This is a genomic window from Mannheimia bovis, from assembly GCF_014541205.1.
In the GTDB taxonomy this organism is placed as follows: domain Bacteria; phylum Pseudomonadota; class Gammaproteobacteria; order Enterobacterales; family Pasteurellaceae; genus Mannheimia; species Mannheimia bovis.
The window spans coordinates 1321813-1437155 of record NZ_CP061280.1 but is presented as its reverse complement, the minus strand read 5'-3'; the positions used below and the strand labels follow the sequence as shown (position 1 = coordinate 1437155).

The 115343-nt window shown below is 40.9% G+C and carries 80 protein-coding genes and 3 tRNA genes (2 of these 83 only partly in view); 26 read left to right on the top strand and 57 right to left on the bottom strand.

The annotated features are described in order from the left end of the window. The 5 genes from ICJ55_RS07025 to ICJ55_RS07005 form a co-directional block, all read right to left on the bottom strand. Positions 1 to 663 carry the 5' portion of an HAD family hydrolase gene (locus ICJ55_RS07025; protein WP_188156164.1) on the bottom strand. The gene continues 6 nt to the left of window position 1, outside the view, so the window shows 663 of its 669 coding nt (coding positions 1-663); the start codon lies at positions 661 to 663; its stop codon lies off the left edge, out of view. Between the two features lie 121 nt (positions 664 to 784). After that, positions 785 to 2248, bottom strand: a complete 1464-nt coding sequence (guaB, locus tag ICJ55_RS07020) for an IMP dehydrogenase (protein ID WP_188156163.1) — start codon at positions 2246 to 2248, stop codon at positions 785 to 787. A 254-nt stretch (positions 2249 to 2502) separates the two neighbouring features. Next, positions 2503 to 5670: an efflux RND transporter permease subunit gene (locus ICJ55_RS07015; protein ID WP_188156162.1), complete on the bottom strand. Its 3168-nt coding sequence runs from the start codon at positions 5668 to 5670 to the stop codon at positions 2503 to 2505. Positions 5671 to 5681: 11 nt separating this feature from the next. Then, positions 5682 to 6887 (bottom strand): efflux RND transporter periplasmic adaptor subunit, encoded by a 1206-nt coding sequence (locus tag ICJ55_RS07010; protein WP_188156161.1) that lies wholly within the window; start codon positions 6885 to 6887, stop codon positions 5682 to 5684. Between the two features lie 30 nt (positions 6888 to 6917). Beyond that, entirely contained in the window at positions 6918 to 7490 is a 573-nt protein-coding gene (locus ICJ55_RS07005) for a TetR/AcrR family transcriptional regulator (RefSeq protein WP_188156160.1), read from the bottom strand. Positions 7491 to 7729: 239 nt separating this feature from the next. Between ICJ55_RS07005 and ICJ55_RS07000 the strand changes: the two genes are divergently transcribed. Both ICJ55_RS07000 and ICJ55_RS06995 read left to right on the top strand, forming a co-directional pair. Further along, complete coding sequence (locus tag ICJ55_RS07000) at positions 7730 to 7951, top strand: YejL family protein (protein ID WP_025236117.1); 222 nt, start codon at positions 7730 to 7732, stop codon at positions 7949 to 7951. Positions 7952 to 7956: 5 nt separating this feature from the next. Then, entirely contained in the window at positions 7957 to 9693 is a 1737-nt protein-coding gene (locus tag ICJ55_RS06995) for a DUF3413 domain-containing protein (RefSeq protein ID WP_188156159.1), read from the top strand. Between the two features lie 68 nt (positions 9694 to 9761). On the opposite strand, the gene ICJ55_RS06990 is transcribed toward ICJ55_RS06995, so the two are convergent. The 7 genes from ICJ55_RS06990 to ICJ55_RS06960 all read right to left on the bottom strand — a co-directional run bounded on the left by ICJ55_RS06990 (position 9762) and on the right by ICJ55_RS06960 (position 20988). Further along, positions 9762 to 10943, bottom strand: a complete 1182-nt coding sequence (locus tag ICJ55_RS06990; RefSeq protein WP_188156158.1) for a sugar transporter — start codon at positions 10941 to 10943, stop codon at positions 9762 to 9764. Between the two features lie 82 nt (positions 10944 to 11025). After that, on the bottom strand, positions 11026 to 15471 hold the full coding sequence (gene mukB, locus ICJ55_RS06985) for a chromosome partition protein MukB (RefSeq protein WP_244141801.1): 4446 nt from the start codon (positions 15469 to 15471) through the stop codon (positions 11026 to 11028). Between the two features lie 39 nt (positions 15472 to 15510). Next, positions 15511 to 16233 carry a chromosome partition protein MukE gene (gene mukE, locus ICJ55_RS06980; protein WP_188156156.1) on the bottom strand — a complete coding sequence of 241 codons (723 nt, stop codon included), beginning with the start codon at positions 16231 to 16233 and terminating at the stop codon, positions 15511 to 15513. Between the two features lie 60 nt (positions 16234 to 16293). Next, positions 16294 to 17637 (bottom strand): chromosome partition protein MukF, encoded by a 1344-nt coding sequence (gene mukF, locus ICJ55_RS06975; protein WP_188156155.1) that lies wholly within the window; start codon positions 17635 to 17637, stop codon positions 16294 to 16296. Positions 17638 to 17807: 170 nt separating this feature from the next. Beyond that, positions 17808 to 18404 (bottom strand): response regulator, encoded by a 597-nt coding sequence (locus ICJ55_RS06970; protein ID WP_188156154.1) that lies wholly within the window; start codon positions 18402 to 18404, stop codon positions 17808 to 17810. 78 nt (positions 18405 to 18482) lie between these two features. Then, complete coding sequence (locus tag ICJ55_RS06965) at positions 18483 to 20135, bottom strand: sensor histidine kinase (RefSeq protein WP_188156153.1); 1653 nt, start codon at positions 20133 to 20135, stop codon at positions 18483 to 18485. Positions 20136 to 20361: 226 nt separating this feature from the next. Further along, positions 20362 to 20988: a cation diffusion facilitator family transporter gene (locus tag ICJ55_RS06960; protein ID WP_188156152.1), complete on the bottom strand. Its 627-nt coding sequence runs from the start codon at positions 20986 to 20988 to the stop codon at positions 20362 to 20364. Positions 20989 to 21062: 74 nt separating this feature from the next. Here ICJ55_RS06960 and ICJ55_RS06955 point away from each other — a divergent pair, with 74 nt between their 5' ends. The 10 genes from ICJ55_RS06955 to ICJ55_RS06910 all read left to right on the top strand — a co-directional run bounded on the left by ICJ55_RS06955 (position 21063) and on the right by ICJ55_RS06910 (position 33754). Then, the gene (locus tag ICJ55_RS06955) at positions 21063 to 21464 is read left to right on the top strand and encodes a MerR family transcriptional regulator (protein WP_188156151.1); all 402 of its coding nucleotides are present in this window, start codon (positions 21063 to 21065) and stop codon (positions 21462 to 21464) included. Between the two features lie 208 nt (positions 21465 to 21672). Then, the gene (gene ttrB, locus ICJ55_RS06950) at positions 21673 to 22392 is read left to right on the top strand and encodes a tetrathionate reductase subunit TtrB (RefSeq protein ID WP_188156150.1); all 720 of its coding nucleotides are present in this window, start codon (positions 21673 to 21675) and stop codon (positions 22390 to 22392) included. A gap of 1 nt (position 22393) precedes the next feature. After that, positions 22394 to 23410 carry an NrfD/PsrC family molybdoenzyme membrane anchor subunit gene (nrfD, locus tag ICJ55_RS06945; protein ID WP_188156149.1) on the top strand — a complete coding sequence of 339 codons (1017 nt, stop codon included), beginning with the start codon at positions 22394 to 22396 and terminating at the stop codon, positions 23408 to 23410. Next, positions 23400 to 26492: a tetrathionate reductase subunit A gene (locus ICJ55_RS06940; RefSeq protein WP_188156148.1), complete on the top strand. Its 3093-nt coding sequence runs from the start codon at positions 23400 to 23402 to the stop codon at positions 26490 to 26492. The genes nrfD and ICJ55_RS06940 overlap by 11 nt, the downstream gene beginning before the upstream one ends. Before the next feature lie 193 nt (positions 26493 to 26685). Further along, positions 26686 to 27543, top strand: coding sequence for an arabinose operon transcriptional regulator AraC (araC, locus tag ICJ55_RS06935; protein ID WP_188156147.1), 858 nt, complete (start codon positions 26686 to 26688; stop codon positions 27541 to 27543). A gap of 189 nt (positions 27544 to 27732) precedes the next feature. Continuing rightward, positions 27733 to 28707, top strand: coding sequence for a substrate-binding domain-containing protein (locus ICJ55_RS06930; protein ID WP_188156146.1), 975 nt, complete (start codon positions 27733 to 27735; stop codon positions 28705 to 28707). Positions 28708 to 28759: 52 nt separating this feature from the next. Next, on the top strand, positions 28760 to 30250 hold the full coding sequence (locus tag ICJ55_RS06925) for a sugar ABC transporter ATP-binding protein (RefSeq protein WP_188156145.1): 1491 nt from the start codon (positions 28760 to 28762) through the stop codon (positions 30248 to 30250). After that, positions 30234 to 31193, top strand: a complete 960-nt coding sequence (locus ICJ55_RS06920; RefSeq protein WP_188156144.1) for an ABC transporter permease — start codon at positions 30234 to 30236, stop codon at positions 31191 to 31193. Before ICJ55_RS06925 ends, ICJ55_RS06920 begins: the two co-directional genes overlap by 17 nt. Positions 31194 to 31195: 2 nt before the next feature. Beyond that, complete coding sequence (locus ICJ55_RS06915; RefSeq protein WP_188156143.1) at positions 31196 to 32146, top strand: ABC transporter permease; 951 nt, start codon at positions 31196 to 31198, stop codon at positions 32144 to 32146. 12 nt (positions 32147 to 32158) lie between these two features. Continuing rightward, positions 32159 to 33754, top strand: coding sequence for a xylulokinase (locus tag ICJ55_RS06910; RefSeq protein WP_188156142.1), 1596 nt, complete (start codon positions 32159 to 32161; stop codon positions 33752 to 33754). A gap of 72 nt (positions 33755 to 33826) precedes the next feature. Here the strand turns inward: ICJ55_RS06910 and parC are convergent, their stop codons facing one another. Continuing rightward, positions 33827 to 36073, bottom strand: a complete 2247-nt coding sequence (parC, locus tag ICJ55_RS06905; protein ID WP_188156141.1) for a DNA topoisomerase IV subunit A — start codon at positions 36071 to 36073, stop codon at positions 33827 to 33829. A 306-nt stretch (positions 36074 to 36379) separates the two neighbouring features. Between parC and pnp the strand changes: the two genes are divergently transcribed. The 4 genes from pnp to tadA all read left to right on the top strand — a co-directional run bounded on the left by pnp (position 36380) and on the right by tadA (position 42140). Beyond that, positions 36380 to 38530, top strand: a complete 2151-nt coding sequence (gene pnp / locus ICJ55_RS06900; protein WP_188156140.1) for a polyribonucleotide nucleotidyltransferase — start codon at positions 36380 to 36382, stop codon at positions 38528 to 38530. 83 nt (positions 38531 to 38613) lie between these two features. Further along, entirely contained in the window at positions 38614 to 39531 is a 918-nt protein-coding gene (gene nlpI, locus ICJ55_RS06895; RefSeq protein ID WP_188156139.1) for a lipoprotein NlpI, read from the top strand. A gap of 198 nt (positions 39532 to 39729) precedes the next feature. Beyond that, positions 39730 to 41541, top strand: a complete 1812-nt coding sequence (locus ICJ55_RS06890; RefSeq protein WP_188156138.1) for a DEAD/DEAH box helicase — start codon at positions 39730 to 39732, stop codon at positions 41539 to 41541. 83 nt (positions 41542 to 41624) lie between these two features. Next, a complete protein-coding gene (gene tadA, locus ICJ55_RS06885; protein ID WP_188156137.1) occupies positions 41625 to 42140 on the top strand; it encodes a tRNA adenosine(34) deaminase TadA in 516 nt (171 codons plus the stop codon). A gap of 39 nt (positions 42141 to 42179) precedes the next feature. Here the strand turns inward: tadA and ICJ55_RS06880 are convergent, their stop codons facing one another. The 24 genes from ICJ55_RS06880 to ICJ55_RS06765 all read right to left on the bottom strand — a co-directional run bounded on the left by ICJ55_RS06880 (position 42180) and on the right by ICJ55_RS06765 (position 69478). Next, the gene (locus ICJ55_RS06880) at positions 42180 to 43274 is read right to left on the bottom strand and encodes a lytic murein transglycosylase (RefSeq protein WP_188156136.1); all 1095 of its coding nucleotides are present in this window, start codon (positions 43272 to 43274) and stop codon (positions 42180 to 42182) included. 3 nt (positions 43275 to 43277) lie between these two features. Further along, complete coding sequence (gene truB / locus ICJ55_RS06875) at positions 43278 to 44201, bottom strand: tRNA pseudouridine(55) synthase TruB (RefSeq protein ID WP_188156135.1); 924 nt, start codon at positions 44199 to 44201, stop codon at positions 43278 to 43280. Positions 44202 to 44203: 2 nt separating this feature from the next. Next, positions 44204 to 44584, bottom strand: coding sequence for a 30S ribosome-binding factor RbfA (gene rbfA / locus ICJ55_RS06870; protein WP_188156134.1), 381 nt, complete (start codon positions 44582 to 44584; stop codon positions 44204 to 44206). Between the two features lie 111 nt (positions 44585 to 44695). Continuing rightward, positions 44696 to 47242: a translation initiation factor IF-2 gene (gene infB, locus ICJ55_RS06865; protein ID WP_244141761.1), complete on the bottom strand. Its 2547-nt coding sequence runs from the start codon at positions 47240 to 47242 to the stop codon at positions 44696 to 44698. A gap of 22 nt (positions 47243 to 47264) precedes the next feature. Then, on the bottom strand, positions 47265 to 48761 hold the full coding sequence (gene nusA / locus ICJ55_RS06860) for a transcription termination factor NusA (RefSeq protein WP_188156133.1): 1497 nt from the start codon (positions 48759 to 48761) through the stop codon (positions 47265 to 47267). 20 nt (positions 48762 to 48781) lie between these two features. Then, positions 48782 to 49243 (bottom strand): ribosome maturation factor RimP, encoded by a 462-nt coding sequence (rimP, locus tag ICJ55_RS06855; protein WP_188156132.1) that lies wholly within the window; start codon positions 49241 to 49243, stop codon positions 48782 to 48784. Positions 49244 to 49473: 230 nt separating this feature from the next. Beyond that, positions 49474 to 49550 (bottom strand) — tRNA-Met (locus tag ICJ55_RS06850). A 48-nt stretch (positions 49551 to 49598) separates the two neighbouring features. Further along, complete coding sequence (locus ICJ55_RS06845) at positions 49599 to 51755, bottom strand: transglycosylase SLT domain-containing protein (RefSeq protein WP_188156131.1); 2157 nt, start codon at positions 51753 to 51755, stop codon at positions 49599 to 49601. 103 nt (positions 51756 to 51858) lie between these two features. Continuing rightward, a tRNA-Cys gene (locus ICJ55_RS06840) sits at positions 51859 to 51932 on the bottom strand. 15 nt (positions 51933 to 51947) lie between these two features. After that, positions 51948 to 52023: transfer RNA gene (locus tag ICJ55_RS06835), tRNA-Gly, on the bottom strand. 199 nt (positions 52024 to 52222) lie between these two features. After that, entirely contained in the window at positions 52223 to 53647 is a 1425-nt protein-coding gene (gene lpdA / locus ICJ55_RS06830) for a dihydrolipoyl dehydrogenase (protein WP_188156130.1), read from the bottom strand. A 70-nt stretch (positions 53648 to 53717) separates the two neighbouring features. Beyond that, positions 53718 to 55619 (bottom strand): pyruvate dehydrogenase complex dihydrolipoyllysine-residue acetyltransferase, encoded by a 1902-nt coding sequence (gene aceF / locus ICJ55_RS06825; protein WP_188156129.1) that lies wholly within the window; start codon positions 55617 to 55619, stop codon positions 53718 to 53720. A 108-nt stretch (positions 55620 to 55727) separates the two neighbouring features. Next, positions 55728 to 58385 (bottom strand): pyruvate dehydrogenase (acetyl-transferring), homodimeric type, encoded by a 2658-nt coding sequence (gene aceE, locus ICJ55_RS06820; RefSeq protein ID WP_188156128.1) that lies wholly within the window; start codon positions 58383 to 58385, stop codon positions 55728 to 55730. Between the two features lie 336 nt (positions 58386 to 58721). After that, the gene (gene pyrD, locus ICJ55_RS06815) at positions 58722 to 59726 is read right to left on the bottom strand and encodes a quinone-dependent dihydroorotate dehydrogenase (protein ID WP_188156127.1); all 1005 of its coding nucleotides are present in this window, start codon (positions 59724 to 59726) and stop codon (positions 58722 to 58724) included. Between the two features lie 75 nt (positions 59727 to 59801). After that, positions 59802 to 60752, bottom strand: coding sequence for a ribose-phosphate pyrophosphokinase (locus tag ICJ55_RS06810; protein WP_025236145.1), 951 nt, complete (start codon positions 60750 to 60752; stop codon positions 59802 to 59804). Positions 60753 to 60767: 15 nt separating this feature from the next. Further along, positions 60768 to 61631 (bottom strand): 4-(cytidine 5'-diphospho)-2-C-methyl-D-erythritol kinase, encoded by an 864-nt coding sequence (ispE, locus tag ICJ55_RS06805; RefSeq protein WP_188156126.1) that lies wholly within the window; start codon positions 61629 to 61631, stop codon positions 60768 to 60770. Next, positions 61619 to 62251 (bottom strand): lipoprotein insertase outer membrane protein LolB, encoded by a 633-nt coding sequence (gene lolB, locus ICJ55_RS06800; RefSeq protein WP_188156125.1) that lies wholly within the window; start codon positions 62249 to 62251, stop codon positions 61619 to 61621. The genes ispE and lolB overlap by 13 nt, the downstream gene beginning before the upstream one ends. A gap of 97 nt (positions 62252 to 62348) precedes the next feature. Further along, positions 62349 to 64112, bottom strand: coding sequence for a lipid A ABC transporter ATP-binding protein/permease MsbA (msbA, locus tag ICJ55_RS06795; RefSeq protein ID WP_188156124.1), 1764 nt, complete (start codon positions 64110 to 64112; stop codon positions 62349 to 62351). Between the two features lie 93 nt (positions 64113 to 64205). Next, positions 64206 to 64892, bottom strand: coding sequence for an LrgB family protein (locus tag ICJ55_RS06790; protein ID WP_025236149.1), 687 nt, complete (start codon positions 64890 to 64892; stop codon positions 64206 to 64208). Then, positions 64893 to 65258 carry a CidA/LrgA family protein gene (locus tag ICJ55_RS06785; protein ID WP_025247608.1) on the bottom strand — a complete coding sequence of 122 codons (366 nt, stop codon included), beginning with the start codon at positions 65256 to 65258 and terminating at the stop codon, positions 64893 to 64895. A 77-nt stretch (positions 65259 to 65335) separates the two neighbouring features. Next, positions 65336 to 67258 (bottom strand): DNA repair helicase YoaA, encoded by a 1923-nt coding sequence (gene yoaA, locus ICJ55_RS06780; RefSeq protein WP_188156123.1) that lies wholly within the window; start codon positions 67256 to 67258, stop codon positions 65336 to 65338. Between the two features lie 180 nt (positions 67259 to 67438). Beyond that, on the bottom strand, positions 67439 to 67660 hold the full coding sequence (locus ICJ55_RS06775) for a hypothetical protein (RefSeq protein ID WP_188156122.1): 222 nt from the start codon (positions 67658 to 67660) through the stop codon (positions 67439 to 67441). Between the two features lie 86 nt (positions 67661 to 67746). Continuing rightward, entirely contained in the window at positions 67747 to 68544 is a 798-nt protein-coding gene (locus tag ICJ55_RS06770) for an ABC transporter ATP-binding protein (RefSeq protein ID WP_188156121.1), read from the bottom strand. Position 68545: 1 nt separating this feature from the next. Continuing rightward, positions 68546 to 69478 carry an ABC transporter permease gene (locus ICJ55_RS06765; protein ID WP_188156120.1) on the bottom strand — a complete coding sequence of 311 codons (933 nt, stop codon included), beginning with the start codon at positions 69476 to 69478 and terminating at the stop codon, positions 68546 to 68548. 252 nt (positions 69479 to 69730) lie between these two features. Here ICJ55_RS06765 and ycaO point away from each other — a divergent pair, with 252 nt between their 5' ends. Then, positions 69731 to 71494 carry a 30S ribosomal protein S12 methylthiotransferase accessory factor YcaO gene (gene ycaO, locus ICJ55_RS06760; RefSeq protein ID WP_188156119.1) on the top strand — a complete coding sequence of 588 codons (1764 nt, stop codon included), beginning with the start codon at positions 69731 to 69733 and terminating at the stop codon, positions 71492 to 71494. Between the two features lie 60 nt (positions 71495 to 71554). Then, a complete protein-coding gene (cmoB, locus tag ICJ55_RS06755; protein WP_188156118.1) occupies positions 71555 to 72517 on the top strand; it encodes a tRNA 5-methoxyuridine(34)/uridine 5-oxyacetic acid(34) synthase CmoB in 963 nt (320 codons plus the stop codon). 56 nt (positions 72518 to 72573) lie between these two features. On the opposite strand, the gene gyrB is transcribed toward cmoB, so the two are convergent. The 11 genes from gyrB to ICJ55_RS06700 form a co-directional block, all read right to left on the bottom strand. Then, positions 72574 to 75006, bottom strand: a complete 2433-nt coding sequence (gene gyrB / locus ICJ55_RS06750) for a DNA topoisomerase (ATP-hydrolyzing) subunit B (RefSeq protein ID WP_188156117.1) — start codon at positions 75004 to 75006, stop codon at positions 72574 to 72576. A gap of 170 nt (positions 75007 to 75176) precedes the next feature. After that, the gene (gene ubiA, locus ICJ55_RS06745; protein WP_188156116.1) at positions 75177 to 76052 is read right to left on the bottom strand and encodes a 4-hydroxybenzoate octaprenyltransferase; all 876 of its coding nucleotides are present in this window, start codon (positions 76050 to 76052) and stop codon (positions 75177 to 75179) included. After that, entirely contained in the window at positions 76045 to 76806 is a 762-nt protein-coding gene (locus ICJ55_RS06740) for a DeoR/GlpR family transcriptional regulator (protein ID WP_188156115.1), read from the bottom strand. The genes ubiA and ICJ55_RS06740 overlap by 8 nt, the downstream gene beginning before the upstream one ends. A 66-nt stretch (positions 76807 to 76872) precedes the next feature. Then, positions 76873 to 78240, bottom strand: coding sequence for an adenylosuccinate lyase (purB, locus tag ICJ55_RS06735; RefSeq protein WP_188156114.1), 1368 nt, complete (start codon positions 78238 to 78240; stop codon positions 76873 to 76875). Between the two features lie 33 nt (positions 78241 to 78273). Then, a complete protein-coding gene (hflD, locus tag ICJ55_RS06730; protein ID WP_188156113.1) occupies positions 78274 to 78903 on the bottom strand; it encodes a high frequency lysogenization protein HflD in 630 nt (209 codons plus the stop codon). A 116-nt stretch (positions 78904 to 79019) separates the two neighbouring features. Next, a complete protein-coding gene (gene cydC / locus ICJ55_RS06725; protein ID WP_188156112.1) occupies positions 79020 to 80684 on the bottom strand; it encodes a heme ABC transporter ATP-binding protein/permease CydC in 1665 nt (554 codons plus the stop codon). Further along, positions 80684 to 82450: a heme ABC transporter permease/ATP-binding protein CydD gene (gene cydD / locus ICJ55_RS06720; protein WP_188156111.1), complete on the bottom strand. Its 1767-nt coding sequence runs from the start codon at positions 82448 to 82450 to the stop codon at positions 80684 to 80686. Before cydD ends, cydC begins: the two co-directional genes overlap by 1 nt. Before the next feature lie 101 nt (positions 82451 to 82551). Next, on the bottom strand, positions 82552 to 86649 hold the full coding sequence (tamB, locus tag ICJ55_RS06715; protein ID WP_188156110.1) for an autotransporter assembly complex protein TamB: 4098 nt from the start codon (positions 86647 to 86649) through the stop codon (positions 82552 to 82554). A gap of 101 nt (positions 86650 to 86750) precedes the next feature. Beyond that, positions 86751 to 88601, bottom strand: a complete 1851-nt coding sequence (tamA, locus tag ICJ55_RS06710) for an autotransporter assembly complex protein TamA (RefSeq protein WP_188156109.1) — start codon at positions 88599 to 88601, stop codon at positions 86751 to 86753. Positions 88602 to 88614: 13 nt separating this feature from the next. Beyond that, positions 88615 to 89475, bottom strand: coding sequence for a divergent polysaccharide deacetylase family protein (locus ICJ55_RS06705; protein WP_188156108.1), 861 nt, complete (start codon positions 89473 to 89475; stop codon positions 88615 to 88617). Further along, positions 89476 to 90591, bottom strand: coding sequence for a peptidoglycan DD-metalloendopeptidase family protein (locus tag ICJ55_RS06700; protein ID WP_244141800.1), 1116 nt, complete (start codon positions 90589 to 90591; stop codon positions 89476 to 89478). It lies immediately after the preceding gene. Between the two features lie 198 nt (positions 90592 to 90789). On the opposite strand from ICJ55_RS06700, the gene ICJ55_RS06695 reads away from it, so the two are divergent. From ICJ55_RS06695 to ICJ55_RS06680, 4 genes are all read left to right on the top strand, one after another. Continuing rightward, entirely contained in the window at positions 90790 to 91473 is a 684-nt protein-coding gene (locus ICJ55_RS06695; RefSeq protein WP_188156106.1) for a 2,3-diphosphoglycerate-dependent phosphoglycerate mutase, read from the top strand. A 112-nt stretch (positions 91474 to 91585) separates the two neighbouring features. After that, positions 91586 to 92164, top strand: a complete 579-nt coding sequence (locus ICJ55_RS06690) for a hypothetical protein (RefSeq protein WP_188156105.1) — start codon at positions 91586 to 91588, stop codon at positions 92162 to 92164. After that, positions 92164 to 92382: a hypothetical protein gene (locus tag ICJ55_RS06685; protein WP_188156104.1), complete on the top strand. Its 219-nt coding sequence runs from the start codon at positions 92164 to 92166 to the stop codon at positions 92380 to 92382. Before ICJ55_RS06690 ends, ICJ55_RS06685 begins: the two co-directional genes overlap by 1 nt. Next, a complete protein-coding gene (locus ICJ55_RS06680) occupies positions 92382 to 92804 on the top strand; it encodes an HD domain-containing protein (protein ID WP_188156103.1) in 423 nt (140 codons plus the stop codon). Before ICJ55_RS06685 ends, ICJ55_RS06680 begins: the two co-directional genes overlap by 1 nt. A 144-nt stretch (positions 92805 to 92948) precedes the next feature. Here the strand turns inward: ICJ55_RS06680 and ICJ55_RS06675 are convergent, their stop codons facing one another. The 3 genes from ICJ55_RS06675 to fadR form a co-directional block, all read right to left on the bottom strand. After that, a complete protein-coding gene (locus ICJ55_RS06675) occupies positions 92949 to 102203 on the bottom strand; it encodes a YadA-like family protein (RefSeq protein WP_188156102.1) in 9255 nt (3084 codons plus the stop codon). A 340-nt stretch (positions 102204 to 102543) separates the two neighbouring features. Continuing rightward, entirely contained in the window at positions 102544 to 103614 is a 1071-nt protein-coding gene (locus tag ICJ55_RS06670; protein WP_188156101.1) for a PhoH family protein, read from the bottom strand. A gap of 27 nt (positions 103615 to 103641) precedes the next feature. Beyond that, on the bottom strand, positions 103642 to 104367 hold the full coding sequence (gene fadR, locus ICJ55_RS06665) for a fatty acid metabolism transcriptional regulator FadR (RefSeq protein ID WP_188156100.1): 726 nt from the start codon (positions 104365 to 104367) through the stop codon (positions 103642 to 103644). A gap of 141 nt (positions 104368 to 104508) precedes the next feature. Between fadR and nhaB the strand changes: the two genes are divergently transcribed. From nhaB to metC, 3 genes are all read left to right on the top strand, one after another. Beyond that, positions 104509 to 106050, top strand: a complete 1542-nt coding sequence (gene nhaB, locus ICJ55_RS06660) for a sodium/proton antiporter NhaB (RefSeq protein ID WP_188156099.1) — start codon at positions 104509 to 104511, stop codon at positions 106048 to 106050. Between the two features lie 56 nt (positions 106051 to 106106). Beyond that, positions 106107 to 106646, top strand: coding sequence for a disulfide bond formation protein DsbB (gene dsbB, locus ICJ55_RS06655; RefSeq protein WP_188156098.1), 540 nt, complete (start codon positions 106107 to 106109; stop codon positions 106644 to 106646). Between the two features lie 76 nt (positions 106647 to 106722). Then, entirely contained in the window at positions 106723 to 107913 is a 1191-nt protein-coding gene (gene metC / locus ICJ55_RS06650) for a cystathionine beta-lyase (protein WP_188156097.1), read from the top strand. A gap of 58 nt (positions 107914 to 107971) precedes the next feature. Here metC and ICJ55_RS06645 read toward each other — a convergent pair whose 3' ends face one another. The 3 genes from ICJ55_RS06645 to ICJ55_RS06635 all read right to left on the bottom strand — a co-directional run bounded on the left by ICJ55_RS06645 (position 107972) and on the right by ICJ55_RS06635 (position 110759). Further along, positions 107972 to 109060: a 5-methyltetrahydropteroyltriglutamate--homocysteine S-methyltransferase gene (locus ICJ55_RS06645; RefSeq protein WP_188156096.1), complete on the bottom strand. Its 1089-nt coding sequence runs from the start codon at positions 109058 to 109060 to the stop codon at positions 107972 to 107974. A gap of 157 nt (positions 109061 to 109217) precedes the next feature. After that, complete coding sequence (gene pyrE, locus ICJ55_RS06640; RefSeq protein ID WP_188156095.1) at positions 109218 to 109859, bottom strand: orotate phosphoribosyltransferase; 642 nt, start codon at positions 109857 to 109859, stop codon at positions 109218 to 109220. A gap of 57 nt (positions 109860 to 109916) precedes the next feature. Next, positions 109917 to 110759, bottom strand: a complete 843-nt coding sequence (locus ICJ55_RS06635) for a 23S rRNA (adenine(2030)-N(6))-methyltransferase RlmJ (protein ID WP_188156094.1) — start codon at positions 110757 to 110759, stop codon at positions 109917 to 109919. Positions 110760 to 110823: 64 nt separating this feature from the next. On the opposite strand from ICJ55_RS06635, the gene ampD reads away from it, so the two are divergent. Continuing rightward, positions 110824 to 111375: a 1,6-anhydro-N-acetylmuramyl-L-alanine amidase AmpD gene (ampD, locus tag ICJ55_RS06630; protein ID WP_188156093.1), complete on the top strand. Its 552-nt coding sequence runs from the start codon at positions 110824 to 110826 to the stop codon at positions 111373 to 111375. Here ampD and rluA read toward each other — a convergent pair whose 3' ends face one another. The 3 genes from rluA to frr form a co-directional block, all read right to left on the bottom strand. Next, positions 111376 to 112044, bottom strand: a complete 669-nt coding sequence (rluA, locus tag ICJ55_RS06625) for a bifunctional tRNA pseudouridine(32) synthase/23S rRNA pseudouridine(746) synthase RluA (RefSeq protein WP_188156092.1) — start codon at positions 112042 to 112044, stop codon at positions 111376 to 111378. It abuts the gene before it with no gap. 12 nt (positions 112045 to 112056) lie between these two features. Further along, positions 112057 to 114969, bottom strand: a complete 2913-nt coding sequence (rapA, locus tag ICJ55_RS06620; protein ID WP_188156091.1) for an RNA polymerase-associated protein RapA — start codon at positions 114967 to 114969, stop codon at positions 112057 to 112059. A 158-nt stretch (positions 114970 to 115127) separates the two neighbouring features. Beyond that, on the bottom strand, positions 115128 to 115343 hold the 3' portion of the coding sequence (frr, locus tag ICJ55_RS06615; protein ID WP_188156090.1) for a ribosome recycling factor. The gene runs 342 nt beyond the window's last position; the window shows 216 of its 558 coding nt (coding positions 343-558); the start codon falls outside the window, past its right edge — the gene reads right to left on this strand; the stop codon is at positions 115128 to 115130.

Sequence of the window (115343 nt, the reverse complement as noted above, 5' to 3'; positions counted from 1 at the left end):
TTTCTTAAAACTTTGCAAAATACTCAAAATCTCCACCATATTTTTCCCAATATAATCCGCTAAACTTTGGTCAATTAACATTCGTTTTTCTTCGTAGCCGATTACGGTTAAGCCTGCGGTTTTTGCAGATTTCATTCCGTAGTAGGAATCTTCAATCGCTACCGCATTTTGAGGCTCTACACCTAATTTTTCACAGGTGTAGCGGTAAATGGTTGGGTCAGGTTTGCTATGTTCGAATTGTTCGCCGCTGACGATAAAATCAAATTCATCTTTAATACCGCAAACGGTCAGAATATTATCAATATGCGATTTTGCCGATGAGGATGCCACCGCCAATTTGATATTATTTTCTTTGGCAAAGCGGATAATCTGTTGAATATCAGCACGGAAAATAGTACGAAAATCTACCGTGCTGAATAAATTTTGGAAAAACGCATAATAACGGCTGCGAATTTCTTCAATCGGTAGGCTAGATTCACTTAATTTTTGCACAATCACCGGAATTTCTTTCAAACATTTCCCCACCACTTCAGATTGTTGTTCCAAAGTAATCGGGCAGTTATGTTCTTTGAGATCTTCAATAAATTGCTTTTGCAGAGAGAACTCAAGATATTCGGTATCAACAATTACACCGTCCATATCAAAAATAATAGCTTGGAGCATAATGCCTCTTTTTGTAAAAATTTAAGGAAATCTAACCGCTTGCAACCCTCTCTCTGTTTAAAATTACTGAACGTCATTTTAAACAGTCTCTCTCCCACAGGGGGAGAGAGTAAAAAGGTTATTAGCCCATACGGTAGTTTGGTGCTTCTTTAGTGATTGTCACATCGTGAACGTGTGATTCTTTAATCCCTGCACCACTAATACGCACAAATTGAGCCTTGGTACGTAATTCTTCGATAGTCGCACAGCCTGTTAAGCCCATACAAGAACGTAATCCGCCCATTTGTTGATGGATAATTTCTTTTAATAAGCCTTTGTATGGAATACGACCTTCGATACCTTCCGGCACTAATTTATCTGCCGCGTTATCCGATTGGAAATAACGATCTGACGAACCTTTACTCATCGCTCCAAGTGAGCCCATTCCACGGTAAGATTTGAATGCTCTACCTTGGTAAAGCTCAATTTCGCCCGGTGCCTCTTCCGTACCGGCAAACATTGAACCAACCATTACACAACTTGCACCTGCGGCAATCGCTTTAGAAATATCGCCTGAATAGCGAATACCACCATCTGCAATTACTGGGATTCCACGCTCTTTTAATGCTGCTGCGGCATCAGCAATTGCGGTAATTTGTGGCACACCTACGCCTGTAACGATGCGAGTAGTACAGATTGAACCAGGGCCGATCCCCACTTTCACCGCACTTGCACCGGCATCTGCTAACGCAATTGCACCTTCAGCAGTAGCCACGTTACCTGCAACAATCGGTAAATTTGGATATTTAGCACGAGTTTCACGCACACGTTGTAAAACGCCTTCTGAATGCCCGTGTGAAGAGTCAATTAATAAGACATCCACACCCGCTTTCACTAAGGCATCAATACGCTCTTCATTGCCCGGACCGGCACCGACTGCTGCTCCAACACGCAAACGTCCTAATTCATCTTTACACGCATTCGGCTTGCTTTCGGCTTTTTGGTAATCTTTTAAGGTAATCATCCCTTTTAATTTGAAGTCATCACTCACCACTAATACTTTTTCAACACGGTGTTCGTGCATTAAGTGAAAAATTTCATCACGGCTTGCACCTTCTTTTACCGTAACTAAATGCTCTTTTGGCGTCATAAATTCACGCACGGTTTTGCTTAAATCGCTCACAAAGCGAGTATCACGCCCGGTGATAATTCCCACTAAATTTTGGTTTTCATCCACCACAGGATAACCTGCAAAACCGTTTTGTTTCACGATATTCGCTAATTCAGCAAGAGTAATATCAGGTGAAACGGTTACCGGCTCAGAGACGATACCGCTTTCAAATTTTTTCACTTTACGCACACGATCAGCTTGGCGTTCAATTGACATATTTTTATGGATAAAACCGATACCGCCTTCTTGAGCAAGTGAGATCGCTAATTTGGTTTCAGTTACTGTATCCATCGCCGCAGATAACATTGGAATGTTTAAGCGAATAGTTTTAGTTAATTGAGTTGAAAGATCGGCTGTGTTGGGAAGCACTGTTGAATGTGCAGGGACTAGAAGAACATCATCAAAAGTGAGAGCTTCTTGTTTGATACGTAACATTGCAATAATTCCTTAAAAAGTGATTAAAGTTAAAAAACTGTATTGGAAAATTGCGTGCGGATTATACAGATAAAATGGCTGTTTGTAAATCTATTACGTAAACGTTTTCGTCATTTGCAAACAAAATAAACAAGCGGTAAAAAAATGGAAATGTTTTGCAAATTAAGATACTCAATACAGTTGCAAAAAATTGAGGGAATTTGACCGCTTGTCAAAACAAAAAAAGGACGTATCGCTACGTCCTTTGGGTATTTTTACGCTTCTTTTACTGCTGGAAAATATTTTTCCTCGTCAAATTCACGTAACGGTTTATGTTCTTGACCTAAGAAAGTGTAAATTACAGGCAGTACGAATAAGGTAAATAGTGTACCAATCGCAAGACCTGAAACAATCACCATTCCCATACTGAAACGGGCAATTGCACCTGCACCTACTGCAAATAATAGCGGAATTAAGCCTGCAATCATCGCTGCGGTTGTCATCATAATTGGGCGTAAACGAATTGTTGCCGCATAAACAATCGCATCATAGCGAGATTTGCCGTGATTTAATTGCTCTTCTTTTGCCACTTCACACATCAAGATACCGTGTTTGGTGATTAAGCCAACAAGCGTAATCAAGCCTACTTGCGAGTAGATGTTGAGCGTGTAGCCTGCCGTCCAAATACTATTAGCAAATGCCATCATATCTTTAGAGCCTGTGCCGGCAGCAATTCCCATAAACAGTCCTTTCATTGCTGATGGAATGTTCATAACCAGTAATGCTCCACTTACTGCCAATGGAACAGAAACTAAGATTACTAGTGGATCACGCCAAGACTCAAACTGAATTGCCAGTACGATATAGATAATCACAACCGCAAGTGCAAATGTCATTGCCATTGCATTACCTTCTTGAATAAATTGACGAGACTCACCTCTAAAATCGTACTGATAACCAGTAGGCAAAGTGCGATCTAATTCTGCTTTCGCCCAATTTACGGCATCACCGATAGAACCGGATACTACACCGCCAATTGTCGCAGAGTTTAACTGGCTCATACGAGGTAATGAGGATGGTGAGGTAGTTAATTCCATTGTAACAAATGAACCTAGCGGAATAGATTCGCCAGTTGCAGTCGTAACATAGTAGTTCATTAAATCTTCAGGATTTAAACGGTCGTTACGTACTGCTTGCGATACAATTGGATAAGCACGAGAGTCAATATCGACACGGGTAATAATTGCACCCGATAAGAATGCCCCTAATGTACCACTTACTTGCTGCATCGTTACGCCATAAGCCCCCATTTTTTCACGGTCGAATTTCATATTCATCGTTGCCGTGTCAAATTTTAGGTCTAGGTTCGCAAAGAAGAACTGCCCAGATGCCTGTGCTTTTTTCAAGAACTCGGAAGCCACCACTGCTAATTTTTCATAGCTGTCTGCGGTTGTAATCACAAGTGAGAACGGTAAGCCGTTTTCGCCTGTTGAGATCTCAGGGAAAGCAATCGCATTTACGTCCATTGCAACTACTTTTTTCCCCAGAGCTGCAATTTCGTTTGAAATTTCTGCACGCTCACGAGTACGATCATTCCAATCTTTTAATGCGATAATCGATAATGCACTATTACCACCATTGAACCCTGAGATCGTCATAACCGATGAAACTTCAGAGACTTTAGATACTTCCTCAGTAAACGGAGCTAAGGCTGCTTCTGTATAATCTAAATTTGTATTAGATGGACCATTCGAAATCCCTACAACGAAACCGCGATCTTCTGTTGGAGCAACTTCACTTGAAAGTGAGGTAAATAAGAACGGTAGGCTTGCAAAAATCAATACCGCAAAGAACAGCATAAAACCACGAACTGCCATTACCGCACTTAGCATATTGGTGTAGCAGCTTGTCATTTTATCTAGCGAGCGATGAACAAAGCGTGCAAAACGAGATTCTTCACCTTCTTTATGCTCTTTTAACACTCGGCTAGACATCATCGGTGAAAGCGTAAGAGCTGCAATTCCTGAAATAAATACCGCACCGGCAAGAGTTAAAGCAAACTCTTTGAAAAGTGTGCCTGTTACCCCTGTCATTAATGCCATTGGGGAATATACTGCTGCTAATGTGATTGTCATTGAAATTACCGGTAAGGCAATTTCACGCGTACCAATAATTGCTGCATCAAATGGCGTTTTACCTTCTTTAACGTGGCGTTCTACGTTTTCAAGTACTACGATCGCATCATCTACAACTAAACCAATCGCTAATACTAACGCAAGTAAGGTTAGAAGATTGATTGAGAAGCCGAACATTTGAAGCAAGAACAATGCCCCGATAAGTGAAATCGGAATGGTAATAACGGGTACAATCATTGCACGAAGCGAACCTAAGAATAGGATAATCACAACTAATACAATAACGGTTGCTTCTAAAATAGTACGGATAACTTCATTGATTGAGCTATCAATCGCAATGGTTTTATCATAAACGATATCCCCTTGAATGCTATCCGGTAAGTTTCTCACGACCTGATCAAACATTGGGTAAATATCTTTTGCTACAGTCAGTGAGTTAGCTGTAGCCGCAACTGAAACCGCTAAAACCACCGCTTCTTTGCCACTTACTGTTGCACGAGCCATATCGTTCGATTTATCTAACTCTACAGTGGCAATATCTTTAAGTTTAATCGTTCTACCATCCGGTGTCGTTGAAACGGTAACTTGTTCTAATTCTTGAACAGAAGGCGTAGTTGATAAAACCTTATTTTTATAAACCGTATAATAACCGTTAGCATTTCCCGCTGCAGTTTGTAAGTTATTGGCACTTAATGCTGATAATACTGCCGAGCCTGATAACTTATTACTCGCCATTTTGTCCGGATCTAACCAAATGCGTAACCCAAAGGTTGAACCATATACATCAACACTGGACACCCCATTTACGGTAAAGAATTGCGGTTTAACTACACGGTTTAGATAATCGGTTACTTGTGCCGTATTTAATTCATCAGACACAAATCGAATATACATTAATGCATCATTCGAACCGGTCGAAACGCTGATAGAGGGGTCATCAATACCTCTCGGTAAGTTTGAGCGTACCGCATTTACTTTGGCTGATATATCAGAAAGTGCTGCATTCGGATCGGTATTTAACTTCATTTTCGCCGTAACTGTTGTCGTACTTGGCGAACTTGATGAAGTCATATAGTCGATATTATCCGCTTGAGCAACCGCTTCTTCTAACTGTGAGGTAACAAGGGCTTGCATTAAACCGGCATCAGCACCTGAATAGTTCACACTTACCGTTACAATAGAAACAGTCATCTCCGGATATTCACGCACCTGCAATTTTTCAATCGCTTGTAAGCCTAAAATCGTAATAAGTAAGCTAATACAAACGGCTAAAACAGGGCGTTTAATAAAGATGTCAGTAAATTTCACTTACTACTCCATTAAAGTTTGCTGTTTTTTGCCGGTGTGGTAATACCAACGGCTTCAACATCAGATACTTTTACCAACGAGTTATTACTCAAACGTTGTAATCCACCCGTTACAATTAAATCACCGGCTTTCACACCTTTAACTAATTGCGAATAATTACCTCTGCGGTCGGCTGTTTTTACTTCTGCCTGTTTTGCACGATACATTTTGGTTACATCTAAACTTGGGTTCTGTGCTGCCATTTTATTAACCTTCTCTTTATCTTCCTCAGATAAAGGCTGCAACACATAGACCGTTTCACCATACATTGTATAAGCCACCGCAATTTGTGGCACAACAACCTGCCCTGTTTGAGTTGGTAACGCTACATTTAAACGTGCAAACATACCGGAAAGCAATTTTTCTTGCCCTTCCTCAATAACCGCTTCAATATTCATTAGACCGGTTAAACGATCAACGGCAGGATCAATCGCAATAATACGAGCAGGGAAAGTTTGTGCCGGCAACGCATCAATTTCTGCCGTTACTTTTTGACCAACCGAAACTTGCTCAACATTAGTTTGAGGAAGAGTAAAACGCACTTTCATAGAAGATTGATCTTCAACACGCACAATTTCAGTTCCCATTGTGATGTATTGCCCTACATTTACATTCACAATACCCGCCACACCGCTAAAGGGTGCATAAATTTGACGACGTTTGATGATTGAACGTAACGATTCAATATTCGCAAGTAGTTGATTATACGTTGATTGTGCATTATCAAATTCTGCTTTTGATGCACTGTTTGATGCAATTAGATTACGATAGCGTTCAAAATTGGCTTTAGCTGTTGAAAGCTGAGCTTCTGACGCTCTTAAATTAGCAAGTTCAACACTGCTGTCAAATTCAACTAAAAGATCGCCTTTTTTCACACGCTGACCTGATGTAACCAATACACGGCTTACCACGCCTGAGGTTTCAGCACTTAACATTGCCCCTTGATTCGGGCGGATATAACCGACTGCTGAAATTGTAGGTGTCCATTCTTGTGTAGTAACCTGCATTGCTGTTACTTCACTAACAGATTCAGGCATATTTGCCGCAGCTTCTGCTTTTTTCATTGCCCCGATTTTTTGTAATCCTACGATTGCGGCAAACACAATCAATACAATTAACAATGTCAGTACAATTAAAAACTTTCTGCCTTTGCTCGGCTTCTGCGTTTCCGTTGTCATACATTCTCCGTAAATAAATAAAAAATAAACCTAAAAAGTAATTGCTTTCCAAGTGCGTAAAATAATCTCATCAAGATATGCTTCAAAATTACTGTCTTGATTGAGCTTTTGTAGATACTTAATATCTACCAATGTACCAATACTTAACGCATAGAGTAATTCATTTGGTAAATCTACAACTATTTTTTGCTTCTTACCTTCAAAAATTAACTTATTCCAAAATGAATTTTCATCTGCAATAGTTTCCCGAATTAGTTCGTCAATTCCCACAACTGCCTGAAATTGTTTTACCAACTCCAATCGCTCTGTTAAAAATTGCCATTTCTTTTTCATCAATGCTTGATATTGGCAAAATAATTCAATTTCGTGGTTAAATTCAAAAGATAAGTAATTATGATAACATTCCAGTAATTGAGTAGCTAACCCGTGCAATAAATCATCTTTTGTTTTAAAGTAAAGATACAATGTACCAGAAGCAATACCTGCTTCTTTGGCGATATTACGCATTGAAAGGTTTTGTAAACCCTCATCTACGATTAGCTTTTCAGTGGCTGATAAGATACGATTTACCATCTCTTCTTTTGGCTCGATCCGCCTAGACATTTGATCTCCTAGCCTATAATGAACGGTCGTTCATTTTAGCCATTTTTAGGAAAAAAGAAAGCAGAAAAATCATAAAAATGATGAATAAATTCATTGAAAAAATTAAATTTTTTTGAACAAGCAGTCAGATTTCATCAAAACTTTGCAAAAATCAGCCAAACAATAAGTCTGAATGCTACTTTCTGCCTATTTTTATGCTACTATTGAAATATATCTTTAATATATCTTTTATCTATTTTATGGCAACAAAATCTAAATATCATACAAAGCAATTTGATGCGTTATTAGCTGATCTTATTGTAACTATTGAAAAGCACAAAGCTCCCGTTGATTTATCTTTAATGGCATTAGGTAATATGGTAACGAATATTTTAAGCGAAAATATTCAAAACCCCTCGCAGCGTGAAGCTCTCGCAGAAGCTTTTGCAGACGCACTAAAACAATCATTAAAAGCTAAATAACAATTATGTTTAAACGCCTACACGCTTTATTGCCGGCAAACTCCCGCCAATATCGGGACGCTACCTCACAGAAAATAACGTGGGGACACTGGTTTGCACTATTGAATATTGTGTTGGCGTTATTCATCTCTTCTCGTTATGCGTTCAATGCAGATTGGCCAAATACCCTTGTCGGCAAACTTTACTTTTTTGTCAGCTTATTTGGGCATTTCAGTTTTGTCGTTTTTGCGGCTTTTCTACTAATTTTGTTTCCTCTCAGTTTTATCATTAAAAATGATCGTACCTATCGTGGGCTTTCGGTTATTCTTGCCACCATCGGGCAAACTGTTTTATTGGTTGATACCGAAGTCTTTAAGCAATTTTCTTTGCATTTATCGCCGCTGGTATGGGATTTATTAGTCAATCCTGAAGAGGGCGAACTTACTCGTAAATGGCAACTGTTATTTGTGCCAATGCCGCTAATTTTATTGGCTGAAATGCTTTATTCCCGTTGGTGTTGGCAGAAACTGCGTAGCTTTAGCCGTCAAAAATGGGGGAAATTTGTTGCCTTATTTTTCTTAGTGAGCTTTACCGCTACCCATTTAATCTATGCCTGGGCAGATATGAATGCTTATCGCCCGATTACCGCCCAAAAAGCAAATTATCCGTTGTCTCACCCGATGACCGCTCGTAACTTTTTAGAAAAACACGGATTTATTGATAGAGCGGAATTAGATCAAGAAATTGAAGAAAGCGGGCGTTTAGATACCTTTTTCTTAAATTATCCTAAGGCTTCTTTAGTCCCAACTCAGCAATCAAATACAAATATTTTATTAATTAATCTCTCAGGTTTGGCTAAAGAGATGATTAATGCTGAAAATATGCCTTATCTCTCCGAAGTCAGTCAGCACTCTTATCGCTTTATGAACCACTATAGCAGTGGGGATAGCAATTCAGCTGGTGCATTAGGATTATTTTATAGCTTAAGTGGGAAATATTTAGATGCCGTATTGGCAGATAAAACCGTTTCCCCATTAATTCAAGTTTTCAGACAATCGAATTATCAGCTAGGGCTTTTCTCTCATAACGGATTTGCTGATCCAATCTACCATCAAGCTATTTTCTCTGGTATTTTATTACCTACTGCACATAGCAATGTTGGGGCAATTTCACAATGGAAAAGTTGGATTAGCAGCCGATCGCTGGATAATCCGTTTTTTAGCTATTTAGATTTAAGCGTGCTATCAGTAACCTCTCGTCAAGATCAACAAAAACTATTAGATCTGCAATTTGCTGAAATTTGGCAACACTTAACGCAAAATGCGTTATTAGGTAATACGTTGGTTATGATTACTTCTGATATTACCAATGATGATACAAACGATGAAAATCACTTTGCCAAGAAACATATCCAAGTGCCAATGCTCTTTTACTGGCAAGGCGAAAGCAAAGAGTATCATTTCCTCTCAAGCCATTTAGACATTATGCCAACGTTATTAAGTGGCTTCTTTAAAGTACAAAATCCGCTGAGTGATTATGCACAAGGCATAGATTTAAGCACACAAAGCCAACGCTTATGGGTATCTAGCTCTAACCATAAATGGAATGTGGCAGTAATGCCAAATGGTGAGCAGTATCATATTGATCGCAAAGGAAATTTTAAACATTTCAATGCCAATGGGGAAATAGAGAAAGATACCCGACCACCTCTTGCATTATTCTTGCAGATGATCCAACAAAGCAATCAATTTATTGCAAAATAACTATACGCAAGCGGTCATATTTTCCGAAAAACTTGCAAAAGTTCGAGAAAATATGACCGCTTGTCATTCTATAAACTTACTTTTCTATATTTTAAAGTAATAAAAATAAACCATAAAATAGCAATAAAAGCTAAGCCACCGCCGACAAATCCTATGTTAGGCAATCCTAGCTGATTGATAGTAATTCCACCCAGCAACGCTCCTGCCCCAATGCCTAAATTATAAGTGCCGGAAAATATCGCAGCAGCAACATCCGTAGCATCAGGAGCAAGTTCAAGCACTTTCATCTGTAAAGCAATACTCATTCCTGTAATGCCAATTCCCCATACAAATACCAATGCGAACATTGCAATCGTAGAACCGCTTAGTAGTAATAAACACAATTGGCTGAACATAATAATGCCAATACCGGTTAAAATAAATTTATTCGGAGCTTTCCCATATAATTTACCGAATAAGAAACTGGCGGTAATACCGGCTACGCCAAACACTAATAAAATCAATGTGGTCGTTTTCGGGCTAATAGTACTGATTTGAACTATAAATGGCTCAATATAGCTATAAGCCGTAAAATGCCCGGAAACAATCAGTATAACTAGCAAGAAAATGCCAACCAGAAGTGGACGTTTAAATAAAATCGGCAAACTTTTCATTGAGCCTGCATTTTTACTTGGTAAATAAGGCAACAATCGCCAGAGCATTATTACCACAATAAAAGCAATAACACCAATGATGCTAAAGGTTGCTCGCCAACCTAATGCTTGCCCGATCATTCGCCCAAGAGGTAAACCTAAAATCATCGCCAATGAACTCCCTAGAGCCAGCATACCGAGTGCTTGTCTTTTTTTGTCTTTCGGGGCAACACGAACAACCAATGAAGCGGTAATCGACCAAAAAATGGCGTGAGACACTGCAATAATGATACGAGAAATTAATAACACCCAGAAATTCCACGCAATAACCGACAAAATATGGCTAAGAGTAAAGAGAGTAAAAAGCAGGATAAGTAATTTTTTTCTTTCCATTTTTGCTGTCAGCAACATCAATGGCAACGATAATCCAAACACAACCCAGGCATATACCGTAATCATAATACCTGTGCTAGACGTTTCCATTTGAAAACTCGCAGCAATATCTGACAGTAAGGCAATAGGAATAAACTCTGTTGTAATAACAATAAACGCCGCAAAGGCAAGGCTAAATACTCTTAGGAAAGACAATCTCCGTTGAGCTTTTCGGGCAAGTTTCATAATTATAAATCCGAGAAAAAGGAAAACCCAAAAGCCGAAAGAGCTTTTGGGTGTATGAAAAATAAGAATCGCTTTCTAAATTTTACTTAGCGAAACCTTTCAATCCAACCACGTGAACATACTCTTGGTTATTCGCAATTTTACGCACCAATTTATAAGTTGTACCACGTTCAGGGCTGATGTTTTCAGGTGCGGCAATTAATAACTGCATATCCAAACGTTCGCACAATTCAAAGAGTGTATTGATTGAGGTTGCATCTAAACGAGCAGCTTCATCTAAGAAGAGCAAGCGAGCCGGTAGAATATCTTTCGCACGCATACGGCGAGCTTCTTCTTCCCAACTTTGTACCACCATTAAGAGAATCGACATACCTGTACCGATTGCCTCACCGGTAGATAACGCACTACTTTCCGCACGCATCCAGCCGTCTGCCCCACGGAAGGTTTCCACTTCTAAATCGAGGTAGTTACGGTAATCCAACAACTCTTCGCCAATGGTTTGTGGCGTACGCTGCCCCATTTCGATATGCGGATTCACACGTTTATAAAGCATTGCCAACGCTTCTGAGAAGCTGAGTTTTTGGCTGTCAAACAGATCTTTATGCTCTTCACGATTATTCGATAACGCATTGAGTAAAATGGCGTGCGTATCACGAATATTCACCACCAAACGTACCCCTTTCACCTGACCGAAGGCGATATTTTGTAGCCCTTGGTTCAGTTGAAGAATACGGTTTTGCTCACGTTGAATTGTTTTGCGTAAAATATTTGCCACTGATTCCGCACTGATCGCTAATTTTTTCTCACGACCGGTTAGCTCATTCGTTAAGCGAGAAAGCTCAATTTCCATCTGCTCAATCGCATCAATCGGATCGTCTGTTTTGATAATATCCTGACGAATACGCTCACGCAGATGTTGGTAAACCGCAATAAAGAACGCCACTTTGTTTTCCGGCTTACGGCTATCTTCCGAAGCTCGCAAGCTATCACGCAAGTATTCATTATCCGCCACCGCTGTACGCAATGCACCTAATGCTTTATCCGAAATAGAACGTAACTCTTCCGCTGATTGATAAGCTAATTCACGGCGATTAAGACGTTTTTCCACATCGCTGTTGCGAGATAAACGTTGAACAATACACCAGCTTGCTTTCGCCTGTACCACTAACTCACGTTGTGCTTTATAATCACGCTCGGCTTTGCGTAACGTGCGGTTGAGGTTATCCATTTCCGCTTCAATCACGGCGATTTGTTTATCCAAATAACCTTTGCGAGAACGTTGTTGGCTTAGGCGTTGTTGCAATTCATCACGACGAGATCTTGCACGCTCCTCTGCTCCGCTGTCGCCACGCACACCTAAGTCATCAATTTCACGAATTAACTCTTGTAGCATTTGGTTTTTCGCATCATACGAGCTGCGTAAACCGGTGAGAACTTGGTTGTATTGTGATAACTGAGCTTGAGCTTGACGTAGCTGATCACGAGCTTGTTCACGTTCACGCTGAGCATTTTCCAAACGCTGGCGAAGTTGCTCGGTTAATGCCGAGCCTTCTGTGCCAACCGTTTCTTCATAGCTGAAGTGTAAACGGCGATTCATCACATCCGCTAAGCTAAACACTTTTTGTTGTAACACTTTTTGCTCAGCAATCGAACGGCTGTAATCTGCCTCAAGTTGCTCAAATAGAGCAGGATCGCTCTTAAGTGCAGCGGCAATCGGCTCTAATTGGGTTAAAGCTGAACCGAATTGGCGAATAAAGATCTCATCTTCTTCTGCCGTTTCTAACTGTTCACGACAAGCTTCTGCACGTTCAGTTAAGGTTTCGTCCGCTAACAATGATGTAAGCGGTAGAATTTTATTTAAAATTTGCAACTGAGCTTTTACGCTGTCTAGCTGATGACGAAGTTGCTGTTCGTTCCCATTAGATTGTGCCAATTCACGTTCAATTTCCGCACGTTCTGCTGCAATCTCTTGCATTACCGTTTCCGGATTTTCTTGGAACGCTAAATTTAAGTGCGTGCCGACAAATTGGCTTAAATGTTGATGCAAACGCTGACATTTTTGCACATCAAAGGCACGCTCAGCGTGTTTTTCTGAAATTGCATCACGCTCAGCTTTTAAGGTTTCTAAATGTTTTTCACGAGCGGCACGACCGAATAACGGTACTTCAGGGAATTTCGAGTAACGCCATTGACGCTCTGAAACTTTAACCACTACCCCTTCGCTTAACTCTTCGGCACTGAATACCGCATCATCAAAGGCAGATGGATCGCCTTCAATTAAATAGAGATCGCTTGGGCAATCATCTAATTTATCTAATTGGGCTTTTACCGCCTCTAAATCACGCACTACAATAGCGTGGCGAGCCTCGCCATATAAGGCGGAGAAGTAAGGTGCATCTTCAATCGATACATCATCATATAATTCAGAAAGCAACACCCCGCCAAAACGCTCGGCTAATTGGTTTAAGCGAGCATCTTCCGAACCGTCCGGTTGGCTTAAACGGGTGATTTGAGCATCTAAACGCTGTTCTTTACGGGCTAATTCATCACGTTCTAAAGTTGCCTCTCGCTCTTTGCTCAGCATATTTTGCATAAACTGCATTACCGCTTGGCTGGCTTCAAATTTCTCGCCGCATTGTTCTTCCAAACGAGCCAATGCCGATTGTGCGGTATGCCACGCTGGAGCATTTTTTGCTAATTGCAGGTATTGTTGATTCAGTTGCTCACGTTGTTGGCGTTGGGTTGAGCGTTGCTCAACGAAATCGGATAATTCTGCCTCTAAATCTTCTAAACGTGCTTGTTGCTCGTCAAAATATTGTTCAAGCTCTTCACCTGAATTTAGAGAAAGTTGGGCTTTTTGGTTAAATTCCGCCAACAAACGTTCAGCATTTTGCTGTTGATGCAAGCGATGCTCTAATTCGTTGAGTTTTTGGCGTAACGCTACCGCTTGTTGAGCTTGCATTTTTTGTTCAGGGAAAGCAGAAAGCAACGAACGAGCCTCTTCCCACGCTTGCGAGCGGTCAATTTCCCCTGAAATTTTGCAAACTAGCTCAAAGGCTTTTTCAAACTGTGTTTTCGCCATATCCGATACGGCTAAACGCTGTTCAAGATCGAATACTTTATCGGTCAGATCCTCTGCTTGAGCTTCAAATTCGGCGTGATAATCTTCAATGTTATTCAAGTCTAAATTCGCCAAGCCGGTTAATTGTTTTGCTTTTTCTAACGCATTAATCGCTTGTTGATATTGCAACGCACGGGTTTGTTGAGCATCTAACGCTTGTTGATAATCCGCCATTTGCGAGCGTAGTTCTTCAACGTGGTCGTCTGCCTGATCTGCTCTCGCTTGAGCATTTTCTGCGACCTCAGCAATTTCTTCCAACGCTTCTTGCTGTTCTTCAAGCTTGATATTCAGCTCTTCCACTTCATCTTGATAGCGTTCGATTTTTTCTTGATGGCGTAGTGCGTTCATCACTAAATTAAGATGATCGTTCGCACTATTATATTCCACCTCTAAGGCATTTTCGGTTTCGGCAATATCGGCAGTTTCACGACTAAATTCCACAAAGCGTTGTTGCTCAAGCAGAATTTTCGATTTTGCCGCATACCACTCTTTACGTTGCTCTAACGCTTGCAACACATTGCCACGGCGTTCGTTCGCATTACGCATATAATCTGCCGACACATAGTTGGTCGATTCAGTAATCAAGCGTTTGAACATATCACGATCAGATTGGGTCACTTTGATCGCCTCTAGCGTCATTCGGTTTTCACGCAATGCCGATTCCATATCTTGGAACGCTTGGCGAACGCCTGTATTTTCCGGCAATAAGTAATCACGCAGCGATTTGGTAATCACGCTGGAAATACCACCGTAAAGTGATGCTTCGATTAATTTGTAGAATTTGCTGCGGTCAGCCGCTGAACGTAAGCGTTTTGGAATCACGCCTAAGTCGAACATAAAGCTGTGGTAATCGGTAATGGAATGATATTGCTTAAATTGAACCTCTGTGCCTTCAAATTTATCTTTTAATTCATTTAACGGCAGCACACGGGCTTTTTCGCCCAGTTGTTCGGTTAAAAGGCTGATAATAGTTTGATCTACAGGAATGTTTTGCACCGAGAACGAGCGGATATCGACTTTTTTATCACGCCCCACAATTTGCTGTAAACGCACGCCGGTAATAATTCGCTGACCACGAGAGTTCAGCGATTCCAAAACCGCATAACAAACACCGGCTTTTAATTTACCGTATAAGCCTTTATCACGAGAACCTGAGGTTGAGCCGGCTTCGGTGGTATTACGGAAGTTAAGCAAGGTTAAATCCGGAATCAATGCCGTGACAAAACCCGCCATTGTGGTCGATTTACCCGCACCGTTACCGCCCGAAAGCGTTGTGACTAATTCGTCTAAATCAAAAGTACGGGCAAAAAAACCGTTCCAGTTGATTAAGGTTAAAGATTGGAATTTTCCTCGTTTTACCCCTTCGTGGCGAGGCATAACAGGTGCAAGAGTAGCTGCTTGCTCCATTGGGTTTTCGTCTAATAATTCAATGTTTTCCATTCTCTATTATTCCTCATCAACCACTTCTGTATCATCTAAATCATTTGCAAAATTTTCATTTAATTCAACCGCTTGTTCGGCTAAAAGTGAAGGCGTTGTCGCCTCACCATCACGGATTAAGCGTAATTGAGCCTCACGAGGATCATCGCCGGTACGCACATCTGCACCAAAGCGGAACACGGCTTCTGCAATCACAAATTTTTTGCTGTTTTGCTCGCCAATGCGGGTAATAATGCCGATGCGAGATAGGCGGCGTAAAGCACCACCGACTTTTTCCGCTAATTTGGCACGGTCTAAATCTGAACCTGTTGAACGTGGGTTTACCGCTTTTAATAATTTGCTTTCATCAGCTAAATTCAGTAACTCTTCATACACATCGTCGTAGCTGAAAATGCCTTGTTGAGCCAAGCGTTCCGGACTTAAATAGAGATAGCATAAGACTTTACCGACTAACATTTCCATTTCAGACATTGCCGCACGGTTAATGAGCGTTGAAGCCTTCGGACGTAAATAGAAAAAGCCTTCCGGTGCACGGATTAATTCCACGTGGTAACGGCGGTAAAATTCTTCCAGCTCCGTTTGGAAATCCATCAAAAAGGCGTGTTCATCAAGGGATTCGGTGTTGATGTGACGACCGGCACGCAGTTGGCTGTCAAGCTGTGGGAAAATTGGGTTGGCAATTGCCACCACCAATTTCGGGGAAATAACGTCTTGGATATTGTCTGTCATTTTGTATTCTCTTTGCTAAATTTTCTCTAAAAACGACCGCTTGTTACTGGTTGTATTGGGCTATTTGTTATATTGATCGATCACATTTGCCTGTACTTCGGCACCACGCTCATTAATGGCTTGCCATTGCGGATAAACGGCTTGGTTGTCTTGACTTGCCATACCCAATTTCACGGCTTGATCCACAATAATTCTTGCCACATCAAAATGGCGGGATTCCGGGAACATCGCTAACTGATCACGCAAAATTGCCCCTAAATCAATCGGTTTACCTTCCGCACGATAAGGTGCAAGATGAGCTTGCATTGTGGCAATAATTTGTTCTTGCACATCAGAAAGCGATTCATATTCCAATTCACTTGGCAACTCGCCGACAGATTCAGCCTCATTCAACATGGCTTCATCATCACGCAGATCTAATAAAGGCTCTGCTTTTGCGGTGTAAAGCAACCAAGGCGAATTATAGTAATCTTGAATAGATTGGCGTAAACGCTGACCAAACACACGGTTTTTGTCCATATCAATGGCGGTACGGATAAATTTATGCACGTGGCGGTCGTAGCCAATCCAAAGATCGATTGCCTGTTGCCCCCAACTGATAATACGGTCAAGTTTATTTTGTAGATTCACGATAAGCTGGTCGATAAAATCCAAATCATCACGAGCAATTAAACAGCTTTGAATACGCAATAATTGGGCTTGTAATTTATCGCCTGCCGCATTTAACGTATCTTGCAATTCACGCAAATTGCCCGAAGTTTCGTCTAGCAACTGTTCGCAGCTCATGATCGCCTCGTGCCAGTTTTGGCGTAACAATTCGGCAATTCGCTCACGAATTTGGTGCTGATTCTCGTCCATAATACGTTGGGAAAGATCGATGCTGTCAAAAATTTCCGCCACCGAATATTTTAGCGGTGCAAACACATTATTCCGCCAAAAACGTTCATCTTTGGCTTCTGCCGTCCCCTCTTCTGCAGCAACTGAAGCACGCTGAATTTCATCCGCCACAATCGAAAGTTGAATGGAAAGGCGTAAATTGGAAAATTCACGCTGACGAACATAATAATCAGAAATCCCCACGCCAAGCGGTGTTACCCGATAAATCGCTAATCCTTCGGTAAATTCGCTGGTAAAACGGTTTAACAAACGTTGTCTTACCAAATCGTTAATCGCATTATTGGCACGTTGGGTAAAGGTGGAATCCGACTGCTCAAACGCATTAGATACATAGCGGAAAAGATCAATTAGATCACTTTCTAATAGTTCACCATCGGTCTGTTCTTGATTGTAAATAGAAATCGCAAGTAAGAAAGCTAGGCGGTCGGAAGAGAGTGAAAGAGAAAATTCACGATCCTTCGTCCACGAAATGAGTTCTGGAATAGTCTGTGCCAATTCGTTCTGCATACGGCTTAATCTTTGATTTAATATAAAGTAAAAAATAGTTCACATTGTAACTGAATGGAAGACAAATGGGAATGGAAGGATAAAATGCAAACCTTAATTTTTACAAACTACACTAACCATTTATAGCACTTTATCAGCCATTTCATATTTATCTTCAAATATACAAGCGGTTATATTTTCTCAATTTTTTGCAAATCGCTAATTTTCTGCACTAAGCCTGCCAAGCTCTCCGCTTGCATTTTTTCCATCACATTTGCACGATGTACTTCGACTGTTCTCACCGAGATCGCTAATTTATCTGCAATTTGCTTATTAATACAACCTTGCATAATTAATGGAACAAGATGTTTCTCTTTTTCCGTCAATTTCGCATAATTTTGCGCAATTTCCCGAATTTTCACCGCTTGTTCGCTCGCTTTTTCGGCGACTCCAAGCACCTGTTTTAACTGCTCAAAGCCGACCGGTTTTTGCAGAAAATCCACCGCACCGTTTTTCAGCTCACGCACTGCCATCGGCACATCGCCGTGGGCGGTCATAATCACAACTGCCAGCGTAGAATTTGCCTCTCGCAGTTTTTGATGCACTTGCTGCCCGTCTAACAACGGCATACGAATATCAAGCAACACCACGCCAAGCTGGTGCAAATCCGCCTGTTCGATAAATTCCACGCTGTTTTGCCAAGTGTTGATCGGTAGATTGAGCGGGGCAAGTAGAAATACCAAGGCATCTAAAATGGTTTCGTCATCATCGACAAGGTGAATAATCATTGTGTTTCCTCTTTTTTGTAGGGGCGGATTACATCCGCCCTGTTGATGATTTGGATCAGGGGCGAATGTAATTCGCCCCTACAATGGAAGAACTAAGGTTACCTTCGCCCCCTCTTCCCCATTACTCAATGTAATCTCGCCACCTATCGACTGCATCAGTCGTTGGCATAGCACCAAGCCTAAGCCCAGTCCGTGCGGTTTGTCGGTGCGGAATGGGGCAAAGGGGAAGGCGAGTTGGGATTCGGAAAAACCGCCGCCGTTGTCTTCAATTTCAATCGCCAAGCCGTTTTCTTGCGGTCGCAGACGGACGGTAATCTCGCTCGCCCCGGTTTGCAGGGCGTTGAGCAGACAGTTGGTCAGCACCTGTTCGAGCAAGGTGGCGTGAATTTCAAGTCGGTAGAGGCGGTCGGCGTGGAGATGAATGTGGGCATTTTGCCGATTTTCCACCGCCACAAACTCGAACACTTTGGCAATTAATTCATTCAAAACTACCGCTTGCGGGGCGGTTTGCGGGCGGTTTTGTACCCAGTTGCGGATCGTCTGCATCGTATTCACACAGCGATCCACCTGCCCAATAATTTTCGCCAAAATTTGGCGGGCGTAGCCGTCTTCACTCTGATTTTTCAGACCTTCGGCATACATTCGGATCGCCGAAAGCGGTTGTTTCAGCTCGTGGGCAAAGCCGGTGGTCATCTCGCCGAGCAGACTGAGGCGGTCGGCTCGGGCAAGTTCCTGCTGATACTGTTGCATTTCTCGATACGCCGCCTGCAACGCCTTGCTTTTGCGATAGACCTGATAACGTAGCCCTGCCAAGTTAAGCAGGATAAAACCAGCGACCACTAACAGCCCGAATTTATTAAGCAAAATCCAATCCTGCACCGTTGCCCACAGGCTTTTTTGTTGTGGGTGGCGATAGAGCTCACGCAAAATCAGGTCGGCTTGAAACGAGGCAAACGGCGGTGTCCAACGGGGCAAATCGGGTGATTGGCTCGCCAAAAGTGCGGTCGAAATTTGGGCTGCTAGGGCGTTCGGCACATTCGGCATTGCCCCTAGCGACCAGTTCGGCAGTAACTCGGTGCTTGCCTCACAACCCTGTGCCTGCGGATTTTGCAAAATTAAGCGGAAATCCGACCGCTTGATCTTGCCCTCTTTCGCCAATTCTTCCATTAAACAGACAGGAGCAATCGCCGCCTCAACCTGCTTTTCCGCCAATAAAAACAAGGTGTTATCCACCGGAAAGCCGGAAAATTGCACGTCAAAATCCCGATTTTGACGCATTCCCTGGCGATGAAATTCGTAATAACCAAGCAGAAAACCGCCGAACGCATCGTTATCCACCGCACTCAGGGTTTTGCCTTTCAGGTCGGCAAGGCGCTGATAAGGGCTGTCGGCACGCACCCAAATGCTACTGCCAATCGCCCCCTGCTCGCCGTTTTCGGCAAACGGACTGGCAAGCGTCGCCAACCAACGGACATTCTGCCGACTTAAATAGAAAAATTGGGCTTGGTTAGTCAACAAAAAATCCAACTCCGCCCGACTGTTCGCCTCGCCCAATCCCAACGGCACAAGCTCAAACCGCTCATTCGGAAACTGCCCGTTCAACCAATCCACCCAAGGCTGCCAATGGGTACGAGTATAGGCTTCCCCACGCTGGGCGAGAATGCCGATTTGGTAGGTTTCGGCCCAGATGGTATGGGAAAAGAAGAGAAGGAAGAAAAGTAGGCGTTTCATTTCCGAGTGAGTTGGTTAATCAATATGGTTATAGTAATGGGTTGAGAGTGAAAATTCAGCAGAAATATGCACAAAAAAGCGAGAAATTTGTGCATGTTATAAGGATATACACAAAATTTCTGAAATTTTGTATCTGTAAATAAAGAGCAGCAGAGCTACTCTGCTATGCGTAACCTAGTACGTGTTAGCGTGTTAGGTATGCAAGTGGTGTATTTTTAGGGAAATTTTACCAATTTGATATAGTCTTTAATTCTCTCCAAGCCTGACGAATAATTGTAACCGCCGCCGAAATGGCTAAAAACGCCAGCACAAATGCGACTAATAAATCAGGATATTTAGAGTTGGTAAAATAAACTGCTACGCCGGCACCTACCACAGCTAAATTGCCAATTGCATCATTACGGGAACAAAGCCACACGCTTTGCATATTGCTGTCGCCGTCACGAAAACGATACAACAGCCAAGCTACCCATACATTCGCAAATAATGCCAATACTCCCACCGCACTCATTTGGGCATAATCAGGTAATTTACCGTTAAACCATTGATAAATCGTGGTGAAAAGAATGAACAAGCCAAAACTTCCCATTGTTAGCCCTTTTAACATTGACGCTTTGGCACGCCACGATAATGCCATTGGCAGAACAATCAAACTAATCACATAGTTAGCACTATCGCCTAAAAAATCTAAGCTATCCGACAATAAAGACACCGAACCTGCCGAAATGCCCATTACGATTTCCACAATAAACATCGTGAAATTGACGATTAAGGCAATCCATAGCACTTTTTTGTATTGTGGCGATAAATGGCGATTTTGGTTGCTGGCGCACGAATTGTTACAACACGGCATAATTTTCTCCAAGTCATTGATTAAAAATTGGAGTACACTATAAACTCCGTAGTCATTACAGGGTCAAGCATCTAATGTTAGAAAAATTTAAAATCAATGAATTGAGCCAAAAAAGCGGTGTGCATTTAGAAACTATCCGCTATTACGAGAAGTTGGGTTTAATCAGTCAGGCCAAGCGTCAAGCCAACGGTTATCGGGTATTTGACGAAACACATTTAGCCGAACTCAGCTTTATCAAAGCGTGTCGTGCGATGAATTTATCACTTGACGAGTGCAAAATGTTGCTAGATATACAAAAAAATCCAACAAATTCGTGTGAAAGTGTCGATGAGTTGGCGAAAAAACATTTGAATGCAATTAACGAGCAAATTGCTCAATTACAACTCATCAAGACTTTGTTGGAAAATATGGTGGGTTGCCAAAACAATGATGTGGCACATTGTCAAATTATTCAAAATATTAAGGAATTAGGGTAAATAATAAGTTTTAGATGCCACTTTACTCAGGCTTACAAGCGGTCAAAATCCCCCAAAACTTTGCAAATCCCCACAGCACTTTGACCGCTTGCTACCTCCCCCTTGACCCAAATCAAACTTCCTCCCGATATGTGGAAAACCACAATACCCACCTAATCCGCCCGTTTTTACAATACCCCTGTTTGATTTTTTATCATTGTGGGGACGTATGGATATTACGAAACGATTATTTTTGAAGTCCGCCTTAACGGTGGGGGCAGTGGCGATGCCATTGGCTCAGGCGAAGGCGTTTATGCCTGATCGTCGTGATGGCGATGGGGCGAAACGCTACGGAATGTTGATCGATTTACGCAAATGTATCGGCTGTCAGGCTTGTACGGTGAGCTGTTCGGTGGAGAACGCCACGCCGTTGCACAGCTTCCGCACCACTGTGCGTCAGTATGAAATCACCAACGGTCAGCAGGTGGCGAATAATGTGGTGTTGCCACGCCTGTGTAACCACTGCGACCAACCGCCGTGCGTGCCGGTCTGTCCGGTGCAGGCAACTTTCCAACGTAAAGACGGGATTGTGGTGATCAACAACGAGCAGTGTATCGGCTGTGGCTACTGCGTGCAGGCGTGCCCGTACGATGCCCGTTTCATCAATGAAGAGACCAAAACCGCCGACAAATGCACCTTCTGTTCGCACCGTTTGGAGGCAGGTTTGCTCCCTGCGTGTGTGGAAAGTTGCGTGGGTGGAGCAAGGGTGATTGGCGATTTGAACGATCCGAAAAGCCAAATTTCTCAAATTTATCAACAACATAAAGACGAGTTGAAAGTGCTGAAACCGGAATCCGGCACTGTTCCGCACGTCTTTTATTTAGGGCTGGACGAGGCGTTTGTGAGCAAAGTCGATGGTCAGCCGATGCTTTGGACGGGGGAGGCGTAAAATGATTCGTGAAGTATTAGTCGAACCGCAACATATTGTTTGGTTGCCGTGGATTGTCAATTATTTCTTCTTTGTCGGCGTGGCGGCAACGGCGGTATTCACGGCGGTGCTGTTTGCAAAAAAAGCAGGGAAACCGACCGCTTGTGAACAGTCAGCAGTGTTGATTGCCTTTATCGGCTCGATTGTCGCTCCGGTGGCTCTCACCGCCGACCTGCACCAGCCAAGCCGAATTTTGCATTTTTACACCGATTTTGCGTGGTGGTCACCGATGGCGTGGGGGGCGATTATTCTGCCGTTGTTCAGCGTGGCAGTTGCCGGCTATTTCGTGCTGACCTTGGCACACAACGCCCGCCCGAACCTGCCAAAATGGCTAGCGTTGCTCAATCTGCCAATTCTACGCAGTCAAAGCTTGCTCTGGGCATTCCGCCTGTTTTCGGCACTCACCGCCGTCGGCATTATCGGCTACACCGTGCTTGAAACCTATCAAACCGGCACAAGAGCTTTGTGGCACAGTACGTGGCTACTGCCGATTATGTTGTTCTCGGCGTGGGCGGTGGCATTAGGGCTAACCCGTTTTCTTGCACGTAGCGATGAACGTAGTGTATCGCTACAAATTCTGCTCATTTTAACCGCACTTTCAGTCGCAGGATTGGCATTCAGCAGTGAAACTGCCCAACGTGATTTCGCCCTACTCTTCAACGGCTCAATCACCGCTTATCTCACCGGCATCTGCTGGCTCATTGCCCTTGTTTGCAGTTTTTCAAGCAAAAACCACCGCTTGCAATGGCTCGGAGTAGTCGCTCTCATCGGCTTCGGCTGGTGGTTACGTTGGGTATTGGTGATCCAAACCCAAACTATCGCCAAAACCAACGCTCTGCAAAATCCGTACCATTTTGATTGGCTCGCAGTCGATGGCGGATTAGGGATTGTGGGGATTTTTGGCTTGGCGGTTTTAGTCAGCGTGGTTGTATGGCAACTGAATGTGATGATTTGTGGGGAAAAGAAAAATGAACAATAAACGCAGAAATCTATTAAAAGGCGGCCTAGCCCTTGGTGGGGCGGCGGCGTTTGGTGCGGGGTATGCGCCGAAAGTGTCGGAGATTGCCAAAGGGGTGATGCACGGCACATCGGGTGAGAAAACCCGTGATCCGATTCACGGCAATTCGCTTGTGCCGGAATATCAAGTGATTGACGGCAAGCTATTGAGCAATCCTGACCAAATTGTGTGCAATACGCAGTGTATGGGCTGTTGGACGCAGTGTGGCGTGCGGGCGAGGGTCGATTTGAAAACCAATCAAGTTATCCGCATTTCGGGCAACCCGTACCACCCGTTATCCAGCGATAAAACCCTGCCGTTCGGTATGCCGATTGCCAAGGCGGAAGTGTTGCTGGCGGGCGAAAGTGGGATTGAAAACCGCTCAACCGCTTGCGCGCGTGGGGCGGCGTTTTTGGACAGCATCAATAGTCCATACCGCATTACTCATCCGTTAAAACGTGTCGGCAAACGGGGCGAGGGCAAGTGGCAGACGATTAGCTTTGAGCAGTTGGTGGAAGAGGTGGTGAATAGCGGTAATCTGTTCGGCGAGGGCGAAGTGGAAGGCCTGAAAGCCATTCGCAACCTGCAAGAGCCGATCAACCCGAAACAGCCCGATTTAGGCGTGAAAGCCAACCAACTGCTAGTCACCTTTGCCGGTCCGGAAGGTCGTCAGCCGTTGTTGCAACGCTTTGCCCAACGCAGTTTCGGCACGATCAACTTCTCCCAACACGGAGCGTATTGTGGGGCTTCCTACCGTAACGGTTCGGGGGCGTTTATGAAAGATTTTGACAACAATCAGCACGCCAAACCGGACTGGGATCACGCCGAATTTATCCTGTTTATCGGCACGTCGCCGGCACAGTCGGGCAATCCGTTCAAACGCCAAGCCCGTCAGCTTGCCAAACGCCGTCCGGACGACAATTTCAGCTATGTGGTGGTCGCCCCACGTTTGGAGATGACCTCCACCCTTGCTACCCAAAATAATAATTGGGTGCCGATTAAGCCCGAGGGCGATTTAGCCTTGGTGATGGGGATGTTGCGTTGGATTATCGAAAACGAGCGTTTCAACGCAGACTATCTCTCTCGCCCAAGCCTGTCGGCGATGACCCAAGCCAACCACGCCAGCTACTGCAACGCTTCGCATTTGATTGTGGCGGACGAGAAACACCCGAAATTCGGGCAGGCGTTACGCATTACCGATCTGCAAGATGTGCAACTCGACCCCGAAGATAAAGTGGAAGAGAATGCGATTGTGGTGAAAGATCAGGCAACAGGCGAGCTGGTAATGGCGAAAGCCTGCCAACAAGCGGTTATTTTTGTTGATGAAATTGCAAAATTGTTGGACGGCACGGAAGTACGGGTGAAATCCTCAATGCAGTTGCTGAAAGAGTCTGCCCGACAAAAAACCTTAGCGGAATACAGCGAGATCTGCGGTGTGCCGGTGCAAGTGATTGAAAACTTGGCGAAAAAATTCACCTCACACGGTCATAAAGCCAATGCGATTACCCACGGTGGCACAATGCATAGCACCGGTTTCTACACCAGCTGGGCGATTTTGTTGCTGAATGCGATGGTCGGCAATATGAACAAAAAAGGCGGAATGTCGGTCGGGGCGGGCAAATTCAAAGATTTTGGCGATGGACCTCGCTACGATTTGGCGAACTTCCCGAATCAAGTGAAGCCGAAAGGCACAAACCTTGCCCGCAGTAAAAAAGCCTACGAAAATTCAAGCGAATACAAGCAAAAAGTCGCCAAGGGCGAAAATCCGTATCCGGCGAAAGGGGCATGGTATCCGTTCACTGGCGGGCAAACTACCGAGATGTTTACCTCAATGGTGCAGGGTTATCCGTATTCGGCGAAGGCGTGGATCAGCCATATGACCAACCCGCTTTACGGCTTGGGAGCGATGAATGCCTTGGCGGTGGAGCAGTTAAAAGATCCGAAAATCCTACCGCTCTTTGTGGCGATTGATGCCTTTATGAACGAAACCACGGCACTGGCGGACTACATCGTGCCGGATACGCACAACTTCGAGAGCTGGGGCTTTTCTACGCCGTGGGGCGGTGTGCCGACCCGAGCCAGCACCGCACGCCACCCGATTGTGCCGTCTAAAAATGCCAAAACCGCCGAGGGCGATGTGGTCTGTATGGAAAGTTTTGTGATTGCCGTGGCGAAGAAAATGGGCTTGCCGGGCTTTGGCGAAAATGCGATTGCCGACCTTGACGGTAATACCTATCCGCTCAACCGTAGCGAAGATTATTTCCTGCGGGCGGCGGCGAACGTGGCGTTTGTCGGCGAAAAACCGGCACCCGATGCCAGCGAGCAAGATCTGCTCTTAACCGGCGTGCAACGCCTGATGCCGACCTTGCAACAGACGCTGAAAGCCGAAGAGGTGCTGAAAGTGGCGAATGTGTACTGCAAAGGCGGACGTTTCGCCCCACACGAGTCGGCGTGGAAAGAGGATAATATGGGCTTCCAATGGAAAAACTGCTTGCAGATTTGGAACGAAACCGTCTCAAAAGCCCGCCACCACTGCAACGGCGAGCGTTATCTCGGCTGCCCGAGCTATATGCCGCCTCGTTTTGCGGACGGCTCTACCCTCGAACAGCACTATCCGCAATCGGAATGGGGCTTTAAGCTGATTTCGTTTAAATCGAACATTATGAGTAGCGTTATTCCGCAGTTGCGACTGCTCTCGATTAAGCCCGAAGGTATTGTCGCAATGCACAGTGAAGATGCTAAAGAGCGTGGGATTAAGCACGGCGATTTAGTTAAGCTAAGCACCCCTGCTGCCAGCCTGAACGTACAAATAATGGTGCTGGACGGTTTAGCACGAGGCACGATTGCGATTGAACACGGTTATGGGCATAAGCAACACGGGGCAACCGCCTACTTGATTAACGGCGTGGAAGTGCCGGCTCATCCGATGATTCAGAAAGGGATTAACTTGAATGATTTAGCGATTGCAGATCATACCAGAACCGTGAAATCCCCAATGCTCGATTGGGTATGTGGCTCGGCGGTACGCCAAGGCATTCCTGCGAAAGTAGAGAAAATTGCCTAATTAAAACGTTCAAGCGGTCGGTTTTGCAGAATTTTTTGCAAAACTGACCGCTTGTTTTCAAAAGTATAATACACTAAAGCGTTAGGGAAAATAGGCATTTAGCCTTATAATAAAAGACCTTAGCACTACTTTTGAAAAATGAATAAAAATCTCATTTTGGTTAGGGCAGCCCAAATATTATTTATCACAGACTATGTATAAAAATCTTTCGTTACTTTCATTAGACTCCCCATTTGATATTGAGCTAGTTGCCGGGTTAACTCAGTGTGAAAAAGGAAACTATCTTGACTCAGTAATCAATAAACAAGGTATGGATGGCTATATGCTACAGCTTACAACTTTTGGTTGCGGGACAGTTTATGATGGAAAAAATATCTTTGATGTAAATCGAGGTCAGCTTCTACTATTTTCCCCAGATTCAATTCAACATTACTATCGTAACACTGAACAACAGTATTGGCATTATAAATGGATCTATTTTTTGCCTAATCCTAAATGGAATAAATGGCTGAATTGGTCAAATAAGGAGGAAAATATTGGTCGTATTCAAATAAATGATAACCGCTATTTTCAAGAAATCAGCCAATTATTCTCCAAAATTGAATTAGAGCTCAAATCAAGCCACTTCTTCAAAGAAGATATAGCTACAACTCTATTGGAATATTTATTGATGAAATGTATCTCTGCTGAAAAAATTGAAATTATTCCAGCTATTGATCAACGAATTCTCCACGTTTGTGATTTAATCCTTTCTAATTTATCTCGAAATGACAGCATTGAATATATAGCAGCAAAAGTTTTCTTATCTCCATCACGCTTATCTCACTTATTTAAAAAATCTCTAGGTATCAGTTTAGTTCAATGGCGAGAATTACAGCGTATCGCGGAATCAAAAAAGCTCTTGTATTTCTCTAATATTTCTATATTAAATATAGCAAAATCATTAGGTTATGAAGATCCCCTCTATTTTTCTAAAATTTTTAAAAAGCACACTGGCTTATCTCCCTCAGAGTTTAGAGCTATTGAGCGATACAAAGACAACGAAGTGTGATCTAGATCCCACTTCGCCTTTGATAGCAGTATTTTCCATATTGATAACAAGAATTTACCTGTTCCTACCTCTTTTAAAAGCATAAGATAAAGATAACTTTAATAGTGATGTGTCTATTAAAGCAAAGATAACCTGCTTTTAAAGCAGGTGTTGAAATGTAATGACTTCTTAATTTATGAGGGAAGAACAATGAAAAAACTCACATTCAAACACGCATTATTTTCCGGTATCTTCGCATTAAGCTGCTATGGCTCAGCATTTGCAAATGATATGGTCAATATTTCTAAAATTGATGGTATGCCTTGGTTTAACCGTATGGCAGAAGGGGTTATTCAAGCCGGTAAAGACAATAACATTAATGCCTACCAAGTTGGTCCATCAAATACTGATGCACCACAGCAAGTGAAATTAATTGAGGACTTAATTGCCAAAAAAGTAAGTGCGATTTCCATTGTTCCAAATGATGCAAACGCTTTAGAACCTGTACTAAAAAAAGCTAAACAAAATGGCATTGTCGTTTTAACAAACGAGTCTGTTGGTCAACCAAGTGCAGATTGGGATATTGAAATTATTGATAATGCTCATTTTGCTGCCGATTATGTTGAAGAGGTGGCTAAAGCAATGGGTGGTAAAGGCGGATATGTCATTTATGTCGGTGGTTTAACTGTACCTCAACATAATTTATGGGCAGATCTATTTGTAAAATACCAAAAAGAACATTATCCAGATATGTTCGAAGTAACCAGCAGAATGCCTGTTGCTGAAAATATCAATGATGCTCGCCGTACAACGATTGACTTAGTAAAAGCTCACTCTGATTTAAAAGCAGTAGTATCTTTCGGTTCACAAGGTCCTATCGGGGCAGGTTTAGCCGTTAAAGAAAAACGCTTGAAAAATAAATTAAATGTCTTCGGTATGATGATTCCATCTCAGGCTGCAAATTTAATCAAAAGTGGGGATATTACAATGGGAATTACCTACGATCCAGCTAATGCAGGCTATGCTCTTGCTGCAGTTGCTGCAAAAGTGTTGAAAGGTGAAAAAATCGAAGATGGCTTAGAAATTCCTAATGTCGGTAAAGCCAAAGTGGATACAGAGAAAAAACTTCTCCAATTCCATAATGTACTTAAAGTAACCAAAGATAATATCGACAAATTATATTAATCTATATTGAATATGGGTTCTTTTTGAACCCATATTTCTCTAAGGAGGCTTTATGGCATTTATTTTGATGCAAAATATCAATAAGACATTCCACGGTGTAAAAGCCTTAAATCAAGTTAACCTCTCTTTAGATTATGGAGAAGCTCTCTGCCTTGCCGGGCAAAATGGTTGTGGAAAATCAACACTTATCAAAATTCTTTCCGGTGTTTACCAACCAGATAAAGGGGCTGAAATTCAAATTGGTGCAAGCAAATATACTAAACTGACACCACAAGCCTCTATTGAACAAGGAATTCAAGTGATCTATCAAGATTTAGCTCTTTTCCCTAACTTAACTGTCGCTGAAAATATTTCAATAAACTTACACCGAAAATTGGGTTGGGTCAGTCCATTAGAAATTCATCAAGTTGCATTAAATGCAATACAAAGTATTAATGCAGATTTAGATCTCAATGCTACTTTAGAAGATTTACCAATCGCACAGCAACAATTAGTCGCCATTTGCAGAGCCCTTGCACAAAATGCCCGATTATTAATTATGGATGAGCCAACAGCCTCACTGACAGCTAAAGAAGTTCAAGATCTATTAAACGTGGTCCTCAAATTAAAAAGCAAAGGTATCAGTATTATTTTCGTCAGCCATAAATTGCAAGAGGTAATGAGTGTTTCTGACAGTGTTTTAGTACTCAAAAATGGAAATATGGTTGGACAATACCCTATCAATGAAATGGATGAAAAACGCTTAGGTTTCTTAATGACAGGGTTGGAAATTGACTACAAGCGGTTAGATTTGCCGGATTTTTCGCAAAATAGAACGGTTTTAGAAGTTCGAAATCTAACATTACCTAACCAGTATGAATCTATTAATTTCTCATTAAGAGAAGGAGAAATTATTGCCTTGACAGGTTTACTCGGCTCAGGGCGGACGGAATTGTGCCTTAGCTTATTTGGCATTACTCAACCTAAATCAGGCGATATTCTATTAAACGGTGAGAAAGTGATATTTAAAAACAACCGTTATGCTATCAAACAAGGAATTGCTTATGTTTCTGAAGATAGAATGACAACAGGTTTAATTATGACTGAGTCTATCCATCACAATATTATCTCTACTATTTTTCATAAAATCACCGATAAATTTAACATTATAAAATCATCAAAAGCCTATGATTATAGCCAGGAATTAATTGAATCTTTAAAAATTAAAGTAACAGATTCAGATTTGCTAGTAAATACGCTCTCCGGAGGTAATGCCCAACGAGTATCTATTGCAAAATGGTTGGCAATAGATCCTAAAATTATCATTTTAGATGCTCCAACTATTGGGGTAGATATTGCAAATAAGGAAGGGATATTCCAAATTATTCGCACATTAGCACAAAAAGGTATCGCTGTTATTTTTGTGACAGATGAAGTGGAGGAAGCGTACTACAATAGTCATAAGGTCATAGTAATGAAAAAAGGCAAAATTGTAGATGAGATATTACCTATCTATACTACAGAAAAATCGATTGCGGAGGTCATTTATGAAAATCACCAATAATAATATTCTATCTGCGACCATTTTAATACTGGCAACCCTACTAAGTATATTTACTAATGACTTTGCTACTATCGAGAACATCTATGATGTAGTAAATAACTATTCGATGCTAATGATTTTAGCCTGTGGTCTATTTGTGGTGCTGTTATCAGGTGGTATTGATATCTCATTTCCTGCCATAACCATTATTTCACAATACATTATGGTAACGATTATTGGTAAATATGATATCGGTTTTTTCGGTGTATTTGCCGTATCATCAGCAATTGGTATATTACTTGGTTTTATTAATGCTCTTTTTGTGAACCGTCTTAGTGTACCTTCAATTATTATTACAATCTCAACATTAAATATTTTCTATGGAGGACTACTCTATTTTACCAAAGGTGTCTGGTTATACGATTATCCTGAATGGTTCACCCAAGAATTGCTATTTTTCAAACAAACCTCGCAAGATGGATTTGAATTTGGGGTATCTTTCCAAGCCATAATGGCAATTTTAGCGGTATTATTAACTTGGTTAATCACCAATAAATTAACAATAGGCAGAAAAATTTATGCTCTTGGTGGCAACCAAGATGCTACCTCTCGTATTGGCTTTAATATTCTATTCCTTCATCTTTTTGCTTACGGCTATATGGGTTTTATGGCTGGAATGGCAGGCATTGTGCAATCTTATACAGTACAATCTGTCGCACCTGACTCTTTACTTGGTTACGAATTAACTGTACTGGCTGCTGTTGTTTTAGGCGGTGCAAGTTTATCCGGAGGAAAAGGAACATTATTTGGCACTGTAATGGGAGTAATGTTACTAGCAATTATTCAAAATGGGCTAAACCTAATGAATGTATCTTCGTATTGGCAAACAATTATTACCGGTATCATTATTATATTAAGTATTAGTGCTACTTCATTAGGGCAATTGAAAAAACAAGGAGTATAACAATGAGAAGCAAAATTGATCATACTATTTTTTATCTATTGGCTCTTTTTATTATTGCTGTTATTGCTTTTAGTATTTTAATCCCCAATATTTTTTGGTCTGTGAGCAACTTTCAATCGATGGCATCTCAAATTCCAGTCTTAGGAATTTTAACACTCGCAATGGCATTACCTATGCTTACAGGAGGCATAAACCTTTCTATTATTGCTAGTATGAATGCCTGCTCATTAATTATTGCCTATTTTATTACGCAATATACTGGTATTTCTTGGCTATTCTTATCAATATTATTAAGCTTTTGTTGTGCTTTGCTCATCGGCTTGCTTAACGGAACATTGATCTCCATCATTCGTGTTTCGCCTATTTTAGCTACATTAGGTACGATGACTTTGATAAACGGTACCAATATCCTAGTAACAAATGGCTCGACGATTGCCAATTTCCCTGAAAGCGTTCTAAGTATTAGTGCTTCAACTTTTTTATGGATTCCTACACCGATTATCATCTTTTTGCTTCTTGCAGGGATAATTTGGTTCTTCCTAGAAAAGACCTCAATGGGAAAAGCGATATATTTTATCGGCAATAATGAAAAAGCCACGTATTACTCTGGTATCAATACCAAGAAAGTTCTAATTTTGGTATATGTTATTTCCTCAGTACTCTGTGTATTCGCAGCCCTTTTAATGATGTCTAAACTCAATTCAGCCAAAGCATCTTATGGAGATTCTTACTTACTCATTTCCATTTTAGCGGCAGTATTAGGCGGAATTAATCCTGATGGAGGTAAAGGAAAACTTATCGGAATTATGCTAGCTCTTGTATTATTACAGGTTATTGAAAGTGGATTAAATATGTTAGGTATCAGTAGTTATATTACGATGATTTTATGGGGCAGCTTATTACTACTGTTTATATTCTTACAAAAAAATCGCCTTTTCCTATTAAAAGACTAAGGGGGGTACGTTATGCAAAATGAAAAACAGCTTATTGAACAAGGTAACATCGTTATTGGGATTGAATTAGGTTCAACTCGCATTAAGGCGGTATTAATTGCCACTGATGGTACAATTTTAGCCACTGGCGGAGCTGATTGGGAAAACCAACTTATCGATGATATTTGGACATATCATCAAAATGACGTTTGGGAAAAGCTACAAATAGCATATAGCGACTTAGCTAAAACAGTCAAAGAAAAATACCATACTGTAATTCACACAGCAAAAGGGCTAGGAATTAGTGCAATGATGCACGGCTACTTACCTTTTGATAAACAAGGAAATCAATTAGTCCCTTTTAGAACTTGGCGAAATAATATTACCCTTGAAGCCTCTGAAAAATTAACTAATTTATTTCAATACCCTATTCCTCAACGTTGGAGCATTGCCCATTTATATCAAGCTCTATTAAACAATGAGCCTCATTTAAATGAAGTTGATCATATCACTACCTTATCTGGCTATGTACACTGGCAACTTACTGGACAAAAAGTACTGGGTATTGGTGATGCTTCCGGAATGTTTCCAATCAATATAGAGACTCTCTCCTATAACCAACAAATGCTCGCTCAATTTAATGAGAGCATTATGTCTTTCAATATGCCTTGGAAATTAGAAAACCTTCTGCCTCAAGTTTTAGTCGCTGGCGAATCGGCCGGTTATTTAACTGAAAAAGGAGCAAAACTACTAGATCCAAGCGGTAATTTACAACCCGGTATTCCACTTTGTCCACCAGAAGGTGATGCAGGAACAGGAATGATTGCAACTAACTGTATAAAAGAAAAAACTGGCAATATTTCAGCAGGTACTTCTGCTTTTGCAATGATTGTACTAGAAAAAATGCTTTCAAAAGTTTATTCAGAATTAGATATTGTCACAACGCCAACCGGAAAATTGGTTGCAATGGCACACGCTAATAACTGTACATCAGACATTAATGCTTGGGTAAACTTATTCGGAGAGTGCTTAGAAACTTTTGGCATCAATGTATGTACAGAAGAATTATACGAAATGTTATTTTTACACTCATTACAAGGCGATACAGATTGCGGGGGACTACTCTCTTACGGTTTTCATTCAGGAGAACATAATGTCGGCTTATCGGAAGGTTGCCCGATTTTCTTACACCCGACGAAATCCAATTTCAATTTAGCTAATTTTATTCGGGTTCATCTCTACACTGCGTTCGGTGCAATGAAGCTAGGAATGGATATTCTCATCAACCAAGAAAAAGTCGAAATTACTCGTATTTTAGGACACGGTGGTATTTTCAAAACTGAAGGTGTGGCACAAAAAATCTTAGCTTCTGCACTCAATATTCCACTTGCAACAGCAAGTACTGCCTCAAACGGAGGGGCTTGGGGTATTGCATTGCTTGCAAACTTCCTAGAAGTTTCTGACACCTATAATTTGGAAGAGTATCTAGACAAACAGATATTCAATACAGCCAAGCTTAATCTTATTCAACCAGATAAAGCAATAACTGAAGGATATGAACGTTTTATGCAGAGATACATAGCAGGTGTTCCTATCGTAGAAAAAGCACTTTATCTTAATTGCTCATAAAATATAGTAATAAAACACAAGCAGTGATCTTTGTAAAATTTTTTGTAAAAATCACCGCTTGTCTTCATTAATCTACTCCACAATCTCTACCGTAGAATTCGTGCTTAAACCTCGCACCAATTGCGATCCTTTTCTTGCACGTTCACCGCGGTAGTTGTCGATATCGCTTGGTTTGAGCGTAATTTTACGTTTGCCGGACACAAACACGAGAGATTGTGTCGGTTTGATAACCAATAAACGAGCAAGGTATTCGTCGCCCGATTTTGACGCGGCTGCGGAAATATTGATGATTTTATTGCCTTTACCTTTCGATAATTGAGGTAATTCGCTAACTGGGAACACCAACATTCTGCCGACATTACTCATCGCCACAAGCGATAAATTTTCATCATTTTCCAATAATTGCGGCGGCAGCACTTTTGCATTTTCTGTTAAAGAAATGACCGCTTTCCCCGCTTTGTTGCGAGAAACCAGATCTTCAAAAGTACAGATAAACCCGTAGCCCGAATCCGATGCCATCAGCACTTTGGTGTCTGAATTTGCCATTAGCACTTGCTGAATGGTTGCCCCTTCAGGTAAGGTGATTTTGCCTGTCAGTGGTTCACCCTGTGAACGTGCCGATGGTAATGAAGTCGGATCTAACGCATAAGCTCGCCCTGTGCTGTCTAAAAAGACTACTGGTTGATTACTTCTGCCTCGTGCGTGGGCGAGATAGCCATCTCCAGCACGGTAGCTTAAGCCTTCGACCTCAATATCGTGTCCTTTGGCACAACGTACCCAGCCTTTTTCCGAGAGGATTACTGTTACATCTTCAGTTGGGGTTAAATCGCTTTCGGCAATCGCTTTCGATTCCGCACGCTCCACTAATGACGAACGACGAGGGCTGGCGAAGGTTTTCGCATCTGCCTGAATCTCTTTTTTGATTAAGCTGTTTAAACGGCGTTCCGAGCCTAAAATCAGTTGCAGCTCATCACGCTCTTTTTCAAGCTCTGATTTTTCGGCTTGTAGTTGATGCTCTTCCAATTTTGCCAAATGGCGTAGGCGGAGATTTAAAATCGCTTCGGCTTGAACATCAGTTAAGTTAAAGCGCGCCATTAATTCCGCTTTTGGATCATCTTCGTTGCGGATGATCTCAATAACTTCATCAATGTTTAAAAACGCTATCATCAAACCGTCTAAAATATGCAAACGGCTTAAAATTTTATCCAAACGATAATTTAAGCGACGAGTTACCGTGGTACGGCGGAAAGTGAGCCATTCAGTCAGAATAGTGAGTAAATTTTTCACTGCCGGTTTGCCGTCTAAGCCAATCATATTCATATTGACTCGGTAGCTTTTTTCCAGATCGGTGGTGGCAAAAAGATGATCCATCAAGGAATCAAAATCAATGCGGTTTGAGCGTGGTACAATCACTAAACGAATTGGGTTTTCGTGATCAGATTCATCACGAATATCATCCACCATCGGCAGCTTTTTATTTCGCATTTGGGTGGCAATCTGTTCAATAATTTTTGACGGCGAGGCTTGATGCGGTAAGGCAGAAATCACAATTTCGCCTTCTTCTTTTTTCCACACTGCGCGCATTTTAATCGAGCCTCGACCTTGCTCATACATTTTTGCAATCTCAGCTCTTGGCGTGATAATTTCCGCCTCAGTTGGGTAATCCGGTCCTTGTACAACTGTCAAAATATCGTCTAAGGTGGCGTTTGGGTTATCCAATAACATCACGCTTGCATCAGCAAGTTCATTGATATTATGCGGCGGAATATCCGTTGCCATTCCCACCGCAATCCCCATCGTGCCGTTGAGCAAAATATGTGGCAAACGGGCAGGCAGATATTTGGGTTCTTCAATCGAGCCATCAAAATTTGGCTGATAATCTACTGTGCCTTGCCCTAATTCCCCCAACAAGACTTCTGCAATTTTGGACAGTTTAGATTCGGTATAACGCATCGCAGCGAAAGATTTTGGATCGTCCGGTGCCCCCCAGTTCCCTTGTCCATCAACCAATGGATAGCGGTAAGAGAACGGCTGAGCCATTAACACCATTGCTTCATAACAAGCACTGTCGCCGTGTGGGTGGAATTTACCTAATACATCACCTACGGTTCTAGCCGATTTTTTATATTTTGCAGAAGCATTTAGCCCAAGTTCAGACATCGCATAGATGATACGGCGTTGAACAGGTTTTAAGCCATCACCGATAAACGGCAATGCCCTGTCCATAATTACATACATTGAATAATTGAGGTAAGCGTCTTCGGTAAAACGCTTAATCGGCATCTGTTCAATGCCTTCATAATTGATTTCAGTCGTCATTTCTAATTTATTCTTATTGGAAAAATAAGCATTATTTTCTACGATTTAGTGATTTTAGTCTAGCTTGAAACACAAGCGGTCATTTTTGCTTATCATTTTGCAAAAAATCATCAAAAAATAACCGCTTATATAAGCAAAAAATAGGCGATTTTTTATGAAAACTTCTGTACAATAGACAAGTTTTATTTTTTATATTGAGAGGCGGCTATCAAAAATTCTCTTAATGTGTTTGAGAGTTTTTTTGCTAGTCGCAATTTAGAGAAATAAAACGAAAATAATAGTAAATTCTTTAAAAAGGAAAACAGAATGACTCCAATTGTTAAACAATTTAAATACGGTCAGCATACCGTAACCTTAGAAACCGGTGCTATTGCACGCCAAGCTACAGCGGCAGTAATGGCAAGTATGGACGACACAACAGTTTTTGTGACTGTAGTGGCTAAAAAAGATGTGAAAGAAGGTCAAGATTTCTTCCCATTAACAGTGGATTACCAAGAGCGTACTTATGCTGCCGGTCGTATCCCGGGGGGGTTCTTCAAACGTGAAGGTCGTCCTTCTGAAGGCGAAACCTTAGTAGCTCGCTTAATTGACCGCCCTGTTCGCCCACTCTTCCCTGAAGGTTTCTTCAATGAAATTCAAGTGATTGCAACCGTAGTGTCAGTAAATCCACAAATCAGCCCGGATTTAGTGGCAATGATCGGTGCATCAGCTGCGTTATCATTATCAGGCGTACCATTTAACGGTCCTATCGGTGCAGCACGTGTCGGTTTCATCAACGATCAATTCGTATTAAACCCAACCACATCAGAACAAAAAGTCAGCCGTTTAGATTTAGTGGTTGCAGGTACAGACAAAGCGGTATTAATGGTGGAATCTGAAGCAGATATTTTAACTGAAGAGCAAATGCTTTCAGCGGTAGTATTCGGTCACCAGCAACAACAAGTTGTGATTGAAAACATCAAAGAATTCGTAAAAGAAGCTGGTAAACCACGTTGGGATTGGGTTGCTCCTCAGCCAAATACCGATTTAATCAACAAAGTGAAAGCCCTAGCGGAAAGCCGCATTGGCGATGCTTATCGTATCACTGAAAAACAAGCTCGTTACGAGCAAATTGATGCGATTAAAGCAGAAGTGATTGCTCAATTAACCGCTGAAGATGAAACTGTAAGCGAAGGTGCAATCATTGATATCATCACTTCATTAGAAAGTGCTGTAGTGCGTAGCCGTATTATTGCAGGCGAGCCACGTATTGATGGTCGTACGGTAGATACTGTACGTGCGTTAGATATTTGTACAGGCGTATTACCTCGTACTCACGGTTCTGCAATCTTCACTCGTGGCGAAACTCAAGCATTAGCGGTTGCTACCTTAGGTACAGAGCGTGATGCTCAAATTATTGATGAATTAACCGGCGAGAAATCAGATCGTTTCTTATTCCATTACAACTTCCCTCCGTTCTCTGTAGGCGAAACAGGTCGTATCGGCTCACCAAAACGTCGTGAAATCGGTCACGGTCGTTTAGCAAAACGTGGTGTGTTAGCAGTAATGCCAACTGCTGAAGAATTCCCATATGTAGTACGTGTTGTTTCAGAAATCACTGAATCAAACGGTTCATCTTCAATGGCATCTGTTTGTGGTGCATCACTTGCGTTAATGGATGCGGGTGTTCCAATTAAAGCTGCAGTTGCAGGTATCGCAATGGGCTTAGTGAAAGAAGACGAAAAATTCGTGGTACTTTCTGATATTTTAGGCGATGAAGACCACTTAGGCGATATGGATTTTAAAGTAGCCGGTACTCGCAATGGTGTTACGGCACTACAAATGGATATTAAAATTGAAGGTATCACGCCTGAAATTATGCAAATTGCGTTAAACCAAGCAAAAGGTGCTCGTATGCACATTTTAAGCGTGATGGAACAAGCAATCCCTGCACCTCGTTCAGATATTTCCGACTACGCTCCACGCATTCATACAATGAAAATTGATCCGAAGAAAATCAAAGATGTCATTGGTAAAGGTGGTGCAACTATCCGTGCATTAACCGAAGAAACCAATACCTCAATTGATATTGATGATGACGGTACAGTGAAAATTGCTGCAACTGATGGCAATGCAGCGAAAGCAGTAATGGCTCGTATCGAAGAAATCGTAGCAGAAGTGGAAGTAAACCAAATCTACAACGGTAAAGTAACCCGTGTAGTAGACTTCGGTGCATTCGTGTCAATCTTAGGTGGTAAAGAGGGCTTAGTTCACATTTCACAAATTACCAACGAACGTGTAGAGCGTGTAGCGGATTACCTACAAGTTGGTCAAGAAGTACAGGTGAAGGTAGTAGAGATCGACCGTCAAGGTCGCATCCGCTTAACAATGAAAGATCTTAACAACACAAATTCAGAAGTGAATGCAGAAGAAACTGTATCTGAAGAGGTTGTAGCAACAGAACAAGAAAATATCTAGTTCTGGATTATAAAGGTGAATGACGGACATCACATTGTCCGTTATTCAGTTTTTTAGTGTTCCTTAAATAAGGATATTCTGCGATGGCACAACTGTTTAAGTTGTTTCGAATTCGTTTCTTTTTACTTAATTTAATTTCTATTTTAATGCTAACAGGCTGTAGCGGTCGTTATTCCGATTTAGTCTCTATAAAGAACTTAGCATTAGCAGAACTTAATCCTCAACTTCGTTTTGAACAAGAGGCGATGATGGTAAGGCTTAGCCAAGTATTGGAAGAAGCCCCCTTAACGCCCTCTGAACAAGCAGACCTCTATTTTGAAAGAGGTGTCATTTATGATAGCTTAGGGTTATGGTCTTTAGCCCGTTATGATTTTGCTCAAGCGATTTCGATTAATCAACGAATGGCAGCAGCTTATAACTATATGGGATTATACCTTTTATTAGAAGGTGATTACGACAGCTCAATTGATGCCTTTAATGCCGTATTAGAGCTAGATAACGAATATAGCTATACTTATCTAAATCGTGGCTTAGCATTCTACTATAGTGGTCGTTATTCTGAAGCCCAGCGTGATTTATTACGTTTTTACGAAGAAGATAAAAAAGATCCTTATCGTGTGCTGTGGCTCTACTTTAATGAGCTAGAACTTACGCCAACAGAAGCTAAAAATAATTTACAAAAAAGAGCTAATGCCCTTTCTCCTGATTATTGGGGAACCAATATCGTAAATTATTTTTTAGGCAAGCTAAATTTAGCCAAACTTCGTGCTATAATGGATAGTGAAGCTAAAGAAAATAGCTCGCAATATGCGGAAATACTGACAGAAACGTATTTCTATTTAGCAAAACAACAACTCAAATTAGATCATAAAGATGAGGCAATCAGCCTTTTCCGCCTTGCTTTAACAAATCAAGTGTTTAACTTCGTTGAGTATCGTTTTGCCCTGTTTGAACTATCACAAATTCGTGGTATGACTCAAACATCTCCTGTTGTTGAATAGGGAAATAGGACAGACAAGCGGTTAATTTTGCAAAAAAACTTACAAAAATAACCGCTTATACTCAGGGGATTTTTAGAGCATTACGCTTTGTTATTTCGTTTCTTCCTAATCTCAACAATATAATTTTTTTATTGAATGCGGCAACAGGAAATAGCCTTTATTTTCTGTTCTCTGCCATTCCCAACTAAATGGTTTTTTATGACAACTGAATCTTTAACTTTTGCCGACTTAGGCTTACCTCAATCTATTCTTGATGCTGTGAACGATATGGGTTTTGTAACCCCATCACCAATCCAACAAGAATGTATTCCTCATCTATTAGCCGGTCGAGATGTGCTCGGAATGGCACAAACCGGAAGTGGAAAAACAGCAGCGTTCTCTTTACCTCTATTAGCTCAAATCGATCCAACACAACGCCACCCACAAATGTTAGTAATGGCACCTACTCGTGAATTAGCAATCCAAGTTGCTGATGCCTGTGAACAATTTGCCAAAAACCTTAAAGGTACTCGTGTAGTTACCATTTATGGCGGACAGCGTTACGATATTCAACTTCGTGCATTAAAACAAGGCTCACAAGTGGTTGTGGGCACACCTGGGCGTATTCTTGACCATATTCGTCGTGGCACGTTAGATTTATCTGAATTGAAATTTATTGTATTAGACGAAGCTGATGAAATGCTCCGTATGGGCTTCATTGATGATGTGGAAACTGTGATGGCTGAATTACCGGAAGATCATCAAACTGCCCTGTTCTCTGCAACAATGCCGGAACCAATTCGCCGTATCACTCGTCGCTTTATGAAAGATCCTCAAGAGGTCAAAATTAAAGCAACCGAACGCTCTGCCCCGGATATCGAGCAAAGCTACTGGTTAGTAAACGGCTTCCGCAAAAATGATGCGTTATTACGTTTCTTAGAAGTCGAAGAGTTTGATGCGGCTATTATTTTTACCCGTACTAAAACCGGCACAATCGATATTACCGAATTATGTGAACGCAACGGCTACCGTACTGCAGCATTAAACGGTGATATGACCCAACAAGCACGTGAGCAAACTTTAGAAAAATTGCGTTCAGGTCGTTTAGATATTTTAGTTGCAACTGATGTTGCTGCTCGTGGTATTGATATTGAGCGAATCAGCCTTGTAGTAAACTACGATATTCCACTTGAAGAAGAATCTTATGTTCACCGTATCGGTCGTACCGGTCGTGCCGGTCGCTCAGGTCGTGCGCTATTATTTGTTGAGCCTCGTGAACGCCGTTTATTACGCAATATTGAAAATCTAATCAAAAAGCCCATTAATGAAGTGGCAATTCCGAACCACGAAGTATTAATGGAAAAACGCCGTGAGAAATTCAAAGCTCGTATTTCTAAGCAGCTAGAGCATCACGATTTAGAAAAATATCGTGAGTTACTTGAAGATTTATTCACCGCAGACCAAGATCACGAAGAATTAGCGGCGGCAATGATGATGTTATTGCAAGAGAAGCAAAAACTCATTCTTCCACCGGACCCCGTTATTCGTGCCGCTCGTTCAGAACGTGGACGTGATCGTAATGACAGAAACGACCGTAGAAGTGGTCGTGAGGAACGTCAAGGTAGCGGTATGGCAATGGATTTATATCGTATCGAACTTGGTCGTGAAGATGGTGTGGAAGTACGCCATATCGTGGGTGCAATTGCAAATGAAGGTGATATCAGTAGCCGCTATATCGGGCATATTAAATTGCACGATACTTACTCAACCATTGAATTGCCACAGGGTATGCCAAAACATTTAGTGCAACATTTTGCAAGCAAAGCACGCGTGTTAAGTAAACCAATGCAAATGAGCCTATTAGGTCCTGCAAACAATGCAAGCAATGCTAATCCATTTGAAGGTCGTGGCAGGGGTGAGCATCGTGATCGCAATGATAGAGGCGGTCGCCGTGATAGCGGTTTTAATAAAGACCGTAAAGGTGGCTTTAAAGAAAAACGCTTTAGCGAAAAACGCAGTCGCCGTGATTAATTAGATAATGCCCTAGTTCGATAGGGCATTTTTCATATTACACTATTTTACAAGCGGTCTTTTTTCTATATTTTTTTGCAACTATGTTTATAAAACCTAATCAAATTTCTTGTTCAACAGAAATTTCCGAACAAGATATTGCCTTTATGCAATACGCTTTAGATTTAGCTGATTTAGCTGAAGCAAAAGGCGAAATACCAGTAGGGGCGGTATTAGTCGATAAAAATCAAAATATCATTGGAAAAGGTTGGAATCAAACGATTCAATTATCTGATCCCTCCGCTCACGCTGAAATGCAAGCTATCCGCCAAGCAGGGCAAATGATTGGTAATTATCGACTATTGGATTGTACGCTCTATGTAACACTTGAACCCTGTCCAATGTGTGCGGGGGCGATTTTACATAGTCGAATTAGTCGATTAGTATTTGGAGCGAGTGATTATAAAACAGGGGCGGTAGGCTCACGTTACCATCTATTTGAAGATTATAAAATGAACCATTTTTTAGGAATACAAGGCAATGTGCTAGGTAAGGAGTGTAGCCAAAAGATCAGCGATTTTTTTAAAAAAAGACGTGAAGAGAAGAAAGCACGATTGTAAATAAAAGAAAGGGCATAGTCATTCCACTATGCCTTTAACTTATTGATCAACTGAAGATAAAATTCTATCTGCAAATTTACCGATACTAATACCAAAGTTATTCGATCTGTTCCAATCCATTAAGGTACGGAAATTGTTGGATACCAAAAACGCTCTACCCGCTTCTTTATCCGGACGAATTAACCAGACTTTTTTACTATTTAATCGAGCCATTTTCGCTACTTCTTGGTCATTAGGGTAAGCAAGATAAACACCTAATGACTGCCATTCCGCTAAGGTTCTTGCCTTATTAGCTTCAATGCCTGAGAAACTTAAATCGATTGGAGCAGATAAATTCACTTCCACGCCCCAAGGTAATTGGTTGTCCCAACCAACTGTTGAAAGATAATTTGCAATAGAAGCAAACGCATCTGCTTCATTATTCCAAATATCCTTTTTGCTGTCATTATTACCATCAGCCGCATAAGTCAGATACGAAGTTGGCATAAATTGCGTTTGCCCCATCGCTCCAGCCCAAGAACCAAGCAATTCATAGCGTTTAATTGTACCGTTGTCGAGCATTTTCATCGCATTTACAAACTCTTGTGTGAAGAGTTTTTCACGACGTCCATCAAATGCTAAAGTTGCCAACACTGAGAGCACATCAAAATCACCTTGATTACGCCCGAAGCTACTCTCCATTCCCCAAAGTGCCAAAATATACTCTTTTTGTACACCATATTTTTGGCTTGCACGAGTTAAATCTGCACTATATTCATACCAACGTTCAACTGCTTGATTTACTTTGGTTTGATTTAATACTTTATTCAAGTAATTCGTTACACCATTTGGATTTGGCGGTGGGGGTGGTAAATTTGGATCACGCTTACGAGCAGCTTGCTGCTGATCTAATTGAACTGCTCTCGCATTATAATTAATGAATTTCTGCTCATTTAACGTTTTTGCAGAAACACCGGCACCTGCCGCTTTCTGCTTTAAAAAATACACATAGTCATTAAAATTGCTGACTGAACGTGATTTCGTGTATTTTTCATCTAAGTCTAAGCGTGGATACTTCTCAGAAGTATCACTTGAGCACCCTGCAAGGGCAAAGGTAATAATTGCTAAGGGTAAAGTAAAAAGTGTCGATTTCATCTGCTATTCTGTTAAGTTAATCATTCGGTTAGGGCGGATCACATTATCACGAGTAACCTCTGCTACACCTAGAAATTGTGCATTATCGGAATATAAACGCACCAAACCATAAATTTGATGAGGATTGTCAAACCTAACTCTTTGACCAAAACCAACAGCTTTAGTTTGTTGTTCGGTCAAATTTATTTTTGCTAACGCAGAAACAGCGGTATCCATTGCTAATAAATGTTTATCTAGCTCTACAAGCGGTTGATTTTCTGCTAAATTTTGCAAATCTGCATAGCTTATCATTTTATCAATAGGATAATTCGCTACAGCAGTTCGGCGTAGCATAGTAACGTGAGCCCCACAACCAAGCACTTCGCCTAGATCATCAATAAGGGTACGAATGTAAGTGCCTTTTGAGCAGTACACTTCTAACGTTAAAAACGGTGCATTGTACTCAATAAAATTCAGCTCAAAAATCGTAATCGGGCGTGCTTCACGCTCAATGGCAATGCCTGCTCGTGCATATTCATACAGCGGCTTGCCGTTATGTTTTAAAGCGGAGAACATTGTCGGTACTTGCAGAATATTGCCCCGAAATTGCTCCAAATTTGCTAGAATATCAGCTTCAGTTACATTTACTTCTCTGGTTTCAACGATATTCCCTTCTGCATCGGAAGTATCTGTTCTTTCACCTAATTTTGCGGTTACTAAATAACGCTTATCCGAATCCAACAAAAATTGGGAAAATTTAGTTGCTTCACCCAAACAAATCGGCAACATACCTGTTGCCAAAGGATCTAACGCCCCGGTATGCCCCGCTTTGTTGGCTTGGAAAATACGTTTCACCTTTTGCAGAACGTCGTTTGACGACATTCCCTGTGGTTTATCTAATAGGAAAACGCCGTGAATATCACGGCCACGCTTACGAGGTCTAGACACAATTAGTCCTCTTTATGCTTTTCTTCATCATTTTTGATCACACTAGATACAAGGTTAGACATACGCATACCTTCTACTAAGGATTCATCGTAAATAAAACGCAACTCAGGCACAATACGCAAACGCATTGCTTTGCCTAATAGTGTGCGAATATAAGGACTGGCTTTTTCCAAGCCTTTCATACCTTGTGCAATCGCCTCAGGGTCGTTATCAAACAAGAAGGTTACAAAGATTTTTGCATAGGCTAAATCTCTGGAAACTTCTACATCTGAAACCGTTACCATACCGATACGAGGATCTTTTACTTCTCGTTGTAAAATAACTGCAACCTCTTTTTGTAGTTCTTGAGCTACACGGTCGCTACGTTTAAATTCTCTAGACATTTTCTATTTCCTATAATAGCGGAAAAGGCACGCGTGCAAACACGTGTGCCGTTATTAGGTAAGCGGTCAATTTTTACAAATTTTTTGCAAAATCAGACCGCTTGTGGATGATTAGATCGAACGCTTAATCTCAACGATTTCAAATACTTCGATCTGATCGCCAACTTTCACATCGTTATAGTTTTTCACGCCGATACCACATTCCATACCATTACGCACTTCTGATACGTCATCTTTAAAGCGGCGTAGAGATTCTAATTCGCCCTCAAAGATTACCACATTATCACGTAAAACGCGGATCGGGTTGTTACGTTTCACCACACCTTCAGTAACCATACAACCTGCGATAGCACCAAATTTCGGGTGGCGGAATACATCACGCACTTCTGCCAAGCCGATGATTTCTTGTTTGAACTCAGGCTGTAACATACCGCTCATTGCCGCTTTCACATCATTTAATAGCTCGTAAATGATCGAATAGTAACGTAAATCGATGTTTTCTGTTTCAATCACACGGCGGGCTGAAGCATCTGCACGCACGTTAAAGCCGACCATAATCGCATTTGAGGCTGCAGCTAAAGTTGCATCAGTTTCCGTGATACCACCCACGCCTGAACCCACAATTTTCACTTTCACTTCGTCTGTTGAAAGTTCCATTAATGATTGGCTGATGGCTTCTACAGAGCCTTGTACATCTGCTTTTACAATGATGTTCAACTCTGCCACATCGCCTGCGGTCATATTGCTGAACATATTTTCTAATTTCGCTTTTTGCTGACGAGCAAGTTTCACTTCACGGAATTTACCTTGACGATATAACGCTACCTCACGAGCTTTTTTCTCATCACGTACAACCGTTGCTTCATCACCGGCTGCCGGCACACCTGAAAGACCTAATACTTCAACAGGAATTGATGGACCAGCTGATTCAATATCTTTACCGTTTTCATCACGCATTGCACGCACACGACCATACTCAAAGCCACAAAGTACGATATCGCCTTTATTTAAAGTACCTGATTGAACAAGAATAGTTGCCACCGGACCACGACCTTTATCTAAGTAAGATTCGATTACCACACCACTTGCCATACCGTCTTTAACAGCAGTCAACTCTAAAACTTCAGATTGAAGAATGATGGCTTCAAGTAAGTCATCAATACCCATCCCTTTTTTCGCAGAAACCGGTACGAATTGTACATCACCACCGAATTTTTCAGAGATAACTTCGTGTTGTAACAATTCTTGTTCTACACGATCAGGGTTAGCTTCCGGTTTATCAATTTTGTTTACCGCAACCACCAACGGAGCACCTGCCGCTTTCGCGTGTTGGATTGCCTCGATAGTTTGTGGCATCACACCATCGTCAGCCGCTACCACAAGAACGACGATATCCGTTGCTTTCGCACCACGAGCACGCATTGAGGTAAATGCCGCGTGCCCCGGAGTATCTAAGAAGGTAATCATCTTACCATCATCAGTTTCCACGTGGTAAGCACCGATGTGCTGGGTAATACCGCCCGCTTCGCCCGCTGCTACTTTAGCTTTACGGATGTAGTCAAGTAATGAGGTTTTACCGTGGTCAACGTGACCCATAATAGTTACAACCGGTGCACGCGTTACTTTTTCTGCATCAGTATCACGGTCTTCCATTACAGCTTCTTCTAACTCGTTTTCTTTACGAAGAATTACTTTGTGACCTAACTCTTCCGCCACTAATTGGGCAGTTTCTTGGTCGATAACTTGGTTGATGGTTACCATTTCGCCCATTTTCATCATCATTTTGATGATTTCAGTCGCTTTTACCGCCATTTTATTAGCAAGTTCCGCCACGGTAATGGTTTCACCAATCACAACATCAGCTTTTACAACCTGAGCAGGTTTAGTAAAGGCTTGTTGCAATGCTGCACCTTTTTTGCCTTGTTTACCTTTACCTTTCACTTCTTTTTGGTTACGGCGATCTGCACTGCGTTCGTTTTTGTCATCTTCACGTCCGCCTTTTTTCGTTTTCGCGACAGCACCTTTACTGTTGCGACCACGGCTATTTTCACTACGGCGATCGTTATCACGATCTGCTTCACGTGCGTAAGATGAGGTAAAACGTTCATCATCAAAATCTTCGCTACCATTATCTTCTGCTTCTTCACGAGCAATTTCTGCTAAACGACGAGCATTTTCTGCCGCACGCTTCGCTTCCATTTCCGCTTTTTGCTGAGCTAACTCTTCTTGCTTACGGCGTAATTCTGCTTCTTCTTTACGCTTCGCTTCTTTTTCAGGATCAACGGCTTTTTCTTGCTTCACTTGAGCCTGTGGTTTCGGTTTTTCTTCTTTTGCTTTGCTGTTTGGCATTACAGGAGCAGAAGGTGCTTTACTAGCGGTCGATTCTGCTGCTTTTTTTGCAGCTTCTTCTTGCTTCGCTTTTTCTTTTGCCTCAGCTTCTGCTTTTTCACGAGCTAGTTTTTCTGCTGCTTCTTTTTCAGCTTTTGCCTTTGCAGCAGCTGCTTCTTTTGCTGCTTTTTCTTGTAATGCTTTCGCATCAATTTTGGGTTTTTTCTCTTTAACTTCAACCGCTTTTACTTTACCACTCGTGGTTGTCGCATTCACTTTACTCGCTTTACGAGCACCGCCAAGCGAAAGTGTTTTTTTCTCTTCAGTCATTTTTTTATCCTCTTTGCTTAGCTTAGTTGAACCAACAGATTTGACGTGCTGCCATAATTAGCTCGCCGGCTTTTTCTTCTGATAACTCTTCAATATCTGCTAAATCATCAACGCCTTGCTCTGCAAGTTCTTCAAGAGTTGTAATCTGTTTTTCCGCTAATTTGAATGCGATATGACGATCCATACCTTCAAGCGTTAATAATTTATCTTCAATCTGAGCTGATTTTAATAATTGCTCTTCTTCTAACGCTTTCTTCGTAATCGCATTTTTTGCACGCAATTGTAATTCTTCAACTAAATCTTCGTCTTCTAAACCATCAATTGCTGTTAAAGCATCAACAGGTACATATGCAATCGCTTCTAATGAAGTAAAGCCTTCTTCAATTAATACTTGAGCAAATTCTTCATCAATTTCCAATGCTGAAGTTAATAAATCAATTACTTTTCCGTCTTCTTCTGCATTTTTCTGTGTTAATTCTTCATTTGTCATCACATTTAACGCCCAACCTGTTAATTGGGTTGCTAAACGTACGTTTTGACCGTTACGACCAATTGCTTGAGCTAAGTTTTTGCTCTCAACAGCAATATCCATTGAATGAGCTTCATCGTTAATTACGATAGAACTTACATCTGCCGGAGCCATTGCATTAATTACAAATTGAGCAGGGTTTTCGTCCCAAAGTACGATATCAACACGCTCGCCACCGAGTTCATTACTAATAGCTTGAACTCGTGCTCCACGCATACCTACGCAAGCACCTACCGGATCAATACGCTTATCGTGTGTTTTCACTGCAATTTTCGCACGAGAACCTGCATCACGAGCTGAACCTTTAATCTCAATCACACCTTCACCAATTTCAGGCACTTCAAGCTTAAATAACTCTTCAAGCATCACAGGTTTTGCACGGGTAACAAACAGTTGAGGACCTTTTGACTCAGGTTTGATCTCATATAATACACCACGCACACGATCGCCCGGACGGAAGTTTTCACGAGGGAGCATATCTTCACGCACAATCACTGCTTCGCCTTTGATGTCTTCCGTTTTACCGGCTAATTCAAGGAAAATATTATCACGGGTTACTTTTTTCACGGTTGCAATAATAATTTTGCCTAAATCTGAGCGGAATTCGTCAATAATTTTAGTTTTTTCAGCTTCACGGATTTTCGTTTTCACTACTTGACCGAAAGTTTGAATTGCTACACGACCAAATTCGATAGACTCTACTTCATCTTCAATAAAATCGCCTAGTTGTACATTTGGATCTTCAAATTGTGCAGCTTCTAAGCTGATTTCACGCGTCATATTACTCACGTTTTCCACAACTGCCCAACGGCGGAAAGTTTGAAAATCACCTGTTTTGCGATCAACTACTACACGCACATCAATGTCTAAATCACGGCTTTTCTTCGTTGCAATGGTTAAAGCCGTTTCTAATGCTTCAAAAATCGCTTCTTTTGGTAATTGCTTTTCGTTTGATACTGCTTCTGCAGCTAATAAAATCTCTTTACTCATTTTGTCAGTTTGCCTTCATCTTAAAAATTAAAAACGGGAACTAAATTTGCTTTTTGAATGTTGCCAAATGCGAATTGACGGTCTTCGTTATCTACGGTTAGGGTAATAAAATCGCCTTCAACTGCTTTGATTTGACCTTGCCATTTACGGCGGTCGAACATTGGAATACGCAAATGAATAACTACATCACGCCCAATGAAACGTTCATAATGAGCAATCGTGAATAGCGGTCTATCTAAACCCGGAGAAGAAACTTCTAAGTTATATTTATCTGCAATCGGGTCTTCCACATCAAAAATCGCACTGACTTGACGGCTCACATCGCTACAATCATCAATGGTTACACCGCCCTCTTTATCAATATATAAACGAACCGTTAAAAAACGCCCCGCAAGTTGGCATTCAATGCCAACTAATTCAAAGCCTAATGCTTCAATAGAATCCAGCACAAGCTCTTCTAATTTTTGTTCTAAGGTTGCCAAATCAATCTCCAAATATAAAAAAAGCCGGATAAACCAGCTTTGATACGTTAATTTCTGTACCAATTTCCGTAAAAAAACCCCAGACGGGAAACCGTGGGGCTTTAAGCGGTTTGTTTTTTTATGATGTAACGACTACAAGCGGTCTTTTTTTGCTAATTTTTTGCAAAATTAATTTAAAACACCATATAAAACAAAACTCACAACTTTAACCAAAGCTGTGAGCTTAAAACTGGTTGCGGGGGCTGGATTTGAACCAACGACCTTCGGGTTATGAGCCCGACGAGCTACCAAGCTGCTCCACCCCGCGTCTGATGTGGTGCATTATAGACTTTTAAACTAAAAATGCAAGCACTTTTTAATATTTTCCCCCTAATTCCTCTTGATAGAACATTTTTAATCCATTTTTTGATTTTTCACTTACATTACCATAGAGCATTTGGTAATAATAGTCATAAGCCAGCACATTTTGCACATAGCCTCTGGTTTCATAAAATGGAATACTGGCAATGAATTCGTCCATTGCTAAAGTACCTTTACTCCGACCAAGCCACTGCTCTACACGCCCAACACCTGCATTATACGCTGATGATATCAAAATGCGGTTGTTTGGATATTTTTCATTTAGCTCCATTAAATGTGTTGTGCCAAGCATAATATTGTTGAATGGTCTAAATAAATCCCGATCACCTCTAAAGGGTAAACTATTATCTTTAGCTGTTTTTTCTGCTGTACTTGGCAACATTTGCATTAACCCTCTTGCATTTGCGTGTGATTGAGCTTGTGGATTCCAAGCACTTTCTTGCCGTGCGATGGCTTGTGCAAATGATTTACTGATTTTTTTATCTTGTAAATTCAGATCAAACCAATCTGAATACGCATTCGGTAGGCGTAAATCAATATTATCAAAGGCTTTTATCTGGATTGTGCCCTCCACCGCTAAATCATACCAATTTTGCTCTTTTGCATATTTAATAATAGCAAGTTGAGTTTGGGTAGGCGGATGCTCTCCCGTTTCAGCTTTTACATTATTGATTAAATTAATCCAAACTCGCTTAGCCTGCTCCATTTGCCCGAGTTCTCGCAACTCTTGAATACGCTCAAATTGCTTTTCATACAATTCACGTTGTGCCTGTGTTAAATCTGCCACTTCAATAATAGGGAATTGATAAGCAACCCCTAATTGTTGAGCAGCCAGCATTGGGTAAAACCCTCGCTCTTTTATTAATACTTCAAATATTGCTTTACGCTTAGCTCCATTTTTTTCAATTTTAGCCGCCCAATAACGCCATTCTGCTTTTCCTTTAGCTTCTTGAGAGAGAGACTGCAACCACTCATTTAAATCTGCTTTTTGCCAAATTGCCATACGCAATCTGCGTTCTAATAGATTATCAGCCCCTAAGGCTTTAATCTGTTCATCACGCCAGAGTTGGAATGTGGGTTCTTCATTATCAAAATGTCGGCTGATAAAAGCGGTTTTTAACGCTTTAAATTCATCTTCACTAAATTGGTACTGCTCAGCCCATAATTGATATTTCTCAAATGTTGGATTATCTAGTTTCTCTGGTTGAGTACGAATATATTTTGGCAATAATTCCACAATAATTGCTTTATTTTCCGCTTTAAACGATGAATCAAGCGGTTGATTTTCAATAAAATTTTGCAATTCTTTCGGATTACTCACTACTTTTTCAACTGAACTGAGCCACGTTTTCAAATTTTCAGCCGTTGCATTAATTGCTAAATTTGTAATCTCCGCATTTGCATTTTGTTTGACTAATTCGACCGCTTTCAGACGTACTTTCTCATCTGTTTTGAACCCCTGCTCTCGCCAATGGCTTTCTAAATTTGCACAATCAGAAGTTAATTTAGGATTAGCAAGCCAAAAAGCATCAAATTCTTTCGCTAGTGCCGATAATTCCGCATTCTCTATTTTTTGTTCGACCGCAGGATTAATCTGAGCTTTACTTGCGACTATTTCATAACGAGCTGAAAACAGACGGCATTGATCAACTAACTGTGTTGGCTTGACACCCTTTGCAAACTCTACTAATTCTTCAAATTTTTGCTCACGATAGAGCTGTTCAAACATAAAATTCTGCAACTGTTTTTGATATAAAGAATCCGGATATTTTGAAATAAATGCTTTAACTTCGTTTATTGTGACTTGCTTCAACGTCAGTTTAGCATTTAACAATTTCCATTCCGCTTCCATTTCTAGCGGATAGCCCGATAAAGTCGCAAGTAAACGCTGAATAATTTGTTCTGTTGCCGCTGATAAATTCTTCTGGCTGATGGCTGCATCGATTAAATAATTAATCTGCTGAAAATTTTCTCTCTGCTTTAAACGTAAATTTTCTGCGTGCTGTAACTCTTTCTGATAAATTGCTAACCAATCATTTTTTAATTGTTTTAATTCTTTTTCAGTATAACTTTTTGATGGCTCTTGTCCAACTCCTGCCGCAAATGTATATTGGCTTGCTAAAAATACGGCGAGCAATGTTTTCTTCCACATAGTTTTCTCCTTAGTCGTTAGTTTTTGGCAGAAAAAGACGAATAAAGTTCAACTTGAATATTGCAAGAAAATATTGAATAAAAATAAAAATGATAAGTTTTGATGGAGGCGTGTCCCGGAGTCGAACCGAGCTACATGGATTTGCAATCCAGTGCATAACCGCTTTGCTAACACGCCGTAAGATTTGAAAATTGGAGCGGGAAACGAGGCTCGAACTCGCGACCCCGACCTTGGCAAGGTCGTGCTCTACCAACTGAGCTATTCCCGCATTTGAAGTTCCACAACACTGCGTTGTGGAATGAGGTGCATTTTACGGATTTATGATTTTATGTCAATGACAAAATGAAACTTCTACTGCTGAATGCTGAAAAAAACTTCACTCGACTTGATTTGAGCCTTAAAAATAATCAAGCGGTTGATTTTTGCAAAAAATTTACAAAAATCAACCGCTTGCTAGTGGTTATAAATTAGCGTTTTTTCGCTTTTGCGTTTGGTAAGTCTGTGATAGAACCTTCAAACACTTCTGCCGCTAAGCCTACAGATTCGTGCAAGGTTGGGTGAGCGTGAATGGTTAATGCGATATCTTCCGCATCACAGCCCATTTCAATTGCCAAGCCGATTTCGCCTAATAATTCGCCACCATTACTACCTACAATCGCACCACCTAATAAGCGGTGAGTGTCTTTATCGAAAATTAACTTTGTCATACCTTCTGAACATTCAGAAGCAATCGCACGACCTGAAGCAGCCCAAGGGAATTTAGCAACTTCGTAGTTTAAGCCTTCTTGTTTACACTCTTTCTCAGTTTTACCTACCCAAGCAACTTCCGGCTCAGTGTAAGCGATTGATGGAATCACTTTCGGATCGAAGTAGTGTTTTTGTCCGGCAATTACTTCTGCTGCAACGTGTCCTTCGTGAACACCTTTATGAGCTAACATTGGTTGTCCCACAATGTCGCCGATCGCAAAGATATGCGGCACATTGGTACGAAGTTGTTTATCAACCGGAATAAAGCCTCGCTCATCAACGTGCACGCCTGCTTTGCCTGCATCAATTAATTTACCGTTTGGCACACGACCGATTGCAACTAATACCGCATCGTAACGTTTTGTGTCGTTACACGCTTTACCTTCCATTGAAACATAGATACCGTCATCTTTTGCTTCAACTGCGGTTACTTTTGTTTCAAGCATTAGCTTGAATTTTTTCTCGATCTGTTTGGTGTAGATTGCCACAATGTCTTTGTCCGCTGCCGGAATCACTTGGTCGAACATTTCAACCACTTCCACTTCTGAACCTAAAGCGTTGTAAACTGTTCCCATCTCTAAACCGATGATACCACCACCCATAATTAAAAGTTTTTTAGGAACTTCTTTTAATTTTAAGGCATCGGTTGAATCCCAAACACGCGGATCTTCGTGTGGAATAAATGGTAATTGAATTGGGCGTGAACCTGCTGCGATAATCGCATTATCAAAGGTAACCGTTGTTGGATTACCATCACGATCACGAGCTACTAGTGTGTTCGGACCGGTAAATGTTGCTTCACCTTCAACCACTTGTACTTTACGAGCTTTTGCCATACCGGCTAGTCCACCCGTTAATTTTGATACAACAGCTTCTTTACCTGCACGAACTTGGTCTAAATCAATAGTCGGCTCGCCAAATGTTACACCATTATGCACGGCGTGTTTGGCTTCTTCGATTACTTTTGCAATGTGTAGTAATGCTTTAGACGGAATACAGCCTACGTTTAAACATACACCACCTAAGGTTGAATAACGTTCAACGATTACTGTTTCTAAACCTAAGTCTGCACAGCGGAATGCTGCTGAATAACCTGCCGGACCTGCACCAAGTACCACGACTTGTGTTTTAATTTCTTTGCTCATATTTGCCTCAATTTGTTATACAAGCGGTCGATTTTGCAAAATTTTTTACAAAAACAACCGCTTGTTAAAATTACATTACTAAACGACGAATATCTGCTAATACGCCATTGATATAGCTTAAGAATCTTGCACCATCAGCACCATCAATTACACGGTGGTCAAATGATAATGACAATGGAAGCATTAAGCGTGGCTCAAATTCTTTGCCGTTCCAAATCGGTTGCATTTCAGATTTAGACACGCCTAAAATTGCTACTTCAGGTGCATTTACAATTGGGGTAAAGTGAGTTGTACCAATGCCACCTAAACTTGAAATAGTAAAACAACCGCCTTGCATATCTGATGCAGTTAATTTACCTTCACGTGCTTTTTTCGATACTTCCATCAATTCACGAGAAAGCTCAATGATGCCTTTTTTGTTTACATTTTTAAATACTGGAACAACTAAGCCGTTTGGCGTATCTACCGCAACACCGATATTAATGTATTTTTTCAATGTTAAACGTTGTGCATCTTCAGAAATTGAGCTGTTGAAACGCGGGAATGCTTCTAACGCACTTGCTACCGCTTTCATAATGAATACCACAGGGGTGATCTTCACATCCAACTTACGTTTTTCAGCTTCTTTGTTTTGCTCTTTACGGAAGTTTTCTAACTCTGTGATGTCTGTACGGTCGAAGTGCGTAACGTGTGGAATCATTACCCAGTTACGGTGTAAGTTCGCACCAGAAATCTTATTGATACGGCTTAATTCAACTTCTTCAACTTCACCAAACTTGCTGAAATCGACTTTCGGCCAAGGTAATAAACCTAAACCGGCACCATTTGCTGCACCTGTTGTCGCAGCTGCTGTTCCACCTTGTTTTTCAAATACTTGAACTGCCGTTTTAACGTATGCTTGAATATCTTCTTTAACGATACGACCTTTACGACCTGTACCTTTTACTTTATCTAAGTTTACACCAAACTCACGAGCTAAACGGCGAATTACAGGTGTTGCGTGTGCATAACCTGCTGCAGAAACTACTTGCTCTTGGTTTAAACCTGATTGGTTTTGACCTGCGGGAGCTACATCAGCTTTTGCTGGAGCAGATGCTTGTGGAGCAGGAGCTTGTGCAGTTTGTGCTACCGGAGCCGGTGCAGCACCAGCCACTTCAAATTTCATAATTAATGAACCGGTTGATACTTTATCACCTGATTTCACTAAAATTTCTTTTACAACACCTGCAAATGGAGCCGGTACTTCCATTGACGCTTTATCGCCTTCAACGGTAATTAAAGATTGCTCATCTGATACCGAATCGCCTACTTTAACCATAATCTCAGTTACGTTTACTTCATCGCCACCGATATCCGGTACATTCACATCTTTAATTGCAGATGCTGATGCTTGAGCTGGTGCTACGGTTTCAGACACAGGAACTGCTTGTGCTGGTACAGATGATGCTGTTTCAAACTTCATAATTAATTTACCGGTTGAAACTTTATCACCTACATTGATTAAAATTTCTTTTACCACGCCGGCAACCGGAGCAGGAACTTCCATTGACGCTTTATCGCCTTCAACGTTAATGATTGATTGATCAACTTCAACGCTATCGCCTACTTTAACCATAATTTCGGTTACGTTTACTTCGTCTGAGCCAATGTCCGGTACATTAACTTCAACAACTGCTGAGGTTGCTACCGGTGCAACAGGAGCCGCTTCTGCTTTTGGAGCTTCAACCGCTGGTGCAGCATCAGCTGATTCCAATACTAACATTGGGGAACCGGTTGAAACTTTATCACCTACTTTTACTAATACTTCTTTTACCACACCTGCTTCCGGTGCCGGTACTTCCATAGATGCTTTATCGCCTTCTACGTTAATGATTGATTGGTCTACCGAGATAGTATCGCCAACTTTTACCATCACTTCAGTAACACTTACTTCATCTGAACCGATATCTGGTACATTAATTTGTTTTGACATTTTAAAATCCTTCTTTTGTAAACAGATAAACTGATTTTATCCTTACAAATTTAGGGTGGGCTTCCCCACCCCATTTTGCAAAATTTTCGTTAAATTTTACCGCTTGTATTACGCATATAATGGATTAATGCGATCTACATTTAAGCCAAATTTAGCAATAGCATCCGCAACAACTTTAGTTTCTACTGTGCCTTCTTTCGCTAATTGAGCAAGTGCTGCAACTATAACATAACGCTCATCAACCTCGAAGTGTTCACGTAAGTTTGCACGGCTGTCTGAACGACCGAAACCATCTGTACCTAACACGTGATAGTGTTTACTTGGTACATACGCACGAATTTGTTCAGCGTATAGTTTAATATAGTCAGTAGCTGCGACGGTTGGTACATCTGCTAATACTTGTGCTACATAAGGAACACGTTGTTCTTCTGTTGGATGTAATAAGTTCCAACGAGCAGCATCTGCACCATCACGACCTAATTCATTGAATGATGGAGCTGAGAATACATCTGCAGTTACACCATAGTCATTTGCAAGAATTTGAGCCGCTAAGCGAACGTGACGCATAATTGCACCAGAGCTCAATAATTGAACACGACCTTTACCTTTACCTTCAACTGTTTCAAATTTATATAAACCTTTACGGATACCTTCTTCTGCACCTGAAGGCATTGCAGGTTGTTCTGTGATTTCGTTTAATGTCGTGATGTAGTAGAAGATATCTTCTTGGTTTTCACCATACATACGGCGGATACCATCTTGAACGATTACTGCCACTTCAAATGCGAATGCCGGGTCGTAAGTTACGCAGTTCGGGATTACGCCTGCTTGGATATGGCTATGACCATCTTCGTGCTGTAAACCTTCACCGTTTAAGGTTGTACGACCAGATGTACCACCGATCATAAAGCCACGAGCTAATTGGTCGCCTGCTAACCACATCATATCACCTACACGTTGGAAGCCGAACATTGAGTAGTAGATGAAGAATGGGATCATCGGTAAGTTACTTACAGAGTATGATGTTGCAGCAGCAACCCAAGATGCAGTTGCACCTAACTCATTGATACCTTCTTGTAATACTTGACCATCTTTTGCTTCACGGTAGTAAGCTACTAAATCACGGTCTGACGGCACATAGTTTTGACCGAATGGGTTATAAATACCAATTTGACGGAATAAACCTTCCATACCGAAAGTACGAGCTTCGTCCGCAATAATTGGCACGATTTGCTGACCGATATTTTTATCTTTTAATAAAGTATTTAGTACACGAGAGAATGCCATTGTGGTTGAAATACCACGTGGTTGCTCATCTAATAATGCTTGGAATTCTGATAATTCTGGCACTTTAAACTCAACTGTGAATTTCGGTTTACGCACCGGAACATAACCGTTTAAGTCTTTACGTTTAGCGTGTAAGTAATTGTATTCTTCTGACCCTTCAGCAAATTTGATGTAGTCTAAGTTTTCAACTTGCTCGTCAGTTAATGGCAATTCAAAGTAATCACGGAAGCCTTTTAAGCTCTCTAATGACATTTTTTTAGATTGGTGAGCCGTATTTTTACTTTCCGCTTCAGGAATACGGTAACCTTTTACTTGTTGAGCTAAGATTACAACCGGTTTGTCTGATTTTTGTGCTTTTGCATACGCTGCATAAAGTTTCTCAGAATCGTGTGCACCACGACGTAATGCCCAGATTTCATCATCTGTCATATCTGCAACTAATGCGGCTGTTTCCGGGTAACGACCGAAGAAATGCTCACGCACATAAGCACCGCTTTTCGATTTAAATGTTAAATAATCACCATCTAACACTTCCATCATTAATTGACTAAGTTTACCTGAAGTATCTTTGGCGAATAATTTATCCCACTCGCTACCCCATAATACTTTAATCACTTCCCAACCAGCACCGGTAAATACACCCTCTAATTCTTGAACAATTTTACCATTACCGTTTACCGGACCATCTAAACGTTGAAGGTTACAGCTGATAGTAAAAATTAAGTTATTTAATTTTTCACGACCTGCGAAAGATAATGCACCTTTAGACTCGATTTCGTCCATCTCGCCATCACCTAAGAAAGCATAAACTTTTTGATCTGCTGTATCTTTTAAACCACGATGTTCTAAATATTTTAAGAAACGAGCTTGGTAGATGGCATTAACAGGACCTAAACCCATTGATACGGTTGAAAATTGCCAGAATTCAGGCATTAATTTAGGGTGTGGGTAAGAAGACAGACCATCGGCAAAGGCTTCTTGACGGAAGTTATCCATTTGTTCTTCAGTAATACGACCTTCTAAGAACGCACGACCATACATACCCGGGGCAGCGTGTCCTTGGAAGAAGATTAAATCGCCGCCATTTTTCTCAGTTGGTGCTTTGAAAAAGTGGTTGAAGCAAACTTCATACATTGTTGCCGCGGATTGGAAGGTTGAGATATGCCCACCTAAGTCAAGATCTTTTTTCTGGCTACGAAGTACTGCTGCAATAGCGTTCCAACGTACCGCAGAACGAATACGACGCTCGATTTTATGATCACCCGGATAAGCTGGTTGCTCAGAAACAGGAATCGTGTTCACATAATCTGTCGTTGTACCCGTTGGTAATGATACTCCACCAGCACGAGCTTGGCTGATAACCTGTTCAACGATAAATTGAGCACGCTCTAAACCTTCTTCACGAATTAACGAATCGAGTGATGCTAACCAATCTTGAGTTTCGATTGGATCTACGTCATTTCTCAAGTTCTCTGACATAGTATTCTTCCTTATTAAATTAATGATTGAAGTATAAATAACAAAATTTTAACAAATTTTGCTTGTTTGATGATTTTTAGACCAATTTTTATCGAAAAAATTCATCTCAAATCGCTATTTTGAATTTATTCTTAGTTAAAATTTAAGACTAAAAACCACAAGTAAATTTATTATCTATTTGATTTTAAACATTTTTTACAGAAAATTATAAAATTTGTTTAAATTTTGTAGATAAATTTGTAGTGCAAGATAGCAAAAATCGCTGGTTTTGTCTAATTTTCAAGGGTGAGGCTTTCTTCTCTATTTGTGAAAATAAAATAACCTAACATTCTATTTTTACTTTAAGCGAACCTTAGCAACATCTTGAATAAGCGATGGACCTTGATAAATCATCGCGGAATAAACCTGAAGTAAACTTGCACCGGCATCAATTTTCTCCTGCCCGCTTTCTAGCGAGTGAATTCCCCCACTTCCAATAATCGGCACTCGCCCATTTAGTTCTGTAGATAATCTTGCAATCAGTCGAGTGCTTAATTGATGTAGAGGTTTACCACTTAATCCACCTTGCTGTTCAGCGTGCGTTAGACCAGCCACACTTTCACGAGAAAGCGTGGTATTACCTGCAATTACGCCATCAATTTGGTGTCGAACCAGACTATCTGCAACAGAGGCAATTTCTTCATCGGTTAAATCAGGGGCAATTTTTAATACAAGCGGTCGATATTTACTCATTTTTTGCGAAAGTAGTGCTTGTTCTTGCTTAAGGTTAGCCAGTAAATCATCTAAGGCTTCGCCATATTGTAAACTACGCAAATTTTTAGTGTTTGGCGATGAGATATTAACCGTTACATAATCCGCATATTCATACACTTTGCGTAAGCAAATCAAATAATCATCTAAGCTACGCTCAATCGGCGTGATCGCATTTTTACCGATATTAATTCCTAGAATGCCGTCATATTTTGCTTTTTTCACATTTTCAATTAAAGCATCTACCCCTTTGTTATTAAAGCCGTTACGGTTAATAATGCCTTCAGCTTCCAAAACTCGAAACTGTCTTGGCTTAGGATTTCCATCTTGTGCAACGGGCGTAACTGTCCCCACTTCAATAAAGCCAAATCCTAATTTACCGAAACCATCAATAGCCTCACCGTTTTTATCTGCTCCTGCCGCTAAACCAATCGGGTTTTTAAAATGCAACCCCATTACTGTCGTTGGATTAGAAGGTATAGCAAACGGCGAAAAAGGCAGCTTTCCGAATAATGCTAATGCTTGAATTGAAAGTTGATGTGCATTTTCAGCATCAAGCGAAAATAAACATTGACGAATAAGAGAATACATAAAGGCATTTTCCCTAATGATAAACAGTTATAAAAAAGCCCAATCATAGGATTGGGCATTCGGGTAATAAAATCATTAAGCATCAAACATTGCAGAGATAGACTCTTCATTGCTGATACGGCGGATTGCTTCGGCAAGCATTCCCGATAAAGTTAAAACTCGTACTTTGTTAAGTGCTTTGATTTCATTGCTTAGTGGAATAGTATCTGTTACCACAATTTCATCTAATGCCGGGTTTGCTAAGTTTTGAGCAGCAGAACCTGAGAACACCGCATGCGTTGCATAAGCAAATACACGACGAGCACCACGCTCTTTTAATGCTTCAGCTGCTTTAGCTAATGTGCCACCAGTATCGATCATATCATCAACTAAGATACAATCACGCTCAGCCACATCACCAATAATGTGCATTACTTGAGATACATTCGCTTTCGGGCGACGTTTATCAATAATTGCCATATCCGTATCATTAAGCAATTTAGCTACCGCTCTTGCACGCACTACTCCACCGATATCCGGAGAAACCACAATCGGGTTCACTAAATCGGTTTTCTTCAAAATATCTTCGATTAACACCGGTGAACCAAATACGTTATCCACCGGCACATCGAAGAATCCTTGAATTTGCTCTGCGTGTAAATCACAAGTTAATACTCTATCAACTCCTACGCTTGATAAGAAGTCTGCTACCACTTTTGCTGTAATAGGTACACGAGCTGAACGCACACGTCTATCTTGGCGAGCATAGCCAAAGTATGGGATAACGGCTGTAATACGACCGGCAGAAGCACGACGTAAAGCGTCCACCATCACAATCAATTCCATAAGATTATCATTGGTTGGTGCACAAGTTGATTGCACAATGAAAATATCGCCTCCACGCACATTTTCATTGATTTGCACTTGAATTTCACCATCGCTAAAACGACCAACAGTTGCATTACCTAACGAGGTATAAAGATGTTTTGCAATACGATTAGCGAGTTCCGGCGTTGCGTTGCCCGCAAACAGTTTAATATCTGTCATTGAGTGATCCTTTGGTTATTGGTGGTTAGTTTGGAGTAATTTTTGATGTAATGGCGAAATATTTTGTCCTCTCGCCACAAAGCCAAATGTCTCTTCCGGCTTATGTGCAAAAACCTGCTCGGCTTCTGCTTTTGTATCAAATTCGGCGAAAATACAAGCACCAGTGCCTGTCAGCCTAAACGGTGCATATTGTAACAATTCTTGCATAAGATCTTCAACCGCAGAATACCTTTCTCGCACAACTTTTTCGCAATCGTTTGCCCATTTTGAAGATAATAATTCTGATAAAGTACGTTTTGGCGTATTTCTAGGTAAGTTTGGATCGTTAAAAACCACTGCCGTTGAAATGGAAACTTCAGGCTTTAATACCACATACCATTTTTCTTCCGGCTCACAAGGCGTTAAAACTTCTCCAACCCCTTCGGCAAAAGCGGCAATACCTCTGACGAAGATCGGCACATCAGCCCCTAAACTTAGCCCTAATTTCGCCAACTGCTCAAGTGAAAGCTCTGTTTGCCATAAATGATTTAAGCCAACCAACACTGTAGCAGCATTTGATGAACCGCCCCCCACACCGCCGCCCATCGGCAAATTTTTAGTAATGCCAATTTTCGCCCCTTTGTTGCAAGCGGTCGTTTTTTGCAAAAGTTTTGCAGCTCGGTAAATTAAGTTATCTCCAACCGCCACACCTTCAACTTGATTTATTAGCTCAATTTCAGGGTTATCGGTAATTTCAATCTCAATTTCATCGCCAAAGTCTAAAAATTGAAATAGCGTTTGCAACTCGTGATAGCCATCTGCTCGTTTATTGGTAATATACAAAAACAGGTTCAATTTAGCCGGACTGGGTAAAATCACTTTTTCCATTAATAAGTCCATCTTTCAATGCGGATTTTTAACGTCTGCGTACCGTTTTCAAGCACAATTAATTTTGGCAAATTCGGTACACGATCTTCGTGATATTCTACATAACTTGCTTTCCAAATCGTGCCATTCAGCGGATAACTAAATTGTGAAAGCTGACGTTTTTCATTCACAATATAATTCCCTTCTTTTTCAGGCTGACCTTTTACCCAATAGGCAAATTGGTCGATTGGGAACGACACACCGATAATCTCTTGCATTAGGGCATCAATATCACGATCTGAACGGCTATTACCTTCGCTATCTGAAACGGTTAAGCCTCGTTTATTACGCTCTAATTTGAGGGATTTCGTCGAAAGGTTAGAAGAAAGTTCTAAGCCAAATTGAGTTGGCGTGTTGTATTGCCAATTGAAATGGGAAGAAAAACGCTCTTCCGGTGAAATATAACCAAATTGCCCTGCTGCCTTATAGCTCTGAATTTTGGCTAATTGAACTAAATGTTGCTGCCATTGGGGATCGTTGTGCGGAATTTCTACCGTTGGTTTTTGTACTTCGGTAGGTGCATTTAATACTGAGTTACAGCCTGTTAAAATCAGCAAGGTAGTAAGGGATAAAAGTGTTGTCAGTTTTTTCATAGTATTCTCTATATGCTATAGGGCGGAAATATTTCGCCCCTATAAATCATAATGTTTGGAATGATTTTGCAAACTTTCAGTCAAAATCAACCACTTGTTATGCCCCAAATTGTAAACTATGGAGCTGCTTATAAGCTCCACCTTGAGCAAGAAGTTCTGAGTGATTGCCTCGTTCAATAATATTTCCGTGATCGACCACCAAAATTTCATCGGCTTTTTCAATCGTGGATAATCGGTGAGCAATGACAAGCACAGTACGATCTTTTTGCAATAATTCCAATGCGGATTGAATGGCTCTTTCTGATTCAGTATCTAATGCAGAAGTTGCTTCATCAAGCACCAACACAGGGGAATTTCTTAGCAAGGCACGGGCAATTGCTAAACGTTGGCGTTGCCCGCCTGATAGACTTGCTCCATTTTCACCAATCACGGTATCTAAACCATTATCAAGTTTTTCAATAAATTCCATTGCGTGAGCTGCTTTTGCCGCTTTAATAATTTCTTCTCGGCTATATTTATCTGTTGCCGCATAAGCAATGTTATTGGCAATCGTATCGTTAAATAAGTGAACTTGCTGTGAAACTACAGAGCATTGTTCACGCAGGTTTTTCAAGGTGTAATCTTGAATATTAATGCCGTCTAACAAAATTTCACCGTCATCAATATCATAAAAACGAGTGAGCAAATTGGCGATGGTTGATTTACCCGAACCAGAACGCCCCACCAATGCCACAGTTTTGCCTTTAGGGATCTCAAACGAAATGTTGTTTAATGCTTTTTCATCTTTACCTACATAAGTAAAACTGACATCTTTAAATTCAACATTACCTTCTGCTTTTTCTACTCGAACAGAACCGTTATCTTTCTCGGTTTTTAAATCTAAAAACTCAAATAATGTTTGGCAAGCAGCCATACCACGTTGGAATTGCGAGTTTACATTAGTTAATGATTTTAATGGGCGTAGCATTGCCATCATAGACGAAAACACAACCGTAAATGAACCTGCGGTAAGATTTTCGCTCATCACTTCAGGGAAAGTTGCTACATAAAGTACGGCAGATAATGCAAAAGAAGCTATAAGCTGCACCACACCATCAGAAATACCATCAGCAGAAACAACTTTCATTCCCTTACGACGTATATCATTACTTACACGCTCAAAACGATCTTTTTCGACTTTATGTCCACCAAAGGAAAGTACCTCTTTATGCCCTTTTAACATTTGTTCGGTGGTGATTGTCAGCTCGCCCATTGAGTTTTGAATGTTACGGCTTAATTTACGGAAATATTTTGAAACAAAACCTATTAGCACACCAATAATCGGAGCCATAATAAATAGCACAATTGAGAGTTGCCAACTGGTATAGATCATCACTACAAATAGAGAGATCAAATACGCCCCTTCACGCACAATGGTAACTAACGAATGAGAAGCTGAACTTGCCACCATTTCGGTATCGTACGTTACACGTGAAAGCAAACGCCCGGTCGGGTTATTATCAAAATAACTCACGGGCATATACATTAAATGTTGGAAAATTTGACGGCGTAAGTTCATTACCACTTTACCCGAAACCCACGCTAAACAGTAACTGGCAATATAATTGGTAATTCCCCGAACTAAAATAAATACCACAACAAGGATTGCCATTAATTTAAGAAAACCGTGATTTGCCTGCCCAAAACCTTCATCTAAAAGTGGTTTAAGCAAATAAATTAACCCCGAGTCTACTAAGGCATTTAGCACTAAAGCAATAGCACCCGCAATCAAGCCTGCTCTAAAAGGGCTAATTGTCGGCCATAAACGTTTAAAGGTTTTAAACGTGGAAAGATCTTTTTCTAAATTAACTTGTTCTTGCATAATTCTTTCTTTTTATTGAAAAATCGGGCTATTGTACCTTGATTTCAGAGACTAACCAAATTAAACGCTATTCTGCCTAATATATAATCTATCTTAGTAGAAAAACATTACCGCCATTTTAAATACTAGAGGGGCTAAAATAGAAGATAGTACCCCACAAGCAACTAATGCAATAGAACTATAACTCCCTGCTTTCATACTATGTTCTAAGCACCGACCTGTGCCTAATGCGTGTGAGGCTGCCCCCATACTTAATCCTATTGCCATAATATTTCGTACTTTGATAAAACGTAACAACATAAAACCTAAAATAGAACCCACTAAGCCTGCGATCATCACCCCAACCGCCGCAATACCCACATTACCATCAATTTCATTAGTGATGATGATCGCCATTGGCATTGAGACTGATTTAGGTAACACCGCAGCCAAAATATCTTGACTCGCACCAAACAGAAGGGCAAATCCAACACCGGTCAGCATCGTAACAAGCGTACTAAACAGTAGAACAACCATAATTTGCCGCCATTTTTTACGGATCTGAGGTAACTGTTCATAAAACGGGCAAGCAAGTGCAACTACTGAAACACCTAGTAAATTATTCAAAGGTGCATTGCCTTTGTAATAGTCGTGATAAGGAATATTAAAAATGACAATAACGCCAATAATTAATGTCAGGGCAATTAAGAATGGATTGAGCAGATTGATAGCAAGTTTTTGACTGATTTTTATCCCAACGATAAAAATCACCAATGTCAAAATAGAATAGAGATAAATCATTTAGTTTCTACCTCGATGAAATAGCCATTGAGCAAATAATCCGATAATCACAATAGAAACTAAGGTACTTAATGCAGTAGATAAGACAAAAGTGTTAAAATTTTCACTAAACAAATCCAAATGTTCAATTAATTCAGCACAAATCGGCAAGAAAAATAAAGTCATATAGCGAGTTAGCGGTCTAGCACTTGGCATAACCCATTCTACCTTAACAATCCCTATTACCAAACAACCAAATAAAATTAGCATACCTAAAATACTGTCCGGAATGCCAATAGGGAAAAGAAAGGCAATGAGCTTCCCTAAATAGAGCATTACAAATAGCAATGCTAATGATGCTAAAATCTTAAACACTTTTGATAACATATAACCTCCGAACAAGCGGTACTTTTTTATCCATAATTTGCAAAACTTTGTAAGAATTCGACCGCTTGCATATTATATTATACTTTTAGAAATTGAATAACCGACTCCAAATCTCTTGTTCTTTTTGAGGGCGGTAAACTTTTCAAAAACGTTTGCCCATAATTACGCATTACCAGACGAGAATCGCAGATGATTACCACCCCTCTGTCTGTTACATCTCGAATTAAACGCCCAACACCTTGTTTAAGTGTAATCACTGCTTCCGGAATTTGAATATCATTGAAAGGATCGCCCCCTTGTAATTTGCAGTCTTCCATTCGGGCTTTGAGTAAAGGTTCATCAGGCGAAGTAAACGGCAATTTATCAATAATCACAAGGGAAAGGTCATCACCTCGCACGTCAATCCCCTCCCAGAAACTTTGGGTTGCTACCAGCACTGAATTTTCTTCTTTCACAAATTGTTCCAATAAACGACTTTTTCCTGTTTCGCCTTGTAACAGCACATTGAGCGAGCTATGTTCCCGTAAGAAATCCGCCAAACCTCGCATCATATAATATGAAGTACAAAGTAAAAAGCAACGCCCTTTGTTCGCTTCAATCACAGGTTTTAATAACTGCCCTAATGCAGTTAATGTATGAGCTTTATTAGTATCAGGTAAATAACGAGGCACGCAAAGTAATGACTGGTTTTGATAATCAAAAGGGCTTTGTAACACTAACTGTTCAGCATTTTCAATGCCTAATCGTTGGCAGAAATGCTCAAATGTGCCGCCTACTTCGAGGGTTGCTGAAGTAAACACCCAACCAATTTGCTGATTTTTCAATTGCTCGCCAAACTTATCCGCTACCGTCAATGGCGTGATGTGTAAACCAAAAGATCGCCCATTTGCTTCATACCAATAGCAATAGCCTGTTACTGTTGTGTCCATCAATTTTTTAAGACGAATTTTTACCTCCGCCAATCGCTCAAAAATTTTGTCTAATGTTTCCGAACGACCGAGTGATTTTTTCACCACCTCACTTAAAAAATCAATGTTTTCAGCTACTTTTACCAAGCCATCAACCACTTTTTTATCCCGAAACAGATCACGCAAATTCCCTCTAATTTGCCCTTCTCCGCCCATTAATAAACGGAAATCTTGCACAACTTTCATAAGATGATCGGAAGCTTTCCCCAACTGTGCCACATCCTTTAATTCCGTACGGTAAACAATGTTGGTATCTTTGCAAATATCAAATAATTGACGAGAAGAGAGAGATTGCCCGAAGTATTGACTGGCGATATCGGGAAGTTGATGAGCTTCATCGAAGATCACTAATTCAGCTTCAGGGATCAGCTCCCCAAAGCCGGTTTCTTTTACCGCCATATCGGCACAAAACAGGTGATGATTAACTACAACCACATCAGCCTCCATCGCTTTACGGCGAGCTTGCACGACATAGCAATCTTTAAAATACGGACAATCCGAACCTAAACAGCTTTCCGTTGTACTTACTAACTGCGGTAAAATTGGGCTATCTTCAGCAATGGTAATACATTCGCTTAAATCCCCTGTTTTGGTGGAATTTTGCCATTTGCTGACTTTTTTCAAATCCGCCAACACAGATTTATCGCCCAATACACCCATTGCAGTAACTTGCTCTAATCGTTCTAAGCAGAGATAGTTCACCCTACCTTTAAGTAGGGCAATTTTACCTTTATATTTAAGAGCTTTTTGAATGGTGGGAAGATCTCGATTAAATAGCTGATCTTGTAGATTTTTTGAGCCTGTAGATACAATGGTTTTCTTACCTGAAAGCAGTGCAGGCACTAAATAAGCAAAGGTTTTACCCGTTCCTGTTCCGGCTTCTACTACCACAGGTGTTGCAAATTTTACCGCTTTTCCAACCGCTTGTGCCATTTCAAGCTGGGCTTTGCGAGGGCGAAAGCCGTTGATATTTTGGCTAAGTAAGCCATCATCACTAAAGGCGTGGAGAATTTTATCGTCGTATTTTGTCATTGAAAATAAGTAAGCGGTTGAATTTGCAAATTTTTTTGTAAATTCAACCGCTTGTAAAAGTAAAAAATTAGTGCTTTTTAGATAATTGTTCTTTAGAAATTTTATTAATTACATAGAGCCAACTAAATGCAAATAGATTTAAGATTAGTAAGCCTATGGTTAAGTTCCAGCCTAATTCCATCACAAAATCTCCTTTAGTTGCCGTAATTTTCTACCGAGCGTTAAGAAAATATAAATGCTTAATACTAATAATGTAGAATTAATTAGCTTAGCTAACGTCGGCTCGTTCCCAAAGAGTATAACAGGAATTGCTAAAATCGCAACTTTGGCTACATCAACCGAAATCTTCGCCCAATCATCTAAGGTTTCTCTTTCTACAGGTCTTTTAAAGATACTTAACATAGCAATTCTCCTTTTGAGAATATTATTGAAGATTTCAACATATTTAACAAAAAGAGAATTCCATTTTTCCGATCTATATCGAAAAATTAATTTCCTAACAGTAATCCATCATCGCTAAGTTGTTCGTGGCGATTTTGTTGGAATAGTCGTAGTAAATCCGGCACGTCCATTTGCTTACGCTGTTCTCCCGAAACATCAAAAGCCACTTGCCCTTGATGAAGCATTACAGTTCTATCACCGTAATCTAACGCTTGTCGCATTGAGTGCGTTACCATTAGCGTAGTTAATTTTTGCTCTCGAACAATTTTATTCGTTAGCTCCATCACAAAATCAGTGGTTTTAGGATCAAGGGCTGCGGTGTGTTCATCGAGTAATAAAATATTGGAAGGCTGAAGCGATGCCATTAAAAGGCTTACAGCTTGGCGTTGTCCGCCTGATAATCTTCCCATTTGGTCGGTGAGACGATTTTCCAAACCTAAACCAAGCAGCGAAAGTTTTTCCTTGAACAGCTCTCGCATTTGGCGTTTAATCGCAAAGCCCAAGCCTCGCTTGCTACCACGCTGATACGCCAACGCCATATTTTCTTCAATAGTTAAACTTTCGCAGGTGCCAGCCATTGGGTCTTGGAATACTCGAGCAACTTGATTTGCTCTCTGCCACGTTGTGGTGTTATTGACTTTATTGCCTTGAATAATAATCTCGCCGCTATCAACTAAGCAGTCGCCACTAATCGCATTGAGCATTGTCGATTTACCAGCCCCGTTGCTGCCAATTACAGACACAAATTCGCCTTGTTCTACTTTTAGCGATAAGCCTCGCAGTACAGGGTTTTCAATCGCTGTGCCTTTATTGAAGGTAATGAATAAGTTATGTAATTCGATCATTTTAACCTCTCTTACCTGCCAATATCTGCTTAATTCTCGGCACTGCCAACACAATCACAACCAATAACGCCGTGATTAAGTTAAGATCTTGTGGACCAAAGCCAATGCCATTTAAAGTATCATTATTTAACGCAAGAGCAATGAAGAAACGGTAAAGCACCGAACCAATAATCACGGCAAAAGTGAGCCAGATAATCCGTTTAACCGAGAAAATTGCCTCGCCGATAATCACCGCCGCCAAGCCGATAACAATAGTGCCGACACCGATAGAAATATCCACCCCGCCATTGCTCTGCACATATAATGCACCGCCCAACGCTATTAATGCATTAGAAATCGCCATTCCTAAAATCGTCATTTTGTTTACCGCAATGCCCTGTGCTTTTGCCATACGATTGTTTGTACCGGTGGCTCGCACCGCTAAACCGATTTGGGTAGCGAAGAAAAGGTCAAACAAACATTTCACAATCACGACTACCAGCAATGCCATTACAAGGCGAACTAAAGCTAATTGCAGATCACTTTCGATTGGCATTACATCATAAATTGTGGTTTCACCAAGAATAGCAATGTTCGGCATTCCCATAATGCGTAAATTAATGGAATAGAGGGCGATCATCATCAAGATGCTGGCAAGCAATTTCTCAATTTTAAAACCAATATGCAGACTTGCCGTAATCATACCGGCAATTGCCCCTGCTAAAGTGCCATACAGTGTTGCCAGCCAAGGATCTACTTGATTTAAAATGCTAATTACACAAACCGCTCCCCCCAGTGGAAAGCTACCATCCGCCGTTAAATCAGGGAAATCAAGAATTTTGTAGGAAATTAATACGCCCAGTGCGACAAGGGCATAAATTAAGCCAAGTTCTAACGCACCAATCCAAGTGATATTCGTTAAAAAGGCACTTAAAAAATGAATAATAGCGTCCATTTGTAATGTTATTATGATTAATTGCTCGAGAAATGCACTACTATAATAGTACAAAATTTAGGAGGCATTTTACGCTATTTTTAAGAGAAAATCAGCTAATTATTTGTTATTTGCTTTTGCAAATTTTCAAACAAAATGAACCGCTTGTTATTGTGCAGAATTCTCACTTTTTAGTATTTAAGAATTAATCACCCCATTTCCATAATTTTTTGCTAGAATAGTGCCATTTTTAATGCAAATTAATGGTAAATTATGACTGAACAAACTTTTATCACAGGTAAAGATGCTGCACTTGAGGACAGTATCACAACCTTTCAACATAAATTAAAAACACTTGGCTTTAATATTGAAGAAGCCTCTTGGTTAAACCCTGTGCCGAATGTGTGGTCGGTGCATATTCGTGATGTAGATTGCCCGCAATGTTTTACTAACGGTAAAGGGGCAAGCAAAAAAGCGGCATTAGCTTCTGCTTTAGGGGAATATTTTGAGCGTTTATCCAGCAACTATTTCTGGGCGGATTTCTATTTAGGTGAGGAATTAGCCAATGCTGATTTCGTGCATTATCCAACTGAAAAATGGTTCCCGATTGAAGATGAAGATGTACCACCACCGGAAATGATGGACGATTTCCTTTGGGAATATTTTGATCCAAACGGTGAGCTTACCCCTGAATTATTAGTTGATTTACAATCGGGTAATTATGATCGAGGGATCGTTACCTTGCCTTACGTTCGTCAATCAGACAATGAAACCGTTTACATTCCGCAAAGCATTATCGGCAACTTATTCGTTTCTAACGGTATGTCAGCAGGTAATACAAAAAACGAAGCTCGTGTACAGGGTTTATCGGAAGTGTTTGAACGTTTCGTGAAACACCGCATTATCACTGAAGCGATCAGCTTACCTGAAATTCCACAAGATGTGATTGATGGCTACCCGACCATCAAAGCCGCTATCGAAAAATTAGAGCAAGAAGGCTTCCCAATTCTTTGCTACGATGCCTCTTTAGGTGGCGAGTTCCCGGTAATTTGTGTGATTTTATTGAACCCACACAACGGGACTTGCTTCGCCTCTTTTGGTGCTCACCCGAACTTCCAAGTGGCATTTGAGCGTACTGTTACTGAGTTATTACAAGGTCGTAGCTTAAAAGATTTAGATGTGTTCGCCCCACCATCTTTCAATAATGAAGATGTGGCTGATCACGCTAACCTTGAAACTCACTTTATCGACTCAAGCGGTCTAATTTCGTGGGATCTTTTCAAACGTGATGCGGACTACCCGTTTGTGCATTGGGATTTCTCAGGCACAACCGAACAAGAATTCAATAGTATGATGGCGATTTTCAACAAACATAATCAGCCTGTCTATATTATGGATTACGAACATTTAGGCGTGTATGCGTGCCGTATTTTAGCTCCGGGAATGTCTAATATTTACCCAAGCGATGATCTAATTTATGCCAACAACAATATGGGTATGGATTGGCGTGAAATCTTGTTAGATTTACCACATTTCCATCACGATACCGAAACTTATCAAGAATTACTAGATGAGCTAGACGAGCAAAGCATTGATGATTTAACCCGTGTGCGTGAGTTTATCGGAGTGGTTGCAGAAAAAGGTTCAGCGATGCAAACCTTGCGTATCGGTGAGCTAAAATCAATGCTTCACTTAGCACTTGGCAACTTAGAGCAAGCATTGGATTGGGCGAACTGGACGGCAAATATGAACGCCAGCGTGTTCACCGCAGAACGTAATAACTACTACCGCTGTTTAATCAGTACCATTGAGTTATTCCTTGATGAAAATCGTGAGCCTGAACAATACCGCCGTGTATTTGAGAAAATGTATGGTGTTGAGGCAGTAGAATTTGCCTGGAACGCCGTGCAAGGCGGTAATCCGTTTAATGGTTTAACCGCTTCTGATGAAACGCTTGAAAATATGATCGCTCACCAGAAATTACTCAACGCTTACCGCAAGGTGCAAAAAGCGAAAGTAAATCCGATTGCGAGATAATTTATAACCTCTCTCCCATAAAGGGAGAGAGTGATTTCCCTAATAACAAGTTTAATTCTAATGATCGACTTCCGTCCTTTTTATCAACAAATTGCAACCACTTCCCTCTCTGCTTGGCTTGAAACCTTACCCTTGCAATTAAAACAATGGGAAAAAACGACCCACGCTGATTATGCAAAATGGGCAAAAGTTGCAGATTTTTTACCAAATTCGACCGCTTGTATTAACTTAAAAGATAAGGTGGAATCTATTCCTACTCAGCCGTTATCTGAGGGAGAAATCAAGCAAATTACCCATCACTTAAAACAACTTATGCCGTGGCGTAAAGGTCCATACCACTTACACGGTATTCACATCGACACTGAATGGCGATCAGATTTTAAATGGGATCGTGTGTTGCCGCATTTATCTCCGCTTGAAGGAAGAACGATTTTAGACGTTGGTTGTGGCAGCGGCTATCATATGTGGCGAATGGTAGGCGAAGGTGCAAAAATGGTGGTAGGAATTGACCCTACCGAGCTTTTCCTCTGCCAATTTGAAGCCGTGAGAAAAATGCTCGGTAACGACCGCCGAGCCAATCTCATTCCGCTAGGGATCGAACAAATGCAACCGCTTGCGGCTTTTGATACTGTGTTTTCAATGGGTGTACTTTATCATCGAAAATCGCCACTTGATCATCTTTCACAACTCAAAGCCCAGCTGGTAAAAGGCGGAGAGTTAGTGTTGGAAACCCTAGTGATTGATGGCGATGTGAATGATGTTCTTGTGCCAGCTGATCGCTATGCCAAAATGAAAAATGTTTATTTCATTCCTTCTGTACCGGCTCTGATTAATTGGTTAGAAAAAGTGGGCTTTAAAAATGTACGTTGCGTAGATGAAGCGGTAACTACCCTCGAAGAACAACGAAAAACCGATTGGTTGGAAAATGAAAGTTTGGCGGATTTTTTAGATCCGAACGATCACACTAAAACTATCGAAGGTTATCCTGCTCCGAAAAGAGCTGTGATTTTAGCGAATGCTTAATTCATTACAAGCGGTTAAAAAATCCTCTATTTTACAATAGAGGATTTTTTTATAAATTAAATATCTAACTGTGCATATAACGCATTGCTTTCAATGAAATCTCGACGAGGTTCTACTTCATCGCCCATTAGCGTGCTGAACAATTTATCAGCGGCAATCGCATCAGTAATATTCACTTGCAACATTTTGCGTGCTACAGGATCCATCGTGGTTTCCCATAACTGTTCTGGGTTCATCTCACCTAACCCTTTATAACGTTGAATGGTTAAACCTTTACGGGATTCTTTCACTAACCAATCCAAAGCCTCTGCAAAACTGCTGATTTCTTGGCGGCGTTCGCCACGCACCACATAGGCAGAATCTGAGAGTAAATCATTTAACTCATTGCCTAATGCGACAATACGGGCATATTCATTGCTGCTGATGAAATTGAAATCTAAGCGGTAGGTTGTATCCATACCGTGAGTAGTTACCACAATTTCAGCCTCATAGATTTGGCGCTCTTCATTAAACACCGTCCCCGCACGATAGAAACTACCACCCACTTCTTTTTCCATTAATTTAGCCACAAACTGCTCGCTCCAAGCGGTCATATTGGCTTGATTTTTTGCAAATTCTGCTGATAACGCAGGTGAATAAATCAACTCGTTTAACAATAATGTTGGGTAACGGCGGCTTAAACGCTCAATTAATTTCTGTACGTTGTTGTACTGCGAAATCAGATTTTCCAACGCCACACCACTTAATGCCGGTGCATCATTGCTCACATACAAGCCTGCACCTTCAAGTGCGATATCAATTTCATATTGAGACATTTCATCGTTATCTTGAATATAACGCTCTTGTTTACCTTTTTTCACTTTATAGAGTGGCGGCTGTGCGATATAGATATAGCCGTTTTCAATTAGCTCAGGCATTTGACGATAGAAGAAGGTCAATAAAAGTGTACGAATATGTGCACCATCCACGTCCGCATCGGTCATAATAATGATTTTATGGTAGCGTAATTTTTCAAGATTATAGTCATCACGCCCAATGCCTGTGCCTAATGCGGTGATCAAGGTTGCGACTTCTTGTGAAGAAAGCATTTTATCAAAACGGGCTTTTTCTACGTTTAGGATTTTACCTTTTAACGGCAGAATCGCTTGGTTTTTACGGTCACGACCTTGTTTTGCCGATCCACCCGCAGAGTCCCCCTCCACCAAGTAAAGCTCAGATAAAGCCGGATCTTTTTCCTGACAGTCCGCCAATTTACCCGGTAAACCGCCTAAATCTAATGCACCTTTACGGCGGGTCATTTCTCGGGCTTTACGAGCAGCCTCTCTCGCACGAGCTGCATCAATAATTTTGGTCACGATATTTTTAGCATCGTCCGGATTTTCTGCTAAATATTCGGCTAGGGCTTCGTTCATCGAACTTTCAACTGCCCCACGCACTTCAGACGAAACTAATTTATCTTTAGTTTGTGATGAGAATTTTGGATCCGGTACTTTTACAGAGATCACCGCCACCAAACCTTCACGTGCATCATCACCTGAGGCATCAATGTTCGCATCGGCTTTTTTCAACACACCGCTGTTATCCATATAGTTTTTTAAAGCACGGGTTAAAGCACCACGGAAACCGGCTAAGTGCGTACCGCCATCACGTTGTGGAATATTGTTAGTAAAACAGTACACATTCTCGTTGTAGCTGTCATTCCATTGCAATGAAATTTCAACACCAATACCGTCTTTTTCGGTTGAAAGGTAGAATGGCGTATTATGAATGTGAGTTTTGCCTTCGTTCAAATATTCCACATAGGCTTTGATACCACCTTCATATTTGAAATGTTCCTCTTTGCCATCACGCTCATCAATTAATTTGATCGACACGCCTGAGTTTAGGAAAGACAATTCACGCAAGCGTTTAGATAAGATTTTGTATTCAAATTCGGTTTTATTTTTGAAGATATCAAGACTTGGCCAGAAACGAACGCTCGTCCCTGTTTTTTCAGTATTACCAATTACCGCTAACGGTGCATCAGGCTCACCGAGACTATAAAATTGCTCGTGAACGTGTCCTTCACGACGAATGGTAAGTTGTAATTTGGAAGAAAGTGCGTTTACAACCGATACCCCTACACCGTGCAATCCGCCCGATACTTTATAAGAGTTATCGTCAAATTTACCGCCGGCGTGAAGTACCGTCATAATCACTTCAGCTGCCGAGACGCCCTCTTCAGGGTGAATACCAACAGGAATACCACGACCATCATCTTGTACAGAAACTGAATTATCGGAGTGAATAGTCACAATAATGTCTTTACAATGCCCTGCTAATGCCTCATCAATCGCATTATCCACAACTTCAAACACCATATGGTGTAAGCCTGTGCCGTCGTCCGTATCGCCAATATACATTCCAGGGCGTTTACGCACGGCATCTAAGCCGCGTAATACCTTAATACTGGAAGAATCATAACTGGTTGGTTGAGTTTGTTCAGACATTGTTATTCCTACTAATTTAAAATCGAAAAAATTGTGTCGATTATAGCAGAAAAATGCTCAAATGTATCGCAAAACAAGCGGTTAAATTTCAGTTGGAATTTGCAAATTTCCCCCTAAATTTAACCGCTTATAGATAAACAAATCAGAGCAAACTATTGCCCCAACACTGACTAGAAATAAATCCCGACTAAAATTGCAATAAACACACCTAATCCAAAATAGTGATTATTTAAAAAGGCTTTGAAGCATTCGCTGCGTTCTCGTTTTTTAGTGAGCCAACATTGGTAGATAAACAATGTTGCACTTAATGCTAATACGATGAAATAACCAATATTATACGCCTGTACAATGCCGATTAACGTCAATAATATCAAGGTAATAAACTGCAATAAGGCTATGATTTTATTATCATATTGTGCGAACAAAATCGCAGTGGATTTTACCCCAATACGCAGATCGTCATCACGATCCACCATTGCATATTGGGTATCATACGCCACTGTCCAGACGAGATTTGCCAAAAAGAGTAACCAGCATTCAAGTGGAAGGGCTTCACTTACCGCTCCAAACGCCATTGGAATTGACCAGCCAAACGCCATTCCTAAAACCACTTGCGGCAAATGAGTAAAGCGTTTCATAAACGGATAAATCACCGCTAAAAATACCGCAACAAACGAAAGCAAAAAGGCGTAACGGTTGAGCAACAAATCCAGCCCAAATGCCATTAGTAACAAAATCGCAAAAATGATTTTCGCCTCAGTCGTTGAAACTCGCCCTGTAGCGAGCGGGCGTTGCGAAGTACGTTTGACGTGTCCGTCAATCTCTCTATCTGCATAATCATTAATCACACAACCTGCCGCACGCATTACAATTACACCAAGTGTAAAAATCAGCAAAATAGAAAGCGGCGGCATTCCGTCAGATGCCACAAATAACGCCCATAACGTTGGGTGAAGTAATAACAATGTGCCAATAGGCTTGTCGAACCGCATTAATTGGGCGTATGCCGTCCATTTTTGTTTAGAGAAAAAACTGCCTTTATTCATTACAAATTTTAACGATAACGTCTGATTGACTTAAATGTGTTTGTAATTCTAACGGCAAATCCTTATCTGTAAACAAATAATTTACTTCTTTAACATTTCCCAAACGAACAATCGCATTACGGCTGAATTTTGAGTGATCGGTAACCAGTAAAACCTGTCTGGAACACTCCATTAACGCTCTTTTTACCTGTACTTCGTGATAATCATAATCCAGCATTGAGCCGTCTAAATCTACCGCACTAATGCCTAATACGCCGAAATCTAAACGGAATTGATTGATAAAACGCACCGTTTCTTCGCCAATTAATCCACCATCGCTTCGTAAATTCCCTCCTGCAACGGTAATTTGGCAATCCGGATTTTTCATTAAAATATGTGCTGCATTCAGATTATTGGTTACTACTTTTAAATTTTTATGTGAAAGTAGTGCCAATGCAACAGCTTCTGATGTTGTACCGATATCTAAAAATACAGATGCTCCGTTCGGAATAAGTTTTGCGACTTGCTGAGCAATTGCATTCTTCTCTTGGGAGAAAAATTGCTTGCGGTGTGTATAATCACTATTTTCGGTATTAGAAGGGGCGGCTGCACCACCGTGATGACGGCGGATAAGGTTATTTTCAGCCATTTCATTTAAATCACGGCGAATTGTTTGTGGGCTAACATCCATCTGAGCCACCAGCTCTTCCGTGCTGACATAACCAAGCTGATTAACCAGCTCAATAATTCTTTTATGTCTATTTGCCTGTTTCATATTGTTTCCTTTGCAAAAAACGATCAGAAAAAGACCGCTTGCAAGCGGTCTTTTTTGAGTTAAATTTTACAACTTATCAACGAGCTCGACAGCATAGCCGATATAGGTTGCCGGTGTCATCTCTTTCAAGCGAGCTTTCTCATTTTCAGGAATGTCCAACTTCTCAATGAACTCACGCATTGCCGTTTCATCAACACGTTTACCACGCGTTAATTCTTTCAGCTTCTCGTACGGTTTTTCAATACCGTAACGACGCATCACCGTTTGAATTGGCTCAGCAAGCACTTCCCAGTTTTGGTTGAGTTCATCACGTAAATGCTGCTCGTTCACCTCTAATTTGCTAATGCCTTTCAAGGTTGAGGCATAAGCAATTAACGCATAGCCTAAACCTACGCCTAAATTACGTAACACTGTTGAATCGGTTAAATCACGCTGCCAGCGGGAAATTGGGAGCTTTTGACCTAAGTGAGCCATTACCGCATTTGCCAAGCCTAAGTTACCTTCTGAGTTTTCAAAGTCAATCGGGTTCACTTTATGCGGCATTGTGCTTGAGCCGATTTCACCTGCAACAGTGCGTTGTTTGAAGTGATTTAACGCAATGTAACCCCACATATCACGGTCGAAGTCGATGATGATAGTGTTAAAACGTGCAACACAATCAAAAAACTCTGCAATGTAATCGTGCGGTTCAATTTGAGTGGTATACGGATTCCAAGTTACGCCTAAAGATTCTACAAATTCTTGGCTGAAAGTATGCCAATCAACTTCAGGATAAGCCGATAAATGAGCATTGTAGTTACCTACTGCACCATTAATTTTCGCTAAAATCTCTAAATTTTCTAACTGTTTATATTGACGTTGTAAACGATACGCTACATTTGCCATCTCTTTACCCATCGTTGTTGGGCTTGCCGGCTGACCGTGAGTACGTGAAAGTAACGGAATATGTTGATAACGTTTTGCAAGCTCCACTACTGCATCAATCACTTTTTTCCATTCAGGTAATAATACCTCTTCACGTGCGGTTTTTAGCATTAATGCGTGCGAAGTATTATTAATGTCTTCCGAAGTACAGGCAAAATGAATAAATTCATTTACCGCTTGTAACTCAGGTAAAACTTCACATTTCTCTTTTAAGAAATACTCAACTGCTTTTACATCGTGGTTGGTGGTACGCTCGATGGTTTTGATACGATTTGCATCTTCCAACGAGAAATTTGCCACAATTTGGTTTAAGTAATCGTTTGCTTTTTCTGAAAAAGCAGGAACTTCCTTGATTTGTGCGTGAGATGCCAATTTCTGTAACCAGCGAACCTCAACCTCTACACGGAATTTTAATAATCCGAATTCACTAAAAATTGGACGAAGGCTGGTTACCTTATCTTGATAACGTCCATCAATTGGGGATAACGCAGTTAAAGCAGTAAGTTCCATTGTTTAATGTTCTCCAAAGTAATAAATGTTCGGTTAAATTTGACGATAAAGCTGTTGAGCTTGATTGAAAATTTTCTTGCGGGAAAATAAAAATTGCCAACGGCTGCCGCCCACTTGTTGCCATAAAATTGCGGCACGAATTCCCGCAAGAAGTGAAGCTCGAATTTTATGTTGAATATCAGGGCGAACCAAGTAATCTTGCATTCCCACCACGTGAATTTTCGTGCCTAACGGGCTGATAATATCACTATAAATTGCGGCTAAATTAGCAATCATCTGATCGGCTAAAACATCATCTTCATATAACGACAATTGGCGTTCAATTTGTTGCAAACGTTGAGCAAGTTGCTGTTTGGCTTCAGGGGTTTTATCCAGTTTTTGACTCAGTGCAATCAGGCTTATCCAATAACGCCCGACTTCAGTATCTAGCTTACCATTGCCACCACCTGTTTGAGATAATGCCGTTTCCAACCCCATTTTGAGATGAGAAAGGTCATCGCCAAATACACTTAGCGTAGATTCAGGTTGCGTAACTAATAAGCTACGAATAGATTGCCTAAACATATCTCTATCTGCCGTGCCTTTATGTGCAAATTGCTGCACTAAATTCGCCGCTTGGCATACGCCCGCATACGCAATCGTAATATCGTGATAATCCGCCATTTTTCTAAAGTCAGTCTCTATTTAAAAATTACTGGTGAATATAGCATTTTTTAGCTTTCTTTTGAATGGTAAAAGGCATTTATCGAAAGAAAAAGATAAATGCTTTTGACCTTAACTTAATTCAACAACTTTCCATTATCCATTCGATAAATCACATCAAATTTATCTAAGCCACTTTGTCTATGGGTAATCATCAATAACGTTCGGTCTGCACAATGCGTTAGAATGAGATTTAAGATCAACTGTTCTGTTTCCCGATCCAGCCCTTCGGTCGGTTCGTCTAACAAGACTAATTCTGCTGAACTTAACAGTAAACGGGCAAGCCCTAAGCGGCGTTGTTCTCCCCCTGAAAGCGGTCTGCCGCCTTCGCCGAGCCAAAGTTTTAACCCTTCGGTTTCAAGTAAGTAGCCTAAGCCGACTTTTTGCACGACGTCAATCATTTGCTCATCGGTGGCTGTTGCGTTTCCCATTAATAAATTATCACGCAACGTTTGGCTGAAAATATGCACACGCTGGCTTAAGGTAACTAATTTTGAACGCAAAATATTTTCCGAAAAATCTTCAATTTTGCAATTATTTAGCCAAATTTGACCGCTTGTTGGGCTGTAATTGCGGTTTAACAGTTGAAAAATGGTCGATTTTCCGCTTCCTGTTTTGCCTAAAATAGCCACTTTTTGTCCTTTTAGCACGTCTAAAGACAGATTATTTAAGACCTGCTGCTCGCCATTATAAGCAAAATTGACATTTTCAAAACGTACAAGCGGTTGATTTTTCGCTAAATTTTGCCATTGTGCCGCTCCATTAAATTGTACACTTGGTTGCTGTTCGGTAATTTCATTAATGCGTTCTGCGGCAGTTATGACCTGACCTAGATGTAAAAATGCAATGCCAATTGGGCTAAGAATTTCAGCTGATGCCATTACACAGAAAACAACCAATGCAATTAAGGCTTCAGGGTATTTCGCTGTAGGCACATTAATTGCGGTGGAAACTAAATAGATGACCACACAAGTCAACATACCGTTTGAAAGTATTAATAAGCTATTCGATAACCCCGAAAGTCTGCTCTCTTTGCTTTGTGCGTTGAGCCATTGGCGTTCGGTACTCTGTAATTTTTCACTTGCTTGATTTAAATTGCCGAATAATAAAAATTCAGCATTCAGTTGAACCCACTCAATAAATTGACTGCGATAATTTGCTCGATTTTGTATTGCCTTTCGCCCTAACTTCAGCCCTAAACGGTAAAACACCGTCGGGATAACAATTAGCAACGCCAATAGCGTACCACAAATAATCAGCATTAATGGCACGGAAACAAATGACAAACCAATTGCCATAAATAGGATAATCATTACCGCACTCACAAACGGTGAGATGAGGTTGAGATAAAGCGTATCTAACGTATCAACATCAGCCACTAAGCGGTTCAACAATTCACTATTTCTAAAACGGTTTAAACCACTTGGGCTAAGAGGAATTAACTTTTTAAATACACTCACACGCAAGTTTGCCAATACACGGAAGGTTGCATCGTGCGTAACCAGTTTTTCAAAATAGCGTGAAGCGGTACGGAAAATAGCTAAACCTCTTACCCCTCCAGCAGGGTAAAAGAAATTAAAAATAATCGCATTAGCCGCTAAAAAAGAAGCCGCTAAAAACCAACCTGATAGGCTTAATAAACCAATACTTGCCGCTAAACCTAAAATTGCCAGTACAATACCTAATAACAAACGCCCAAAATGAGTTTGATAGAGAGAAAAGAATGGGAACAATGATTTCATTAGATTTCTCCCTGATGAACTAATTCATTACGCAATAATTCGGCAAAAAAGCCTGTATGTTCTAATTCGCTAAAGCTACCTTTCTGGATAATTTGCCCTTGTTTCATTACCCAAATTTCATCGCATTGAGTTAAATCTTCTACACGGTGGGTAATCATTAAAGTTGTTTGCTCTCGACTTAAATGGTGCAATGCTTCCAATACTTGCTGCTCGGAATCCATATCTAAGCTCGCCGTTGGTTCATCAAGTAACAATAATTCATAAGGTCGTAATAAAGCTCTGGCAATGGCAATACGCTGTGCTTGCCCACCTGAAATGCCGATATTACTGTCTTGCACTTGATGTTCCAAACCTAAACGCTCCACAAATTCATCTGCTTTAGATAAACGTAAGGCTCTAGTCATTTCGCCATCTGTAGCCGTTGTATTACCCAGTAAAATATTCTCTTTCAAGCTACCACGCATTAATTGCGGATTTTGCCCAACCCACGCTAATTTCGCTCGCCATTCGGTTAAATTCAGTTCACGCAATTCCGCACCATTAATTTTAACCGAGCCTTCATAAGGCAAGAAGCCGAGTAACATATTCATTAACGAACTCTTTCCTGCTCCACTTTGTCCAACTAAAGCAATATGTTGATGTGGTGTTATTTTGAAATTCAGCGGTTGTGTTAAAACTTTGCCTTGAGGCGAGAGAATTACACACTCTTGAGTTTCAATCACAAGCGGTTGATTTTTAATAGATTTTTGCACATTATTCGATTGTATTTTCACTTCTTCTTTTAAGAAAGTTTCTATACTATCTGCCGCACCAATTGCGGCTGCTTTATCGTGGTAAAACACACCCAATTCACGCATAGGCTGATAAAATTCAGGGGCTAACATCAAACAGAAAAAGCCAATAAATAAGCTAACGCCTGTGCCATAATAACCAAAATCTAACTCGCCTAAGAAGATAAAACCGAAATAAACTGCCATCACTGCAATCGATATAGAGGTAAAAAACTCTAATACCGCCGACGATAAAAATGCCATTTTTAACACGTCCATCGTACTGGTGCGGAAGTCTTCCGTACTTTGGTAAATTTGTTCGGTTTGTTTTTCGGCTTGTCCAAATAAACGAATAGTTTCTAAACCTTTCAATTTATCTAAGAATTGTCCGCTAATGCGAGAAAGAATACCGATATTGCGTTGATTTGCCTCGACTGCTTTCATTCCTGCTAAAATCATAAATAGAGGCAATAGCGGCATAGTTGAAAACAGAATGACGCCAGCAGCCCAGTTAATAGGAAAGACAAAACAGAGGATTACAAGCGGTATAATTAATGATAAAAATTGCTGCGGCAAATAGCGAGCATAGAAATTGTGTAGGTTTTCTACTTGCTCCAACATTAACGTAGCCCAACTCCCCGCAGGCTTTTGTTGTAAGCTCATTGGTCCAACTGCTTCCATTTTCGCTAAAATTTGCTGGCGAAGGTGTAAACGTAACGTCTGCCCTGCTTTAAAGCCAACACGCTCACGCAGAAAAATCAATAATGCTCTGCCAGCAAAACAGCCGAATAATAAAACAATTTCACTTATAAAAGCATTGGGAGACTGCTTTTCTACAATCATTTTTTGTAGCATTGTTGCCAATAGCCACATCTGCCCAATCATAAATAAACTACTGAATATCCCTAACAGTACGTTTAAGTGCATATATTTTTTAATGACTTTTTGCTGACTTTTAAGCCATTTTTGCAATTCGCGTTGGCGTTGTTTTTCCATAATGTGTAAATTTTTTTACTTTTTCGACCGCTTGTAGATAAAGTTGTCATTTTACTATAAAGCAAAAAGGTTGTTAATGCTCTGACTAACAACCTTTCGAATTAAAATAACTTATCAAATTGGAAGCGGTACATTAAATCTACCGCTTGATTTACGTTAGAAACCCATTGCAAATAAAGCCTTGGGGTTAAATTGTATCTCAATGTCAGCTCGGTTAAAGGAGCAAATACACCTACACCATATTTCACACGGAAGCGAGGAGAGAGACTGGTGCTTACTTCTACTTTGGTATTATCACCAATACCCGCAGTGCTGACGCTGAGATCTTTTAAGCCAAAGGCACTGCCAACATCGCCCACTAATTTACTGCTTTTTGATAAACTCATACTGAGCAAGGCAGCAGCTACCGCATTGCTTGAGCCTGCATCTCCACCACTTTCTAAAGAACGTCCGGTTAAGATGTATGAAAGTGCTTCATTTTGCGACATTGCAGGATCGGAGAACACTTTCACGTTTGGTGCATCTGCCAAGCCTGTTACCCTTACCCCTGCGGTAATGGTTGGATCTTCCATTGCTTCAGGGTTACGAATTGCTTCAATATCCAGTGATGGTTGTGAAGGCGAACCGGCAAAGCTGATCACTCCCTTGCGTATCAGCAAATCTTGCCCATAAGCTGCAAAACGCCCTTCATCTAAACGAACTTGCCCATAAAGCCCTAAGCCTTGTTTGCCTCGACGCACTGAGAGCAATCCGTTTAAATGACTATTCAAACCATACGCTTTGAGCTTAACATCATTACCGATATTGATTTTAATATCCGCATCAATCGCCATTCCGCCCGCCGTTTGATTTGGAATAGTACGTTGATTAAATGGCACTTTGTTCCTTGCTGAACCGTCCATAATCACTTCATCACCACTTACACTAACGGCTTGCTCCGGTAATTGTTCTACTTCAATTCTTGCCCACGGTACATCAATATTACCGCCTAATGTTAAAAGCGTTGGGGTTGCTACCACTTGAATATCAGGACTGATTTCTACTCTTGCTAAGTTCGGGATGTCCACTCTGAAACGATTTGCTTGGGCGTGAACTCTGGTTCTCCACGCATTAATATTTCGCCAATCTGCATCACCGTCTAAGCGTAGCTCACTTTCTTTTGTTTGCAGTCTACCATTTAAGGTAGAGGTTGCACCGTGAAAGTTCATCGCTAAATTACCATCTGTTACATCAAACGGCATCATAACAGAACGTGCTTTTAAGCCCGTTAAATTTAAATTACCGTGTAGCAACGGCGAAGTTGCCTTACCACTTACCGTTAAGCGTGCATTAATTCTGCCATCGACAAAATCACCTCGCTCAAGTAACGGGTGAATGAGCTTTAAGGTTAATTGGTCAATATTGATATTACCCGATAAAGTTCTGGCATTCGTTAAATCTCGCATCACAATGTCAGTTGTCAATGTGCCGTTATTTTCAACTCTTAAATTTGATTTAAGGGCTAAATTGTTATCCGACATTTTCAAATTGATTTTTAACGGCGAAACCGTAAGCGGGAAGGTTTTTCCCCCTTCCATTTTCTGCACAAATTTAATGGAATTGGAAGTGAGATCTAAATTAACCTGTGGCTGTTTATTTTTAAACCACGCAGCATCACCTTTGGCGTTTACAATACCTGAAATTTGGCTGGTATTATCAAGATAATCTTGCAACACCGCTAAGTTAAAATTACGGATATCAAAAGGTACTTTCCCCTCTTGCCCTGCATTAAATGCGGTTGGGAAACAGAGGTGAATTTTCGGGTTTTGCCAGCAGTGGGCAGACACATTAGCATTAATCGCTTTATTGTCATATTTCACATTCACTGCTTTATCCGTTTGGAATCTGCCAAACTCGGTAGATTGAATAGCAACTTGGCTCAACTGCCCTTCCCAAATCTGTTGCAAGCGGTCAAATTTTCCGGAAATTTGCAAATCTGCCCCAGCAGGGTTACCTTTTGAGGTTAACTTCAAGGTGTGATTTGCCTCATTCCCTTTTGCCAATAAGGTAGCACTTTCTACTTTAATGTCATTATAGGCAAATTGGCGTAGCCCTAATTCCACATCGCCTTGAATGGTCTGTTCAGTAGTAATTTTACCTTTTGCGGTTAAATGTTGTAGTTTGAATTGCTCATAACTCACATTGGAAGCAACTAAGTCTAAATCCACATTTGGCTCGGCAAGTTTGCCTGATAATTTCACATTACCATTTATACCCGCTTTTAAATTCGGCACTAAACCTTGTAAATTCGGGGCTTTGATGTCTGCGTAAAAGTCCGATTTTTCGCCTAAAAGTCCTTTTAGATCAATTTTGTTTTCGCCATAAACCAGCGATAACCCCGGCACGTCTAAAAGTTGCTGGTTGTTCGCATTTAAATTCCCTGTTAATTGCAAGTTTTTCTGGTTCAACGATCCTTTAAGATCAATATTTGAAACATCTGCTTTCCAATCTGAGCCGCTATTGCCACGCCCCGCATAACCTTGAGAAGAAAGAGAGCCCGACAATACTGGCGCCCAATCCGGTACTACGGCTTTAGTATTAATATTGTTTAGCTTAAGGTTGGAATTCCACTCGACACCTTCTGTCCAGTCAATTAATCCCGACAGTTGAGCATTACCTTCTAACGCATTCAACAATAAGTCGTGGATAGTAAAATGGGTTAATTCTCCATTACCTTTTAAATCAGCAGAGCTTGGTGGAATGCCCATTCCTTTTGCACTGACTTTTGTAGCCAAATTATAAGCAAGCGGATTACCATTCAGATGAATATCAATATTCTCTAAAACCAATACATCATCGCCTTTTTGCGGTGCGAAAGGATACTTCATTGATTCACTTTTAAGCATCAGATCAAAAGGTGTTTTTGGCGTTGCAAGCTCAATATGCCCCTCTAAATTTGCCTTGATTGCTCCGTCTGTTTTTAGATTAAGCACCGTTTTATCATACAACTCGCCTGAAAGCGTAGCATTAATATGACTAAATGGTAATTTTACTTTGGCATCTTTTGCTTCCATCGCTTCTAACTGCCAATTTAATGGATAATTATCTTTAAGGGAAAGCGTACCCGTTGCGGTAAGATCTCCCTGATCGCTTTTAAAATCCAAACGTTGCAAAGTTACCAGCTGATCTTTCGCTTGTGCTTGAAGCTGTAAAGAATCCACATTGATGAGTGAAATCGGCTCAACTAAGTTACCTTTTCCATCTTGTGCTTTTTGAGCAACCGAAACATTGGCAATATCAATCTGCTCAACGGTTAAATCTAACGGTAAAGAGAGACGAATATTTTTATTTAAAATTGGTTTTTCCAACTGAGCTTTAATCGCCGCCCAATCCACTTTATTATGCGACTGCTGTTCAGCCTCTACGGTTGTTTTCCCTTGTAATTGGTGGAATTCTTCAACCACCTTTTCGCCTGTTTTTTCCACCGCATCTTGAACGACTTGATCCACCGCTTCTTGTGCATTAGCCGGGTTTCTGGTTACTGTAACTTTTGCATTTTTTTCATTAGAATCGACCGCTTGTGTTTTCAGTTCTTCTTCCACTTTTAAAGCTAATAATAGCTTTAAGCCATCTAAGGTAGTAGGCTTAACAATAACCTCTCGCCCTTTACCTGAAATTGCGGTATTAAAATGGTTGAGATGAATATCCATATCATCAATGCTGACATCAATATTCTCTAGTGTGATATTTTTCGCTGAAATACCGAGTGGCAAATTCAGCTCAGTGAAAGGTGTATTATCTTCTTTTTCTTGAGACGGCGGAAGTTGAGTGGTATCAATAACCACTTTAGTGCCCTTCACATTAAAATTGTTTAGGCAGACTTCATACTTAATCAAGCAATTAAAATCGATATGTAAGTCTGCTTGACCGATTTGTACATTAACACCATCAGTAATAAATTGAGTATCAGAAAGTTGTAAACCATCTTGAATACTGCCTTCTACTTTTCCTATCTGCAACGGCTCAACTAATTGATCAACCCACTGAACAGTTTTACGCTGCCCAAAGCCTGTGCATAAAAACAAAGTAAGAGCCAAGAGCAGAATTAAAAAAATGCAAATGCTCCGTTTCAAGAAACGCCATTTTGATGCTGATTTCTTTTTAGGTATTTCTTGTTGCGTTTCTTGGTTATCTATTATTTCTTGTTGTTCAGTCGTCATTTTGAATACTATCGGATAAGAAAAATCATTATTGGTAAAATTTTAGCAAAAATTATTCACAATCCTTGTAAGGATTATTCACAGCTTCGCTATCGCTTGCATTAAATATCTGAGCCTAAACCCACGTAAATTTGGAAGCCACGTTTATTATCAGGCGATTTTACAGGCATACCCACGTCAAATTTAATAGCCCCAATAGGCGAAGCCCAGCGGACACCTAAACCCGTACCTTGATGTAACTGCTTTGTTTCAAATTTATTCGCTGCTAAGCCCACATCATAAAATACAGCTCCCCACCAGTTCGGGTAAACTTGGTATTGGTATTCAAACGTACCTGTGGCTAAATGCGAGCCACCTACACGTTTCCCATTTTCCGGATCTCTTGGCGAAATATCTTTATAACCAAAACCACGCACACTCATATCACCTCCGGCGAAAAAACGCAATGCAGGAGGAATGCGTTCAAATTGATTTGCTTTCAAATAACCTAATTCCGCTCTTAAGTAGAAACGGTGATTACCTGCATAGGTTCTCACAAATGAAGTAGAGGCTTTATAGCTATAAAAATTCACATCTGAGCCAACAATTTTGCTACCCCAATTTACTCTTAGCCTTTGACTATCTCCCCATAGAGGGTAAGGCTTACCATCAGTACGAGTACGGTTTAAGGAAGCCGTTGGGTAAACTAATAAAGTTTTAAATTTATCATTCGCTTGCGTAAAGGAATCATAACGGGTTCTTAAACCGGCAGAGAATGACCAACCGGTTGTTCGAGTCCAAAAACGTTGTAGAGCGAAACTGGCTGCGGTTGATTTAGTATCCTTCTGATCTTCATTTTCAAGCGTACCTGATATTTGATAGTAGTAATGAAGCGGATCTTTTTTTAGCGGAATGTTATAACCAAATTCAAACGTCTGCTCAGGAGCGGAAATATAAGTTCTGGTATCAATGCTATGCCCTCGTTTATTTCGCCACGGTTTTTTCCAGTTAAATTGGAGACGAGGTCCTACTTCGGTTTCATAACCGATACCGATTTCAACCTCATTTTTCTTTTTCGGTTGGAACAACACGTTTAAATCTACTGTTTTATCTTGCTCATTGAGATGTGGCTCAACCATTACAGATGAAAACCAATTACTGGATAAATAATCTTGGGTTAAGTTGGAAAGATCATTGGCAAAGTAATGATCGCCCGAATTAATTTTTAGAATATTGCGTAAATATTCCTCTTTAATTTGGCTATCTACAAAATTAATTTGCCCGTAGCGATAGCGAATGCCACTATCATAACCTAAACGCCAATCGGCTTTATGATCGGTTGGGTAAACTTCTAAACGATGATAGAGCCAATGCCCGTCAAAATAACCTTTGCTGAATGCATTACTTTCAATATTACCTTTAAAGTTGTCATAGGTTTTATGATTTAAACGAGAGCCTTGTTTCGGGGCTTTTTTAATAAGAGCCACAAAATCTGCATCACTTTTTGCCTCACCTTGCAGCACAATATCAGTTTCATCAATTTTGACGGTTTCTTTATCTAGCTCTACATTTAGCACCAATAAAGGCTTTTTATCACTTCTAGGCAGCTGTACAAATTGATATCGGCTGTTGTAATAACCCAACGCACGCAAAGCCTTATCCACCGTTGTTTGCACTAAATATTGATGGCGTTCTGAACCGTCTGCATATTCATTGGCAATTTGGTTTAAATACAAATTGACATTTTTCTTTGCTTCTTTATCGTGAATACCTTTAATTTCCAGATCCACTAAGGCTTCCACGTTTTCTTCATCATTTGGATCATCTGTAAGTGTATCTTCCAATTCACCAATTCTTTCTTGATCAACATCAGTAATTCTATCTTGTTGATTGTTCTGTTCCTGATTTGCTTTAGCCATTGAAGCAAAAGCAATTAAACAGCAGAATGTTAAAAAATGCAGTTTTGTATTCATTGCTAACCTTTTATTATTTTGGAATACCGCGTAACAGTGGCACACTTTCATAAGGTGGTACAGAAGTTAATGCGGGTTCTTGTTCAAATAGCATAATGAACGGTTTTTCCGGTACCACTTTTTCATTCCGCCATAATGCTCCAACCCCAATCAATTCAATATCTTTCGGTAATTGAGTTAAGTGTTGTTTAAGTACGCTAATCGTATTCTTACGAGGGTGTCCAATCACAATAGCTAATCCATTTTTGCGGGCATATTGAATAGCTTGCGAAAATTGCTTTTGCACATCAGAAAGCAGATCGCTATCATCTAAAAAAATATCTCGCTCTAATGTATTTATGCCAACTTGGCGAGCAGTTTTAGCTGCAACGCTACTGCCAATGGTTTTACTGTCTAAAAAGAACAGGGACTGTTCTTTCAACACCGTCATCAAATATTGCATTGTGGCTGGATCTGAGGTTGCACCACTCCCCATATGATTGTTTAAGCCAATTGCATAAGGTACTTGACCACGAGAGCTATCAATAAGTTTCCGAATTTTTTCTTCGCTATCGCCAATTTTAACGCTATTTGCCTCAATCAGTTGTTTAGATTTCGGCTGCATTGGCAAATGAATTAAAATATCACGCTTTTGAGCATAAGCCTCCTTTGCTCTTTCAGTCGCATAAGGAGAAAAAGGAATAATCGCTACACTTACTTCTTTAGGCAGCGATAAAATCTCCCGATCTTCTTTTACCCGATACCCCACATCATCAATCACAATGGCTATTTTTCCGGCTTCTGCAAGCGGTGAAAAAAGCACCAAAATATGCAAAATCAGGGTAATTTGCAAAAAAATCGTAAAATTTAACCGCTTGTAAATCTGTTTTCGCATCTATTTTACCAAATTTAACGGATTGATCGGCGTACCTTTACGAGTAACACCAAAATAGAGAGCTGGGCGACTTTGCCCGCCTGTATTCCCAACTCTCGCAATCACTTGCCCGCCTGTTACTCTGCTGCCTTTGCTTACCAAAATAGACTGATTATAGCCATAAAGTGAAATATCGCCATTACCGTGATCAATCGCCACCATATTGCCATAGCCGGCAAGCCATTGTGCCATAATCACTCTGCCACTTGCCATTGCTTTTACCGACGTACCCGCCGCAGCCCCAATTACTACGCCGTGCCAGTTATTCCCAAATTTAGTGATGATATTACCCGAAACAGGCATTGTATATCTGCCCGCTTTAATTGGTGTGCTACTCACCTTATCTGAGCTTTTAGATGATTTTGCCTCTTGTTGCTCTCGCTTTTCTGCTTGCTGAGCTTCTTTTTGAGCTTTTTCTAGCTGTTGCTTTAATGCAATTTCATTATTGCGTAAATTTTCTAAGCGACTTTCATCTTTTTCCAGCGTTTTATTCAGCGAACGCAATGTACTTTCACGCTGGCTCTGTACTTTCTTTAAATCTCTTTCTTGCTTTTTTTGCTCATTAAGTTGGGATTGATGATCTTTCTGCTGCCCTGTCAATTCATCACGTCTGGCTTTCAAATCGGCTTGCGTTTTACGAATATCCTTAATAACATCAATGCGGATATTATTTATATGCTCATAATAAGCGGTCATTCTTTCCGCATTTTTTGCCTCCTCTGACATCAAACGCTCTAAAACCGAAGGATTCACCCCTGAACGATAAGCAGAATCTAACTGTTCTTTTAATTTCTCTTTTTGATCTTTTTCTAACTTTTCAAGGCGAGTAATTTCTGCTTCAGTATTTTTAATGGTTTGACGAACTTCGCTTAACGACATTTGCGTTTTTTGTAGTTTATCTAACACTTTCCCCATTTCCACTTCCTGCGTTTTGAGCGTGAATTGCAGCTCATTGCGTTTTTGTTTCTGCTCATTAATTTTTGAGGTTTGCTGCTGAATTTTTTGCTGAATCTGGTTAAGGTTATTGGCAAAAGAAAGTGGCACTGCAGCACCAATTAATCCGCCGAAAATGACCACCCAAGTGTAAGAATTTATGCGTTTCACAAACGTCCCTTTTAATCCAAAACATCAATAAGGCTATATTCTAATCGGTTATTTGTTTAAGATCAGCTTTTTAGTGAAAGAAATTAACTATCTATTTTAAAATGGAGCGAATTTTGTTATAAATAACGCAGTTTAAATCCATTACTTTTTTACTCAAAATAAGGAGTTGTTATGAAATTAGTCTTTATCCGTCACGGTTTCAGTGAATGGAATGCAAAAAATTTATTCACCGGTTGGCGTGATGTAAATTTAACCGAGCGTGGTATTGAAGAAGCGAAATCAGCCGGTCAAAAATTAAAAGAAGCGGGTTTTGAATTTGATATTGCATTCACTTCTGTTTTAACCCGTGCTATCAAAACCTGTAACATCGTGTTAGAAGAATCTAACCAATTATGGGTTCCCCAAATCAAAAGCTGGCGTTTAAACGAGCGTCATTACGGTGCATTACAAGGTTTAGACAAAAAAGAAACCGCAGAAAAATATGGTGATGAGCAAGTTCACATCTGGCGTCGCTCTTATGACATCTCACCTCCGGATTTAGACCCGCAAGATCCAAATTCAGCACATAACGACCGCCGTTATGCTAACTTACCGAAAGATTTAATTCCAAACGCAGAAAACCTAAAAATTACCCTTGAGCGTGTATTACCATTCTGGGAAGACCAAATTGCTCCAGCGTTAATTTCAGGTAAAACAGTATTAGTGACTGCACACGGTAACTCACTTCGTGCGTTAGCAAAACATATTGAAGGTATTTCTGATGCTGACATTATGGATTTAGAAATCCCAACCGGTCAGCCACTAGTGTATGAATTAGACGACAACTTAAAAGTGATCAGCAAGCGTTACTTATAATGGGTAAAGTTTTGATGAAAAACGACCGCTTGTAGGTATTATCTGCACCCCAAAAGTTGGACACCTAAACCAACCGATTAAGGTGCAGACTGTTTATAACGGGGTCTAATTAATGACGAATATAAAATCACTTATAGACAGAGCAACTAAAGTTGAACCTCAAATTACCGACGATATTATATCTATTATTAACACTTCTGGCGGTAAAATGGGTGGATTGGAGTTTAGACTAAAATCCTTACCCTCCCTCAAACGAAAAATAGAAACAGAGATAATGGCTGGATTATCTGAAGAACAGGCAATTGCAAGCATCCGTGATATTATTCGATACACTGCTATATTAGACGAACAGAAATTTATTGAACAATATCAAAGAATACAAGAATGTCTTGAAAAGGAAGGATATACAACCATTATTGTCAAAAATACTTGGGTAAAAGGGGCAATTTATAAAGGTATTAACACTTTTGTCAGTACATTTATTGAGAAAGATAATACTATTTTTGAGTTACAGTTTCATACTAAGCAAAGTTTTGAGCTAAAAAGCGGAAAATTACACAAGCTGTATGAAAAATTTAGAGAACCATCAGTGCCTCAATCAGAAAAAGAGAAAATTTTTCTTGAAATGCAACAACTAAGTGCTAATCTTAGACAACCTCAAAATATTGATTTAATCAAGGAGAAAAAATAATGTATCACTATTATTTAGCTCAAGTTGGTAATCAACAACAAAAACTTATTCGAGGAATACCAGAAAACTGGTTAAGTTTTTCCGTTTATGAGCCTCAAAAAGAAGAATGGGACAATAAATTTGGTACATTTTGGGCAGATAAAATCCTTGCTAGCGGATTTGATGACTACCAACAAATCTCTGAAAAGGAAGCTATCCAATTTATAAAAATACATTAATGGCTAACTCTCTCCTCGCTGAAAAATTAGCAAAAATCGTCCACGCTAACCAACAAGATAAAGCAGGCAAGCCCTATATTGAACATTTAGCTTTTGTTGCTAACGATGTAACACCAAAAGACGATGATATTATTGCTGTTGCTTGGTTGCACGACAGTGTTGAAGACACAAACGTAACATTACAATATATTCGGCAAATATTTGGAAATACGATTTCTGAGGCTATAGACGCTATAAGCAAACGAGACAATGAAACTTATGAAGATTATTTGATAAGGGTTAAATCTAATCCTATTGCTCGTATTGTGAAATTATCTGACCTAAAACATAATTCCGATCTCAATCGCTTAAAACAAATAACAGACAAAGATTTAAAAAGAATAGACAAATACCAAAAAGCTATTCAATTTCTTAAAACCTAACCGCTTGTTGCCTTTACCTAAGAGATATAGCAATACAAGAGGTTTATTTTTGAGGCAATTTTGCAAATCAATACTGTCTTGCTTTAAAGTCAAAAAATAACCCTGTACATTGTACAGGGTTATTTATTTTACTCAGTTAGTGAATTACCACTGGTAACCTACACCAACAGAACCACCAACTTCGCCACGAGTATTAGCGTTACCTTGTAATTTCAAGATAACTTTGCCGTTATCGCTTGCACGAGAGTAGCCAACTGCTAATGCACCTTCGCCTTTGAATGTACCTGCTGAAGCTGCAACCATTGATTTACCCGGTAAGTAAACTTGCGGTAAACCTGCTGCTGCATTTGCCCCTGCGATACCTGCACGGAGGTTACGATTATTTTTATTAATCGCATTGCCTAACTTGTTGATGTCGTTCTTCACATCGCCAATCGCTTTATTAGTGTAATGTAACTGGCTACCGTTGATTGCATCGGTTGAGGTTTCAGATACCACACCTGCTGCCACGCCTTGAATTTGACGGGTTTCGTTTGCGTTACCCACACTAACCACACCGACTGCATTTTCTACACCAGCCACATTAGCATCATTTTCGCCTTTGTAAGTGTAGTTACTGTTCGCAGTTTTCTTGTGCACGCCATTGTTTCCACGTGTTGAGCCTTTTTGCTCAAATGAGCCTGATTTCGAGCCTAAGAACACAGAGTTTGATGTTGTTTCTTTGATCTCGTTACCTAAGGCAAACACATCGCTTTGACCTGCGGCGATAGTGTTGTTGTTACCCACTGAGTAAGAGTTTGTTGCATCGATCACACTTGGGTCACCGAATGCACCTGAGTTCTCACCATTGACGATATTACCGTTACCAATGCTGATGGTATTTTTCGCATTCGCTTGGCTATTCACACCAATTGCAATCGCATTTTCACCGGCAGCAGTTGAGTTGTTACCCATTGCCACGCTTGATGTGCCACTTGCTTCAGATTGATAACCCACCGCCGTTGCATACGCACCTGAAGCACTCGAGTCTTCACTATTATAACGTTGGTCAGCAGGTCTTGTGCTATCCGCTTTACCATCGTTTGTGTGGAAGAATTTAATGCCCTGAGTGTTCATATTATTAATTGCGGTAATTACGCTATTTGTAATATGTTCACCTTGTGTTTTCACATTGTAAGTAACTAACACAGGCTCCCCATTCTCATCTAACACCACATTTTGGTAAGTGGTTTTTGTACCATCTGGGTTAGTTACGGTGTAATCGCCAACCTTGTTGATATTACCGCCACTTAACGCATAGATTTGTGAACCATTTACGGCATCTGTGCTGGTTGGGCTAATATCGCCATCGGCAACGCTGGTTACTTTTTTACCTGCAGCATTAATGCCTGTGGTATTCATTGTCGGACCATTGGTAATGCCGATAGAGTTAGTCGCCGTTACATTATTGAAATCTACATCGTTTGCTGTTGCGTAAGTAATCTTACCATCTGCTTCTTGCTTAACAGTAAGGTTTTTACCTGCCACCATTTCAACCGTGCCATTTTGACCGATTTTCTCTGGTGTTGCATTCCCTTCAACATTACCTGATGCTTTAAGTGTAAAGCCTGAATTATTGATTGAGTTTTGAACATCTTTCAACTGGCTTACATTCACTGCATCGGTATCTGCTACACCTGCGGCTACGTTAGTAATTCTGTTACCGCCTAAATCAATACCCTTGTTATTGATCATAACTGAACTACCATTGCTCGTTGGAACAGTAACCGAATTGCTTTCTACGCTATCAAATTTAACATTCTTAGAAGTTGCAACACTAATTTTACCACCCGCTTGAACAATAGCGATGTTCTGCCCCGCATCAATAGTTACGGTATCGCTTGGATTAATCAACTCAGTCGTTGTTCCTGCCACTTCACCATCAGATTTGCTGGTAGTTAGCTTAAAGCCAGAATTATTAATCGCATCAGCCACTGTTTTAGCAGTTACCAGCGAATTACCCACATATTGACCTCCAATGGTTGGCACGTTTACCTTACCAGTTTCTTGATCATTTGCTAATTCAACGGTTTGAGCTATTAACTGACCATCTTTATCCTTGGTAATGGTGGTATTGTCAGTATTGACAGATACATCAAAGGTCGTTGCTTTAGTCACTGGATTAACATCACGCTGTACGCTGATTGAACCGTCGGAAGAAACAACATCTTCTTTAGAAGCTCCAATATCTTGCTCTAACTTGGTTGTATCAACGGTAATTGTACGCACGCCATCCTTGGTTTCACCCGTTACTGTCGCTAAACCCTTACCCACAAAACGAACTTCATTTGCGTGTCTTACATCATCAGCATAGTCGTTACCTGTTGCCGAAACTACCCAGCCTAAATTACGTAAATCACCAACTGTTACCGCATTACTTTTTGGAGCATTCGCTAAATCAGCTAAACCGTTGTAAGCATCTTTCAACGATTTACCCAGTGGGCTACTCACATCAATCGCTGTCGGAGTGTCAGCTGTCGGCTTATCTCCACGGTTCGTGCCATCAAGTAAATTCACGCCTGAAGTCAGATTACCTAACGTAATGCTATTACCTAACTCGTTTGGTTTCGCCGATGGATTAACCATATTCGCAACGAGTTTACCCGCTTCTTCTTCCGTTAATGCTTCACCTGTCGGCTCACCTTTGTCGTCTACTTTATAGAACTTGTCGCCCACTTTCACAACAGGTTCTCCTGTTGCCGTCGTGTAACTTACCGGTAAACCAACTACATTTACAACCAACTCACTGCTTTTACCGTCTTCACTTGCCTTAGCAACTACTTTGGTATTTAAACCATCTTTAAATTCAACCGTGTCATACGGCTTCACAAAATCAACATCTTGGTCGTTCGCTTTTAAGTTCCAACCCGCATTTAATACATCGCCTACTGTCGCTGCATTATTTGCAGATTTTTGCATAACTTCGACCGCTTGTTGTGCCGTTAATGGGGCTTTAGTGATGTTTTCAACCGCTGAAGCCACTTTTTCTGTACCGTCAGGATTGTTTACCACTTTGCTCTCATCATTCACCGTCGGTAAGTTGCCTTTCACATTCGCCAGTGTCGTTGGGCTGGTTGTGTCGTTATCGCCACTATTCAATGACGCAATCACATCACCTTTCGCTACTTGGTCTGCAGCCGTTGTGCCATCTACCAACGAGCCGTCAGCATTGACTTTATCTTCCGGATAGAAGTTGCCGTCGTTTGCTAACTCTACTTTTGTGCCGTCTGCTTTTGTATACACCACCGGTAATTGTGCATTTTGTACTACGTCTTGTGCATCTACATCTACAGTAATTGTACGAACATCATCCTTAGTCTCACCCGTTACTGTCGCTAAACCTTTACCCACAAAACGAACTTCATTTGCGTGTCTTACATCATCAGCATAGTCGTTACCTGTTGCCGAAACTACCCAGCCTAAATTACGTAAATCACCAACTGTTACCGCATTACTTTTTGGAGCATTCGCTAAATCAGCTAAACCGTTGTAAGCATCTTTCAACGATTTACCCAGTGGGCTACTCACATCAATCGCTGTCGGAGTGTCAGCTGTCGGCTTATCTCCACGGTTCGTGCCATCAAGTAAATTCACGCCTGAAGTCAGATTACCTAACGTAATGCTATTACCTAACTCGTTTGGTTTCGCCGATGGATTAACCATATTCGCAACGAGTTTACCCGCTTCTTCTTCCGTTAATGCTTCACCTGTCGGCTCACCTTTGTCGTCTACTTTATAGAACTTGTCGCCCACTTTCACAACAGGTTCTCCTGTTGCCGTCGTGTAACTTACCGGTAAACCAACTACATTTACAACCAACTCACTGCTTTTACCGTCTTCACTTGCCTTAGCAACTACTTTGGTATTTAAACCATCTTTAAATTCAACCGTGTCATACGGCTTCACAAAATCAACATCTTGGTCGTTCGCTTTTAAGTTCCAACCCGCATTTAATACATCGCCTACTGTCGCTGCATTATTTGCAGATTTTTGCATAACTTCGACCGCTTGTTGTGCCGTTAATGGGGCTTTAGTGATGTTTTCAACCGCTGAAGCCACTTTTTCTGTACCGTCAGGATTGTTTACCACTTTGCTCTCATCATTCACCGTCGGTAAGTTGCCTTTCACATTCGCCAGTGTCGTTGGGCTGGTTGTGTCGTTATCGCCACTATTCAATGACGCAATCACATCACCTTTCGCTACTTGGTCTGCAGCCGTTGTGCCATCTACCAACGAGCCGTCAGCATTGACTTTATCTTCCGGATAGAAGTTGCCGTCGTTTGCTAACTCTACTTTTGTGCCGTCTGCTTTTGTATACACCACCGGTAATTGTGCATTTTGTACTACGTCTTGTGCATCTACATCTACAGTAATTGTACGAACATCATCCTTAGTCTCACCCGTTACTGTCGCTAAACCTTTACCCACAAAACGAACTTCATTTGCGTGTCTTACATCATCAGCATAGTCGTTACCTGTTGCCGAAACTACCCAGCCTAAATTACGTAAATCACCAACTGTTACCGCATTACTTTTTGGAGCATTCGCTAAATCAGCTAAACCGTTGTAAGCATCTTTCAACGATTTACCCAGTGGGCTACTCACATCAATCGCTGTCGGAGTGTCAGCTGTCGGCTTATCTCCACGGTTCGTGCCATCAAGTAAATTCACGCCTGAAGTCAGATTACCTAACGTAATGCTATTACCTAACTCGTTTGGTTTCGCCGATGGATTAACCATATTCGCAACGAGTTTACCCGCTTCTTCTTCCGTTAATGCTTCACCTGTCGGCTCACCTTTGTCGTCTACTTTATAGAACTTGTCGCCCACTTTCACAACAGGTTCTCCTGTTGCCGTCGTGTAACTTACCGGTAAACCAACTACATTTACAACCAACTCACTGCTTTTACCGTCTTCACTTGCCTTAGCAACTACTTTGGTATTTAAACCATCTTTAAATTCAACCGTGTCATACGGCTTCACAAAATCAACATCTTGGTCGTTCGCTTTTAAGTTCCAACCCGCATTTAGCACATCACCAATCGTTGCAGCATTGCTAGTTTTATTAGCAATATCAGCAGGTTTGGCTTGAGCTGGTTTTGGATTTTCCGCAAGCGTCGTATTTAAACCTGTAATCGTGTTATTGCTGATGGTAACTGGGTTTGTACCGCCTGTCGTGATTGTCGGTGCAGTGACTTTGTTTGCTGTTACATCGTTAAAGCTAACATCGTCTTTGGTTGCATAGGTAAACTTACCGTTTTCTTGTACCAGCTTCATATTTTTGCCAGCGTCAAAGGTAACAGTTTCGCCCGGATTGACAAGCTCAGTGCTTTTGCCTGTTACACTACCACCATCAACACCACTACCAGCCGTTACATTAAAGCCCGACTGATTAATGGCATTGGCGATGGTTTGGGCATTTACCAAAGCATTAGGATTGTTTGGATTACCTACTGTGCCTGTTGTGCCTGGTCTGTATGTTGTGGTATTGGCACTGATTTGACCATTGCCGTTAAATACTACTGTATTTCCATCAACACGAGCAATCACTTGGTAGTTCGGCTCTTCAGCTGTACCTACATTGGTAACCGTTGTGCCGTTACCGCCTGAAACTACGGTTTGTGCTGGTGCTTTGGCAGAGATTTCATAACCATTGTCGATTTGGTTAATGGCAATGTTTTCACCTGCGGTTAAAGTAAAGGTATCGCCATGAGCAATTTTCTTGTCAGATGGGTCACCTGTCGCTTCTCCACCATTTGGTGCAACTGCCAGGAAGAAACCAGTGTTATTCAGCGCAGTTACCATATTACGAGCGGTAACATAGTTATCACCTTGAGCTGCCGTTACGTTAAAACGAGATGAGCCTGGATTTTGAGTGATTGTCGCTGTTGGCAATGTAACATCAAAGGTTACTTTGGTTATGCCGTGAGCCTCTTCCGTTACCTTGGCAGTGGTATTAGTACCATTAACGAACTGGACATTTTCACCGGGGGTTACCGTGCCTTTTGTGGCACCTGCATGGTCTAGGACATTAAAGCCTTGACCCAATTTGTCAGCTACGGCGTACAATTGAGAACCGTTGATGGCATCAGTAGAAGTTGATGAGATTTGTCCCGCTGCCACATTCATCAGACGGCGTTCAGCACCTGCTGAACCCACAGTAACCGCACCTGCACTGGTTACACCTGCAAAACCAATATAGGTTAGATTATTTACAGTGGCAGTATTTACTGTGCCTGTTGCACCGCCTGTAGTGGTTGCACCATTGGCATCCGTAGCGGTTTTATTGTTGCCTACATTTGCAACAGCGGTACTGTCTTTACCTAAATACACGGAGTTTGCCACTGTGCCACTTTGAGCAGTTTTGCCGTCAGCGGCGGTGTTGATACCACTACCTAGAATAAAGGTGTCCTTGGTGGTTACTTTGTTTTCATTACCAATGGCAACCGAGCCTGAGACATCAGCCAAATCAGTTAGTGGCTGAGTAGCATCAACTTTTTTGGTAGAACCTTGATAAGATGGCGTTGCCCCCATTTGGTTGTTATTACCCAGTGCAAAAGCCCCTGTGGTGCTACTTCCGACCACATTGTCATTACCAAAGGTGTAAGAAGCTGCACCTGCTACGATGGATGGGTCACCAAATGCACCTGCGTTATTGCCTGAAACGAGGTTGCCGACACCAATAGCAATTGATTGTGTACCTGTAGCAATTGCATCTTTGCCAATAGCAATAGATTCAATGCCTGCATTAGCAATAGCAGCTTGACCAGCTTGATGACCAGCAGCAATGATTTCTGCTTGACGGGCAATTTTGGCTGCATCCGCTGCAGCTGTTTTTTGAGCCTCAGTACCCGATGTGGCAGCAAATACTTCATCATAGATGGCTTTTTCTTTCGCTTCATAAGCTGTTTTATAGGCAGAGTTATATGCCTCTTTAGCTACTGCATTGCCACCTGCAATGGCATTTTCACCAATGGCGATAGAGCTGGTGCCAAGTCCGGTTGCTTTACGACCTAGAGCAACGGCATTAGTTGCAACACCATCTGCCCCATGACCAACCGCAGTTGCACTTGCAGCTGTTGTGCGAGCATAAGCTCCCATTGCCAAGCTGTCAGAGCCTAAAGCACTTGAGTCTGCAGACAGTGCAGTCGCTCTTGACCCTGCAGCAGTTGCTGAACGACCAATAGCCGTTGCACGATAAGCAGTGGTAATGGATTGAGTACCAATAGCGACAGACTGAGTTCCTGCTGCATTAGCACGCTGACCGATACCGGTTGCATGACTACCTGTTACCGAAACAGCAGTACCGATACCTGTGGATTCCTCTCCGCTCACCACAGCTTGTGAGCCGATGGCGTTGGCATTCTTGCCAGAGGCATTAGCCGCATCGCCTATTGCAATTGTTTTTGCATTGGTTGCTTGTGCATTGGAACCGATAGCGATAGCTTTGTTAATGCCTGCATTATCATCTTTTTTGCCATCTTTATCGCCTGTATTCTTATCTGCGGTGACTGCTTTGGCATTTTCACCGATAGCAATATTAGCAAGAGAATCAGCCTGAGCGTTTTTACCCATTGCCATTGAGTTTAAACCGCTTGCAGAGGCTTGACGACCTACTGCCAATGCAGACTCTGCATTTGTACTTGCTTGTAAGCCCACTGCTGTACTACCCTCACCTGTTGCAGTGGTAAATCCACCTAAAGCGGTGGCATAACCAGTATTCGCTTTTGCATTTGGACCAAATGCTGAGCCATAAAGAGCTTTGGCTTCAGCCACACTACCAACAGCGACAGAGTGCTGTGCTCCTACTGCTGTTTGTGTGCCAGCACCGATGGCTATAGAGAACTCCCCTTGAGAAGTGGTAACACTACCACCCTTACCTGTACCCGCCGCCACGGCTAAGGCACCATTAGCAAGAGCTTTGGATTGAGCACCGATAGCAACGGCATTCTGACCTTTTGTTTCGGTTCTTGCACCAATAGCAATTGCATCGTGGTTTGCCACCAGACCATCAGCAGATGCCCCTTGACCAATCGCAATATTGCTATCGCCAGTGACGGCAGTCGTAGCCCCTTGACCAATCGCTACACCTGTTTTACCTTTTGCTTTGGCTTCATCACCCATAGCGACACTTGATAATCCTGAAGCGTTTGCATTATAGCCTACAGCTATGGCTCGGTTCGCCTGTGCTTTTGCCACATCGCCAATAGCAATTGTCGAACCCGCATTTGGTAAAGTGCCATCTGTTTTTTCGCCAAGTAAGGTCAAGCGTTTCACATTTTCTTCAGCACGCTCTACAGCAACTTTAGCTTTTGCCAACGCATCTGCCAATGCAATATCAGGTTTGGCACCCGCAGCATTATATGCTTCTTGAGCCTTGGTATAAGCTGTTTGTGCAGTAGCCAAGGTAGCTTGAGCCTCTGTTAATTGGCTTGCATACACATTTTTCATACCTTGGTCATTACCCGAGATGGCACCTTTACCAATGGCAATGGCGTTACTCCCTAGTGCTACTGATTGTTGACCGATGGAAGTAGAGTTTGCTGCATAAGTAATACCTGTCAAAGCACCATCACCAATAGCAATAGAGCTGACAGATGCTGCATTTGTACGATTACCCATAGCGGTAGAATTGTTACTTTGTACACGTGAGAATGCACCAATCGCAGTGCTGTTAGCACTATTACTATAAGCACCTGTACCTACCGCTGTGCCAGCATTACCATTGTCTACATGGCTAAACGCACCAATTGACACACCGCCGTGGATAGCACCATCGCCTTTCACACCCGCATCACCAATGTCTGCATTAGAAAACGCCCCCATTGCCACGCCCATCGTGTAGGCTTGTGAGTTGTAACCCACAGTAGTGCCATAAGCATCACCATTGCCTCCACCAATACGACTTTTGTTACCAATCGCCACTCCACCGTAAGCATCTTGGTTTGCGATACCCATACCAATAAAGATTTGGTCTTGACCATTTAACCAGGCTCCGTCATCTCGTCCACCACTACCGATAGAGATGCTGTTTTTACCCTCACTCATTGCGTGTGGTGCATTACCTGTGGTCATATAGATACTGCCTGAGGCTTGGTTGGCACCAAGATTTAAAGTGCCATCACCTGTTGTCGCCACTACAGTACCAGCACTCTCAAGTGTTGCCGCACTTGCTACACCACTTGCCATCATCACAGCGGAAGATAGAGCAGATAACACTAAACCTTTAGTAAAATTACCTGCACTTTTGGCAGTACCAACCGTGCAAGTAGATGATTTCCCCTGTGATTTTGCCAATTCAGAAGCAACCACAAAAGATTGCGTACTATGATTCCAAATTACTTTAAAAATGTTGTTCATATATTTTATATTCCTTGATGTAAAAATAAAAAAATCATTGCAATATAACAATGATCTATAAAATTTAACTTTGCAATAGACAAATCGCAATAATCGCTTTTAGCTATCGCTTTGGAGATCAATCCAAAAGCAATGCTATATTAGCATATTTCAGATTATTTCTATAGGAAATAATACACTTAAAATGTAAAGTTCAGTAAGTTTTTTAAAGGTTTATTTGCATACTGTGCTACATTTTCGAGGCGTGTTAAATAGCAAGCCTGCTGCTGGATTAAGCGAAGAGCGAACTCAATACACTTACTACCTTGTAAAAAAATCAGAAAAAGCGACCGCTTGTAGGTTATAAAACCTCTGCTTGTGCCAGAATTTTTTCTTGCTCTAGGGCGAGTTTTTCCAACTTACGTTGCTCTCGTCTTTCTTCATCAACGGCTTCCCAAACATCATAGGCTTGGACGATTTTCGCAACCACTGGGTGGCGAACAATATCTTTGCTGTCAAAGAAATTGAAACTCAGCTCAGGCACATCTTTTAGCACTTCCATTGCGTGTTTTAAACCTGATTTTTGACTACGAGGTAAATCCACTTGAGTAACATCACCTGTAATCACTGCTTTGGAATTAAAGCCAATACGGGTTAAGAACATTTTCATCTGTTCGGTGGTGGTGTTTTGGCTTTCATCTAAAATGATAAAGGCATCATTTAGCGTTCGCCCACGCATATAAGCAAGTGGTGCAATTTCAATCACACCTCGTTCCATTAATTTTTGAGCTTTTTCAAAACCGAGCATTTCAAAAAGAGCATCATATAGAGGACGTAAATAAGGTTCGATTTTCTGCCCTAAATCCCCGGGTAGGAAGCCCAACTTCTCCCCTGCCTCAACCGCTGGGCGAGTCAGCAAAATACGGCGGATTTCTTGGCGTTCTAAAGACTCAACTGCCGCTGCTACCGCTAAGAAGGTTTTCCCTGTGCCTGCCGGTCCAATACCAAAACTGATATCGTGGCTTAAAATATTGCGGAGGTAGGCTTGTTGATGCTCACCTCTCGGCTTAATTACACCCCGTTTGGTTTTGATTGCAATCTCACCTTGTGTACTTGCTTGCCATTGGTTTTGCAACAACATTCGGCTTTCTTGAATGGCTAGATGTACGTCTTCTAAATCCAACTCTTTGATTTTGCCTTTAATCGGTGCAGTTTCGTTGTAGAGTTGTTTAATGAGCTTTACGCTATTTTGAATGAGGCTAGCAGAGTAATGGTTTTCGTCTGCAGATTGAATGGTAAAGTTAAACCCTTGGCGGGAAATAACCAGGTTAAAACTTTTTTCGATAAGAGCTAAATGCTCGTCAAACGCACCGCAAAGTGATTGTAGACGTGCGTTGTCTTGGGGTTCTAAACTAAAAATAATTTCGTTCAAAGTGTTACCTTCTGTTAAGGTTCGCTGTTAAAGTTCACCGAAACTTTCGGGAATATTAGCGGATAATTTTTTCCAAATTTCCCCACTTGATTGGCGGTTTTTCGCCATACAAGCGGTCGCTTTTTCGCTATCTTTTGCAATACAGGCTGCAAGTAGCGAACGATAAAAATTTAAGGTTAATTGACGGTTGTTTGGGTCATCAAAAAATATTTTTGCCACTTGGTGATACATAGATTTAAAACTGTTTAAAATCAAAGCATAAACAGGTTTATTCGCTAAAAAGGTAAACTGCCTGAACAATTTATAATCAAACTCTGCATAAGCAGTTGCTGTATTTTCCAGATTATCTAAACCTTCAAAGAGTTTTGCACTTTCTTCAGGCACAAGTTTAATCGCTTCAGGAATATAGGCTTCTGCCATACGGGTTCTGAGTGAAACTACGTTTGAGATCACAACAGGCAGATAGTTTTTATCCAGCTTAATAATAGTACCTATAATATTCGGACCTGCGGTTTCCCAAATATTATTTACTCTTGTTGGCTTACCGTGTTGAATATGCAACCACCCTTCACGAGCCAGACGTTGTAATACTTCTCTTAATGTTGTTCGGGTAACGCCGATGCGTTCCGCGAGTTCTCTTTCTGCAGGAAGATCTGTGCCTGCCGGAAAGTGGTTATTCCAAATACTTTTTACAATATACTCTTCCGCTAATGCTGCCGGGCTTTGTGCTTTTAAAATGCTCGTGTTTTCCATTAGCTCCCCCATAAAATTATGCTTAACACGCCGTTTTTTTATTTATAACTAAATTATTGTAAATAAAATTCAATTTTCCTATTATCCTTTAATCTAATCTATATTACAATTGCAATATTATTTTTCAACTTTGAGGTTTTTATGAGTAATCTTGATGCTCTCTATAAAAGTTTTTTAGGGAAAAGCCCTGAGTGGTATAAGCTCTGTATTTTAGCATTTCTAATTATTAACCCTCTCATTTATTTCTTCATTAGCCCTTTTGTAGCAGGCTGGTTTCTGGTTGCTGAATTTATTTTTACCCTTGCTATGGCGTTGAAATGTTATCCTTTGCAACCGGGCGGATTACTTGCCATTGAAGCTGTAATTATCGGTATGACCAGCCCTAAGCATATTAAACACGAAATTGTGGCGAATTTTGATGTTATTTTGCTTCTGATGTTTATGGTAGCGGGTATTTATTTTATGAAGCAACTTCTGCTTTATATTTTTACCAAACTTCTTGTAGCTATCCACTCTAAAAAAATTCTCTCTCTCGCCTTCTGTTTAAGTGCTGCTTTCTTATCAGCTTTCCTTGATGCTCTAACCGTAATTGCGGTAATTATCAGCGTAGGAACAGGTTTCTACGGGGTATATCATAAAGTTGCATCAGGTAATAGTTTTGAAGATTCAACCGATATTACCAATGATGAGAAAATTCTCACTAATAAAGAAATTTTAGAACAATTTCGTGGTTTTTTAAGAAGCCTATTAATGCACGCAGGTGTGGGGTCTGCCTTAGGTGGTGTGATGACAATGGTGGGCGAGCCGCAAAACTTAATTATTGCTTCACAAGCCGAATGGGGGTTTGCAGAGTTTTTATTGCGTGTTCTGCCTGTTAGCTTACCAGTTTTAATCTGTGGCATTGCGACTTGTTTTTTAGTGGAAAAATACAAATTATTCGGTTATGGCGACAAACTTCCTCGTAAAGTGTGGATTGTACTTGCTCGTTATAATCAATTAAAAGAACAAAAAATGACTAAGCAAGATAAGCTAAAAATGATCGTACAAGCCATTGCCGGTGTTTGGTTAATTGTTGGTTTAGCATTGCATCTTGCTGATGTTGGCATTATCGGTTTAACTATTATCATTATTTGTACAGCATTTTGTGGTATTACTGATGAACACGCGTTAGGTAAAGCATTCCAAGAATCAATGCCGTTTACTGCATTATTGATTGTATTTTTCTCAATTGTTGCAGTTATCATTGATTTAAAATTATTTGAACCGATTATTGCCTTTGTGTTATCGGCAGAACCACATTCTCAGCTCTCATTATTCTATATTTTTAACGGTTTACTCTCGATGATTTCGGATAATGTATTTGTGGGTACTGTGTATATTAATGAAGCTAAAACCGCACTAAATGCAGGAATTGTAGAGCGAGCACAATTTGATTTACTTGCGGTTGCAATTAACACAGGGACAAACTTACCGTCTGTTGCAACGCCAAACGGGCAAGCTGCGTTCTTATTTTTATTAACGTCTTCCTTTGCACCGTTAATTAAGCTCTCTTATGGTAGAATGGTGTATATGGCATTACCTTATACCATTGTACTTTCAGTTGTCGGCTTCTTGGCATTAGAATTTTTACTGCCTTCGATGACTGAATTGATGCTGAATTGGGGTTGGATTGTTACACGCTAATCTAATATAGATAAATAAGGTAGAACAAAAGCGTTTTATAGATATGAGGAATCATTATGCTCCATTATTTTAAAAATCTATCACTCTCTCGCAGTGCGTGGTTTTTTCTGGTATTAAGCTGTATTGTGCTAGAAGGTGTCGCCCTATACTTTCAACACGGAATGGGCTTAGTTCCTTGCGTAATGTGTATTTATGAACGTGTTGCTTTATTTGGTATTTTATTTGCAGGCGTTTTAGGTTTTCTTGGCAACCGCTACGCTGTTCTTCGCTGGTTGGCAATTTTGATTTGGCTGGGAAGTGCCTTTAAAGGCTTAACATTGGCACTTAAACATCACGATTATCAAGTTAATCCTTCGCCTTGGAATCAATGCGAATTTAAGGTTGATTTTCCGCAAACATTGCCGCTTGATAAATGGTTACCGCAAGTATTTGCACCCGGTCCGGTAAATTGTAGCCAAAGCCAATGGGAAATGTTTGGTTTTTCAATGGCACAATGGCTAATCTTTACCTTTGCAGTTTATCTGATTTTTGCCGTGATTGTTTTAATCAGCCAATTTAAACGCAGCCGACCAAAAAACAGTTTTATTTTCCGTTAATACGGATTACAAGCGGTAAGATTTTGCAAAAAATTTGTAAAAACTTACCGCTTGTTTATTTTATTAGGAGAGAAGAATGTCTAACTATAAAAATTTATCTACCAAACTTGTTCATACAGGGCGTAAAAAACGCTATACACAAGGGGCAGTTAATCCTGTTATCCAACGTGCTTCGTCCTTAGTTTTTGAAACATTAGAAGAAAAAAAATATGCTACTCAAAACCGTTATAAAGGGGCTTTATTTTATGGGCGACGAGGTACTCTCACCCATTTTTCACTCCAAGAAGCAATGTGTGAATTAGAAGGTGGTGCAGGTTGCTATCTCTACCCCTGCGGTGCCGCAGCGGTAACAAATTCCATCTTAGCCTTTGTGGAACAAGGCGATCACGTTTTAATGACGGGAGCAGCTTATGAGCCAACTCAAGAATTCTGTAATGTTCTTCTAAAACGAATGGGCGTTTCAACAACTTATTATGACCCAATGATTGGCGAAGGCTTGAAAGCCCTTGTTCAACCTAACACTAAAGTGCTTTTTTTAGAGTCGCCAAGTTCGCTTACAATGGAAGTGCCTGATATCCCAACTTTGGTGAAAGTAGCTCGTGAAGTGAACCCTGAAATAGTGATTATGATTGATAACACTTGGTCTGCCGGTGTACTTTTCCCTGCACTTGAACACGGCATTGATATTTCTATTCAAGCCGGTACGAAATATTTAGTCGGACATTCTGATGTGATGATCGGCACTGCGGTTTCTAACGCTCGTTGCTGGGATAAATTGCGTGAAGGCTCTTACTTAATGGGGCAAATGGTTGATGCTGATTCAGCCTACACCACCGCTCGTGGCTTACGTACCTTAGGCATTCGTTTGAGCCAACACGAAAAAAGCAGTATTGAAATTGCCAACTGGTTAGCACAACGCTCTGAAGTGAAAGCGGTTTACCACCCAGCTCTTGAGAGTTGTCCGGGTAACGAATTTTTTAAACGTGATTTTTTAGGATCAAGCGGTCTATTTTCATTTGAACTTTGCGAAAAGCTCTCGCAAGAAAAATTAGCGAATTTCTTAGAGCATTTTGAGTTATTTTCAATGGCTTACTCTTGGGGTGGGTTTGAATCCCTCATTCTCGCCAACCAGCCGGAAGAAATCGCCAAAATCCGCCCTGCTATTGAGCGGAAACTCACCGGAACGCTGATCCGTATTCACGTTGGGCTAGAAGCTGTGGAAGATTTAATTGCCGATCTTGAACAAGGTTTTGAACGCATCAAGTAGTTGTAAAAAACTCATAAAAAACGCCCGCTTATTGCGGGCATTTCTTTGCGTGAAGAGATTAATCCTCACCCCAAACTTCTTTGGCGATTTCCTCCACAAAGCGAACTTTCGCCCACTGTTGAGCTTCAGACATAATATTGCCTTCCTCTGTTGAGGCAAAACCACATTGTGGACTTAGGCAAAGTTGCTCTAACGGCACATATTGTGCAGCTTCAGCAATGCGAGCTTTGATAGCTTCCTTATCTTCTAATTCAGGGAATTTTGAGCTGATTAAGCCTAACACCACACGCCCTTTATTGTTAGCGAAATGTTTTAACGGCTCAAAACCGCCTGAACGTTCATCATCATATTCTAAGAAATAACCATCATAGTTGGTTTGAGCAAATAAACCATCAGCGATTGGATCATAAGCTCCTGTTAATAGATAAGACGATTTATAGTTACCACGGCAAACGTGAGTAGTAATAATCAGATCTTCTGGTTTATCGGCTAAAATGGCTTGAATATTGGCAACTGCTTGAGCTTTATCCGCTTCAAAACTCGGCTGCCCAAAGTTATTACACAATGAGCCCCAATACACATCATCAATTTGTAAATAGCGACAACCCGCATCGTAAAAGGCTTTAATGGCTTCTTTGTAGGCTTGTTGCACATCTTTTGCAAATGCTTCACGATTTGGGTAAATACCGTGATCCCATTGAACCGGATACATCAACTGGTTCGGGCTTGGAATGGTAAATTTCGCTACCGCACGCCCATCTACAATGGCATTAAATTTTTTGAAATGCTCAATAAACGGGTGGTTTGGATTCCACGACACTTTGCCACAACAACGTGTGTTGTAAGGACGAACTTCAACCCCTTTAAACGCATAGGCTTTTTCCGGCACATAGCCCTCAATGCCATTCAGATTTTCTAAGAAATCAATATGCCACCAAGAACGATGATATTCGCCATCTGTAACCACTTGAATGCCTGCATCTAACTGAGCTTGCACTAATTTTTTTACTTCTGTTTCTACAATTTCATCACGCTCTTCAAGTGAAATTTTGCCTTCTTTATAGTCAGAATGAGCTTTTTTCCAAGCATCTGAGCGTAAATATGAACCCACTGTATCTGCGTGAAAAGGTAATTTTTTGTCCGTCATTGTGTTTCTCCAACTCGTTTATTATTGATGTTTGTATGCTAAGTCAATTATGGAAACCGAACAATGAATTTATCCGCTTTTAAGCTGAAAAAATCTCAGCCAAAGATGAAAATTATTCATACTACAGTGATACAAGCGGTCTTATTTCTGCAAAACTTTACACACCATATTTTTCACGATATTCACGCATTTTTGGCAAATAAGGGGCGTATTGAGGCGATTTTTCGATAAAGGTCACTAAATCATCAAAATCCACAATCGAGAACACTTGGCAACCGTAATCACGTTCCACTTCTTGAATCGCAGAAAGTTCGCCTTTGCCCTTTTCTTTACGGTTTAACGCAATTAACACACCGGCAAGTTCAGCATTGTTTGCATTAATAATTTCCATTGATTCACGAATTGCCGTGCCTGCGGTAATCACATCATCAACCAATAAAATTTTACCTCTAAGAGGTGCACCGATTAAGTTGCCACCTTCACCGTGATCTTTCGCCTCTTTGCGGTTAAAGCAGCAAGGTTTATCCACATCGAATTGATTAGCAAGGGCAACCGCCACTGTAGTTGCAATCGGAATGCCTTTATAAGCCGGACCAAACAGTACGTCATACTCAATGTTTGAGGCTTGAATTGCCTGTGCGTAATATTCCCCTAATTTGGCTAAATCACGCCCGGTGTTAAAAAGCCCTGCATTGAAGAAATAAGGGCTGATTCTGCCTGATTTTAGGGTAAATTCGCCAAATTTTAAAACATTGCGGCTGAGGGCAAATTCGATAAAGTCGTGTTTATATTGTTGCATCGTTTTTTCCTGTTCTGACAAGCGGTTATTTTTCTCAAAAATTTTACTTTGTATAAATTACTCTGGCGTAATCCACTCCACCGTCCACGAGCCGGTACCCTCCGGCACTAGAACCTCGGTTAAGTAAGGCAGAATATTTTTCATCTGTTGTTCAAGCTGCCAAGGTGGGTTGATCACAATCATACCACTTGCGGTCATCCCTCGTTGATCACTATCAGGGCGAACCGCTAATTCAATTTGCAGAATTTTGCGAATGCCGGTTTCCTGCAAACCACGCACAATGCGTTTAGTATGTTGGCGTAATACTACCGGATACCAAATCGCATACACGCCTGTCGCAAAACGTTTATAACCTTCTTCAATCGCTTGCACCACCAATTCATAATCCTCTTTTAGTTCATAAGGTGGATCGATTAGCACAAAGCCTCTGCGTTCTTTCGGCGGTAATGCTGATTTTAACTGCTGAAAACCATTTTCACGCTTAGTTTGCACATTTTTCATTTTGGCAAATTCTTGGCGTAATAATGGGAAATCGTTAGGGTGAAGTTCGGTCAAAATCGCTCGGTCTTGCTCACGTAACTGCTGAACCGCTAATAGCGGCGAACCTGCGTAATATTTGAGTTTTCCGCCACGATTAATTTTCTTCAGTTCATCAATGTATAAAGCGATTTCTTCAGGCAAATCATTACGTTCCCACAGGCGGGCAATACCTTCTAAATATTCCCCTGTTTTTTCGGATTCAAAGCTCAGCAAACTGTAACGCCCAACACCCGAGTGAGTATCAAGATAAAGAAAGCCTTTCTCTTTCTCTTTTAATGAACGTAAAATCAAAAGTTGAACGATATGTTTTAACACATCTGCGTGGTTGCCTGCGTGGAAACTGTGGCGATAACTGAGCATAATTTTCTCTTTTCTTGTAAAATATAGTTAGACGTAATTTTACCGTATTTACCCTATTTAAACTATGCAAAAATTGAAAATTCAGAACGGCTGTTTAGTTCATCAAAAACAAGTCCCCTCTCCCCATTTTAGCCAACGCCCGAGTGAAAATGATATTTCATTATTGGTTATTCACTATATTAGCCTTCCCCCTGAAGAATTTGGTGGGAATTTTATCGATCTTTTTTTTCAAGGCAAACTTGACCCAACTCTTCACCCTTATTTTGAAGAAATCCAAGATCTTCGAGTATCTGCCCATTGTTTAATTAATCGTAAAGGCGAAATTACTCAATATGTCAATTTTAATGATATGGCGTGGCACGCCGGAGTGTCTTGCTTTGAGGGGCGGGAAAAATGTAATGAATACTCGATTGGTATTGAACTAGAAGGGAGTAATAATCAACCCTTTACCAAAGCACAATATCAATCGTTGGCGAAACTCACGCAAGTTATTCAGAAAAGCTACCCACAAATTACCGATGAGAGAATCACAGGGCATAGCAATATTGCCCCAGAACGCAAAATCGACCCAGGGCAATATTTCGATTGGAAATACTACAGAAGCCTGTTGAGATAGTTAGAAATCCGGCTCGGCGGTAAAAGTCATTGCCTTCCCCGTAATCGGGTGAGTAATGGTTAACAACTCAGCGTGTAAACATAAACGAGGCGATAAGCTCTTCGCTAACGGATTAGCATAAAATTTATCCCCAATAATAGGATGCCCTAATGCCAAACTATGCACCCGCAACTGATGCGAACGACCGGTAATCGGCGTTAATTTCACCCTGGTCGTATTATTGGCGTTATGAGCCAAAATTTCATAATGCGTGATGGCTTTTTTACCTCGCTCATAGCAAATTTTTTGGCGTGGGCGGTTTTCCCAATCACAAATAAGTGGGAAATTCATCTCGCCTTTATCGCCCACTTTCTCACCTAATTTGCCCCAAAGTAACGCAATATAGTGCTTTTTCGGCTCACGATCACGAAACTGGCGTTTTAGCTCTTTCTCCGCCGCTTTGCTAAGTGCGAACAAAATAATACCGCTTGTTGCCATATCCAAACGGTGAGCCGGCTCGGTAAAGCCATATTTTTTCTGAATGCGGGTCATCGCACTGTCAAAATATTCGGGGCGATTACCCGGAACCGACAGCAATCCGCTTGGTTTGTTAATCACTAAAATATGGTTATCGCGGTAAACCTCATCTAAAAAAGGCTCAAGCGGTGGGTTATATTCAATTAATGCCATATTATATTTAAGCTACTCTTTATTACTCACAATCACACGCAAACAGTCCAAGCGGTAATTTGCGGTTTCAAGCTGGGCTAAGGTTTCATTTAGCTGCTGTTCCAAAGCGTCCACTTCATCAGCTCGGATATTTTTATTCACCATTTTCAGGGATTCCAAGCGGTGTAATTCTGCCTTTAATTTGCAATTTGCCTCAAATGTTGCTGTTTCAATCACTTCTTGTACTTGAGGCAACACCGCTTTTTCACTTGCTTTAATCAGCTTTTCAATATCTGCCCGTGCCATTTTAGCAATTTTATTTGCCATCTGTTTATTCACAGGCTTTAACTGGCGTTCAAGCCCTGCAAAGGAAACTTGTTGGGCAATGTTATTACCTTTATTATCAACTAAAATACGAATTGGTGTAGGTGGCAAGAAACGTGTTAAATTTAGTCCTTTCGGTGCTTGAGCTTCCACAATATAAATGGCTTCGAGTAATAATGTACCGGCAGGTAATTTATTATTCACCAGCAAAGAAACAGCTGATTTACCAATATCGCCGGAAGTAATTAAATCAATCCCATTACGGATCATCGGATGATCCCAAGTAAGAAATTCTACGTCCTCACGCATTAGGGCTAATGCACGGTCAAAGGTAATAGTTGTTCCTTCTTCCGAAAGCCCCGGGAAATCCGGTACTAACATATGCCCTGTTGGGCTAATCACAATGCTCTGCTCACCTAAATCTTCTTGCTCTAAGCCGATGACATCAAATAAATTCAGAGCAAAATTCACAAGATGCGGATTATTATCTTCTTTGGCAATATCTACTGCAAGCTGTTGAGCTTCTTCCCCACCATTAGAGTTGAGTTCTAATAATCTGTCTCGTCCTTTTTCTAATTCTGCTTTCAATTGTTGTTGGCGTTTATGCGTTTTCGCTAAAAAGTCATCTAATTTCTCTGAAAATTCAGGATTTTTCAAGAAACCTTGTAGTTCTTCATTAAATTCACGGAAAATCGCTGTTCCCATCGGACAAGTTTCTTCAAACGCATTTAAGCCTTTGTGATACCATTCCGCCAACATTTGCTGAGCCGATAAATTAAAACAAGGCACATAAATTTGAATATCATTTTTCTGCCCGATACGGTCTAATCGCCCGATACTTTGCTCAAGTAAATCAGGGTTATTCGGCAAGTTAAACAGTACTAAATCTTTCGCAAATTGGAAGTTACGCCCTTCTGAACCAATGCTTGAGCTAATCAGCACTTGAGCTCCCTCTTCTTGTTGGGCAAAATAAGTAGCCGCTTTATCACGCTCCACAATCGACATTTTCTCGTGGAATACTGCCGAGCGAATTGCCTCACGCTCACGCAACACCTGCTCTAACGCAATTGCAGTATCCGCTTGTTGGCAGATAACCAACACTTTTTCTTCACGATGATTTTTTAAGAAGGTTATTAGCCACTCAATACGTGGGTCAAACTCCGTCCATTTTGCATTCGGGTTCATTCGCTGAAATAAGTATTCAGGATAAAGCAAATCCGTTTGGCTCACACCGCCCATCATTCCCATCACTTTTAACGCATTTTGGTATTGTTTCGGTATTTCCAAACTGATTTGGTGATATTCACGATGAGGGAAGCCTTTCACCCCTTGGCGGGTATTTCTAAACAACACGCGGCTTGTGCCGTGTCGATCAATCAGCTCACCAATCAGCTCTTGTCTGGCTTGCAAGCGGTCATTTTCGTCCGATTTTTTACTATTAATCGCACGGAACATCGGTTCAGTATCTTGCTCGCTTAACAATTCTGCGATGGTATTCTGCTCGTCATTTGTGAGAGGCTTATCATTTAATAATGTCGCCACCGCATCCGCAACGGGCTGATATTGCGTTTGTTCTGCTACAAAGCTGTTGTAGTCATAAAAGCGATCCGGATCTAATAATGCTAAACGAGCAAAATGGCTCTCTTGCCCTAATTGCTCAGGGGTTGCCGTTAAAAGCAATACTGAAGGTATCTGTTTAGCTAACTGCTCTACAAATTGATAGCCGGCAGAGGCTTTCTCTTCAGACCACTCTAAGTGATGAGCCTCATCTACAATCAATAAATCCCAGTCGGCATCAAGCACCTGTTTTGCTCGCTGTGGTGCGGTTTCCAACCAGTTCAGTGAAGTAATCACTAAAGATTCACTTTCAAATGGATTCTCGCTGGCGTTCTCACCGTTTTCATCTTCCTTATCAAAATCACTACAACGTTCTTCATCAAATAGCGAAAATTTGAGACTAAAACGGCGGAGCATTTCCACCAACCATTGATGTTGTAGACTTTCCGGCACAAGCACCAAAACACGTTCTGCTCTTCCACTGAAAAGCTGTTGTTGCAAAATCATTCCCGCTTCAATAGTTTTTCCTAAACCTACTTCATCAGCAAGTAAAACACGAGGAGATAAACGCTGCCCCACCTCTTTGGCAATATGTAATTGATGGGGAATTAGACTGGCTCGAATACCACGCAAACCTCTCAAAGGAGATTGATATTGAGCTTGCTGATGTTCTAATGCTCGAAAACGTAACGCAAAACGATCGCTACGATCAATTTGTGCAGAAAAAAGTCTATCTTGCGGTTTGCTAAAACTAATTTTGTGATCGAGTTGCATTTCAGGCAAAACAGCTTCTTCTCCATTATCGACCCTTTTTCCCAAATAAATCGCAACGCCTTGATTTTCAACTACATCCGTAACATCAAGCTGCCAGCCTTCAAGGCTATTAATTCTATCACCTGCTTGAAACTGCACACGGGTCAATGGGGCAACAGAAATGGCATAAACTCGCTCTTCTTCTGCTGCAGGGAAGTTAATGGTAACAGTGCGATGATCCGCCGCTTTCACAATACCTAAACCTAAATTATTTTCCGATTCACTTAGCCAACGCTGACCGACTAAAAACATTCTTTTCCTCTAAAGACGATTTACTTATTTTTCTAGATGGTTATTTTAACAAATTCTATTCCTGCTCTGCTTTACTATTTTTGCAAAAAAGCTCAACAAAAAGACCGCTTGTGCGGTTAAAACACACAAGCGGTCATTTTTAGTATTAAATTTACAAATTAGAAATCTAATAATTCTTTCTCTTTTGCTGCTAATACTTCATCAACTTTTTTGATGAAAGTATCGGTGATTTTTTGAATATCTTCTTCAGCTTTATGTTGCTCGTTTTCGCTGATTTCTTTATCTTTTAATAATGCTTTGATTTGGTCATTTGCATCACGGCGGACATTACGAATTGCTACTTTGCCTTGCTCGCCTTCACCTTTTACGATTTT

Bases quoted from the DNA above. Each gene is read 5' to 3' on its own strand.
- ICJ55_RS06770 (WP_188156121.1), bottom strand. From the start codon at position 68,544: ATGATCGAATTACATAACTTATTCATTACCTTCAATAAAGGCACAGCG.
- ICJ55_RS06960 (WP_188156152.1), bottom strand. From the start codon at position 20,988: ATGCCGTGTTGTAACAATTCGTGCGCCAGCAACCAAAATCGCCATTTA.
- ICJ55_RS06910 (WP_188156142.1), top strand. From the start codon at position 32,159: ATGCAAAATGAAAAACAGCTTATTGAACAAGGTAACATCGTTATTGGG.
- ICJ55_RS06645 (WP_188156096.1), bottom strand. From the start codon at position 109,060: ATGACGGACAAAAAATTACCTTTTCACGCAGATACAGTGGGTTCATAT.
- ICJ55_RS07005 (WP_188156160.1), bottom strand. From the start codon at position 7,490: ATGTCTAGGCGGATCGAGCCAAAAGAAGAGATGGTAAATCGTATCTTA.
- tamB (WP_188156110.1), bottom strand. From the start codon at position 86,649: ATGACGACTGAACAACAAGAAATAATAGATAACCAAGAAACGCAACAA.
- tadA (WP_188156137.1), top strand. From the start codon at position 41,625: ATGTTTATAAAACCTAATCAAATTTCTTGTTCAACAGAAATTTCCGAA.
- ampD (WP_188156093.1), top strand. From the start codon at position 110,824: ATGCAAAAATTGAAAATTCAGAACGGCTGTTTAGTTCATCAAAAACAA.
- rluA (WP_188156092.1), bottom strand. From the start codon at position 112,044: ATGGCATTAATTGAATATAACCCACCGCTTGAGCCTTTTTTAGATGAG.
- guaB (WP_188156163.1), bottom strand. From the start codon at position 2,248: ATGTTACGTATCAAACAAGAAGCTCTCACTTTTGATGATGTTCTTCTA.
- mukF (WP_188156155.1), bottom strand. From the start codon at position 17,637: ATGCAGAACGAATTGGCACAGACTATTCCAGAACTCATTTCGTGGACG.
- ICJ55_RS06695 (WP_188156106.1), top strand. From the start codon at position 90,790: ATGAAATTAGTCTTTATCCGTCACGGTTTCAGTGAATGGAATGCAAAA.
- yoaA (WP_188156123.1), bottom strand. From the start codon at position 67,258: ATGACAAAATACGACGATAAAATTCTCCACGCCTTTAGTGATGATGGC.
- lpdA (WP_188156130.1), bottom strand. From the start codon at position 53,647: ATGAGCAAAGAAATTAAAACACAAGTCGTGGTACTTGGTGCAGGTCCG.
- tamA (WP_188156109.1), bottom strand. From the start codon at position 88,601: ATGAATACAAAACTGCATTTTTTAACATTCTGCTGTTTAATTGCTTTT.
- ubiA (WP_188156116.1), bottom strand. From the start codon at position 76,052: ATGAATAAAGGCAGTTTTTTCTCTAAACAAAAATGGACGGCATACGCC.
- mukE (WP_188156156.1), bottom strand. From the start codon at position 16,233: ATGACAGACAATATCCAAGACGTTATTTCCCCGAAATTGGTGGTGGCA.
- cmoB (WP_188156118.1), top strand. From the start codon at position 71,555: ATGATCGACTTCCGTCCTTTTTATCAACAAATTGCAACCACTTCCCTC.
- infB (WP_244141761.1), bottom strand. From the start codon at position 47,242: ATGACTGAAGAGAAAAAAACACTTTCGCTTGGCGGTGCTCGTAAAGCG.
- aceF (WP_188156129.1), bottom strand. From the start codon at position 55,619: ATGTCAAAACAAATTAATGTACCAGATATCGGTTCAGATGAAGTAAGT.
- dsbB (WP_188156098.1), top strand. From the start codon at position 106,107: ATGCTCCATTATTTTAAAAATCTATCACTCTCTCGCAGTGCGTGGTTT.
- aceE (WP_188156128.1), bottom strand. From the start codon at position 58,385: ATGTCAGAGAACTTGAGAAATGACGTAGATCCAATCGAAACTCAAGAT.
- ICJ55_RS06635 (WP_188156094.1), bottom strand. From the start codon at position 110,759: ATGCTCAGTTATCGCCACAGTTTCCACGCAGGCAACCACGCAGATGTG.
- ICJ55_RS06810 (WP_025236145.1), bottom strand. From the start codon at position 60,752: ATGACAGATATTAAACTGTTTGCGGGCAACGCAACGCCGGAACTCGCT.
- purB (WP_188156114.1), bottom strand. From the start codon at position 78,240: ATGGAACTTACTGCTTTAACTGCGTTATCCCCAATTGATGGACGTTAT.
- hflD (WP_188156113.1), bottom strand. From the start codon at position 78,903: ATGGCGGATTATCACGATATTACGATTGCGTATGCGGGCGTATGCCAA.
- ICJ55_RS06970 (WP_188156154.1), bottom strand. From the start codon at position 18,404: ATGATTATTCACCTTGTCGATGATGACGAAACCATTTTAGATGCCTTG.
- ICJ55_RS06785 (WP_025247608.1), bottom strand. From the start codon at position 65,258: ATGTTATCAAAAGTGTTTAAGATTTTAGCATCATTAGCATTGCTATTT.
- gyrB (WP_188156117.1), bottom strand. From the start codon at position 75,006: ATGTCTGAACAAACTCAACCAACCAGTTATGATTCTTCCAGTATTAAG.
- ICJ55_RS06790 (WP_025236149.1), bottom strand. From the start codon at position 64,892: ATGATTTATCTCTATTCTATTTTGACATTGGTGATTTTTATCGTTGGG.
- nlpI (WP_188156139.1), top strand. From the start codon at position 38,614: ATGGCACAACTGTTTAAGTTGTTTCGAATTCGTTTCTTTTTACTTAAT.
- ttrB (WP_188156150.1), top strand. From the start codon at position 21,673: ATGGATATTACGAAACGATTATTTTTGAAGTCCGCCTTAACGGTGGGG.
- ICJ55_RS06965 (WP_188156153.1), bottom strand. From the start codon at position 20,135: ATGAAACGCCTACTTTTCTTCCTTCTCTTCTTTTCCCATACCATCTGG.
- parC (WP_188156141.1), bottom strand. From the start codon at position 36,073: ATGACGACTGAAATCAATTATGAAGGCATTGAACAGATGCCGATTAAG.
- ICJ55_RS06890 (WP_188156138.1), top strand. From the start codon at position 39,730: ATGACAACTGAATCTTTAACTTTTGCCGACTTAGGCTTACCTCAATCT.
- ICJ55_RS06675 (WP_188156102.1), bottom strand. From the start codon at position 102,203: ATGAACAACATTTTTAAAGTAATTTGGAATCATAGTACGCAATCTTTT.
- ICJ55_RS06955 (WP_188156151.1), top strand. From the start codon at position 21,063: ATGTTAGAAAAATTTAAAATCAATGAATTGAGCCAAAAAAGCGGTGTG.
- nhaB (WP_188156099.1), top strand. From the start codon at position 104,509: ATGAGTAATCTTGATGCTCTCTATAAAAGTTTTTTAGGGAAAAGCCCT.
- cydD (WP_188156111.1), bottom strand. From the start codon at position 82,450: ATGGAAAAACAACGCCAACGCGAATTGCAAAAATGGCTTAAAAGTCAG.
- cydC (WP_188156112.1), bottom strand. From the start codon at position 80,684: ATGAAATCATTGTTCCCATTCTTTTCTCTCTATCAAACTCATTTTGGG.
- ICJ55_RS06925 (WP_188156145.1), top strand. From the start codon at position 28,760: ATGGCATTTATTTTGATGCAAAATATCAATAAGACATTCCACGGTGTA.
- nrfD (WP_188156149.1), top strand. From the start codon at position 22,394: ATGATTCGTGAAGTATTAGTCGAACCGCAACATATTGTTTGGTTGCCG.
- ICJ55_RS06685 (WP_188156104.1), top strand. From the start codon at position 92,164: ATGTATCACTATTATTTAGCTCAAGTTGGTAATCAACAACAAAAACTT.
- metC (WP_188156097.1), top strand. From the start codon at position 106,723: ATGTCTAACTATAAAAATTTATCTACCAAACTTGTTCATACAGGGCGT.
- pyrE (WP_188156095.1), bottom strand. From the start codon at position 109,859: ATGCAACAATATAAACACGACTTTATCGAATTTGCCCTCAGCCGCAAT.
- ICJ55_RS06915 (WP_188156143.1), top strand. From the start codon at position 31,196: ATGAGAAGCAAAATTGATCATACTATTTTTTATCTATTGGCTCTTTTT.
- fadR (WP_188156100.1), bottom strand. From the start codon at position 104,367: ATGGAAAACACGAGCATTTTAAAAGCACAAAGCCCGGCAGCATTAGCG.
- ICJ55_RS06995 (WP_188156159.1), top strand. From the start codon at position 7,957: ATGTTTAAACGCCTACACGCTTTATTGCCGGCAAACTCCCGCCAATAT.
- ICJ55_RS06845 (WP_188156131.1), bottom strand. From the start codon at position 51,755: ATGTGGAAGAAAACATTGCTCGCCGTATTTTTAGCAAGCCAATATACA.
- rbfA (WP_188156134.1), bottom strand. From the start codon at position 44,584: ATGTCTAGAGAATTTAAACGTAGCGACCGTGTAGCTCAAGAACTACAA.
- ICJ55_RS06920 (WP_188156144.1), top strand. From the start codon at position 30,234: ATGAAAATCACCAATAATAATATTCTATCTGCGACCATTTTAATACTG.
- rapA (WP_188156091.1), bottom strand. From the start codon at position 114,969: ATGTTTTTAGTCGGTCAGCGTTGGCTAAGTGAATCGGAAAATAATTTA.
- ICJ55_RS06775 (WP_188156122.1), bottom strand. From the start codon at position 67,660: ATGTTAAGTATCTTTAAAAGACCTGTAGAAAGAGAAACCTTAGATGAT.
- ICJ55_RS06880 (WP_188156136.1), bottom strand. From the start codon at position 43,274: ATGAAATCGACACTTTTTACTTTACCCTTAGCAATTATTACCTTTGCC.
- ICJ55_RS06940 (WP_188156148.1), top strand. From the start codon at position 23,400: ATGAACAATAAACGCAGAAATCTATTAAAAGGCGGCCTAGCCCTTGGT.
- ICJ55_RS06740 (WP_188156115.1), bottom strand. From the start codon at position 76,806: ATGAAACAGGCAAATAGACATAAAAGAATTATTGAGCTGGTTAATCAG.
- pyrD (WP_188156127.1), bottom strand. From the start codon at position 59,726: ATGTATTCTCTTATTCGTCAATGTTTATTTTCGCTTGATGCTGAAAAT.
- mukB (WP_244141801.1), bottom strand. From the start codon at position 15,471: ATGGAGCAAGCAGCTACTCTTGCACCTGTTATGCCTCGCCACGAAGGG.
- ICJ55_RS06680 (WP_188156103.1), top strand. From the start codon at position 92,382: ATGGCTAACTCTCTCCTCGCTGAAAAATTAGCAAAAATCGTCCACGCT.
- ICJ55_RS06930 (WP_188156146.1), top strand. From the start codon at position 27,733: ATGAAAAAACTCACATTCAAACACGCATTATTTTCCGGTATCTTCGCA.
- msbA (WP_188156124.1), bottom strand. From the start codon at position 64,112: ATGCAAGAACAAGTTAATTTAGAAAAAGATCTTTCCACGTTTAAAACC.
- ICJ55_RS06990 (WP_188156158.1), bottom strand. From the start codon at position 10,943: ATGAAACTTGCCCGAAAAGCTCAACGGAGATTGTCTTTCCTAAGAGTA.
- ICJ55_RS06765 (WP_188156120.1), bottom strand. From the start codon at position 69,478: ATGGACGCTATTATTCATTTTTTAAGTGCCTTTTTAACGAATATCACT.
- ycaO (WP_188156119.1), top strand. From the start codon at position 69,731: ATGACTGAACAAACTTTTATCACAGGTAAAGATGCTGCACTTGAGGAC.
- ispE (WP_188156126.1), bottom strand. From the start codon at position 61,631: ATGGACTTATTAATGGAAAAAGTGATTTTACCCAGTCCGGCTAAATTG.
- ICJ55_RS07010 (WP_188156161.1), bottom strand. From the start codon at position 6,887: ATGACAACGGAAACGCAGAAGCCGAGCAAAGGCAGAAAGTTTTTAATT.
- lolB (WP_188156125.1), bottom strand. From the start codon at position 62,251: ATGAAAAAACTGACAACACTTTTATCCCTTACTACCTTGCTGATTTTA.
- pnp (WP_188156140.1), top strand. From the start codon at position 36,380: ATGACTCCAATTGTTAAACAATTTAAATACGGTCAGCATACCGTAACC.
- ICJ55_RS06705 (WP_188156108.1), bottom strand. From the start codon at position 89,475: ATGCGAAAACAGATTTACAAGCGGTTAAATTTTACGATTTTTTTGCAA.
- ICJ55_RS06690 (WP_188156105.1), top strand. From the start codon at position 91,586: ATGACGAATATAAAATCACTTATAGACAGAGCAACTAAAGTTGAACCT.
- araC (WP_188156147.1), top strand. From the start codon at position 26,686: ATGTATAAAAATCTTTCGTTACTTTCATTAGACTCCCCATTTGATATT.
- nusA (WP_188156133.1), bottom strand. From the start codon at position 48,761: ATGAGTAAAGAGATTTTATTAGCTGCAGAAGCAGTATCAAACGAAAAG.
- ICJ55_RS07000 (WP_025236117.1), top strand. From the start codon at position 7,730: ATGGCAACAAAATCTAAATATCATACAAAGCAATTTGATGCGTTATTA.